The organism is Streptomyces sp. NPDC048644 (assembly GCF_043199105.1).
In the GTDB taxonomy this organism is placed as follows: Bacteria; Actinomycetota; Actinomycetes; order Streptomycetales; family Streptomycetaceae; genus Streptomyces.
The window spans coordinates 285,402-398,540 of the sequence record NZ_JBICVO010000008.1 but is presented as its reverse complement, the minus strand read 5'-3'; the positions used below and the strand labels follow the sequence as shown (position 1 = coordinate 398,540).

At 72.1% G+C, this 113,139-nt stretch carries 100 protein-coding genes, 2 tRNA genes, 1 other RNA gene, 2 pseudogenes and 1 riboswitch (2 of these 106 running past the window's edge); of the genes and pseudogenes, 73 read left to right on the top strand and 32 right to left on the bottom strand.

Translation table 11 applies throughout. From position 1 onward, the window contains the following. On the bottom strand, positions 1–3,170 hold the 5' portion of the coding sequence (locus ACGFNI_RS21085) for an FtsK/SpoIIIE domain-containing protein (protein ID WP_393685915.1). It extends 406 nt beyond the left edge of the window; only the first 3,170 of its 3,576 coding nucleotides appear in the window; the start codon lies at positions 3,168–3,170; the stop codon falls past the left edge of the window. Between the two features lie 449 nt (positions 3,171–3,619). On the opposite strand from ACGFNI_RS21085, the gene ACGFNI_RS21080 reads away from it, so the two are divergent. The 4 genes from ACGFNI_RS21080 (at position 3,620) to ACGFNI_RS21065 (ending at position 9,234) form a co-directional block, all read left to right on the top strand. Further along, positions 3,620–5,275 carry a serine/threonine-protein kinase gene (locus tag ACGFNI_RS21080; RefSeq protein WP_393685832.1) on the top strand — a complete coding sequence of 552 codons (1,656 nt, stop codon included), beginning with the start codon at positions 3,620–3,622 and terminating at the stop codon, positions 5,273–5,275. A 226-nt stretch (positions 5,276–5,501) separates the two neighbouring features. Continuing rightward, the gene (locus tag ACGFNI_RS21075) at positions 5,502–6,776 is read left to right on the top strand and encodes a serine/threonine-protein kinase (protein ID WP_393685830.1); all 1,275 of its coding nucleotides are present in this window, start codon (positions 5,502–5,504) and stop codon (positions 6,774–6,776) included. A gap of 143 nt (positions 6,777–6,919) precedes the next feature. Further along, positions 6,920–8,032 (top strand): peptide chain release factor 2, encoded by a 1,113-nt coding sequence (gene prfB / locus ACGFNI_RS21070; RefSeq protein WP_393685828.1) that lies wholly within the window; start codon positions 6,920–6,922, stop codon positions 8,030–8,032. Positions 8,033–8,364: 332 nt separating this feature from the next. After that, positions 8,365–9,234, top strand: a complete 870-nt coding sequence (locus ACGFNI_RS21065; RefSeq protein WP_393685826.1) for a hypothetical protein — start codon at positions 8,365–8,367, stop codon at positions 9,232–9,234. Between the two features lie 191 nt (positions 9,235–9,425). Here the strand turns inward: ACGFNI_RS21065 and ACGFNI_RS21060 are convergent, their stop codons facing one another. Beyond that, positions 9,426–9,620: a hypothetical protein gene (locus ACGFNI_RS21060; RefSeq protein ID WP_393685824.1), complete on the bottom strand. Its 195-nt coding sequence runs from the start codon at positions 9,618–9,620 to the stop codon at positions 9,426–9,428. A gap of 250 nt (positions 9,621–9,870) precedes the next feature. On the opposite strand from ACGFNI_RS21060, the gene ftsE reads away from it, so the two are divergent. From ftsE to ssrA, 5 genes are all read left to right on the top strand, one after another. Beyond that, on the top strand, positions 9,871–10,560 hold the full coding sequence (gene ftsE / locus ACGFNI_RS21055; RefSeq protein WP_030069385.1) for a cell division ATP-binding protein FtsE: 690 nt from the start codon (positions 9,871–9,873) through the stop codon (positions 10,558–10,560). Between the two features lie 9 nt (positions 10,561–10,569). After that, entirely contained in the window at positions 10,570–11,478 is a 909-nt protein-coding gene (gene ftsX, locus ACGFNI_RS21050) for a permease-like cell division protein FtsX (RefSeq protein ID WP_393685822.1), read from the top strand. Between the two features lie 67 nt (positions 11,479–11,545). Continuing rightward, complete coding sequence (locus ACGFNI_RS21045) at positions 11,546–12,736, top strand: S41 family peptidase (RefSeq protein WP_393685820.1); 1,191 nt, start codon at positions 11,546–11,548, stop codon at positions 12,734–12,736. An 18-nt stretch (positions 12,737–12,754) separates the two neighbouring features. Next, on the top strand, positions 12,755–13,252 hold the full coding sequence (gene smpB / locus ACGFNI_RS21040; RefSeq protein ID WP_393685818.1) for an SsrA-binding protein SmpB: 498 nt from the start codon (positions 12,755–12,757) through the stop codon (positions 13,250–13,252). Between the two features lie 148 nt (positions 13,253–13,400). After that, positions 13,401–13,770: a transfer-messenger RNA gene (gene ssrA, locus ACGFNI_RS21035) on the top strand. Between the two features lie 125 nt (positions 13,771–13,895). Here ssrA and ACGFNI_RS21030 read toward each other — a convergent pair. Then, positions 13,896–14,746 (bottom strand): annotated as a pseudogene (locus ACGFNI_RS21030) (MFS transporter); the annotation flags it as partial. Between the two features lie 113 nt (positions 14,747–14,859). Between ACGFNI_RS21030 and ACGFNI_RS21025 the strand changes: the two are divergent. Beyond that, positions 14,860–15,831 (top strand): LysR family transcriptional regulator, encoded by a 972-nt coding sequence (locus tag ACGFNI_RS21025; protein ID WP_393685816.1) that lies wholly within the window; start codon positions 14,860–14,862, stop codon positions 15,829–15,831. Positions 15,832–15,856: 25 nt separating this feature from the next. Here ACGFNI_RS21025 and ACGFNI_RS21020 read toward each other — a convergent pair whose 3' ends face one another. Beyond that, positions 15,857–16,639, bottom strand: coding sequence for a GIDE domain-containing protein (locus ACGFNI_RS21020; RefSeq protein ID WP_393685814.1), 783 nt, complete (start codon positions 16,637–16,639; stop codon positions 15,857–15,859). A 253-nt stretch (positions 16,640–16,892) separates the two neighbouring features. On the opposite strand from ACGFNI_RS21020, the gene ACGFNI_RS21015 reads away from it, so the two are divergent. Together ACGFNI_RS21015 and ACGFNI_RS21010 are read left to right on the top strand one after the other, a co-directional pair. Next, a complete protein-coding gene (locus ACGFNI_RS21015) occupies positions 16,893–18,302 on the top strand; it encodes a nitrate/nitrite transporter (RefSeq protein WP_393685812.1) in 1,410 nt (469 codons plus the stop codon). 160 nt (positions 18,303–18,462) lie between these two features. Beyond that, positions 18,463–19,695, top strand: a complete 1,233-nt coding sequence (locus tag ACGFNI_RS21010) for a uroporphyrinogen-III synthase (protein WP_393685810.1) — start codon at positions 18,463–18,465, stop codon at positions 19,693–19,695. A 73-nt stretch (positions 19,696–19,768) separates the two neighbouring features. On the opposite strand, the gene ACGFNI_RS21005 is transcribed toward ACGFNI_RS21010, so the two are convergent. After that, entirely contained in the window at positions 19,769–20,545 is a 777-nt protein-coding gene (locus tag ACGFNI_RS21005; protein WP_393685808.1) for a class I SAM-dependent methyltransferase, read from the bottom strand. A gap of 317 nt (positions 20,546–20,862) precedes the next feature. Here ACGFNI_RS21005 and ACGFNI_RS21000 point away from each other — a divergent pair, with 317 nt between their 5' ends. The 4 genes from ACGFNI_RS21000 (at position 20,863) to ACGFNI_RS20985 (ending at position 26,584) form a co-directional block, all read left to right on the top strand. Continuing rightward, the gene (locus tag ACGFNI_RS21000) at positions 20,863–21,438 is read left to right on the top strand and encodes a CGNR zinc finger domain-containing protein (protein ID WP_393685806.1); all 576 of its coding nucleotides are present in this window, start codon (positions 20,863–20,865) and stop codon (positions 21,436–21,438) included. Between the two features lie 89 nt (positions 21,439–21,527). Continuing rightward, positions 21,528–24,059, top strand: coding sequence for a HelD family protein (locus ACGFNI_RS20995; RefSeq protein WP_393685804.1), 2,532 nt, complete (start codon positions 21,528–21,530; stop codon positions 24,057–24,059). A 471-nt stretch (positions 24,060–24,530) separates the two neighbouring features. Continuing rightward, positions 24,531–25,964, top strand: coding sequence for an NAD-dependent malic enzyme (locus ACGFNI_RS20990; RefSeq protein ID WP_393685802.1), 1,434 nt, complete (start codon positions 24,531–24,533; stop codon positions 25,962–25,964). Between the two features lie 338 nt (positions 25,965–26,302). Then, a complete protein-coding gene (locus ACGFNI_RS20985; RefSeq protein ID WP_004951951.1) occupies positions 26,303–26,584 on the top strand; it encodes an HU family DNA-binding protein in 282 nt (93 codons plus the stop codon). 92 nt (positions 26,585–26,676) lie between these two features. Here ACGFNI_RS20985 and ACGFNI_RS20980 read toward each other — a convergent pair whose 3' ends face one another. The 3 genes and pseudogenes from ACGFNI_RS20980 to murA form a co-directional block, all read right to left on the bottom strand. Next, on the bottom strand, positions 26,677–27,354 hold the full coding sequence (locus ACGFNI_RS20980; RefSeq protein ID WP_393685799.1) for an HAD family hydrolase: 678 nt from the start codon (positions 27,352–27,354) through the stop codon (positions 26,677–26,679). Positions 27,355–27,394: 40 nt separating this feature from the next. Beyond that, positions 27,395–27,934 (bottom strand): annotated as a pseudogene (locus ACGFNI_RS20975) (GntR family transcriptional regulator); the annotation flags it as partial. Between the two features lie 459 nt (positions 27,935–28,393). Then, complete coding sequence (murA, locus tag ACGFNI_RS20970) at positions 28,394–29,740, bottom strand: UDP-N-acetylglucosamine 1-carboxyvinyltransferase (protein WP_393685798.1); 1,347 nt, start codon at positions 29,738–29,740, stop codon at positions 28,394–28,396. A gap of 297 nt (positions 29,741–30,037) precedes the next feature. Here murA and ACGFNI_RS20965 point away from each other — a divergent pair, with 297 nt between their 5' ends. Further along, a complete protein-coding gene (locus ACGFNI_RS20965; RefSeq protein WP_393685796.1) occupies positions 30,038–30,709 on the top strand; it encodes a YqgE/AlgH family protein in 672 nt (223 codons plus the stop codon). A 34-nt stretch (positions 30,710–30,743) separates the two neighbouring features. Here the strand turns inward: ACGFNI_RS20965 and ACGFNI_RS20960 are convergent, their stop codons facing one another. Further along, the gene (locus ACGFNI_RS20960) at positions 30,744–31,709 is read right to left on the bottom strand and encodes a LysR family transcriptional regulator (protein ID WP_393685794.1); all 966 of its coding nucleotides are present in this window, start codon (positions 31,707–31,709) and stop codon (positions 30,744–30,746) included. A gap of 182 nt (positions 31,710–31,891) precedes the next feature. Here ACGFNI_RS20960 and ACGFNI_RS20955 point away from each other — a divergent pair, with 182 nt between their 5' ends. From ACGFNI_RS20955 to ACGFNI_RS20915, 9 genes are all read left to right on the top strand, one after another. Further along, the gene (locus ACGFNI_RS20955) at positions 31,892–33,079 is read left to right on the top strand and encodes an MFS transporter (protein ID WP_393685792.1); all 1,188 of its coding nucleotides are present in this window, start codon (positions 31,892–31,894) and stop codon (positions 33,077–33,079) included. Then, on the top strand, positions 33,063–33,368 hold the full coding sequence (locus ACGFNI_RS20950) for a DUF3039 domain-containing protein (protein WP_393685790.1): 306 nt from the start codon (positions 33,063–33,065) through the stop codon (positions 33,366–33,368). The genes ACGFNI_RS20955 and ACGFNI_RS20950 overlap by 17 nt, the downstream gene beginning before the upstream one ends. Before the next feature lie 286 nt (positions 33,369–33,654). After that, complete coding sequence (locus ACGFNI_RS20945; protein WP_393685788.1) at positions 33,655–34,953, top strand: extracellular solute-binding protein; 1,299 nt, start codon at positions 33,655–33,657, stop codon at positions 34,951–34,953. Beyond that, complete coding sequence (locus tag ACGFNI_RS20940; protein WP_393685786.1) at positions 34,950–35,897, top strand: carbohydrate ABC transporter permease; 948 nt, start codon at positions 34,950–34,952, stop codon at positions 35,895–35,897. The genes ACGFNI_RS20945 and ACGFNI_RS20940 overlap by 4 nt, the downstream gene beginning before the upstream one ends. Beyond that, a complete protein-coding gene (locus ACGFNI_RS20935) occupies positions 35,894–36,751 on the top strand; it encodes a carbohydrate ABC transporter permease (RefSeq protein ID WP_393685784.1) in 858 nt (285 codons plus the stop codon). The genes ACGFNI_RS20940 and ACGFNI_RS20935 overlap by 4 nt, the downstream gene beginning before the upstream one ends. Before the next feature lie 4 nt (positions 36,752–36,755). Beyond that, the gene (locus tag ACGFNI_RS20930) at positions 36,756–38,420 is read left to right on the top strand and encodes a beta-N-acetylhexosaminidase (protein ID WP_393685782.1); all 1,665 of its coding nucleotides are present in this window, start codon (positions 36,756–36,758) and stop codon (positions 38,418–38,420) included. 309 nt (positions 38,421–38,729) lie between these two features. Further along, positions 38,730–39,626 carry an FAD binding domain-containing protein gene (locus tag ACGFNI_RS20925; protein WP_393685780.1) on the top strand — a complete coding sequence of 299 codons (897 nt, stop codon included), beginning with the start codon at positions 38,730–38,732 and terminating at the stop codon, positions 39,624–39,626. Beyond that, on the top strand, positions 39,623–42,337 hold the full coding sequence (locus tag ACGFNI_RS20920; protein WP_393685778.1) for a 2Fe-2S iron-sulfur cluster-binding protein: 2,715 nt from the start codon (positions 39,623–39,625) through the stop codon (positions 42,335–42,337). The genes ACGFNI_RS20925 and ACGFNI_RS20920 overlap by 4 nt, the downstream gene beginning before the upstream one ends. After that, positions 42,334–44,673, top strand: coding sequence for a xanthine dehydrogenase family protein molybdopterin-binding subunit (locus tag ACGFNI_RS20915; protein WP_393685776.1), 2,340 nt, complete (start codon positions 42,334–42,336; stop codon positions 44,671–44,673). The genes ACGFNI_RS20920 and ACGFNI_RS20915 overlap by 4 nt, the downstream gene beginning before the upstream one ends. Positions 44,674–44,757: 84 nt before the next feature. Here the strand turns inward: ACGFNI_RS20915 and ACGFNI_RS20910 are convergent. After that, positions 44,758–44,829: transfer RNA gene (locus ACGFNI_RS20910), tRNA-Cys, on the bottom strand. Positions 44,830–45,038: 209 nt separating this feature from the next. Between ACGFNI_RS20910 and ACGFNI_RS20905 the strand changes: the two genes are divergently transcribed. The 4 genes from ACGFNI_RS20905 to ACGFNI_RS20890 all read left to right on the top strand — a co-directional run bounded on the left by ACGFNI_RS20905 (position 45,039) and on the right by ACGFNI_RS20890 (position 50,387). Next, complete coding sequence (locus ACGFNI_RS20905) at positions 45,039–46,574, top strand: MFS transporter (protein ID WP_393685774.1); 1,536 nt, start codon at positions 45,039–45,041, stop codon at positions 46,572–46,574. A 137-nt stretch (positions 46,575–46,711) separates the two neighbouring features. Then, the gene (locus ACGFNI_RS20900; RefSeq protein ID WP_393685772.1) at positions 46,712–48,508 is read left to right on the top strand and encodes a DEAD/DEAH box helicase; all 1,797 of its coding nucleotides are present in this window, start codon (positions 46,712–46,714) and stop codon (positions 48,506–48,508) included. A gap of 349 nt (positions 48,509–48,857) precedes the next feature. Beyond that, entirely contained in the window at positions 48,858–49,499 is a 642-nt protein-coding gene (locus ACGFNI_RS20895) for an IclR family transcriptional regulator (RefSeq protein ID WP_393685770.1), read from the top strand. A 108-nt stretch (positions 49,500–49,607) separates the two neighbouring features. Further along, entirely contained in the window at positions 49,608–50,387 is a 780-nt protein-coding gene (locus ACGFNI_RS20890) for a S16 family serine protease (RefSeq protein ID WP_393685768.1), read from the top strand. Between the two features lie 59 nt (positions 50,388–50,446). Here the strand turns inward: ACGFNI_RS20890 and ACGFNI_RS20885 are convergent, their stop codons facing one another. Continuing rightward, entirely contained in the window at positions 50,447–51,340 is an 894-nt protein-coding gene (locus ACGFNI_RS20885; RefSeq protein WP_393685913.1) for a glycine betaine ABC transporter substrate-binding protein, read from the bottom strand. 290 nt (positions 51,341–51,630) lie between these two features. On the opposite strand from ACGFNI_RS20885, the gene ACGFNI_RS20880 reads away from it, so the two are divergent. Further along, positions 51,631–52,860 carry an RNA-guided endonuclease InsQ/TnpB family protein gene (locus tag ACGFNI_RS20880; RefSeq protein WP_393685766.1) on the top strand — a complete coding sequence of 410 codons (1,230 nt, stop codon included), beginning with the start codon at positions 51,631–51,633 and terminating at the stop codon, positions 52,858–52,860. Positions 52,861–52,902: 42 nt separating this feature from the next. Here the strand turns inward: ACGFNI_RS20880 and ACGFNI_RS20875 are convergent, their stop codons facing one another. The 4 genes from ACGFNI_RS20875 to ACGFNI_RS20860 are packed head-to-tail and all read right to left on the bottom strand — an operon-like array spanning position 52,903 to position 56,175. Beyond that, complete coding sequence (locus ACGFNI_RS20875) at positions 52,903–53,790, bottom strand: ABC transporter permease (protein ID WP_393685764.1); 888 nt, start codon at positions 53,788–53,790, stop codon at positions 52,903–52,905. Then, positions 53,787–55,052 (bottom strand): betaine/proline/choline family ABC transporter ATP-binding protein, encoded by a 1,266-nt coding sequence (locus ACGFNI_RS20870; protein ID WP_393685762.1) that lies wholly within the window; start codon positions 55,050–55,052, stop codon positions 53,787–53,789. Before ACGFNI_RS20870 ends, ACGFNI_RS20875 begins: the two co-directional genes overlap by 4 nt. Beyond that, positions 55,045–55,692, bottom strand: a complete 648-nt coding sequence (locus tag ACGFNI_RS20865) for an ABC transporter permease (protein ID WP_393685760.1) — start codon at positions 55,690–55,692, stop codon at positions 55,045–55,047. Before ACGFNI_RS20865 ends, ACGFNI_RS20870 begins: the two co-directional genes overlap by 8 nt. 15 nt (positions 55,693–55,707) lie before the next feature. Continuing rightward, positions 55,708–56,175, bottom strand: coding sequence for an Lrp/AsnC family transcriptional regulator (locus ACGFNI_RS20860; RefSeq protein ID WP_227049569.1), 468 nt, complete (start codon positions 56,173–56,175; stop codon positions 55,708–55,710). Positions 56,176–56,304: 129 nt separating this feature from the next. Between ACGFNI_RS20860 and hppD the strand changes: the two genes are divergently transcribed. Next, the gene (gene hppD / locus ACGFNI_RS20855; protein WP_393685758.1) at positions 56,305–57,456 is read left to right on the top strand and encodes a 4-hydroxyphenylpyruvate dioxygenase; all 1,152 of its coding nucleotides are present in this window, start codon (positions 56,305–56,307) and stop codon (positions 57,454–57,456) included. Between the two features lie 100 nt (positions 57,457–57,556). Here the strand turns inward: hppD and ACGFNI_RS20850 are convergent, their stop codons facing one another. Beyond that, the gene (locus ACGFNI_RS20850; RefSeq protein WP_393685756.1) at positions 57,557–58,258 is read right to left on the bottom strand and encodes a Clp protease N-terminal domain-containing protein; all 702 of its coding nucleotides are present in this window, start codon (positions 58,256–58,258) and stop codon (positions 57,557–57,559) included. A 115-nt stretch (positions 58,259–58,373) separates the two neighbouring features. Here ACGFNI_RS20850 and ACGFNI_RS20845 point away from each other — a divergent pair, with 115 nt between their 5' ends. The 3 genes from ACGFNI_RS20845 (at position 58,374) to ACGFNI_RS20835 (ending at position 61,619) form a co-directional block, all read left to right on the top strand. Then, entirely contained in the window at positions 58,374–59,738 is a 1,365-nt protein-coding gene (locus ACGFNI_RS20845) for an FAD-binding oxidoreductase (RefSeq protein ID WP_393685911.1), read from the top strand. A 39-nt stretch (positions 59,739–59,777) separates the two neighbouring features. Beyond that, on the top strand, positions 59,778–60,071 hold the full coding sequence (locus ACGFNI_RS20840; RefSeq protein ID WP_393685754.1) for a hypothetical protein: 294 nt from the start codon (positions 59,778–59,780) through the stop codon (positions 60,069–60,071). A gap of 93 nt (positions 60,072–60,164) precedes the next feature. Then, complete coding sequence (locus tag ACGFNI_RS20835; RefSeq protein WP_393685752.1) at positions 60,165–61,619, top strand: dihydrolipoyl dehydrogenase family protein; 1,455 nt, start codon at positions 60,165–60,167, stop codon at positions 61,617–61,619. 13 nt (positions 61,620–61,632) lie between these two features. On the opposite strand, the gene ACGFNI_RS20830 is transcribed toward ACGFNI_RS20835, so the two are convergent. Both ACGFNI_RS20830 and ACGFNI_RS20825 read right to left on the bottom strand, forming a co-directional pair. Beyond that, positions 61,633–62,004 carry a tetratricopeptide repeat protein gene (locus ACGFNI_RS20830; protein WP_393685909.1) on the bottom strand — a complete coding sequence of 124 codons (372 nt, stop codon included), beginning with the start codon at positions 62,002–62,004 and terminating at the stop codon, positions 61,633–61,635. A 179-nt stretch (positions 62,005–62,183) separates the two neighbouring features. Then, a complete protein-coding gene (locus ACGFNI_RS20825) occupies positions 62,184–62,660 on the bottom strand; it encodes an SsgA family sporulation/cell division regulator (protein ID WP_393685751.1) in 477 nt (158 codons plus the stop codon). A 239-nt stretch (positions 62,661–62,899) separates the two neighbouring features. Between ACGFNI_RS20825 and ACGFNI_RS20820 the strand changes: the two genes are divergently transcribed. Further along, on the top strand, positions 62,900–64,462 hold the full coding sequence (locus ACGFNI_RS20820; protein WP_393685749.1) for an RDD family protein: 1,563 nt from the start codon (positions 62,900–62,902) through the stop codon (positions 64,460–64,462). Positions 64,463–64,546: 84 nt separating this feature from the next. Next, on the top strand, positions 64,547–65,248 hold the full coding sequence (locus ACGFNI_RS20815; RefSeq protein WP_393685747.1) for an RDD family protein: 702 nt from the start codon (positions 64,547–64,549) through the stop codon (positions 65,246–65,248). 6 nt (positions 65,249–65,254) lie between these two features. Here ACGFNI_RS20815 and ACGFNI_RS20810 read toward each other — a convergent pair whose 3' ends face one another. Continuing rightward, entirely contained in the window at positions 65,255–65,557 is a 303-nt protein-coding gene (locus ACGFNI_RS20810) for a hypothetical protein (RefSeq protein ID WP_393685745.1), read from the bottom strand. Between the two features lie 478 nt (positions 65,558–66,035). Between ACGFNI_RS20810 and ACGFNI_RS20805 the strand changes: the two genes are divergently transcribed. Both ACGFNI_RS20805 and ACGFNI_RS20800 read left to right on the top strand, forming a co-directional pair. Further along, positions 66,036–68,429, top strand: a complete 2,394-nt coding sequence (locus ACGFNI_RS20805; RefSeq protein ID WP_393685743.1) for an immune inhibitor A domain-containing protein — start codon at positions 66,036–66,038, stop codon at positions 68,427–68,429. Positions 68,430–68,550: 121 nt separating this feature from the next. Next, complete coding sequence (locus ACGFNI_RS20800) at positions 68,551–68,865, top strand: hypothetical protein (RefSeq protein WP_393685741.1); 315 nt, start codon at positions 68,551–68,553, stop codon at positions 68,863–68,865. A 29-nt stretch (positions 68,866–68,894) separates the two neighbouring features. Here ACGFNI_RS20800 and ACGFNI_RS20795 read toward each other — a convergent pair whose 3' ends face one another. Both ACGFNI_RS20795 and ACGFNI_RS20790 read right to left on the bottom strand, forming a co-directional pair. After that, positions 68,895–69,491 carry an isochorismatase family protein gene (locus tag ACGFNI_RS20795; RefSeq protein ID WP_393685739.1) on the bottom strand — a complete coding sequence of 199 codons (597 nt, stop codon included), beginning with the start codon at positions 69,489–69,491 and terminating at the stop codon, positions 68,895–68,897. 160 nt (positions 69,492–69,651) lie between these two features. Next, positions 69,652–70,980: a nicotinate phosphoribosyltransferase gene (locus tag ACGFNI_RS20790; RefSeq protein WP_393685737.1), complete on the bottom strand. Its 1,329-nt coding sequence runs from the start codon at positions 70,978–70,980 to the stop codon at positions 69,652–69,654. Positions 70,981–71,122: 142 nt separating this feature from the next. On the opposite strand from ACGFNI_RS20790, the gene clpS reads away from it, so the two are divergent. The 7 genes from clpS (at position 71,123) to ACGFNI_RS20755 (ending at position 76,078) form a co-directional block, all read left to right on the top strand. After that, positions 71,123–71,473 (top strand): ATP-dependent Clp protease adapter ClpS, encoded by a 351-nt coding sequence (gene clpS / locus ACGFNI_RS20785; RefSeq protein ID WP_393685735.1) that lies wholly within the window; start codon positions 71,123–71,125, stop codon positions 71,471–71,473. Beyond that, entirely contained in the window at positions 71,473–72,069 is a 597-nt protein-coding gene (locus ACGFNI_RS20780; protein WP_393685733.1) for a DUF2017 domain-containing protein, read from the top strand. The genes clpS and ACGFNI_RS20780 overlap by 1 nt, the downstream gene beginning before the upstream one ends. A gap of 311 nt (positions 72,070–72,380) precedes the next feature. Further along, positions 72,381–73,847 (top strand): amino acid permease, encoded by a 1,467-nt coding sequence (locus ACGFNI_RS20775; protein ID WP_393685732.1) that lies wholly within the window; start codon positions 72,381–72,383, stop codon positions 73,845–73,847. Between the two features lie 116 nt (positions 73,848–73,963). Beyond that, the gene (locus ACGFNI_RS20770; protein ID WP_393685730.1) at positions 73,964–74,389 is read left to right on the top strand and encodes a Mov34/MPN/PAD-1 family protein; all 426 of its coding nucleotides are present in this window, start codon (positions 73,964–73,966) and stop codon (positions 74,387–74,389) included. Positions 74,390–74,523: 134 nt separating this feature from the next. Next, entirely contained in the window at positions 74,524–74,697 is a 174-nt protein-coding gene (locus ACGFNI_RS20765) for a putative leader peptide (RefSeq protein WP_393685728.1), read from the top strand. A 95-nt stretch (positions 74,698–74,792) separates the two neighbouring features. After that, the gene (locus tag ACGFNI_RS20760) at positions 74,793–75,125 is read left to right on the top strand and encodes a MoaD/ThiS family protein (RefSeq protein ID WP_393685727.1); all 333 of its coding nucleotides are present in this window, start codon (positions 74,793–74,795) and stop codon (positions 75,123–75,125) included. A 2-nt stretch (positions 75,126–75,127) separates the two neighbouring features. Beyond that, a complete protein-coding gene (locus tag ACGFNI_RS20755; protein WP_393685725.1) occupies positions 75,128–76,078 on the top strand; it encodes a PLP-dependent cysteine synthase family protein in 951 nt (316 codons plus the stop codon). Between the two features lie 78 nt (positions 76,079–76,156). Here ACGFNI_RS20755 and ACGFNI_RS20750 read toward each other — a convergent pair whose 3' ends face one another. Continuing rightward, a complete protein-coding gene (locus tag ACGFNI_RS20750; RefSeq protein ID WP_393685724.1) occupies positions 76,157–76,678 on the bottom strand; it encodes a type II toxin-antitoxin system PemK/MazF family toxin in 522 nt (173 codons plus the stop codon). Positions 76,679–76,969: 291 nt separating this feature from the next. On the opposite strand from ACGFNI_RS20750, the gene ACGFNI_RS20745 reads away from it, so the two are divergent. After that, positions 76,970–77,722: an MBL fold metallo-hydrolase gene (locus ACGFNI_RS20745; RefSeq protein ID WP_393685722.1), complete on the top strand. Its 753-nt coding sequence runs from the start codon at positions 76,970–76,972 to the stop codon at positions 77,720–77,722. Between the two features lie 95 nt (positions 77,723–77,817). On the opposite strand, the gene ACGFNI_RS20740 is transcribed toward ACGFNI_RS20745, so the two are convergent. Next, on the bottom strand, positions 77,818–79,071 hold the full coding sequence (locus ACGFNI_RS20740; RefSeq protein WP_393685721.1) for a PTS transporter subunit EIIC: 1,254 nt from the start codon (positions 79,069–79,071) through the stop codon (positions 77,818–77,820). Between the two features lie 294 nt (positions 79,072–79,365). Beyond that, positions 79,366–80,676, bottom strand: a complete 1,311-nt coding sequence (locus tag ACGFNI_RS20735; protein WP_393685720.1) for a PTS transporter subunit EIIC — start codon at positions 80,674–80,676, stop codon at positions 79,366–79,368. Here ACGFNI_RS20735 and ACGFNI_RS20730 point away from each other — a divergent pair. The 4 genes from ACGFNI_RS20730 to rdgB all read left to right on the top strand — a co-directional run bounded on the left by ACGFNI_RS20730 (position 80,615) and on the right by rdgB (position 83,340). Beyond that, positions 80,615–81,136 (top strand): glucose PTS transporter subunit EIIB, encoded by a 522-nt coding sequence (locus ACGFNI_RS20730; protein WP_393685718.1) that lies wholly within the window; start codon positions 80,615–80,617, stop codon positions 81,134–81,136. The two genes, ACGFNI_RS20735 and ACGFNI_RS20730, sit on opposite strands and share 62 nt — an antisense overlap. A 269-nt stretch (positions 81,137–81,405) precedes the next feature. Continuing rightward, positions 81,406–82,137: a ribonuclease PH gene (gene rph, locus ACGFNI_RS20725; RefSeq protein ID WP_393685716.1), complete on the top strand. Its 732-nt coding sequence runs from the start codon at positions 81,406–81,408 to the stop codon at positions 82,135–82,137. 156 nt (positions 82,138–82,293) lie between these two features. Further along, entirely contained in the window at positions 82,294–82,701 is a 408-nt protein-coding gene (locus ACGFNI_RS20720) for a hypothetical protein (protein ID WP_393685714.1), read from the top strand. Positions 82,702–82,710: 9 nt separating this feature from the next. Further along, positions 82,711–83,340 (top strand): RdgB/HAM1 family non-canonical purine NTP pyrophosphatase, encoded by a 630-nt coding sequence (gene rdgB / locus ACGFNI_RS20715; protein ID WP_393685712.1) that lies wholly within the window; start codon positions 82,711–82,713, stop codon positions 83,338–83,340. 82 nt (positions 83,341–83,422) lie between these two features. On the opposite strand, the gene ACGFNI_RS20710 is transcribed toward rdgB, so the two are convergent. From ACGFNI_RS20710 to ACGFNI_RS20695, 4 genes are all read right to left on the bottom strand, one after another. Continuing rightward, a tRNA-Leu gene (locus ACGFNI_RS20710) sits at positions 83,423–83,509 on the bottom strand. A 12-nt stretch (positions 83,510–83,521) separates the two neighbouring features. Next, positions 83,522–84,286: an HNH endonuclease signature motif containing protein gene (locus ACGFNI_RS20705; RefSeq protein WP_393685710.1), complete on the bottom strand. Its 765-nt coding sequence runs from the start codon at positions 84,284–84,286 to the stop codon at positions 83,522–83,524. Between the two features lie 7 nt (positions 84,287–84,293). Beyond that, a complete protein-coding gene (locus tag ACGFNI_RS20700; protein ID WP_393685709.1) occupies positions 84,294–84,944 on the bottom strand; it encodes an HNH endonuclease signature motif containing protein in 651 nt (216 codons plus the stop codon). Between the two features lie 164 nt (positions 84,945–85,108). Next, the gene (locus ACGFNI_RS20695) at positions 85,109–86,647 is read right to left on the bottom strand and encodes an MFS transporter (RefSeq protein WP_393685707.1); all 1,539 of its coding nucleotides are present in this window, start codon (positions 86,645–86,647) and stop codon (positions 85,109–85,111) included. Between the two features lie 401 nt (positions 86,648–87,048). Here ACGFNI_RS20695 and ACGFNI_RS20690 point away from each other — a divergent pair, with 401 nt between their 5' ends. Together ACGFNI_RS20690 and ACGFNI_RS20685 are read left to right on the top strand one after the other, a co-directional pair. Continuing rightward, positions 87,049–87,555: a hypothetical protein gene (locus ACGFNI_RS20690; protein WP_393685705.1), complete on the top strand. Its 507-nt coding sequence runs from the start codon at positions 87,049–87,051 to the stop codon at positions 87,553–87,555. Positions 87,556–87,593: 38 nt separating this feature from the next. After that, positions 87,594–88,832, top strand: a complete 1,239-nt coding sequence (locus ACGFNI_RS20685) for a sensor histidine kinase (protein ID WP_393685703.1) — start codon at positions 87,594–87,596, stop codon at positions 88,830–88,832. A 252-nt stretch (positions 88,833–89,084) separates the two neighbouring features. On the opposite strand, the gene bcp is transcribed toward ACGFNI_RS20685, so the two are convergent. Further along, a complete protein-coding gene (gene bcp, locus ACGFNI_RS20680; protein WP_227048805.1) occupies positions 89,085–89,552 on the bottom strand; it encodes a thioredoxin-dependent thiol peroxidase in 468 nt (155 codons plus the stop codon). Between the two features lie 229 nt (positions 89,553–89,781). Here bcp and ACGFNI_RS20675 point away from each other — a divergent pair, with 229 nt between their 5' ends. The 3 genes from ACGFNI_RS20675 to ACGFNI_RS20665 all read left to right on the top strand — a co-directional run bounded on the left by ACGFNI_RS20675 (position 89,782) and on the right by ACGFNI_RS20665 (position 91,018). Further along, on the top strand, positions 89,782–90,102 hold the full coding sequence (locus ACGFNI_RS20675) for a DUF3618 domain-containing protein (protein ID WP_393685701.1): 321 nt from the start codon (positions 89,782–89,784) through the stop codon (positions 90,100–90,102). Positions 90,103–90,199: 97 nt separating this feature from the next. Further along, a complete protein-coding gene (locus tag ACGFNI_RS20670; RefSeq protein WP_227048872.1) occupies positions 90,200–90,502 on the top strand; it encodes a co-chaperone GroES in 303 nt (100 codons plus the stop codon). Between the two features lie 96 nt (positions 90,503–90,598). Further along, a riboswitch (guanidine-III (ykkC-III) riboswitch) is annotated at positions 90,599–90,666 on the top strand. A 31-nt stretch (positions 90,667–90,697) separates the two neighbouring features. Further along, a complete protein-coding gene (locus ACGFNI_RS20665; RefSeq protein WP_393685699.1) occupies positions 90,698–91,018 on the top strand; it encodes a DMT family transporter in 321 nt (106 codons plus the stop codon). Between the two features lie 44 nt (positions 91,019–91,062). Here the strand turns inward: ACGFNI_RS20665 and ACGFNI_RS20660 are convergent, their stop codons facing one another. Continuing rightward, positions 91,063–93,285: a transglycosylase domain-containing protein gene (locus ACGFNI_RS20660; RefSeq protein ID WP_393685698.1), complete on the bottom strand. Its 2,223-nt coding sequence runs from the start codon at positions 93,283–93,285 to the stop codon at positions 91,063–91,065. Between the two features lie 342 nt (positions 93,286–93,627). On the opposite strand from ACGFNI_RS20660, the gene ACGFNI_RS20655 reads away from it, so the two are divergent. The 5 genes from ACGFNI_RS20655 (at position 93,628) to ACGFNI_RS20635 (ending at position 97,549) form a co-directional block, all read left to right on the top strand. Beyond that, positions 93,628–94,425, top strand: coding sequence for an ABC transporter permease (locus ACGFNI_RS20655; protein ID WP_393685696.1), 798 nt, complete (start codon positions 93,628–93,630; stop codon positions 94,423–94,425). A 115-nt stretch (positions 94,426–94,540) separates the two neighbouring features. Next, complete coding sequence (locus ACGFNI_RS20650) at positions 94,541–95,305, top strand: ABC transporter permease (RefSeq protein ID WP_393685907.1); 765 nt, start codon at positions 94,541–94,543, stop codon at positions 95,303–95,305. A gap of 63 nt (positions 95,306–95,368) precedes the next feature. Continuing rightward, positions 95,369–96,355, top strand: coding sequence for an ATP-binding cassette domain-containing protein (locus tag ACGFNI_RS20645; protein ID WP_393685905.1), 987 nt, complete (start codon positions 95,369–95,371; stop codon positions 96,353–96,355). Between the two features lie 154 nt (positions 96,356–96,509). Further along, positions 96,510–97,346, top strand: coding sequence for a helix-turn-helix domain-containing protein (locus ACGFNI_RS20640; protein ID WP_393685694.1), 837 nt, complete (start codon positions 96,510–96,512; stop codon positions 97,344–97,346). After that, a complete protein-coding gene (locus ACGFNI_RS20635) occupies positions 97,343–97,549 on the top strand; it encodes a DUF397 domain-containing protein (RefSeq protein WP_393685692.1) in 207 nt (68 codons plus the stop codon). The genes ACGFNI_RS20640 and ACGFNI_RS20635 overlap by 4 nt, the downstream gene beginning before the upstream one ends. 94 nt (positions 97,550–97,643) lie before the next feature. Here the strand turns inward: ACGFNI_RS20635 and ACGFNI_RS20630 are convergent, their stop codons facing one another. Further along, positions 97,644–98,951, bottom strand: coding sequence for an SGNH/GDSL hydrolase family protein (locus tag ACGFNI_RS20630; protein ID WP_393685691.1), 1,308 nt, complete (start codon positions 98,949–98,951; stop codon positions 97,644–97,646). Between the two features lie 338 nt (positions 98,952–99,289). Between ACGFNI_RS20630 and ACGFNI_RS20625 the strand changes: the two genes are divergently transcribed. The 8 genes from ACGFNI_RS20625 (at position 99,290) to ACGFNI_RS20590 (ending at position 107,551) form a co-directional block, all read left to right on the top strand. Next, complete coding sequence (locus tag ACGFNI_RS20625; RefSeq protein WP_393685689.1) at positions 99,290–100,606, top strand: DUF445 domain-containing protein; 1,317 nt, start codon at positions 99,290–99,292, stop codon at positions 100,604–100,606. A 54-nt stretch (positions 100,607–100,660) separates the two neighbouring features. Further along, on the top strand, positions 100,661–101,437 hold the full coding sequence (locus ACGFNI_RS20620) for a class E sortase (protein ID WP_393685688.1): 777 nt from the start codon (positions 100,661–100,663) through the stop codon (positions 101,435–101,437). Between the two features lie 61 nt (positions 101,438–101,498). Then, a complete protein-coding gene (locus tag ACGFNI_RS20615) occupies positions 101,499–101,732 on the top strand; it encodes a DUF3311 domain-containing protein (protein WP_393685686.1) in 234 nt (77 codons plus the stop codon). Beyond that, the gene (locus ACGFNI_RS20610) at positions 101,729–103,279 is read left to right on the top strand and encodes a sodium:solute symporter (protein WP_393685684.1); all 1,551 of its coding nucleotides are present in this window, start codon (positions 101,729–101,731) and stop codon (positions 103,277–103,279) included. The genes ACGFNI_RS20615 and ACGFNI_RS20610 overlap by 4 nt, the downstream gene beginning before the upstream one ends. A gap of 202 nt (positions 103,280–103,481) precedes the next feature. Beyond that, positions 103,482–103,787 carry a DUF6412 domain-containing protein gene (locus tag ACGFNI_RS20605; RefSeq protein WP_393685682.1) on the top strand — a complete coding sequence of 102 codons (306 nt, stop codon included), beginning with the start codon at positions 103,482–103,484 and terminating at the stop codon, positions 103,785–103,787. 124 nt (positions 103,788–103,911) lie between these two features. Continuing rightward, positions 103,912–104,685: a YidC/Oxa1 family membrane protein insertase gene (locus tag ACGFNI_RS20600; RefSeq protein WP_393685680.1), complete on the top strand. Its 774-nt coding sequence runs from the start codon at positions 103,912–103,914 to the stop codon at positions 104,683–104,685. 138 nt (positions 104,686–104,823) lie between these two features. Continuing rightward, positions 104,824–105,681 carry a fumarylacetoacetate hydrolase family protein gene (locus ACGFNI_RS20595; RefSeq protein ID WP_393685679.1) on the top strand — a complete coding sequence of 286 codons (858 nt, stop codon included), beginning with the start codon at positions 104,824–104,826 and terminating at the stop codon, positions 105,679–105,681. A 166-nt stretch (positions 105,682–105,847) separates the two neighbouring features. Further along, positions 105,848–107,551 carry a choice-of-anchor A family protein gene (locus ACGFNI_RS20590; RefSeq protein WP_393685677.1) on the top strand — a complete coding sequence of 568 codons (1,704 nt, stop codon included), beginning with the start codon at positions 105,848–105,850 and terminating at the stop codon, positions 107,549–107,551. A 108-nt stretch (positions 107,552–107,659) separates the two neighbouring features. Here ACGFNI_RS20590 and ACGFNI_RS20585 read toward each other — a convergent pair whose 3' ends face one another. After that, complete coding sequence (locus ACGFNI_RS20585) at positions 107,660–108,766, bottom strand: Gfo/Idh/MocA family oxidoreductase (RefSeq protein WP_393685676.1); 1,107 nt, start codon at positions 108,764–108,766, stop codon at positions 107,660–107,662. On the opposite strand from ACGFNI_RS20585, the gene ACGFNI_RS20580 reads away from it, so the two are divergent. From ACGFNI_RS20580 to ACGFNI_RS20565, 4 genes are all read left to right on the top strand, one after another. Next, the gene (locus ACGFNI_RS20580; protein ID WP_393685675.1) at positions 108,765–110,012 is read left to right on the top strand and encodes an ROK family protein; all 1,248 of its coding nucleotides are present in this window, start codon (positions 108,765–108,767) and stop codon (positions 110,010–110,012) included. The genes ACGFNI_RS20585 and ACGFNI_RS20580 overlap by 2 nt on opposite strands. Before the next feature lie 160 nt (positions 110,013–110,172). Further along, the gene (locus ACGFNI_RS20575; protein WP_393685673.1) at positions 110,173–111,264 is read left to right on the top strand and encodes a hypothetical protein; all 1,092 of its coding nucleotides are present in this window, start codon (positions 110,173–110,175) and stop codon (positions 111,262–111,264) included. Positions 111,265–111,295: 31 nt separating this feature from the next. Continuing rightward, positions 111,296–112,066, top strand: coding sequence for a GntR family transcriptional regulator (locus tag ACGFNI_RS20570; RefSeq protein ID WP_393685671.1), 771 nt, complete (start codon positions 111,296–111,298; stop codon positions 112,064–112,066). Positions 112,067–112,205: 139 nt separating this feature from the next. Further along, positions 112,206–113,139: the 5' portion of a TIGR03364 family FAD-dependent oxidoreductase gene (locus tag ACGFNI_RS20565; protein WP_393685669.1), read on the top strand. 188 nt of this gene lie beyond the right edge of the window; only the first 934 of its 1,122 coding nucleotides appear in the window; it begins with the start codon at positions 112,206–112,208; its stop codon lies off the right edge, out of view.

Sequence of the window (113,139 nt, the reverse complement as noted above, 5' to 3'; positions counted from 1 at the left end):
GCCTCCAGCGCGCGCACCACCGAACCGGCCGACGGACGGCCGGTGCTGCCCAGCGCGGGCGAGACCAGCGCGTCGAAGTCGTCGACCAGCACGAACAGCCGGGGCATCGGCACCGCGGCCACGGGCTCATCCCCGGGCTGCGGCCCGCTGCGCGGCCGGAGCCGCAGCGTCCCCGTCGTCGACGAATCGGCCTCCGCTCCGCCCGGCGCGCCCTCCGTCGTCCGCCGTGGTGCGACCACGCGCGGCGCCGGCAGATGCTTGGCGCGCCACTCCGCGAACGGCGTGTCGGCCAGTATTTCCGCGCGCCGCTTCAGCTCCGACGACAGCGCCTGCGCGAACTCCCGCATCCGGACCGGATCCGACGCCGCCAGGTACGTCGTGACGTGCGGCAGGTCCGTGCAGACCCGCAGGCCCTCGCCGCGTTCGCTGCCGCCGCCGTCCACCAGCACCATCGACAACAGATCGGGGCGGTCGGCGGCGGCGAGCGACGCGGCCAGCGACCGCAGCAGTTCGGTCTTGCCGCTGCCCGGTGCGCCCTCCAGGAGGAGGTGCGAGGCGTCCGCGGCGAGATCGGCGCAGACCGGGCCGTGCGGCCCCGCGCCCAGCACAGCCGGGATGCTCGGCCGGTCGGTGTCCATGGCCGCGGCCCACCGGGCCATCAGCGAGGCGGGTGTGGCCCGCGCGAGGCCCAACTCGTCGAGGAGGCGCGACGCTTCGGGCAGCGGGGCGGCGGCGCGGTGCACCGGACGGCCGCCGACCGTCGCCGTCGCCTCGGACTCGCGCAGCGGCGCCAGCGCCCTGGCGAACCGGTCGGCCCAGGCGCCGGACACCGCGTCGAGGGCGGCGACCGTGCCGTTGGGCCCGGAGCCCGGCTGCACGACCCGCAGCGCGGTGGCGACATCGCCGCTGAGCACCGCGACCGCCCCGCACTCGCCGAACGCGGGCGACGCCGCGCGGGCCGCCTCGTACGTCGCGGCCAGGGGGAAGGCCGGGGACGCGGCGGGGGTCTCGGCCAGGCAGATGAGGTGGATACCGGCCGCGGGCCCGCCCGCCGCCAGCCGCGCGGCGGTCTCGCGCAGCGCGGACGAGCCCAGATCGCCGTCCACCAGCACGACCGTGAACGGGCCGCGGTAGCGGGCGGCTGCCGCCGCGACCTCGGCGCGCTCGGCGCTGGCCCAGCCGGGGCCGAGCGGCCCGTCGTCGAGCCTGCGGACCAGCTCGGCGGTGCGGGCCGCCGCCTGCTCCTTGTCGTAGGCCAGCAGCAGCCGGCAGTCCTGGCCGTGCGCGGGGCGGGCGTGCGGCAGCCAGCCGAGCCAGGACCAGTCGGCGATCCGTTCCTCGGTGCTGCGTGTGCGGTCCGTGCTGATCAGCACGATTTCGAGGGCGGCGGGTGCGTGCAGGGCGGCGAGCTGGGCGAGGGCCGAACGGGCAAGCCCGGCGAGGCGGGTGCGCGGGCCCGCGAGGCCGAGCGCGCCCGCCCGGCGCAGCTCGACGGTGACCGGCACGGCGGTCCGGCCGCCGGACCTGGACGCGGTGCCGAGCCGGACGGTCAGCGCGTCCTGATGGTCCTGGTCGCGCTCCCACAGGCGGGGTCCTGGACCGAGCGCCGTCAGCAGTACGGCGGCGGCGTCCGGCCATCGCTCGTGCGCCGCCGGCCCTGACGACGGCTCGGCCTCCTGCGCCGCCTCGTCGGCGGGGTGGCCGGCGTCGGCCGCCACCACGGCGGGCCCGGCCTCCAGGGGGGCGGCCTCATCCGGGCCGTCCACGGCGGGCCTGCCGCCCGCGAGCCGGCGCGCCCAGGCGCCGATGCCGCCGCGCCGCCCGCCCCTGCGGGACATCCCCTCGGGGGGCGCCAACTCCTGCTGCCCGCCGTGCGTGCCCTCACCGGCGCCCGCGGGCCCGGCGTCCGGCCGCACGCGGACCCCGGGGCCGAAGCCGTCGGCGGGGGTGCCGCGCAGCGGGGTGCCGTGCCGGGACGGCTCCTGGGCGCGGGGATCCTCCGGAGCGCCGTGGGGGGCGGCGAAGCGGTCGTCCCGCGGGTCGTGGCCGCCGTACGGGGCGCCTGACCCGGGGTGGCCCGGGTGATCGGGACGGCCGTGAACGGGCGTGTCGTCCACGGGCCGCGGGGGCGTGCCGCCGGGGTGCTGCTGCCCGCGGGCGGCGATCGGGGTGCCGTGCAGCGGCGTGTCCTGCCGCTCCTGGCCGCGCGCGGCGCCGGCCGCCACGGCGCTGCTCAGCCCGCCGCCCGGGTATGCGCGGGGATCGCGCACGGCCCCGGGCCGCGCGCCGTCGCCCGGTCCGGTGGACGGTGCCCCGGCTTCGTGGCCGCCGTCGGCGTACTGCCCAGGAACGGCCACCGGAGCCGTACCGCCGGCCGGCCCGCCGCGCCCGTCGGACGCGTCGTAGGAGCCGCTGTACGAGCCGCCCGCTCCCGCCGCGCCGACCGCGCGTACGCCGGTACCGCGGTCCTCGTCAGCGCCGCCGTCGGCCTCCGGGGCGCCCGGGTCGCCGGGGCGCACCCGGAGGTGGCCCTCGCCGTCCGGGGTGGCCTGGAGTGCGGGATCGGGGGTGCCGGACGAGGGCTGGAGGCGCAGCGCGGACTCGCCGATGCGCAGCAGGGTGCCCGCGTGCAGCGGCGCGGGGTGCGCGCCCAGTTCGGTGCCGTCGACGACGGTGCCGTTCGTGGACCGCAGGTCGGCGACGTAGACCGAGCCGTCCGCCTCGACCGTCACGGCGCAGTGCAGCCGGGAGACGTCCGGGTCGTCGAGTGGTACGTCGGCGTCGCCGGAGCGGCCGATGCGGATCTGGCCGCCGTGCAGCAGATGGACGCCGCCGGCGTCGGGGCCCGAGACCACGCGCAGCCTCGCCGGGCCGTGCGGCAGGCCGTGGGCGGGGTCGGGCCCGGGGGCCTGGAGGGAGAGCACCGCGCCGTCGATCAGCGGGGGTTCACCGAGCGCGGCGCGCTGCGGATCGAGCCGCTCGGCGCCCGCGAAGAGGACGACGGGCCCGCCACCGGACGCGCCGACGTCCGCGCCGCTGCCGGCGACCGACGCGGCGAGCGAACCGGCCACCGCCGCAAGTGCGGTCCCGGCAGGGGCCGTCACGAGCACGTCACAGGCCCGCGTGGGGTGGCCGCTGCGCGGCCCGAGGACGGTCAGCCGGATCTGCATCGCCGTCAACGGTCCCTTCTGCCCGGGGAGTTCGGCAGGGGCCCGCTCAATCCCCCACCGCGCCCGAGCGCGTCGGCTCGTACAAGTCCCAAGTGCACGGTGCGACCGAGAGCGCGCTCCCCCTCCGCATGCGTGCTGGATGCATCCTCGCACCTGCCACTGACAACACGCCCGCCGACCGGCACTCAATGATCTTGCCGGTTGCCGGCCGGACAGGGAAACCGCGGACCTGCGGCGTGCGCGGTCCGCCCGTCCGGCCACCCGGTCCTGCCGCGCACATCGCCCGCCGTCCCGTGGCAACCATCCGTCCGGAACGGGCGTCTTCCCCACAAGCCCCGTACGATCCGCCACGCCGACGGGCTTGTACGTCGGCACTACAGTGGGGCGACGGGCCGCGAGCTGACCCAGCGGGCCGGACAGAGTTCGATCACGACCAGGGAGCGCATGACGTGCGGCCGGTAGGCAGCAAGTACCTGCTTGAGGAGCCGCTGGGACGCGGCGCCACGGGCACCGTCTGGCGTGCGCGTCAGCGGGAGGCGGCGGGGGCCGAGGCCGCGGTGGCCGGCGAGCCCGGCGAGACGGTCGCGATCAAGGTCCTCAAGGAAGAGCTGGCACACGACGCGGATGTGGTGATGCGCTTCCTGCGGGAGCGCTCCGTCCTGTTGCGGCTCACCCACCCCAACATCGTGCGGACCCGCGACCTCGTCGTCGAGGGCGACATGCTCGCGCTCGTCATGGACCTGGTCGACGGCCCCGACCTGCACCGCTACCTCCGGGACAACGGTCCCTTCAGCCCGGTGGCGGCCTCCCTGCTCACCGCGCAGATCGCCGACGCACTGGCCGCAAGCCACGCCGACGGCGTGGTGCACCGCGACCTCAAGCCCGCCAACGTCCTGCTCGCCGGGTCCGACGGCGGCGGCGAGATGCACCCGATGCTGACCGACTTCGGCATCGCCCGCCTCGCCGACTCCCCGGGCCTGACCCGCACCCACGAATTCGTCGGCACCCCCGCCTACGTCGCTCCGGAGTCGGCCGAGGGCCGCCCGCAGACCTCGGCCGTCGACATCTACGGCGCCGGCATCCTGCTGTACGAGCTGGTCACCGGCCGCCCGCCGTTCGCCGGATCGACCGCCCTGGAGGTGCTGCACCGCCACCTCAGCGAGGAGCCGCAGCGCCCCGGCTCGGTGCCCGAACCGCTGTGGACGGTCATAGAGCGCTGTCTGAGCAAGCAGCCGGAGGGCCGGCCGAGCGCCGAGAACCTCGCCCGCGCGCTGCGTACCGTCGCGGCCGGTGTCGGCGTGCACGCCACCCCGGCCCAGGCCGAGGCGGCACTCGGCGTCGCCGCGCTGCTCGCCCCCGACCCGGCGCCCGCGACGGTGCCGGGGACGGAGAACGGCGGCCCCGGTGCGGGCGAAGCCGACCCCACCCAGGTCCTGCCGTCCAACGCCGGGTCCTTCGACCCGGCAGCCGCGACCAGCGTGCTGCCGCAGACCGGCACCCCCGGCGGTCCGAACGCCGACCCGACCCGCGCGATGCCGCCGGTGCCCCCGATGCCGGGCGGCCCGCCGGGCGGCGGCCCGCAGGACCCCGACGGGCCGCATCCCTGGGAGTCCCAGATGCGGGCCGCGCGCGACCGCAACGACCAGACCCAGGTGCAGTACCTGGAGCCCGGCGACGACCCGTTGCGCCGCCGCCCGCAGCGCCGCCCGGCCGCCCCGCAGCCACCGCCCCAGCAGCAACAGCAGCCGCCCCAGTACCGCCCGCAGCCGGCCCCGGTGCCGTACGCGCAGCAGCAGCCGCAGGCCCCGCAGCGCCGCCAGGAGCCGCCGCCGCAGCGCTACGAACCGCAGCGCCCGCCCGCCCCTGAGCCGCGCCCGCGCCGCGAGCCCCGTCAGCGCAGCGCCAACCCGATGCGGATCCCGGGCCTGGGCTGCCTCAAGGGCTGCCTGTTCACGATCGTCATCCTGTTCGTGGCGAGCTGGCTGATCTGGGAGCTGACCCCGCTCCAGGAGTGGATCGGCACCACCAAGGGGTTCTTCACGCAGATCGGGGACGTCTTCGCCGGCGTGCGGGACTTCGTCAACGGGCTGAGCAGCAAGTTCTGACCGGGCCCGAACGGCTCCCGGGGACATCCCGGGAGCCCGGCCCGTCCCCGGGCGGAGAGCCCGCCTCCCGGCAACTCTGTGGATTTGTCGACATCCAGCGGCGATTTCTCCCACAGAAGTGCGGGTTGCCGCCTTCCGGGGCACGGAACCCCCCGGTACCCGCGTAGCTTTGACGCCAACTTCAGCCTCCGCAGGACGCTCGGGGGCCCGACACGTCGGAGCAGTCTTGGCACGGAAGATCGGCAGCCGGTACACCGCCCACCAGATCCTGGGACGCGGCAGTGCAGGCACGGTATGGCTGGGCGAGGGCCCCGAAGGGGCCGTGGCCATCAAGCTGTTGCGTGAGGACCTCGCATCCGACCAGGAACTCGTCGGCCGCTTCGTACAGGAACGTACGGCGCTGCTGAGCCTGGACCACCCGAGGGTCGTCGGCGTGCGCGACCTCGTGGTCGACGGCAACGACCTCGCCCTGGTCATGGACCTCGTGCGGGGGACCGACCTGCGGACCCGGCTGGAGCGGGAGCGGCGGCTGCCACCGGAGGCCGCCTGCGCCATCGCCGCCGACGTCGCCGACGGGCTGGCCGCAGCCCACGCCGCCCGCATCGTGCACCGCGACGTCAAGCCGGAGAACGTACTCCTGGACATGCAGGGCCCGCTCGGCCCCGGAGGCGCGCACCCCGCGCTGCTGACCGACTTCGGCATCGCCCGCCTCGTGGACTCCCCCCGGAGAACGCGCGCCACCAAGGTCATCGGCACCCCCGACTACCTCGCCCCCGAGATCATCGAAGGGCTGCCGCCGCGCGCCTCCGTGGACGTCTACGCGCTGGCGACCGTCCTGTACGAGATGCTGGCCGGCTTCACGCCGTTCGGCGGCGGGCATCCAGGAGCGGTGCTGCGCCGCCACGTCACCGAACGGGTGGCGCCGCTGCCCGGCATCCCGGACGAACTGTGGCAGCTGCTCCTCCAGTGCCTGGCCAAGGCGCCCGCCTCCCGGCTGCGCGCACCGGAGCTGGCCGCCCGGCTGCGCGAGCTGCTCCCCGGGCTCGCCGGCATCCCGCCGCTGGACATCGACGAGCCCGGCAGCGAGGACCCGGAGGACGAGCAGGACGCCGCGCCCTCCGGAGGCAAGGAGGAAGGGCTCTATCCCCCGGTGGCGCCGGCCGAGACCGCCCCGGCCCGGGGAGCGGTACCGCTCGTGCAGGGGACGGCGCCCGACTCGAACCGTGAGACGCACACGAGCATGCGGGTGCCGGGCCCCGACGAACTGGCGGGCGGTGCGCACGGCACCGCGCGCACCCCGCGGGCGGCGGGTGAGCGCCGGGCGGGATCGGCCCGTCACCGTTCGTCACCGGAGGCGGTGCGCAAGCGCCGCATCAGACTCGGGGCCGCGGCAGCCGCGTTGGTCGTCGCCGCGGGCATCGGCGGCTGGCTGGCCTCGGGCGACGACACCCACGGGGACGCCGGACCCGGCATCGAGCAGCCGGATCCCGCCGCGCCCTGAGGCCATCGGGTTCCGCGGGCCGCCTCCGGCCGTGGCGCTGTGTGACGGCCGGAGGGGGGCGGTACCGGGCGGCGCGGAGCGCGTGAGCGGTCGCCGTGACGGGGCTTGGGCACGCTGTCGGCGGCAGCCGTTAGGCTGGGTGCGTGGCAGTCGTCGATGTTTCCGAAGAGCTGAAGTCCCTCTCCTCGACCATGGGGTCGATCGAGGCCGTCCTGGACCTCGACAAGATGAGGGCCGATATCGCCGTGCTTGAGGAGCAGGCCGCGGCGCCGTCCCTGTGGGACGACCCGGAGAGTGCGCAGAAGATCACCAGCCGCCTTTCGTACCTCCAGGGCCAGCTGCGCCGTGCCGAAGAGCTGCGCGCCCGGGTCGACGACCTGGAGGTCCTCTTCGAGCTGGCCGAGGCCGAGGACGACGAGGACACCCGTACCGAGGCCGAGGCGGAGCTGAACGCCGTCCGCAAGGCGGTGGACGAGCTGGAGGTCCGCACCCTGCTCTCCGGTGAGTACGACTCCCGCGAGGCCGTCGTCAACATCCGGGCCGAGGCCGGCGGCGTGGACGCCGCCGACTTCGCCGAGAAGCTCCAGCGCATGTACCTCCGCTGGGCCGAGCGGCACGGCTACAAGACCGAGGTCTACGAAACCTCCTACGCCGAAGAGGCCGGCATCAAGTCGACCACCTTCGCCGTCCAGGTGCCGTACGCCTACGGCACCCTCTCGGTCGAGCAGGGCACCCACCGCCTGGTGCGCATCTCGCCGTTCGACAACCAGGGCCGCCGCCAGACGTCGTTCGCCGGCGTCGAGGTGCTGCCGGTCGTCGAGCAGACCGACCACATCGAGATCGACGAGTCCGAACTGCGGGTGGACGTCTACCGTTCCTCGGGCCCCGGCGGCCAGGGCGTCAACACCACGGACTCCGCCGTCCGTCTGACGCACATCCCCACCGGCATCGTGGTCTCCTGCCAGAACGAGCGCTCGCAGATCCAGAACAAGGCGACCGCGATGAACGTCCTCCAGGCCAAGCTGCTCGAACGCCGCCGCCAGGAGGAGCAGGCGAAGATGGACGCGCTCAAGGGCGACGGCGGCAACTCCTGGGGCAACCAGATGCGTTCGTACGTCCTGCACCCCTACCAGATGGTCAAGGACCTGCGGACGGAGTTCGAGGTCGGCAACCCGACCGGTGTGCTGGACGGCGACATCGACGGCTTCCTGGAGGCCGGTATCCGCTGGCGCAAGCAGCAGGAACAGGGCAAGTAAGCAGGCGGTATCGGCCCGTTCCGACCCGGAAACAACTGTTCCCCGCGAGGGGGCAGTTGTTTTTGCTATGGCGGTTAGGTCACAGTCGTACGTCCATGTAACGGGCGATTCTTCGGCGATTCGGGCGTAAAGGCGTTATTCGACCTTGACGTTGCCCGGAGAACTGGGAAGGCTGGGCGCGGCATGCGTCTGTCTGGGGCGCGCGTGTGTGAACGGGGAAATTTGAGTGGCCCGCCGGTGAGCGGCGCCGAGTACTCGCGTGAACCCCTGGCGTCGTGGCCCCGAACAGAGATGCTCCATTGACGAGTTCAGCTACTGGGGGTAGCAGACACATGACCAAGAAGACGCGGCTGCGCGTTGCGCGTATTGCGGCCAGCGCGGTGATCGCGGCCGGAGCGTCGCTCACCGCTGCCGGCGCGGCCTCCGCGGCCACGCCCGGCGGCCAGAGCGGCGCGAGCGACTGCAGCCCGCTGGACCCGCTGCACCTGTTCTGCAACGGCGACGGTGGCGACACCGGTGGCGACGACAACGGCGGCCAGGACAACGGCGGCACGGACGGCGGCCAGGAGGACGGCGGTCTGATCGGCGGCCAGGAGACCGGTGGCCAGGAGACCGGCGGTCAGGAAGACGGCGGCCAGGAGAACGGCGGCCAGGAGAACGGTGGCCAGACCGGCGGTCAGGAGACCGGTGGTCAGGAAGACGGCGGCCAGGAGAACGGTGGCCAGACCGGCGGTCAGGAAGACGGCGGTCAGGAGAACGGCGGCCAGGAGAACGGCGGTCAGACCGGTGGCCACGGCAACGGCGGCCAGGAGAACGGCGGTCAGACCGGCGGTCACGGCAACGGCGGCCAGGAGAACGGTGGCCAGACCGGCGGTCACGGCAACGGCGGTCAGACCGGCGGCCACGACGGCAGCACCACCGGCGGCGGCAACACGGGTGGCAGCACCACCGGTGGCGACGGCACCGGCACCGACAACGCCGGCAGCAAGCCGATCGAGCAGCCGAGCCAGTCCAAGGAGCAGATCGCGGACACCCCCGGCCCTGCCAAGCAGCAGGCCAAGGGTGGCGAGCTGGCCGAGACCGGTGCTTCCGGTACGACCTTCCTGCTCGTCGGCGCGGCGACGATGATCGCCGGCGGTATCGGCTTCCGCCTGATGCCCCGCCTGATCAACAAGAACGGTGGCGGCGCGGCAGCGGCCTGACGCCGACCCGTCCACAGTCGAGGGGCCCGGAGTGTGCACACACTCCGGGCCCCTCGGCCGTGCGTCGATACGGCCGGAAACGGCCTGCTGCGCCGGAACGGGCGCCGTACCGCTTCCGCGTACCCGGAGCCGCGCCTTCGGTACGGCCGGTGAGGCGCCGGGCACCCCGGCGGTATGCGGCAGGCGGGCGCTCAGACGGCCTGGTGCAGCAGCAGGCCCACCGCGATCAGGGCCACCAGGAGCGCCAGCAGCATCGCCGGATTGAGCTGGGCGAACATGCCGCCCGCCTGCTGCTGGAGCCGCTCTCTGTTCGCGCGGCACACAGGGCAGCGGCCCTCACTCACAGGGGCCGCGCAGTTGGCGCACACCAATCGGTCGTACGTCATGCGACCTCCTTCTCCACAGCCCCAACGCACGGGGAAGCGTGAGTGTTCCCCTTACCACTGTGCCAGCTCCGTGACGGAACGGCGCGCCCCGCCGGAATGCGCAGCTTTTGTCCCGTAGGCGCCGTGAATAAACGCACCAACCATGGTCGCCGACTGCGCCGCCGTCTGAGGTTCGCGTAGGGTCACGCACACCGACGGGAGCCGCAACCCGGCAACCCGTGTCCCTATCCAGGTCGACCGTGGTGCATCAGTGATCCGATTCGACAACGTCTCCAAGACTTACCCGAAGCAGAACCGCCCCGCACTCAGGGATGTCTCCCTGGAGATCGAGCGCGGCGAGTTCGTCTTCCTGGTGGGGTCCTCGGGCTCCGGTAAGTCCACTTTCCTGCGCCTGCTGCTGCGCGAGGAGCGCGCCAGCCATGGTGCCGTACACGTCCTGGGGAAGGACCTCGCGAAGCTGTCCAACTGGAAGGTGCCGCAGATGCGCCGCCAGGTGGGCACGGTCTTCCAGGACTTCCGGCTGCTCCCCAACAAGACGGTCGGCCAGAACGTCGCGTTCGCCCTCGAAGTCATCGGCAAGCCGCGCGGCCAGATCCGCAAGACGGTCCCCGAAGTCCTCGAACTCGTCGGCCTCGGCGGCAAAGAGGACCGGATGCCGGGCGAGCTGTCCGGCGGTGAGCAGCAGCGCGTCGCCATCGCGCGGGCGTTCGTCAACCGCCCGATGCTGCTCATCGCGGACGAGCCGACCGGCAACCTCGACCCGCAGACCTCCGTCGGCATCATGAAGCTGCTGGACCGGATCAACAGGACCGGTACGACGGTGGTCATGGCCACCCACGACCAGCAGATCGTCGACCAGATGCGCAAGCGGGTCATGGAACTTGAGAAGGGCCGGCTCGTACGCGACCAGTCGCGCGGCGTGTACGGCTACCAGCACTGAAAGGACGCCATGCGCGCCCAGTTCGTCCTGTCGGAGATCGGCGTCGGTCTCCGCCGTAACCTCACGATGACCTTCGCCGTCATCGTCTCCGTAGCCCTCTCACTCGGCCTGTTCGGCGCCTCGCTGCTGATGAGCGACCAGGTCGACACCATGAAGGGCTACTGGTACGACAAGGTCAACGTCTCCATCTTCTTCTGCAACAAGAACGACGACTCCGGCGGTAATTGCGCCAAGGGGGCGGCGACCGCGCAGCAGAAGGCGGAGATCAAGGCCGACCTGAACCGGCTGCCGCTCGTGGAGAGCGTGCAGTACGAGTCCAGTGACCAGGCGTACAAGCACTACAAGCAGCAGTTCGGTGACACGCCCGTCGCCGGTCTGGTGACGCCCGACCAGCTTCCGGAGTCCTTCCGGGTCAAGTTGAAGGACCCGACGAAGTTCGCGGTCATCAAGTCGGCGTTCTCCGAACGGCCCGGCGTCCAGGAGGTGCAGGACCAACGGGGAACCGTCGAGCCGCTGTTCAACCTCCTGGACGGCATGCGGATCGCGGCGCTCTGTGTCATGGGGCTGATGCTGGTCGTTGCGCTGTTGCTGATCGTCAACACCGTGCGGGTGTCGGCGTTCAGCCGCAGGCGGGAGACCGGCATCATGCGGCTGGTGGGAGCGTCCAGCTTCTACATCCAGATGCCGTTCATCATGGAGGCAGCCATCGCGGGCCTGATCGGTGCCGCGTTCGCGTGTGTGCTGATCGTCGGCGGCAAGTACGCGCTCATCAACAACTGGTTGGCGCAGAGGATCAAGGTGGTCGACTTCATCGGCTGGGACTCGGTCGCTTCGGTGCTGCCGCTGGTCCTGCTGATCGGCCTTGTGATGCCCGCGATTGCCGCGTTCTTCGCGTTGCGCAAGTACCTCAAGGTGTGAACTTCGCCAAGGGCGCCGTACGGTCAACTCACCGTGCGGCGCCTTTGCGTCCTCTAGACTCGCGGCCATGTCGGGCACGTCATTGTTCGTCCGGCCCCGCCGCAGCCGCCGCGGGGCGGCCCTGACGTTGGTCGTCGCGAGCGTGCTGGCCACCGGTGCCGCAACGGGCAGTTGGCACGCAGGACGCGAGGGCCGCTCCCACGGAAAACCGGCCGCGGCGCCGGGATCCGGGAGCCGCACCGCGGACCGCGAGGCGGTCGAGGGCGCGGCGGCGCAGGCGATGGCGGACGGCAAGTCCGGTGCGCAGGCCGCGGCGGACGTCGTCAGCCGCAGCGGCGACCGCTGGTCGACGATCTACACGGCCGGCGAATTCGAGGACTTCCAGCGGCAGCTCGACGGCGATTACGTAGGGGTCGGCCTGTGGCTGCGGCAGGCGGCGGGCGGTCGCATAGTGGTCTCCCGGGTACGGCCCGACGGGCCCGCGGCCCGCGCCGGCATCACCACGGGCGACCGGCTGCGCGCCGTCGGCGGCCGGCCGTCCCGCGGCCGTCCGGTGACCGAGGTCGTCGCCCGGCTGCGCGGCGACGGCGGCGGCTCCGGCGGCGAGGGCACCCCGGTCGCTCTCGACCTCCAGCGCGGTGCCAGGCAGTGGAGCGTCACCCTGCACCGCGTCCGCCTCAGAAGCGATGACGTCCGCACGGACCGGCCGGCCGGCGCCGCCGGGCCGACCCGGATCAAGGTCGCGGCGTTCACCAAGGGCACCGGCGCGCAGATCCGGGACGCGGTGCGCGCCGCGGCGCCGCACGCCGGGCTGCTGCTCGACCTGCGCGGCAACACCGGCGGCCTGGTCGCCGAGGCGGTGTCCGCCGCCTCCGCCTTCCTGGACGGCGGTCTGGTCGCCACGTACGACGTGCACGGCAGCCAGCGCGTGCTGTACGCCGACGGTGGCGGCGATACCCGTATCCCCTTGGTCGTCCTCGTCGACGGCGGGACGATGAGCGCGGCCGAGATGCTGGCGGGGGCGCTCCAGGACCGTGGCCGCGCGGTGGTCGTCGGCACCCCGACCTTCGGGAAGGGTTCGGTGCAGATGCCCAGTGCGCTGCCGGACGGTTCGGTGGCCGAGCTGACCGTCGGCCACTACCGGACTCCGGCGGGCCGGGCGGTCGACGGCCGGGGCATCACCCCCGACCTCGCGGCGGGCGACGGTGCCGTGCAGCGGGCCCGCACAGTATTGAGTGGCCTCGGGGGCGGTGCGTAGTGCGAAAATGGCCGCACTATGGCTAAGCAAAAGGGCAAGGACAAGGATCCCGGGCGCAAGCTCGTCGCGCAGCACAAGAAAGCGCGGCACGACTACCACATTCTGGACACCTATGAGTGCGGTCTGGTGCTGACCGGCACCGAGGTGAAGTCGCTGCGGCAGGGCCGGGCATCGCTGGTGGACGGCTTCATCCAGATCGACGACCACGAAGCGTGGCTGCACAACGTCCACATTCCGGAGTACGCGCAGGGCACCTGGACCAACCACAGCGCCCGCCGCAAGCGGAAGCTGCTGATGCACCGCGTCGAGATCGACAAGCTGGCGGCCAAGAGCCAGGAATCGGGCCACACGATCGTGCCGCTGGCGCTCTACTTCAAGGACGGCCGGGCCAAGGTCGAGATCGCGCTGGCCAAGGGCAAGAAGGAGTACGACAAGCGGCAGACGCTCCGCGAGCAGCAGGACCGGCGCGAGACGGACCGTGCGATCTCCGCGGCCAAGCGGCGCCAGCGGTCCTGAGGAGGGCCGGCGGAGGCCGGGCCGGGGAATTCGCTGGCACCCTCGGACGTTGGTCACGTACGATGGCAACGCACCCCACGGAGGGTGTGCAGCAGGTAGCCGTAGCTCAGCTGTCAGGGGTATCGGCTATTTCTTGAAAAAACAACATGGGGATGATCGGTTTCGACAGCGGATGTCGAAGCAGGGGAAGCGAGTCGAGGAAGCGGCAATGATCTCGTTAACCATGTGTCGCAAACAATAATCGCCAATACCAAGCGCGATTCCTTCGCCCTCGCTGCCTAAGTAGCGACTTGCGAAGTGTCAGCCCGGGGGTGTTCCCGACCCGGATCCTGGCATCAGCTAGGGAACTAAACTTCTAGACCCGGTCGCGGGGTATAGAAGGAAATCAAACAGTGACTGGGCCCGTCGGAGACTTGTTCGCGTGATCTCCGGGGCCGAGAAAATCGCAGCGAACTGCACTCGGAGAAGCCCTGATTCCGCACCGTTGGACGCGGGTTCGATTCCCGCCATCTCCACAATTCCCATGTGAGGCCCAGGCCCCGTGTGTCCGTCAGGACACCGGGGCCTGAGTCATGTCCGGGGCCGGTCCTGCGCCGCTCGCGGGGTCAGGGGCGCGGACGAGAAGCAGTGCGGCCGTCAGGGCGAGGGCGGCGGCGCAGGATCCCGCGGCCTGGAGGGCGAGCAGGGCGCCCGCGGCGGACCGGGCGCCGTGGCCGTCCGCGTAGCCGAGCGTCACGATCTCCAGGGAGCCGAAGACCGCGCCGGAGGCGAGGAAGGCCAGGAGGAGGGGTGCCGGGCCGGGGAGCCGGAGCGGGGTGCGGGCGGCGGTGTACGCGGTGCCACGGGCGGTTCGGTGCGGCGCTGGGCGGCGAAGAGCAGCATGCCGGTGAGGAGGAGCGCGGCGGCGAGTGCGGTGCCCGCTTCCGGGTGGACGGCGGTGCACAGCAGGGTGGCAAGCACCGGTCCGAGCAGGAAGCACAGTTCGTCCGCGGCCTGTTCGAAGGCGTGGGCGGTGTGCAGGGCCGCCGGGTCGCCGCGCAGCAGGTGGGCCCAGCGGGCCCGGGACAGGCCGCCGGTGTTGGGGGTGGTGGCGGTCGCCGCGTACGAGGCGAAGAGGGTCCAGGCGGGCGCGTGGTGGTGGACGCAGAGGAGGAGGGAGAGGGAGCCGGCGGCGGCGATGACGGTGGCGGGGACGGCGATCCTGGCCTGGCCGTGGCGGTCGGTGAGCCGGGCCGTCCAGGGGCCGACGAGCGCGGTGGCCGCCAGGCCGGTCGCGGTGACCGCCCCGGCCAGCGCGTACGAGCCGCGGGATCCGGCGATCATCAGCACCGCGCTGACGCTCAGCATTCCCCTCGGCAGCCGGGCCAGAAGGCTGGCGGCGGTGAAGGCGCGGGTGCCGGGGAGGGCGAAGAGGCGGGTGTAGGGGCCAGGCGGGCGGGCCGGGCGGCGTACCGGGGGAGCGGTGACCGGGCGGGCGGCGAGGAAGAGGACCATGCGGAAAGCCTGTGGCCGGGGCCGGTTGGGCGTCCAACACCTGTTCAGGAGGCATTCACGCACCTGGGTTGTGGACGGTTGTCAGGGGTGCGGGCGGCTGGAAGGGTGGCCCGGTGGCGTACGACATCGATCCCCGGCTGCTGCGCGGTTTCCTCGCGGTGGCCGACGAGCTGCACTTCACCCGGGCCGCTGCCCGGCGGTACGTCGCCCAGCAGGCGCTCAGCCGCGATATCCGGCGCCTGGAGCGGGAGTTGGGGGCGCGGCTGTTCGTACGGACGACGCGGCAGGTGACGCTGACGGCGGACGGGGAGCGGCTGCTGCCGTACGCGCGGCGGGTGGTGGCGGCGCACGACGAGCTGGCCGGGGCCTGGGGCGCGGCGCAGGTCAGGCCGTTGCTGGTCGATGTGGGGGTGCCGGTCGGGACCGCGCACCGGGTCCTGGAGGCGGCCAGGGAGCGGCTGCCGGACAGCTGTGAGCTGATCGCCCGCTTCCACAGCGGACTGACGGGCGCGGCCGGGGAGTTGGCGGCCGGGCGTCTCGATGTCTCGTTCGGGAGGTGGGCCGGGCTGCCGGCCGCGGTGCGCACGGGGCTCGCGCACCAGCCGGTGCGGCTGGAGCCGATGGCGGTCCTGCTGGGCGAGGGCCATCCGCTGGCCGCCAGGACCGTCGTGCCGCTCGGTGCGCTGGCAGGCGAGACGCTCTACGCGGGCGCGGGCAACGCGCAGACCGCCGAGTGGACGGACCTGGCCGCCCGGCTCTTCGCGGGCCGCGGGATCGCGATGGCCGCGCCGTTCCCGGAGATCGAGGGCGCGCGGGAGTTCGTCCGGGTGGTGCGGAAGCGGGGGTGGTCGGTGCTGGCGAGTGTGGAGTTCATCGAGGTGCCCGGGATGGTGCTGCGGCCGGTGGCGGATCCGGTGCCGCTGTCGCCGGTGGGGATGGTGTGGCGGAACGGGCTGCGGCATCCGGGGCTCGACGCGCTGCGGGACGCGGCCAGGGAACTGGCCGTGGCGGACGGCTGGTTGGCCGTCCCCGGGGGCGCGTGGTGGCTGCCGCCGGATGACGCGGAGGCGATGGGCATCGCGTAGGAGTTCCGGCGCCGAAACGACAGCCCTACAGCAGATCCAGCGCGTAGGAGAGGGCGAGGAGTACGGCGCCGACCGGTACGCAGGCCCAGGCGAAGACGCCGAAGACGGCCTGTTTGCGCTGCTCGGCGGCGATCAGCTCCTGCTCGGAAGCGGCGGCCATCAGGAACGGGCTGCCGTCCGCGGGGGCGCCCACCGCCAGCTCGCCGCGCTCGTCGTCCCTGGCCTCGCCGCGCGCGTAGAAGCGGGCGCCGGGGGCGACGGCCCATTCCTCCTGCTGGAAGCCGAGGGTGCGTTGATTGCGGGTGATGCCGGGGATGTCGAGGCCGCCGAGCGGTGGGTTGTCGCCGGGCCGGTACACCTCGAACCGGTCGTAGGTCTTCGGCGCCCGGTCGACGACGGCGCCCTCGGGGATGACGGCGGTGCGGCCCGACGCGTCCTCGACGAGGAAGGGCGCGGGGCTGAGGAAGTCGGACACCACCTCGCTCTTCTTGCGGACCTGGCGCGGGCCGTTGCCGCGCGTCTCGTACGTGCGGGTGACGCGGGTGCGGAACCACACGCACTCCGTCCGGCTCAGCTCGGAGGTCAGCGGGCCGGTGGTCGCGGCGCGGGTGACCCCGGCGACCTCGGCGAGCTGCCGGAACGCGCCGGCGCCGACCGCTTCGAGCGCCGCCCGGTGCAGCTGCCCGAGTTCCCCTGCGGCCAGCGTTTCGGTGGTGACCATGGTGCGGATGCGCTTCTTCGCGCGCCGCAATTGGAAGGCGCTCACCACGCCGAGGCCGAAGAGGAAGAGTCCCAGGAACGGAATCATGCGGCCCCCCTTTCTCCCGTCGTGTGGTCCGCCGCGGCCGTTCGCGTGTTCCCCTCTGCGCGGCCCGGCCCGAATCGCGGATCCTACCGCCCTGTTGACCGGGTACGACCGGGTACGGGGGGCGCCCGCGGCGCTGCTCACGGGGCCGCAGGGCGCCCGGTGAGACCACGGTTTCGTCCGCGTCACGGGGCGGCACGGTGCGGAAATCCGGCACGGCTACCGTCGACGGCCTGACCTGACCCTGGGAGAGGCGATGACGGACGAGGCAGCGGCGGACGGCCGCGCGGGTACCGGTGGCCGTACGAGGCGAGGCGGGCGGTGGATCGAGCGGTGGGATCCGGAGGACGCCGGGTTCTGGGCGGCGTCGGGGGAGCGGGTGGCCCGGCGGAATCTGGTGTTCTCGGTGCTGTCCGAGCACATCGGGTTCTCGGTCTGGAGCCTGTGGTCGGTGATGGTGCTCTTCATGGGGCCCGATTACGGGATCGATCCGGCCGGGAAGTTCTTCCTGGTGGCGGTCCCGACGCTGGTCGGGAGCGTGCTGCGGGTGCCGTACACCTTCGCCGTCGCGCTGTTCGGCGGCCGGAACTGGACGGTGGTCAGCGCGCTGCTGCTGCTGGTGCCGACGCTGGCGACGGCGTGGGTGATGACGCCGGGGACGTCGTACCCGACGTTCCTGGTGGTCGCGGCGCTGGCCGGGGTCGGCGGCGGCAACTTCGCCTCGTCGATGACGAACATCAACGCCTTCTATCCGCTGCGGAAGAAGGGCTGGGCGCTGGGTCTCAACGCGGGCGGCGGGAACGTCGGGGTGCCGGTGGTGCAGCTGGTGGGGCTGCTGGTCATCGGGACGGCGGGTGCCGCGCAGCCGCGTCTGGTGCCGCTGGTGTACGCGCCGCTGATCGTGGTCGTGGCGGTGCTCGCGGCGCGGTTCATGGACAATCTGGGGCCGGTCACCCACGACACCGGTGCGGCGCGCGACGCGGCGCGTGAGCCGCACACCTGGGTGATGTCGCTGCTGTACGTCGGCACGTTCGGGTCGTTCATCGGGTACAGCTTCGCGTTCGGCCTGGTGCTCCAGAGCCAGTTCGGGCGCACCCCGCTCCAGGCGGCGTCGCTGACGTTCGCCGGGCCGCTGCTGGGGTCGTTGCTGCGGCCGGTGGGCGGACGCCTGGCGGACCGGTTCGGCGGGGCGCGGATCACGCTGGGGAACTTCGTGGCGATGGCGGCGGCGACGGGAGTGGTGATCCGGGCGTCGGCTGCCGGGTCGCTGCCGGTCTTCCTCGCCGGGTTCACCGCCCTGTTCGTGCTGACCGGCATCGGCAACGGCTCGACGTACAAGATGATTCCGGGGATCTTCCAGGCCCAGGCGGTGCGGCGCGGGCTGGCAGGTGAGGCGGCGGTGGCGTACGGGCGGCGGCTGTCGGGGGCCGCGATGGGGCTGATCGGCGCGGTCGGCGCGCTCGGCGGTCTGGGGATCAACCTGGCGTTCCGGCAGTCCTTCGGGGCGACCGGGTCGGGGACGCCGGCCTTCGTGTCGTTCCTGGCCTGCTACGCGGTGTGCTCCGCGGTGACCTGGGCCGTATACCTGCGGCCCGGCGGGCACGGGGCACGGGCGGGCCGTGCGGCGGCGCGTGAGACGCCGGCGCGGGTCCGTGCGGAGGTCTGATACACCGGCTACCGGAACGGCCCCGTAACAGCCGGGAAATACGGTGGGACCTCGCGTGTCACCTGCCGTTGGCAGGCTCGGCGCTCCGGTACCTCCGTGGCCACGGGCGGCACGGGAGCACCAGGCACCACACCACTCGGGGCGGAGCGGGACGAGGACCATGCAGGTTGAGCAAGGGCAGGCAGAGCCGGCGGACGGCGCGGACGGCCGTGGGACGGACGGACACGAGGCGGACGGGCCGCGGCGGGCGGCGACCGCCCCCGCCGCCGTGCCGCCGCTGGCCGGGTTCACCGTCGGGGTGACGGCGGCCCGGCGGGCGGCGGAGCTGGGGGCGCTGCTGGAGCGGCGCGGCGCACAGGTGCTGCACGCCCCGGCCCTGCGGATCGTCCCGCTGGCCGACGACTCCGAACTGCTGGACACCACCCGCGATCTGATCGGCCACGCCCCCGACGTGGTCGTCGCCACCACCGCGATCGGGTTCCGCGGCTGGGTCGAGGCCGCCGAGGGCTGGGGTCTGGGCGAGGAACTGCTGGCGCGGCTGGCCGGGGTGGAGCTGCTGGCGCGCGGGCCGAAGGTGCGCGGTGCGATCCGGGCCGCCGGGCTGACCGAGAAGTGGTCGCCCGCGTCGGAGTCGATGGCCGAGGTGCTCGACCGGCTGCTGGAGACGGGTGTGCGGGGTCAGCGGATCGCCGTCCAGCTGCACGGTGAACCGCTGCCGGGCTTCGTCGAGGCGCTGCGGGCCGGCGGCGCCGAGGTCGTCGGGGTGCCGGTCTACCGGTGGATGCCGCCGGAGGACCTGGGCCCGGTGGACCGGCTGCTCGACCTGATGACCTGCCACGGCGTGGACGCGGTGACGTTCACCAGCGCGCCGGCCGCCGCCTCGCTGCTGCGCAGGGCCGAGGAGCGGGGGATGGGCGACGAGGTGCTGGCGGCCCTGCGGCGGGATGTGCTGGCGGCCTGTGTGGGCCCGGTGACGGCGCTGCCCCTCCAGGCGCATGACGTCCCCACCCACCAGCCGGAGCGCTTCCGGCTCGGGCCGCTGGTGCAGCTGCTGTGCCGGGAACTCCCCGGCCGGGCGGTGACGCTGCCGGTCGCCGGGCGGCAGCTCGAACTGCGCGGGCACGCGGTGCTGGTGGACGGCGAGCTGCGGCCGGTGCCGCCTGCGGGCATGGCGCTGCTGCGGGCGCTGGCCCGCCGGCCGGGCTGGGTGGTCTCCCGCGCGGACCTGCTGCGGGCGCTGCCAGGCGCCGGGCGGGACGAGCACGCGGTGGAGACGGCGATGGCCAGGCTGCGGGTGGCGCTTGGCGCCCCGAAGCTGATCCAGACGGTCGTCAAGCGCGGCTACCGGCTGTCGCTCGACCCGCACGCGGACACCGACAAGTACGGCGCCTGACCGCGGAGGTGCGGGGTGGTCGTACGGGGCGGCCTCGGGGGAAGGACCGCCCCGTACGAGTTCAGGTCCCGTCTCAGGACGGGTTGTTGACCCGGATCTTGGACTGGCCGTGCTTGCGGGTCTCCCAGTCCTCCATGAAGCGGGCTTCGAGGCCGTGCTTGCGCGCCAGCTTCAGCAGGGTCTCGGTCCGGTAGTAGAAGTCCTCGCGCAGCACCTGGTGTTCGGTGCCCTCGGTGCGGTCGAAGGTGAAGTCGAAGAAGCCGCCGGGGGCCAGGACCCGGCCGACGTGGGAGAAGCATTCGTCGATGACGCTCAGCGGCGAGTGCGAGAAGACGCTGTGGGCGTGCACGACGTCGAAGTGGGCGTCCGGGAGGAACTCCAGCTTCAGGTCCTGAACGATCGTCAAATGCGGCAGCTTGTCCTGGAGTTCGTACGTGGTCAGGGTCTGCTTCGCGGATATCAGGATGTCGGGCGAGATGTCGATGCCGTAGTAATTGCCGCTGTCGAGGTGCGCGATGAAGCGCCAGCCCGCCCGGAGGTTTCCGCAGCCGATGTCGAGCATGCGGTGGCGCGGGGTGAGGCCGTGCTCCGCGAGGTAGTCGAACTGCATCTTGCCCAGGGCCAGCCAGCGGTCGTGGGTCTGGCTGCCGACCGCCGCCTCCGGGTTGCGGCCCGCGTCGGACGCCATCACGGCCCGGTAATAGTCCACGTGGTTGGGGTGCTTGACCCGCAGCCAGGTGTCGCGCGCGGTGCGCTTGACGTACGGAGTGATCTTGGCCGGGTTGCGGACCGCGTAACCGATCTTGTGCGTGATGCTGGAGCGGTTGGTGTTCAGCGATGTGCGCGACATGGAGACCTTCGTCCTGAGGAGCCGGGCGGGTCGGGCGGGGCCGACGGGCGGCGCGGGGGCCGAGCGGAGTGACCGCGGCGCCACGCCCGGGACTATACAGCAGTTGTATACGCCGAATGTATAGAGAGGGGGTATATGGGGGACATGGACTGACGGGCGAGCGTGCACCGCAACGCGGGGGAGCCGGCAGGGTTCCGGCGGGACCGCACGGCGGGGCACTCTGGAGGACGACGCACTCACGGTGCCGGTTGGTTCTCGAAGCCTCTCACCGTTCGGGCAATTCCTCTCGCGCAGTTCGTCTAAGGAGTGACAGGAACATGGCGGCGCCTGACGGCCTGCGGTTCGACTGCGGGCGGATCTGCCTGGACCTGATGGCCACCGACGGCCCGCCGGCCGAACGGCTCACCGGGCCCGAGCAGTTGCGCGCCTGGCTCGCCGGAGCCGGCGTGGTACCAGGGGCCGCACCACTGGACGGCATCGACGGCCGCTGGGTCGCCCGCTTCTGCGCCCTGCGCGCGCTGCTGCGCCGCGTGGTGCAGGACGAACTCGGCGGCCGGGCGGCCACCGGGGACCTCGACCTGCTCAACCGCACCGCAGCCGCCGCCGACCCGCCCGCCGTCCGCGCGGTCCGCGGCCCCGACGGCGCCCTCGTCCGCACCCTCCCCGGCCCGCCCGACTGCGCGGCGCTGCTGGCCGCGGTGGCACGGGACGCGCTCACGCTGCTGACCGACACCGCGGCCCGCGGCCGGCTGCGCCACTGCGAGGGCGAGAGCTGCCCGCTGGTCTACCTCGACACGTCACGGGGGCGGCGCAGGCGCTGGTGCTCCAGCTCGGCCTGCGGCAACCGCGCCCGGGTGGCCAGGCACCGGCGGCGGACGGACCGCTCCCGCTGAGCGTCGCATCACGCGGGGGACCAGGTGCGCGGGCTGCTCGGTTCGCGTACGGTTGACGGCTGCCCTATGAACAGCAGAAGGGGGCCTGGGTGGCCGCGCAGAACGCCACGCACGCACCGGACCACGCTTCGGATCCGTCCGGTGAAGGGGTGCCGCCCGGCATCCGCGACCGGGAGATCGAATCCGAGCAGACGCATCTGGACCGCGTCTACCGGCGCCTTGAGGAGAAGATCCACGAGGCGGAATTCCTGATGGACGACGCCGCCAAGCGCGGCCAGGTCGGCACGCCCGGCGCGTACGCCGAGCGCGACGCCCAGGTCTTCCAGGCCGGCGTCCATCTCAACCGCCTCAATTCCGAGTACGAGGACTTCCTCTTCGGCCGGATCGACCTGCTCCTCGGCAAGGACGGCAAGAAGGGCCCGGACGGGGCGTACACCTCCGTCGAGCCGGCCGACGGCACGATCGTGAACAGCCGCGCGACGATCGCCGAGACGCTGCACATCGGGCGCCTCGGTGTCCTCGACGCCGACTACTCGCCCCTGGTCATCGACTGGCGGGCGCCGGCCGCCGCACCCTTCTACCGGGCCACCCCGGTGGCACCCGGCCGGGTCGTGCGCCGCCGCGTCATCCGCTCCAAGGGCCGCAAGGTACTCGGCGTCGAGGACGACCTGATGCGTCCGGACGTCACGGCGACGCTGCACGGCGAGGAGCTGCCCGCCATCGGTGACGGCGCGCTGATGGCCGCGCTCGGCCGGGCCCGCAGCCACGCCATGCGCGACATCGTCGCCTCCATCCAGGCCGAGCAGGACATGGTGATCAGGGCGCCCGCCGCCTCCGTCACCGAGGTCGAGGGCGGCCCCGGCACCGGCAAGACCGCCGTCGCCCTGCACCGCGCCGCCTACCTCCTCTACCAGGACCGCCGCCGCTACGCGGGCGGCATCCTGATCGTCTCGCCGACGCCGCTGCTGGTCGCCTACACCGAAGGCGTGCTGCCCTCGCTCGGCGAGGAGGGCCAGGTCGCCATCCGCGCGCTCGGCTCGCTCGTCGAAGGGGCGGACGCGTCGGGCGAGGCATACGACCCGCCCGAGGTCTCCCGGATCAAGGGATCGAGCCGGATGCAGAAGCTGCTGCGCAAGGCGGCGCGCGGGGCACTGGAGGCGGCGGCGGGCGGCGAGGCCGCCAGGCCGGCGAAGCCGCGGTCCGGCACCAAGGAAAGGGAAGACGAACGGGCAGGCGCGGACGGCCAGTTGTCCCTGGAGGGCCTCTTCGCCTCCGCGGGCGACCCGGATCCAGGCGAGGACGCCGCGCCCGGCCGTACGGCGGCGCCCGACCGGCTGCGGGTGGTGGCCTTCGGTGCCCGCATCGAACTGGAGGCGGCCGAACTGCGCCGCATCCGGCAGGCCGCGCTCGGCGGCACCGCACCGGTCAACCTGCTGCGCCCGCGCGCCCGCAGGCTGATCCTGGACGCCCTGTGGGCCAAGTCGGGGGCCGACCGGCGCCACTCCGACCCCGAACTGGCCGCCGAGGCCCGCCAGGGCTTCGACGAAGACCTCCTCACCGAACCGGACTTCCAGCAGTTCCTGGACGCCTGGTGGCCGGAGCTGACCCCGCGCGGGGTGCTGGCCGCGATGGCCGACGAGCGCCGGCTCGGCCGCTGGGCCCGCCGCATCCTGACCCCGCGTGAGGCGCGTCTGCTGGCCCGCTCGCTGAGCCGGCTCGACGCCGGGGGTCTGGGCCCGCTGTCGGTGCACGACATCGCCCTGCTGGACGAACTCCAGCTGATCCTGGGCGCCCCGGCCCGCCAGGCCAGGCAGCGCGAGGCCGATCCGCTGGACCACCTGACCGGCCTGGAGGAGCTGACCACGTACGCGGACCGCAACGCGTCGGGCCGCAGCCGCCGGGAGCGCCTGGAGGAGGAGCGCACCGACTACGCCCACGTGATCGTGGACGAGGCGCAGGACCTGACGCCGATGCAGTGGCGGATGGTCGGACGCCGCGGCCGGCACGCCACCTGGACCGTCGTCGGCGACCCGGCGCAGTCCTCGTGGTCCGACCCGGACGAGGCGGCCGAGGCCCGCGACGAAGCGCTCGGCGCCCGCCCGCGCCGCCGCTTCATGCTCACCGTCAACTACCGCAACCCCGCGGAGATCGCCGAACTGGCCGCCAAGGTACTGGCGTTGGCGATGCCCGGCATGGAGTCCCCGGCCGCGGTCCGCTCCACCGGGCTCCGGCCGCGGTTCGCCGTCACCCCGGCGACGGGCGCGCGCGGCGCGGTCACCGACGAGGCGCTGGCGCGGGCCACCGTCGAGGAGGCAGGACGGCTGCTCGGCGAGGTGGAGGGCACGGTCGGGGTGGTCGTGGCGATGCGGCGCAGGGAACAGGCGCGCGGCTGGCTGGCCGGTCTCGGCGACCGGGTGGTCGCCCTCGGCTCCCTGGAGGCCAAGGGTCTGGAGTACGACGCGACGCTGGTGGTCGCCCCCGCGGAGATCGCCGACGAGTCGCCGGCCGGCCTGCGGGTGCTCTACGTCGCCCTGACCCGGGCCACCCAGCAGCTGACGGTGCTCTCCGGCAGCCGCGACGAACCGGACGCCCACGGGGTGCCCGACCTGCTGCGGGACTGAGCCGCCCCGGGCGTGCCCCAAGGGGCCGTCCGGGGGGCGCGGAAAAGGTGGACCGGGACGGGATTCGCTTCCGGGGATGGTTTGTTAGCCTTGGTGACGGCACCGGCTCGATCCAAGCCCCCGGGCCCAACCATCGTCGCTACGAGCGACCACTTGCCGCGAGGCGAGCATGGCGGGTCGGTGCCGTTAAAGCGTGACAACGGGCGTCTCTCCTCCGGGAGAGGCGCCCGTACGCGTTCCGGGGCCCGGCCGGGCGGGACGCTTCGGTCCGCGGCCGGAACCCGCCGCCCGGAAGGGGTTCCGCTCGACAGATCATCTCTCGTATGGTGAAAGCGCCTTTCCGTAATTTGGGGCTGGTTACCGTATACCGGCTGGTAGGTGGGACGATCGGACAACGCGCTCCGGCCCGGCACCCCCGAGTCACGGAGCGGCGCGCAGAGTGAAAACCAGGGAAAGCAGAGGAAGTCGGCCATGGCAACGGCGCCTAGCGTCTCGTATTCGATGACGGTGCGACTGGAAGTTCCCGCGAGCGGCACCGCCGTCAGCCAGCTCACCACGGCCGTGGAGTCCTCCGGCGGGTCGGTCTCCGGCCTCGACGTGACCGCGTCCGGCCACGAAAAGCTCCGGATCGACGTCACCATCGCCGCGACCTCCACCGCGCACGCCGACGAGATCGTGGGCAAGCTGCGCGGCATCGAGGGCGTTTCGCTCGGCAAGGTCTCGGACCGTACGTTCCTGATGCACCTCGGCGGCAAGATCGAGATGTCGTCGAAGCACCCCATCCGCAACCGCGACGACCTCTCGATGGTCTACACGCCGGGTGTCGCCCGCGTCTGCCAGGCCATCGCTGACAACCCCGAGGACGCCCGCCGCCTGACCATCAAGCGCAACAGCGTCGCGGTCGTCACCGACGGCTCCGCCGTGCTGGGCCTGGGCAACATCGGCCCCAAGGCCGCGCTGCCGGTCATGGAGGGCAAGGCGGCCCTGTTCAAGCGGTTCGCCGGCATCGACGCGTGGCCGCTGTGCCTCGACACCCAGGACAGCGACGCGATCGTGGAGATCGTCAAGGCGATCGCCCCCGGCTTCGCCGGCATCAACCTGGAGGACATCTCCGCGCCGCGCTGCTTCGAGATCGAGGCCAGGCTGCGCGAGGCCCTGGACATCCCGGTCTTCCACGACGACCAGCACGGCACCGCCATCGTGGTGCTCGCCGCCCTCACCAACGCGCTGCGCGTGGTCGGCAAGAAGACCGAGGACGTGCGGGTCGTGATGTCAGGCGCAGGCGCCGCCGGCACCGCCATCCTCAAGCTGCTGATCGCGGCCGGCGTGCGGCACGCCGTCGTCGCCGACATCCACGGCGTCGTGCACGCCGGCCGTACGGACCTGGTCGAGGCCGACCCGGACTCGCCGCTGCGCTGGATCGCCGACAACACCAACCCGGAGGGCGTCACCGGCACCCTCAAGGAGGCCGTGGTCGGCGCGGACGTCTTCATCGGCGTCTCGGCCCCGAACGTCCTGGACGGCGACGACGTCGCGAAGATGGCGGACGGCGCGATCGTCTTCGCCCTCGCCAACCCGGACCCCGAGGTCGACCCGGCCATCGCCCGGCAGACCGCGGCCGTCGTGGCCACCGGCCGCTCCGACTTCCCGAACCAGATCAACAACGTCCTGGTCTTCCCCGGAGTCTTCCGCGGCCTGCTGGACGCCCAGTCCCGTACGGTGAATACCGAGATGATGCTGGCCGCGGCCCGCGCGCTGGCGGACGTCGTCCTGGAGGACGAGGTCAACCCGAACTACATCATCCCCAGCGTCTTCAACGACAAGGTCGCGGGCGCTGTGGCCGATGCGGTGCGGGACGCGGCGAAGTCCGCGGATCCGACTGTGACGGGTGCCACGGCGCTCTGAGTACGGCGCGTCGCGGGACCTGCCGTCCCGGACGCGCCCATAGGGTGGCGGGGCAGCAAACGGCCCCCCGCCCTGTGTGGTCGGCCGGCCCGGAGCGGCACGGTTGCGGAACGTCACCAGGATGAGGCGGTGACGGCTTTCCGTGTGACCCTCCAGGGTGCCGGATTGGCTTTACCGCCGCAGGTGGGGGCAGGATGCGTAACCGGGCGCGAGGGTCTGGCAGCAGACCCGGGTCCGGGGACTGTCCGAGGGCCCTGGCAGCATCGGCTTCGCTGTGCCTGATTTGCGGCTCTGCCGCAGGGCACGCCCATTGGCAAGAAGAACACGGGAGTACAAACATGAACCGCAGTGAGCTGGTGGCCGCTCTGGCCGATCGTGCCGAGGTGACCCGCAAGGACGCCGACGCCGTTCTGGCCGCCCTCGCCGAGACCGTCGGTGAGGTCGTCGCCAAGGGCGACGAGAAGGTCACCATCCCCGGCTTCCTCACCTTCGAGCGCACGCACCGTGCCGCTCGCACCGCGCGGAACCCGCAGACCGGCGAGCCGATCCAGATCGCTGCCGGCTACAGCGTGAAGGTCTCCGCGGGCTCGAAGCTCAAGGAAGCCGCCAAGGGCAAGTAAGTCCCTCAGCACGGCTCTGAAGGGCGGCTGCCCCCTCCCCGGGGGGTGGCCGCCCTTCTGTGTGCGCCCGCGCGGACCGCTGGCGGCGTCCCTCAGGCCGCCGGAGCGAAAGGGAGGTCCAGCAGGTCGACGTCCTCCAGAGAAGCGAGCACGGCGGTCCGTGGCCCCGGTGCGATGCCCGGCACGGTCGGCACCGCCAGCAGCCGGCAGCCAGCGGCCAGCGCCGCGGCGGCGCCCGTGGGGGTGTCCTCCACGGCCAGGCAGTCGGCGGACGCGACGCCGATGCGGGCGGCGGCGGCCAGATACGGGTCGGGGTACGGCTTGCCCAGCGGCGTATCGCCCGAGGTCACCGACGTCGCGAAGCGGTCGGCGCCGAGGGTGCGCAGCACCAGGTCCGCGACGTGCCGCTCGGACGCGGTCACCAGGGCCGCCGGTATCCCCAGCGCACGGGCCCGGTCGAGCAGCCGCAGCGCGCCGGGCCGGACGGTGACGCCGGCCGCCACCCGGGCGGTGAAATCACGGTCCAGGATTGCGGCCGTCGCCGCCGTGCCGCGGCCGATGCCGTAGCCGTCCGCCAGCAGTTCGGCGGCGGCGGCCACCGGGGCGCCGGCGAACGGGACCAGCGCATCGGGCCCGTCCGGGGCGCCGTGCGCGCGCAGCAGGCTTGCCACCGTCGCCAGCCACTGGCGCTCGGTGTCGACGAGGGTGCCGTCCATGTCGCACAGCAGGGCTGCGGGGAGGGCGGGGCCCTGGGCGTTCGAAGAGGGCATGCGGGCTCGCAGTTCGCTGGGTGGGGACGGGACGGGGCGGTCAGCCGGCCGGGGTGCGGGCCAGGGGGTTGGCCTGGGCGGAATTGCGCACGGTGAAGACCACCGCGCCGGGGCGGTAGCGGTCGTCGGAGGTCTCGACGGGGCGGCCGTCGGCCGTGGTGGTGGTGCGCCGTACCCGCAGCAGCGGGCTGCCGCGCCGTACCCGCAGCTCCCGTGCGTCGACGGTGCCGGCGGCCACCGCGTCGATGTGGTGCTCGCCGTGCGCGCAGACCAGTCCTGGCGAATCCAGGAGCGCCTGGGTGACGGACTCGCAGTCGGCGGGCAGCGCTTCGACGGCGTCGGCGACCCAGTTCGCGTAGACCGTGCGCTCCAGGAGTACCGGCTCGCCGTCCAGGGTCCGGCGCCGCAGCACCCGCAGTACGGCGGCGCCGGGCAGGACCTGGAGCAGGGCCGCCTCCTCGCCGTCGGCCGTGCCGCGCGCCGTCTGAAGGACCAGGCCGCCCGGGGTGCGTCCGCCGGTCCGCGCCCACTGGGCGAAGCTGCGCAGTTCGGTGAAGCTCTGGCTGGGCGCGGTGCTCAGTTATGACCTGCGGTTTTATTGGGCTCAGGGGTTTGTTCCGCGGTCTTCTTGCGGTGAGATCGCCGGGGCTCGCCGACGGCGGCTTGTTCATACAGGTGGGCGGCTGAAGATCCAGGAGAAGCCGGCGTGGCGCCACCCGGAGCGGGCCCGGTCGCACCGCGCACCCGCCGGCTACCTGGGTACCCGGGATGGCATGTGGCTTCTGATCGCCACCTGCGAGGTCCCCGAGGCCGAACGGAACGCCGGTGTCGAGGAGTTCCTCGGTGTCGATCCGGGGATCGTGCACTTCGCGTCGGCCTCCGACGGCCGGATCGTGGCCGGGCGGCACCTCAACCGAGGCCGGGCCGTGCACACACGCTGCTGCCGCACGGCAATCCGGTGCTGGTTGCCGCACGAGGGACGCGGTAGCGGGCGGCGGGGCCGGGAGCCGCTCACCGGCCCCGGCCCCGCCCCTGAACCTCAGTCGCGCAGTGCGCCGTTCGGCAGCTCGACCTTGGCGCCGAGCGTGACGAGCTTCTCCATGAAGTTCTCGTAGCCGCGGTTGATCAGGTCGATGCCGTGCACCCGCGACGTGCCCTGCGCGGCCAGCGCCGCGATCAGGTACGAGAAGCCGCCGCGCAGGTCGGGGATGACCAGGTCGGCGCCCTCCAGCTTGGTCGGCCCGGAAACCACCGCGGAGTGCAGGAAGTTGCGCTGCCCGAAGCGGCAGGCGGAGCCGCCCAGGCACTCGCGGTAGAGCTGGATGTGCGCGCCCATCTGGTTGAGCGCGGAGGTGAAGCCGAGCCGGGACTCGTACACCGTCTCGTGGACGATGGACAGTCCCGACGCCTGCGTCAGCGCCACGACCAGCGGCTGCTGCCAGTCGGTCTGGAAGCCGGGGTGCACGTCCGTCTCCAGTGCGATGGCGTCTAGCGAGCCGCCCGGGTGCCAGAAGCGGATGCCTTCGTCGTCGATCTCGAAGGCGCCGCCGACCCGGCGGAAGGTGTTCAGGAAGGTCATCATCGACCGCTGCTGCGCGCCGCGGACGTAGATGTTGCCCTCGGTGGCCAGCGCGGCGGACGCCCAGGAGGCGGCCTCCAGGCGGTCGGGGAGGGCGCGGTGGGTGTAGCCGTCGAGCTTGTCGACGCCGGTGATCCGGATCGTCCGGTCGGTGTCCATGGAGATGATCGCGCCCATTTTCTGCAGGACGCAGATCAGGTCCTCGATCTCCGGCTCCACCGCGGCGTTCGACAGCTCGGTGACGCCCTCCGCCAGGACGGCGGTCAGCAGCACCTGCTCGGTCGAGCCGACCGACGGGTACGGCAGCCGGATCTTGGTGCCGCGCAGTCGCTGCGGGGCCTCCAGGTACTGCCCGTCGGCGCGCTTCTCGATCGTCGCGCCGAACTGGCGCAGCACGTCGAAGTGGAAGTCCACCGGGCGACCGCCGATGTCGCAGCCGCCCAGGCCCGGGATGAAGGCGTGGCCGAGGCGGTGCAGCAGCGGGCCGCAGAACAGGATCGGGATGCGCGAGGAGCCCGCGTGCGCGTCGATGTCCGCGACGTTGGCGCTCTCCACGTGCGACGGGTCGAGGATCAGCTCACCGGGCTCGTCGCCGGGGCGCACCGTGACGCCGTGCAGCTGCAGCAGCCCGCGCACGACGCGGACGTCGCGGATGTCGGGCACGTTGCGCAGCCGGCTTGGACCGCTGCCGAGCAGGGCCGCGACCATGGCCTTGGGCACGAGGTTCTTCGCACCGCGAACCCGGATCTCGCCCTCCAGCGGGGTGCCGCCGTGGACAAGCAGTACGTCGTCAGTAGAGACGGTCATGGATCTCGCGTTCCTGGAGACGGGCAGGGGCCAATGAGAAATGGTAAGGGGGCCGGAGGGGGTGCCCGTAGGGCCGTACGGACTTCGGCCATGTAATGGCTTTGTCACAACACGCTCGGCTACGAGCCGCCTTTGATCTGTAATCGCCATTTGGCCAAAAAGAACAGCGAATGTCTCGAATGTGTCTTCTGTCGGTAGTGATGTGCGCCGGTGCTGCCGCCGTACGCCCTGCCCTGCTCTCGCACGGGTCCTGGCGTTGACTCCCCGCTCCGGGCCGAAGTGCGGGATCATGTCGCCATGACCGAGGTGTCCTCGCTCACAGGCCGGCTGCTCGTCGCGACGCCCGCGCTCGCCGACCCGAATTTCGACCGCGCGGTGGTGCTGCTCCTCGATCACGACGAGGAGGGCTCACTCGGCGTGGTCCTCAACCGCCCCACCCCGGTGGGGGTCGGCGACATCCTCGCGCCCTGGGCGGCGCTGGCGGGCGAGCCCGGAGTGGTCTTCCAGGGCGGCCCGGTCTCGCTGGACTCCGCACTGGGTGTCGCGGTCATCCCCGGTTGCCTGTCCGGCGCGGACGGCGTCGCCACCCTGGAGAGCGGCGTACGGCCCGAAACGGCCGAGACCGCCGCGGCCGGGGCGCGGGCGGACGCCCCGCACGGCGGCCTGCCGGGCGAGGAGCCGCTGGGGTGGCGCCGGGTGCACGGCGCGATCGGCCTGGTGGACCTGGAGACCCCGCCGGAACTGCTGGCCACGGTGCTGGGCAGCCTGCGGATCTTCGCGGGCTACGCGGGCTGGGGTCCGGGCCAGCTGGAGGACGAACTGGTCGAAGGTGCCTGGTACGTCGTCGATTCCGAACCGGGCGACGTCTCATCGCCCGACCCCGAACAGCTCTGGCGCGCGGTCCTGCGGCGGCAGCGCAACGAGCTGGCGATGGTGGCCACGTATCCGGACGACCCGTCGCTGAACTGACGGTTCCGCCGGGCGGGCCCCGTGCCGCCGTGCCTCAGGGCACGAGGGCGAGGGCGAAGAACCGCTCCGCCAGCGGGTGGGTGTCGCGGGCCGGGACGGCGAGGCGCACCGGCACCGGCGGCGCGTTCTTCAGGCGGACGTAGCGGATTCCGGGATGGCTGTGCCGCCGGGCGACGGACTCCGGGGCCACTCCCACGCCGTGCCCCGCGGCGACGGCTTCCAGCCACTCGTCGAAGTTCCCTGCCGTACAGGCGAGTTGCGGGCGCCGGTCCGCGGGCCACAGCTCGGGGCGGGTGCTGCCGGTGACGGTGTTGACCACCAGCGGCAGGTCCGCCAGCTCGGCCCAGTCCAGGACCCGGCGCCCGGCCACCGCCCGCACGGCAGCCGCCTCCCCCGTGCGCGTCTCCTGCCGGGCGGTGGCCGCCGTGCGGGAGAGCGCGGCGACCCGCGCCTCGCGCAGCAGCACCGTGGTGCGCAGCGCGGCATCCGGGGGGACGTCGCCGCGCACCACGGCGATGTCGCACTCCCCGCTCTCCAGGCCCGCGAGCGGCGAATCCCGGCGCACCAGCCGGACTCCGGCGCCGCTCGCCGCCTTGAACCGCGCGGCGAGCGAGGCGCAGGCGTCGGGCAGCAGCGAGGTGAAGCCGAGGCGCAGGGCGGCCGGGCCCGCGGGGTGCAGCGCGGCGGCCAGCCGGGGGAGCAGCGGTGCGAGGTCGGCGTGCAGTCTGCGGCCGGCATCGGTCAGTTCGACGCGGCGGGTGGTCCGGTCGAGGAGCCGGGCGCCGAGCGTCGTTTCGAGGGCGCGGACGGTCCGGGTCAGCGCGGGCTGGCCGATCCGCAGCCGGGCCGCGGCGTGCGTGAAGCTGCGCTCGTCGGCGACGGCGAGGAAGCCGCGCAGGTGCCGCAGCTCGATGCCCCGCAGGCCGTCGAGGGCGTCGGGCGCGTCCGGCGTCCGTGGTGCGGTGTCCACGGAGTGTCCGTCCCTGTCGTCCGGCTTCATCGGTGCGCCCCTGTCCGTCCCGGCCGTCACACGCCGCTCTCCGGCGCGCTCCGCATTCATGCCGCACCAGCATAAGTGCACCGTCGCGGGCATTTCCCCGGACATCCGGAGAGTGCCTACGTTTCCCCGGTCGGTGTGACCCGGGGCCTTCGAAGCCCCGGACGATCAGGGGAGTTGAGCAGGTGCGCAAGGTCTTGCTGCTGACGCTGGGGGCCTTCACCCTCGGCCTGGACGCCTATGCGATGGCGGGGCTGCTGCCGGTGCTCGCCGACGACATCGGCACCCGGGTCTCACTGGCCGGCCAACTGGTGACGGTCTTCACCCTGGCGTACGCGATCTCGGCGCCCCTGGTCGCCGGGCTGCTGTCCGGGGTGCGCCCGCGGGTGCTGCTCATCGCCGCGCTGGCCGTGTTCACGCTCGGCAACGCGCTGACCGCGGTGGCGCCTTCGCTGGGCGGGCTGCTCGCCGCCCGGGTGGTCGCGGGTGCCGGGGCCGGGGTGTACTCGGCGCTCTCCACGGCAGCAGCCGCCGCGCTGGTGCCGCCCGAGCGGCGCGGACGCGCGCTGGCGCTGGTGATGGGCGGGATGAGCGCGGGCACCGTCCTGGGTGTTCCGCTGGGCGTACTGCTGGCCGAACACGCGGGGTGGCGCGCCACGATGTGGCTGGTCACCGGCCTCGGTGTGGTCGCGCTCGCCGGTCTCGCCGGACTGCTGCCGCCGGTGCCCGCCGGGCCCGCGGTGCCGGTGCGCGCCCGGCTCACCGCGCTCACCGACCGGGCGGTGGCACCGGTCGTCGGGGTGTCGTTCCTCGCCGCGGTCGCCAGCCTCGGGCTCTACACCTACCTGGCGCCGGTGCTGGCCGCGGCCGGCGGGGTCGGCGAGGTCGCGCCGTACCTCTGGGCCTGGGGCGCGGGCGGGGTGCTCGGCAGTGTGCTGGCCGGTCCGCTGGTGGACCGTACGGGGGGCCGGGTCCGTGTGCTGGTCGGCGTGCTGCTGGTGATGGTCATCGCGGCGCAGGCGCTGCTGCCTTCGCTGGCGTCGGTGGCGCTGCCCGGTGCGGTGGTCGCGCTGGTCGCCTGGGGGGCGGCGGGCTGGGCGTTCCAGGTGCCCCAGCAGCACCGGCTGCTGGAGCTGAGCGCGGACCGCGGTCCGATCGTTCTCGCGCTGAACAACTCGGCGCTCTATCTGGGCAGTGCGGTCGGCTCCGCGCTGGGCGGCCTCGCGCTGGCCGCGGGGCTCGCACCGTACGCGCTGCCGTGGGTCGCGGCCGGGGTGGCGGCCCTGGGTCTCGTCGTGCACGGGGCGGCGGGCCGACGCTCCCGGGCTGCCGGGCGCGTGAGTACCCTTGGCAGTTATGAGCACTCCTCTTGAGCCCGAGCGCGGGGCAGGTACGGGAACCCTCGTAGAGCCGACACCGCAGGTGTCGCACGGCGACGGAGACCACGAGCGCTACGCCCACTACGTCCAGAAGGACAAGATCATGGCGAGCGCGCTGGACGGCACGCCCGTCGTGGCGCTGTGCGGGAAGGTCTGGGTACCGGGCCGCGACCCGAAGAAGTACCCGGTCTGTCCGATGTGCAAGGAGATCTACGAGTCCATGGGCGCCGGTGGCGACAAGGACAAGGGCGGCAAGGGCGGTAAGGACGGCAGCAAGAAGTAGCCGTCAGGCCCGCCGCGGTGCGGCGGGCCGAGCCGTGCGCGTACGGGTGCGCCGCCCGCGGGGGTGAGCGGCCGTCCGGCGCAGGCAGCCGCAGGGCGAGGGCCCGGGTCTTTCGTGGACCCGGGCCCTTCGTCGTGCCCGGGGGCGGGGCGCGTGCCGGTCACGGAGTGGTGGAGACCTCTGGTGATCCCTTGTCCGGCCGGGCAACCACCCTTAATCTCCTGTGAATTGTGCACTGCGAAACGACCGTTGCGCATGTTGCAACAACGAATCGGAGGGTTCTGCCATGCACCTCTCTGCTCGAACATCCGCCGCAGCCGCGGCACTTGCCCTGACCGCGCTCACCACCGCCGCCTGCGCACCGTCCACCGCAGGCCCCGGCGCCGCAGGTGACGCCGCGACCGGCACCGTGCGCGTCTGGCTCTTCCGCGAGGTCGACAACACCCCCAAGGAGAAGGCGGTCCAGCAGGCCGTCTCGGCCTTCACCGCCGCCCACAAGGGCGTCAAGGTCACCGTCGACTACATCCCCGTCGACACCCGCGCCGAACGCATCAAGGCCGCCTTCAACGATCCCGCGAGCGCCCCCGACGTGATCGAGTACGGCAACACCGACACCGCCGGCTACGTCAAGGACGGCGGACTCGCCGACGTCACCGAGGAGTTCGGCGCCTGGCCGGAGGCCAAGGACACCGACGCCACCGCCAAACGGTCGGTGACCGTGGACGGCAAGATCTACGGCGCACCGCTGTTCGTCGGCGTCCGCGCGCTCTACTACCGCACCGACGTCTTCAAGGACCTGCACCTCGCACCCCCCACCACCCAGAACCAACTCGCCACCGCCGCCAAGAAGATCCACCGGGCCAGGCCCGACATGTACGGCCTGGCGGTCGGCGGCGCCTACACCTACGGCGCGATGCCCTTCATCTGGGCGGCCGGCGGCGAACTCGCCACCGGCAAGGACGGCCGCTACACCGCGGCCGTCAACAGCCCCGCGGCGAAGAAGGGCATCGCCGCCTACACCGGCCTGTTCGGCGACGACAACTGCCCGGCGTCGAAGTGCGCCGACATGGGCGGCAACGACACCGTCACCGCCTTCGCATCCGGCAAGGCGGGCATGGCCATCGGCGGCGACTTCAACCACCAGGCCGTCGAGGCGGGCAAGGCCAAGGGCCACTACGCCGTCGTCCCGCTGCCCGGCGTCCGCAAGGGTGAGATCGCACCGGCCTTCGCGGGCGGCAACAACATCGGCGTCCTCAAGAGCAGCGGCCACCGCACCCTCGCCGTCGGCCTGATGAAGCAGCTGGCGGGGAAGAAGACCCAGCGCGCGCTGTTCGACGCGATGGGCTTCCTGCCCACCTTCACCGACGTACGGGCCGAGGCCGCCGCCCGCCGGCCCTACCTCGCGCCCTTCGTCACCACCCTGGACGCCGGCGCCGAGTTCGTCCCCGCGTCGCCCGGCTGGGGCGCCATCGACGCCTCGCAGGTGCTGCCGACCATGTTCCAGCAGATCGTCAGCGGCCGGAAGGACGTCGACGCCGCCGCCGACGCCGCCGCGCAGGCGATGGACGAGGTCTTCCGCAAGTGAGCGGCGCGAGCATCCTGAGCCCCGCGCGCACCACCCGTACCGGTAAGAGACGCAGCGGCGGCTGGACGCCCTGGCTGTATCTCGCCCCCGCGCTGATCGTCCTCGGCGGACTGCTGGTCTACCCCATCTACCAACTCGGCCTGATCTCGTTACTCGAATACACCCAGGCACAGGTCAGCGGCGGCGAACCGACCACCTTCCAGGGGCTCGGGAACTACGCCACGCTCTTCAGCGACGGCCGATTCTGGCAAGTCCTCCTGGCCACCGTGCTGTTCGCGGGCGCCTGCGTCCTGGCCACCCTGGCCGTCGGCTGCGCACTCGCCGTCCTCCTCACCCGGATCCGCGCGCTGCCCAGGCTCGCCCTGATGCTCGCCGCGCTCGGGGCCTGGGCCACCCCCGCCATCACCGGCTCCACGGTCTGGCTCTTCCTCTTCGACCCCGACTTCGGCCCGGTCGACAAGGTCCTTTCGGCCATCGGCCTGAGCGGCTTCGCCCACTACTCCTGGACCTACGACCGCTACACCGCCTTCGCGCTGGTACTCCTCGAAGTCGTCTGGTGCTCCTTCCCGTTCGTGATGGTCACCGTCTACGCCGGGATCCGCGCGATACCCGGCGAGGTGCTGGAGGCCGCGGCCCTGGACGGCGCCTCGCAGTGGCGGATCTGGCGCAGCGTGCTGGCCCCGATGCTGCGGCCGATTCTCGTCGTCGTCACCCTCCAGTCGGTGATCTGGGACTTCAAGGTCTTCACCCAGATCTACGTGATGACCAACGGCGGCGGCATCGCCAAACAGAACCTCGTCCTGAACGTCTACGCCTACCAAACCGCCTTCGCCTCCGCGCAGTACAGCCTCGGCTCGGCGATCGGCGTCGTGATGCTGCTGATCCTGCTCGCGGTGTCGCTCGGCTATCTGCGACTGCTGCGCCGCCAAGGGGAGGAATTGTGAGAACTCCCCGCATCCGCAGGCCCTGGCGGCTCGCCGCGGAGGCCGGTGCGCTGCTCATCGCCGCCGCCGTCGCCTTCCCGCTCTACTGGATGGTGCTGTCGGCCTTCAAACCGGCGGGGGAGGTGCAGTCGAGCACGCCGCGCCCCTGGACCCTCGACCCGTCGCTCGACGCCTTCCGGCGCGTCTTCCAACAGCAGGACTTCGGCCGCTACTTCCTCAACAGCCTGTTCGTCGCGGGAGCCGTGGTCCTCGCCTCGGCCCTGATCGCGTTCCTCGCCGCCACCGCCGTGACCCGCTTCCGCTTCCGGTTCCGTACGACGCTGCTCATCATGTTCCTGGTCGCGCAGATGGTGCCGGTCGAGGCGCTCACCATCCCGCTGTTCTTCCTGATGCGGGACCTCGGCGGGGCGGTGCCAGGCATCGGACTCAACACCCTCGGCTCACTGATCCTCCCGCACCTCGCCTTCTCCCTCCCGTTCGCCATCTGGATGCTGCGCGGCTTCGTCAAGGCGGTACCGGAAGCCCTGGAGGAGGCCGCCTACCTGGACGGCGCGAGCCGCGCCCGCTTCCTGTGGCAGATCCTCTTCCCGCTCGTCCTCCCCGGACTCATCGCGACCAGCGTCTTCTCCTTCATCTCCACCTGGAACGACTTCCTGTTCGCCAAGTCCTTCCTGATCAGCGCCACCGAGAACTCCACGCTCCCCATGGCACTCCTCGTCTTCTTCAAACCCGACGAGAACGACTGGGGCGGCATCATGGCGGCATCGACCGTGATGACCATCCCCGTCCTCGTCTTCTTCGTACTCGTACAGCGCCGGCTGGTCTCGGGCCTCGGCGGCGCGGTGAAGGACTGATGGCATGAACGACACCGAAGGCACCACGGCACACCACGTCATTCCGCTTCCGCGCCGGGCCGGTGCCCGTACGGACGGTGGCGCGGGCTGCCTGCTGGACGAGGGCACCGGGATCGAGGCGCAGGCGGGCGCCGGCTTCGTCGCGCAGTGGCTGCGGGCCACCGTCGGCGCCGCCACCGGACTGCCGCTGCCGCCCCATCACGCCGGCTGCACCAGCCGCATCCTGCTGCGCGTCACACCGGAGACCGGGCGCGGTCTCGGGCCCGAGGGCTACCGCCTCGTCATCGGGGAAGGGCTGGTCACCCTGGAGGGTGGCGGCGAAGCCGGGCTGTTCTGGGGGGCCCAGACCCTCCGTCAGCTCCTCGGCCCCGACGCCTTCCGGCGGGCCCCGCTCGCCCCGGACGTCCGCGCCTGGGCCCTGCCGGCCCTCCGCATCGAGGACGCCCCCCGCTTCGGCTGGCGCGGCACGATGCTCGACGTCGCCCGGCACTTCACGCCCAAGGACGGCGTGCTGCGCTGGATCGACCTGCTGGCCGCGCACAAGCTGAACGTCCTGCACCTGCACCTCACCGACGACCAGGGCTGGCGCATCGAGATCGCCCGCCACCCCGAACTCACCAGGACCGGCGGCTGGCGCGAACGCACCAAGCTCGGCCACCGGGCCTCCCCGCTCTGGGACGAACGCCCGTACGGCGGTTACTACACCCAGGACGACATCCGCGAGATCGTCGCGTACGCCGCCCAGCGGCATATCAGCGTCGTCCCGGAGATCGACATTCCCGGCCACGCGCAGGCCGCCATCGCGGCGTATCCCGAACTCGGCAACACCGACGTCATCGACACCACCTCCCTGAAGGTCTGGGACACCTGGGGCGTCAACCCGAACGTACTCGCCCCCACTGACAACACCCTCCGCTTCTACGAAGAGGTCCTGGAGGAGGTACTGGAACTCTTCCCCTCGCCGTTCGTGCACATCGGCGGCGACGAATGCCCCAAGGACCAGTGGAAGGCGTCCGCCACCGCGCAGGCGCGCATCGCCGAACTCGGTCTGGACGGCGAGGACGGGCTGCAGAGCTGGTTCATCCGGCACTTCGACCGCTGGCTCGCCGACCGCGGCAGGCGGCTCATCGGCTGGGACGAGATCCTCGAAGGCGGCCTCGCCGAGGGGGCCGCCGTCGCCTCCTGGCGCGGCTACGCGGGCGGGATCGCCGCCGCCCGCGCGGGCCACGACGTCGTCATGTGCCCCGAGCAGCAGGTCTATCTGGACCACCGTCAGCACGCGGGACCTGACGAACCGGTGCCGCTCGGCTTCGTGCGGACCCTGGAGGACGTCTACCGCTTTGAGCCGCTGCCGCCCCAGCTGACGGACCGCGAGGCCGCGCACGTGCTCGGCACCCAGGCCAACGTATGGACCGAGGTCCTGGAGAGCCGGCAGCGCATCGACTACCAGGTCTTTCCGCGCCTCGCCGCGTTCGCCGAGGTCGCCTGGTCGCAGCTGCCGTCCCCGCAGGACCGCGACTACCAGGAATTCACCCGGCGGATGACCGTCCACTACCGCAGGCTCGACGCGCTCGGCGTCGCCTACCGCCCGCCCACCGGCCCGCTTCCTTGGCAGAAGCGCCCCGGACTGCTCGGACGCCCGATCGAGGGGGCGCCCCCAAACGTGTGAGCCCGAGTGCAAGGAGGGCGCCCGTGCGGCCGGTCCCTGGGACTGTGGTCCGCGCACCGCCGCACGGGCGGCCCGCACCGCAGGACGCACACGCTCGACGCACCACCAGGAGGGCCACCGCGCCTCCTTCGGGGTCTTCGGCACGGCGGACGAATCCGGACCAGCACCCCCGTCGGGGACGGAATGCCGCTTCGTGGACCCTCGCGCCGTGGGCCCGGGAAGATGTGCCAGAGTTGCCACGTCCGGGCCGTGAGCACGTACCGTACGGCGGAGCGGAACTGCCGGGACACCGGGGAAGGGGCAGCTGGCTTGACCATCCACGCACCGCAGGCGTCGCACACGGTGACGTTGCCGGCCTCGCTCGACGAGGCGGTGGCGGCGCTCACCGCCATGCCCGCCGCCGTACCCGTCGCGGGCGGCACCGATCTCATGGCGGCGGTCAACGCCGGACTCCTCAGACCGGCAGGACTGGTGGGCCTCGCCCGGATCAGCGAAATCCGCGGCTGGCAGTACCAGGACGGGCACGCGCTGCTCGGCGCCGGACTCACCCTCGCCCGGATGGGACGCCCCGACTTCGCCGCGCTGATCCCGGGACTCGCCGCCGCCGCCCGCGCGGCGGGCCCGCCGCAGATCCGCAACGCGGGGACACTCGGCGGCAACATCGTCAGCTCCGCGCCGACCGGTGACACCCTTCCGGTGCTCGCCGCCCTGGAAGCCACCCTGATCATCGCGGGCCCCGGGGGCGACCGGCGCGAGATCCCGGTCAGCCACCTCCTGGCCGGCCGCGAGATGCTGCGGCCCGGTGAACTCGTCGGCTACGTACGGGTACCGCTGCTGCACGCCCCGCAGACCTTCCTCAAGGCCACCGGCCGCACCGGCCCCGGCCGCGCCACCGCGTCCGTCGCGCTGGTGCTCGACCCGGCCAGGCGCGGCGTGCGCTGCGCGGTGGGCGCGGTCGCCGCGATGCCGCTGCGCCCCCTGGAGGCCGAGCAGTGGGTGGCATCCCTCATCGACTGGGACGGCGAACGCGGCCTGGTTCCGGAGGCGCTGGCGGCCTTCGGTGACTACGTCGCCGCCGCCTGCATCCCCGACCCGGCGCCGCCGCAGGACGGCTCCGAGCCGCAGACCCTGCCGCCCGCCGCGCTGCACCTGCGCCGTACGGTGGCAGCCCTGGCCCGCCGCGCACTTGGGAGGGCGCTCTCGTGAGCGAAGACAACCGCAGGCAGCAGCCCGAACAGGGCTGGCAGCCACTGCCGCAGGGCGGCGAGTACGAGCAGGAGGCAACGGCCTTCGTGCAGCTGCCCGAAGGCTTCACCACCGGGGCCATGGGCGGCGCCGGCGCACCGGGTGACTACTACGCGCCCGGCGCCGACCCGCTCGCCGCACCCGGTCACGGCTATGTCCCACCGGCCTCCTTCACCCCGCCGATCGCCGGTGCCGGTACCGACCCGTCGGCCACCGGCCAGTGGACGATGCCGTTCGCGGATCCGTCCGCCGGATACGCCGACCCGTCGGCCGGCTACCCGGCTCAGGAGGCCGCGCACCAGGACCCGTCGGCGGGCCACCCGGGCAACGCGCCCGGGGGCGACCGGCAGTGGGGCGGCGACACGGTCGACTGGCCGGTCGCGGGCAGCGCGGAGGCGGCAGGCAGCGGGCCGTGGTCGGTACCCGCGGCACCGGACGACGTCCTGGAGGAGTCCGGCGAATACCTCGTCGGCAACGACGGCCTGACCGGGCATCCGGGCCACCCGGGGCAGGGCGGCTACGGCGACCACGGCCAGGGCTACGCCCGCTCCGGCGACACCTACGGTCAGGGCCTCACCTACGGGGCGTCCGGCGACACCTACGGCGGCCAAACCGGCGGCTACGGGCACTCCGGTGACACCTACGGCGGCGCGCACGGCCTCTACGGCGGCACGTCAGGCACCCCGCAGGGCGCCGGGCAGGACGCGGGCCACCACGACGGCGGCGCCGCGCACGACGCGGGCCACGGCGCCGGACAGCAGCCCGTCCACCGGCACTTCCCCACGGAGCAGGCGCCCACCGGCCACGCCCCGGACGGCACGGACATCCCGGCCGTCCCGGACCCGGCGGGCCACCTCATGGCGCAGGACCCGCTGTTCGGCGGCGTCGCGGGCGATCCGTACGCGCCGGGCGGCGGTCTGCCGGGCCAGGACGACGCACCCCGGGCGGACGACCCCTACGGGAGGGGCCCGGCCGTCCCCGAGACCCCGACGGGCGGCACGACCGGGCACTGGTCGCTGCCGGCCGATGCCCTGGCCCAGTGGCCGCCGGCCGCTGAGGCCGCGCCCCGGCACGACACGACCGATGCACCGGACGCACCGGCACCGGACCACGGCCCGGCGGACGGCACCGAAGGCGGCGCGCCGGTCGGCGGATCCCCGTGGGCGGTCCCGGCGGCACGCGACGCACAGCCGGACACATCGGGCGGGTTCACGACCGAAGCGGCGCACGGAACCGGATACGGCACGTACCCGGCGTACGAGGCGGCGCCCTACGAAGGGCTGCACCCCGGCACGGCGGCTCCGGCACCCGAAGCGGCGCCGGAGACCCCCGACGGGCCGGACGTACCTCAGGCCGGGCCCGCGGGAACGGCCACGCAGCAGGAGCCGGCCACGCAGCAGGAGCCGGAGCACGCGGACACCGCCCCGGTGGCCGATGCGGCCGGCGCGGTCCCGGAAGCGACCGTGGCCCCGGAGGCGGATGGCCTCGGGGGCGACGCCGGGAGCGGTGACGGCGACGCCGTCGGCGGGGCCTTCGCGCCGGACGGGCCTCCGGCGCAGGGTGTGCACGGCGAGCCCGATGACGCCGCCGGTGCGGCAATGACGGCGGCGGGCGCGGCCGTTGCCGCCGACGCCGGCCCGGTGGGCGCGGTGACCGACCCGTCCGCCCTCGACGACCCGTCCGGCCGCCCCGACCCGGAGTCCGGTGCGGCCCCCGCCGTGCCCGGCGACGGCCACGCAGCGGCGGAACCCGGGTCAACCACCCACAGCGGCACGGCAGTTGACGCCGATGCCGACGGCCAGGCCGCCGGAAACGGCGAGCTGCCGGGACCGGCCACCGACGCGGCACCCGCCACCCCGGACCTCTCCCCGGACTCCACCCCGGACCTCTCCCCGCACACCGACCCCGAGGCTGCCCCCGAAGGCACCCCCCAGGTCGTCCCGCACCACGACCCCGACCTCGCCGCGGGCTCCGACGCCTACGCCGAGGAGCACCCGCACGCCTCGTACGTGCTGCGGGTCAACGGCGCCGACCGGCCGGTCACCGACGCGTGGATCGGCGAGTCGCTGCTCTACGTCCTGCGGGAGCGGCTCGGCCTCGCCGGGGCCAAGGACGGCTGTTCGCAAGGAGAGTGCGGGGCCTGCTCGGTCCAGGTGGACGGCCGTCTGGTCGCCTCCTGCCTGGTGCCGGCGGCCACGACGGCCGGCTGCGAGGTCCGCACGGTCGAGGGTCTGGCGCAGAACGGCGCGCCGTCCGACGTGCAGCGCGCGCTCGCCGATTCCGGTGCGGTGCAGTGCGGCTTCTGCGTACCGGGCATGGCGATGACGGTGCACGACCTGCTGGAGGGCAACCACGCCCCCAGCGAGCTGGAGACCCGCAAGGCGCTGTGCGGCAACCTCTGCCGCTGTTCCGGCTACCGCGGGGTGCTGGACGCCGTCGACGCGGTCGTCCAGGCCCGCGCCCAGGCGTCCGAGGCGGCAGCCGCCCCGGAGGCCACCGCGGACGGCACCGCCCGCATCCCCCATCAGGCCGGCCCCGCCGACCCCGAGGGCCGTGCCCCGCACGACCCGGCAGCGCACGAGAACGAGCACACCGGCCACCGGCCCGGCGACCCGCACGGGCCGCACCACCAGGGGCCGGGTGCCGATCCGCAGACGGGAGGCCCCGCATGAGCGGTACGACCGACGGAGCCGGAGCCGCCACCGCGACCCCTCCGGCCGGCATCCCGATTCCCCCCGTCGAGCCGCCGCCGCACGGCCTGGGCGTCTCCCTGCCGCCCGCCGACGCCCCGGCGAAGACCCAGGGGACGTTCCCGTACGCCGCCGACCTGTGGGCCGAGGGCCTGCTGTGGGCCGCGGTGCTGCGCTCCCCGCACCCGCGCGCGCGGATCGTGTCCCTCGACACCCGGCAGGCCGCCGAGATGCCCGGGGTGCGGGCCGTCATCACGCACGAGGACGTACCGGGCGACGCCGGGCACGGCCGGGGCACCGCCGACCGGCCGGTGTTCGCCAAGGACGAGGTGCGCCACCACGGCGAGCCGATCGCCGCGGTCGCCGCCGACCACCCCGACACCGCCCGGCTCGCCGCCGCCGCCATCGCGGTCGAGTACGAGCTGCTGGACGCCGTCACCGACCCGCAACTCGCCTTCGAGGCCGAGCCGTTGCACCCGGACGGCAATCTCATCCGGCACATCCCGCTCCGCTTCGGTGACGCCGATGCGGTCGGTGAGGTGATGGTCGAGGGGCTCTACCGGATCGGCCGTCAGGACCCGGCGCCCATCGGGGCCGAGGCCGGGCTCGCCGTACCGCGGCCCGACGGCGGGGTGGAGATCTACACCGCGTCCACCGACCCGCACACCGACCGCGACCTGGCCGCCGCCTCCTTCGGCCTCGACCCGGAGCGCGTCAAGGTCGTGGTGACCGGCGTGCCAGGGGCGACCGCCGACCGGGAGGACCCGGGCATCCAGCTCTCCCTGGGGCTGCTCGCCCTGCGGACCGGCTGCCCCGTCAAGCTCGCCGCCACCCGCGAGGAGTCCTTCCTCGCCCACGCGCACCGCCATCCCACGCTGCTGCGCTACCGCCACCACGCCGACGGCGAGGGCCAGTTGGTGAAGGTGGAGGCGCAGATCCTGATGGACGCCGGTGCCTACGCGGACACCTCGGCCGATGCGCTGGCCGCCGCCGTCTCCTTCGCCTGCGGCCCGTACGTCGTGCCGCACGCCGTGATCGAGGGCTGGGCGGTGCGCACCAACAACCCGCCGTCAGGACACATGCGCGGTGAGGGTGCCCTCCAGGTCTGCGCGGCGCACGAGGGCCAGATGGACAAGCTGGCGGCGAGGCTGGGGCTCGATCCCGACGAGATCCGCAGGCGCAATGTGATGGCCACCGGTGATCTGCTGCCCACCGGGCAGACGGTCACCTGCCCCGCGCCGGTCGCCGAACTGCTGCGCGCCGTCAAGGAAGCGCCGCTGCCGGACCTGCCCAAGGACACCCCCGAAGCGGAGTGGCTGCTTCCGGGCGGTCCCGAGGGCGCCGGGGAGCCGGGCGCGGTGCGCCGCGGCGTCGGCTACGCGCTCGGCATGGTGCACATGCTGGGCGCCGAGGGCGCCGACGAGGTGTCCACCGCGACGGTCAAGGTCAGCGGCTCCGTCGCCACCGTCATCTGCTCCGCGGTCGAGACCGGCGGCGGATTCTCCACCCTGGCCCGGCAGATCGTGCAGGAGACGCTCGGCGTGGACGAGGTCCGCGTCGCCGCCGTCGACACCGACCAGCCGCCGGCCGGGCCCGCCTGCCACGGACGGCACACCTGGGTCTCCGGCGGTGCCGTCGAACGGGCGGCCAAGATGGTCCGTACGCAGCTTCTCCAGCCGCTGGCCCACAAGTTCGGGATGTCCACCGAGCTGCTTCAGATCACCGACGGCAAGATCACCTCGTACGACGGGGTGCTCAGCACGACCGTCGCCGAGGCCCTGGACGGCAAGGAACTGTGGGCCACCGCCCAGTGCCGGCCGCACCCCACTGAACCGCTCGACGACACCGGGCAGGGCGACGCCTTCGTCGGACTCGCCTTCTGCGCGATCCGCTGCGTCGCCGACGTCGACATCGAACTGGGCACCATCCGGGTCGTGGAGATGTCGGTCGCCCAGGACGTCGGCCGGGTGCTCAACCCCCGGCAGCTGCGGGCGCGCATCGAGGCCGGGGTCACCCAGGGCCTGGGCGCCGCGCTCATGGAGAACCTGCGGACCACCCGCGGTCTGGTGCGGCACCCGGACCTGACGGGTTACGCGCTGCCGACGGCGCTGGACGCCCCGGACATCCGGATCGTCAAGCTCGTCGAGGAACGCGACGTGGTGGCACCGTTCGGCGCCAAGGCCGCCAGCGCCATCCCGGTCGTCACCTCGCCCGCCGCGGTGGCATCGGCGGTCCGCGCGGCCACCGGCCGTCCCATCGGCCGCCTCCCGATCCGCCCGCAGGCGGCGGTGGCGCAGGCGGCGACGCAGACCGGCTGAGGCGGAAACCGAGCCGTACGGCGGAAAGGGCGGTCCACCCGTAGGTGAACCGCCCTTTCCGCGGCCCCTGTTGAGGGGCGCCGGAGGCCGTGGCGGGATTCGAACCCACGTAACTCGCTTTGCAGGCGAGTCCCTGAACCACTCGGGCACACGGCCGGGATGACGCGATGTCCTGACTGTAGGCCGGGTGGTGGGGGGCGCGGCAAGGGTGCCGGGCGGGCTGCCACGAGGCTGCAATGTGCGGTTCATGAAGCGCGCTTTCCAGGCGGGCGACGGAAGTTCGCGGGCGCCCTAGGACCGATGGCCGAGGTGATCCCCGTCCCGCGACAGGGGTGTTGCCGCGCTGCGGCCCTTACGCTGGCCCGATGAGTGCCGACCTCTCACCCGACACGGACGGTGCCGACGCCGTCGCCGATACCGCCGCCGTGCCGGTGGCCGCAGGTGCCGCGGACGAAGGCGAGCTTCCCGGCACAGCCGGCCGGCCACCGGAGGCCGATGACGGTGGGACGGGGGTTCTCGGGCGGGCCCACCGCGCGTTGACCCTCGGCATCATCTCCGTCGTCTCGCTCATCGCCTTCGAGGCGAGCGCCGTGAACACCGCGATGCCGGTGGCCGCCCGCGCGCTGCACGGCATCGAGATGTACGCCTTCGCCTTCTCGGCGTTCTTCACCGCGAGCCTGTTCGCCATGGCGCTCGCCGGTGAGTGGAACGACCGCCGCGGCCCGCTCGCCCCGCTGTTCACCGGCATCGCCGCGTTCGGCGCCGGGCTGCTGACCGCGGGCGGTGCGCAGAGCATGGGCATGTTCGTGGCGGGCCGCGGCGTCCAGGGTCTCGGCGGCGGTCTGGTGATCGTCTCGCTGTACGTCGTCGTCGGGCGGGCCTATCCCGAGCGGCTGCGGCCTGCCGTCATGGCGTCGTTCTCGGCCGCCTGGGTGCTGCCGGTGATCGTCGGACCGCTGGTCGCGGGGGCGATCACCGAGCACGCGGGCTGGCGGTGGGTCTTCCTCGCCATCCCCGTGCTGATCCTGCTGCCGCTCGGTGTGATGCTGCCCGCGCTGCGCGGACTGCCGAAGGAAGCGGTCGCGGCGGGCGGCATCGGCCGGGTGCTGCGCAGCCGGCGCGCGCTGCTCGCCCTGGCCGTCGCGGCGGGTGCCGCGCTGCTCCAGTACGCGGGCCGGCACCCGGACCCGTACGCGCTGATACCGGCCGCTGCGGGGCTCGCGCTGCTGGTGCCCGGGGTGCTGCGGCTGCTTCCCCGCGGCACGTTCCGGGCGGCGCGGGGGCTGCCGACCGTGGTGCTGATGCGGGGGCTCGCGTCCGGTGCGCTGGTCGCGTCCGAGAGCTTCATCCCGCTGATGCTGGTCACCCAGCGGGGACTGTCGCCCACCCTCGCCGGTCTCTCGCTCACCGGCGGCGGCCTGACCTGGGCGCTCGGCTCGTACGTGCAGAGCAGGCCGCGCATGGAGGCGCACCGGGAGCGGCTGATGGGCCTCGGTCTGCTCTTCCTCGGCTGCGCCATCGCCGTGGTGCCGCTGGTGCTGCTGGACGGGGTGCCGGTCTGGGCCGTCGCCGTCGGCTGGGGGCTCGGCGGCTTCGGCATGGGCCTGAACATCTCCAGCGGCGGGGTGCTGCTCCTGAAGCTGTCGCGGCCCGAGGAGGCGGGCAGCAATTCCGCGTCGCTCCAGATGGCGGACTCCCTGGGCAACGTCGGTTTCGTCGGCCTGGGCGGGGTGCTGTTCGTGGCCTTCGGCGGCGGTGCGATCGCCGCCGGCGGGCAGGCCGCGGCCACCGGCGGCCCGACCGCGCAGCCCGCGGCCTTCGCCGCCGTCTTCGCCGCGATGACGGTGGTGGCCCTGACCGGCGCGTGTCTGGCGGGGCGGCTGCGGCCGAAGGCGCGGTAGGCACGGACGGCGGACCCCGGGCGCGGGATGTGACCTCGGTCCCACCGCCCGGTCACCCGGCGTCCGGCCCCTGGGCGGGGCGGCCCGCACCGGTAGGCTGACGCGGTTGCCGATCGCCGAGCCAGCCGACGGAGACCGTGACTACCACCACCAGCGCCACCAACAGCCACCACCTGTCCCCGGCCTTCCCCGGCCGGGCCCCCTGGGGTACCGCAAACAAGCTGCGCGCCTGGCAGCAGGCGGCCATGGACCGGTACATCCAGACCCAACCGAAGGACTTCCTCGCCGTCGCGACACCCGGCGCCGGCAAGACCACCTTTGCGCTCACCCTCGCCTCGTGGCTGCTGCACCACCACGTCGTGCAGCAGGTGACCGTCGTCGCGCCCACCGAGCACCTGAAGAAGCAGTGGGCGGAGGCGGCGGCCCGGATCGGGATCAAGCTCGATCCGGAGTACAGCGCGGGCCCGCTGGGCCGCGAGTACCACGGCATCGCGATCACCTACGCCGGTGTCGGCGTGCGGCCGATGCTGCACCGCAACCGCATCGAGCAGCGCAAGACCCTGGTCATCCTCGACGAGATCCACCACGCCGGTGACTCGAAGTCCTGGGGCGAGGCGTGCCTGGAGGCGTTCGAGCCGGCCACCCGCCGCCTCGCGCTGACCGGCACCCCCTTCCGGTCGGACACCAACCCGATCCCCTTCGTGACGTACGAGGAGGGCAACGACGGGATCCGCAGGTCATCGGCCGACTACACCTACGGCTACGGCAACGCGCTGTCCGACGGCGTGGTGCGGCCGGTCATCTTCCTCTCCTACAGCGGCAACATGCGCTGGCGGACGAAGGCGGGTGACGAGATCGCCGCGAAGCTGGGCGAGCCGATGACCAAGGACGCCGTCTCGCAGGCCTGGCGCACCGCGCTCGACCCGCGCGGCGACTGGATGCCCAACGTGCTGCGCGCCGCCGACCAGCGGCTCTCGGAGGTCCGCAAGGGCATCCCCGACGCGGGCGCGCTGGTGATCGCCTCCGACCAGGAACAGGCGCGTGCGTACGCGAAGCTGATCCGCGAGATCACCGGACACGGCGCGACCCTCGTGCTCTCCGACGACAACGGTGCCTCGCAGCGCATCGACGACTTCGCGCAGTCCGACGACCGCTGGATGGTCGCGGTCCGGATGGTGTCCGAGGGCGTCGACGTGCCGCGGCTCGCGGTCGGCGTGTACGCCACGACCATCTCCACGCCGCTGTTCTTCGCGCAGGCCGTGGGCCGTTTCGTACGGTCCCGCAAGCGCGGCGAGACGGCGTCCGTCTTCGTGCCCACCGTTCCGATGCTCCTGGAGTTCGCGAACGAGATGGAGGTCGAGCGCGATCACGTGCTCGACAAGCCGAAGAAGGACGGCGACGAGGACCCGTACGCGGAGTCCGAGAAGGAGATGGAGGAGGCCGAGAAGCAGCAGGACGAGGACACCGGCGAGCAGGAGCAGTTCTCGTTCGAGGCGCTGGAGTCCGAGGCCGTCTTCGACCGGGTGCTCTACGACGGCGCCGAGTTCGGCATGCAGGCGCACGCGGGCAGCGAGGAGGAGCAGGACTACCTCGGCATCCCCGGGCTGCTGGAGCCCGACCAGGTGCAGATGCTGCTCCAGAAGCGGCAGGCCCGGCAGATCGCGCACAGCAAGAAGAAGCCGGACGCCGAGGCCGATCTGCTGGAGCTGCCGGCCGAGCGGCGTCCGGTGGTCTCGCACAAGGAGATGCTGGAGCTGCGGAAGCAGCTGAACACTCTGGTCGGCGCGTACGTGCACCAGAGCGGCAAACCGCACGGGGTGATCCACACCGAGCTGCGCCGGGTGTGCGGCGGGCCGCCGAGCGCGGAGGCCACCGCGGGGCAGCTGCGCGAGCGGATCAAGAAGGTCCAGGAGTGGGCCACGCGGATGCGGTAGCGAAACGGTCGAAACGGGACGGGGCGGTGCGCCGGGAGCGTGCCGCCCCGTCGTGTGCGCGCCCGGCTCCGCCGGCCCGGCGGAATGGTCAACTCCCGCTCACAGTCGAAAGATTACTGACGCGTACGGTCGGGATGGAGCGGACATTCCGGGCAGGAAAGACCGGATTCTGGACGGACCCTTCCGCTGACCGGACTGGCTCGCTACTGTCCCGGTCACGCACACGCCCCGTGGCAGCGCCGCCGCGGAGCGCAGCCGGTGCGATGCGGCCGGCGGCCTCTTGCGCGCGCTGATCCGGGACGACAGCGCGCCGCGTCCGAGCCCGCCACTCAGACCAGGAGGGGGCGTCGTGACCGCGGAGACCTCCCAGACGCTCGACCGAGGACTGCGAGTCCTGAAACTGCTCGCCGATACCGATCACGGGCTGACCGTCACCGAGCTGTCCAACAAGCTCGGCGTCAACCGCACCGTGGTCTACAGACTGCTGGCCACCCTGGAGCAGCACGCTCTGGTGCGCCGCGATCTGGGCGGCCGGGCCAGAGTCGGCCTGGGCGTGCTGCGGCTCGGCCGTCAGGTCCACCCGCTCGTCCGGGAGGCCGCGCTGCCCGCGCTGCGCTCGCTGGCCGAGGACATCGGGGCCACCGCGCACCTCACGCTCGTCGACGGCACCGAAGCGCTCGCCGTCGCCGTCGTGGAGCCCACCTGGACCGACTACCACGTCGCCTACCGCACCGGCTTCCGGCACCCGCTGGACCGCGGGGCGGCAGGACGGGCGATCCTCAAGGCCCGGCAGGGCCGCACCCAGGACGCCGGACTCGCCCTGACGCACGGGGAGTTGGAGGCGGGCGCGAGCGGGGCGGCGGCGCCGCTGCTCGGGGTGAGCGGCATCGAGGGGAGCGTGGGTGTGGTGATGCTCGCCGACACCGTCAACGACCGGATCGGGCCGCGGGTGGTCGACGCGGCCAGAGAGGTCGCCGAAGCCCTGCGGTGACCCGTCCCGTACGGGGGTCAATTAGATGAGTGCGTCCGAAGTCGTGCCTGCCTGGCCGCCCTCCGGGCGGACGACACGACTTCGGACTCACTCATCTAAGGTGGCGGGGTGTCCTCACGCGCCCGTGCCCTGACGATCTGTGCCGTCCTCGTCCTCGCCCTGCTGCTGACGGCGGCCCTCGCGCCGCTGCCGTTCTCGGTGGCCTCTCCCGGGCCGACGGCGAACGTGCTCGGGGTCAACAAGGGGAAACCGGTGATCACCGTCTCCGGGGCCGACGTCCGCAAGACCAGTGGGCAGCTGCGGATGACCGCCATCGTCGCCACCGGACCCGATGCCCCGGTCCATCTGCCGGACGTCGCCAGGAGCTGGTTCCGTACGGACCAGGCCGTGATGCCGCGCGAGGCGGTCTATCCGGTGGGCGACAACACCAAGGAGATCGCCGAGCACAACGCGGCGCAGATGAAGGACTCGCAGAACTCCGCGACCAGCGCCGCGCTCGGCCACCTCCACAAGTCCCCGAAGGACGTCAAGGTCACCCTGCGGCTCGCGGACATCGGCGGGCCGAGCGCCGGCCTGATGTTCGCGCTCGGGATCATCGACAAGCTGGAAGGGGACGGCGCCGGCCACGACCTGACCGGCGGCCGGACCATCGCGGGCACCGGGACCATCACCGCCGACGGCACGGTCGGCCCGGTCGGCGGGGTGCCGCTGAAGACGCAGGCGGCGCACCGCGACGGCGCCACCGTCTTCCTCGTCCCGCAGCGGGAGTGCGCCGACGCGCAGGCCGAGCTGCCCCGGGGGATGCGGCTGGTCCCCGTCACCACGCTCGGCGGCGCGGTGGACGCGCTGAAGGCGCTCAAGGACGGCGGCAAGGTCCCCGCCTGCTGAAAGCCGTGCCCGGCGGCCCGGCGGCGGCAGGCGGGATCCCGTAGGTGAGCAGGCCCCGGTCAGCCCTCCTTGACGAAACCCGCCTCGACCAGCCAGTCCAGGGCGACCTTGTGCGGGTCCTGCCCGTCCACGTCCACCTGGCGGTTGAGCCGCTGGGCAACGGTGTTGTCGAGCGCCTTGGTGATCGGCGCCAGCACCGCGGCGATCTTCGGGTGCTTCTTCAGGGACGCGGAGTTGATCGCGGGGGCGGCGTTGTAGTTGGGGAAGAAGTGCTTGTCGTCGGCGAGTACGTGCAGCTGCATCGCCTTGATCCGGCCGTCGGTGGTGAAGACCTCGCCGAGCGTGCAGGTGCTGCCCTTGGCGGTCTCGGTGTAGACGACGCCGCCGGTCATCTTGCGGATGTTGGCGGGCGGGATCTTCATGCCGTACGCCCGCGCCATGCCCGGGTAGCCGTCGTTGCGGGCGGAGAACTCGTTCTCCACGCACATCGACAGCGCGCCGGGACTCTTGCGGGAGAGCCGCGCGACGTCCGAGAGGGTGTGCAGGCCCAGCTTCTTCTGGTGGGCGGTGTTGAGCGCCAGCGCGTAGGTGTTGTTGAGCTTCGACGGCGGCAGCCAGACGATGCCGTTCTTCGCGTCCTCGTCCCGCACCACCTGCCACTGCTTGTGCGGGTCGGCGATCGGCTTGGCGTGGCCGAGGTAGGTGATCCAGCCGGTGCCGGTGTATTCGTATGTGGCGTCCGCCGTACCGGACTTGACCGCCTCGCGGGCGCCGATCGACCCCTGGATGCTGGTCTTGTCGATGACCGTGGCGCCGGCCGCCTCGAAGACGATGCCCATGATCTGGCCGAGGACGATCTGCTCGGTGAACTCCTTGGACGTCACGGTCAGTTGGGCGCCTTCGAGCGGCCGGCCCGGATAGCCGGCCGGGCCGGGGGAGACGTCGTCGCTCATCGCGCTGCCGCTGACCAGACCGCACCCGCTCAGCGCGGTGCAGGCCAGCAGCGCGGTGGCGAGGAGGGCGGCGGTGCGGCGCGGCCACGGGTGTTTCCGGTGGATGCTCACCGGCTTCCTCCGAGGGTGCATCGGGCTTCAGCCTGGTGAGGAATCGGGCTCCTGCGGAGCAGGGCAGGGAAAGAGAGTTCGCCGTCAGGGTGATTCCTCGCCCACCCGCCGTGGTGGTGAGGCAGGCCGCTTCCTGTGTGGATGCTCAACTGTCATACCTCCCAGGTAGGTTGTTGTTCATGATGACGGGGGCGACCGCGGAGGGTTCCGGGCATGCCCGGTACACCTTCCGCGTGCGTATGTCGTCGTCGGCCCGTACGGCGCTCGAAGCCGAGTGGGACCGGTGTCGGTGGCTGTGGAACGAATGCGTAGCCAAGTCCCAGCAGGCCCACGCCTGGAACCTCGCCCGCCCCGATGGCGTGGACAAGCGGACGTGTGGGCCTGCCCGGCTCGACAAGATGCTGACCGCGGCGCGCAGGACCACGGCGTGGCTGCGTGAGGGTTCGTCGGTTCCTCAGCAGCAGCTCATACGCGACTTCGGCACGTCGAGGGCGAAGGCTCAGAAGGACATCAAAGGCCGGTTGCCGGTGCGGCAGCGGGCCGGCATGCCCAAGTACAAGAGGAAGCGCGAAGCGCTGCCGAGCCTGAACTACACCCAGCGTGGATTCCGTATCGGGGATGGCCGTCTGCACCTGGCCGGCGGCATCGTGCTGCGGGTGGTCTGGTCGCGAGAGCTTCCCGAGCCGCCGTCCAGCGTGCGCGTCTACCAGGACGCCACGGGCGTGTGGTACTGCTCGTTCGTAGTCCCCGCTGTGACCGAGACACTTGCGGCCACTGGGCGTGTGATCGGCATCGACTGGGGCGTGAAGGAGACCGCGACCACCACCTCCGACGACCACGACCTTCCCCACACCCAGCATGGCCGGACGGCCGCGCAGAAGCTCGCGAAGTATCAGCGGATGATGGCCCGGCGTAAGCCGGCGAAGGGTCAGGCCGGCTCGAAGGGCTACCGGGAAGCGAAGCGGCAGACCGCGAGGCTGCACAAGAAGGTGGCCCGGCAGCGGGAGGATACCGGCCGAAAGTGGGCCAAGCGTGTGGTCCGTGACCATGACGCCCTGGCGGTGGAGGACTTCCGGCCCAAGTTCCTGGCGAAGTCGACCATGGCCCGCAAGGCAGCCGACGCGGCAATCGGAGCGACCAAGCAAGCGTTGATCCACATGGCCCGCAAGCACGGCCGTGAGTTGCACCTCGTACACCCCGCGCACACCACGATGGACTGCGCGCAGTGCGGAGCGAGAACCAAGCACGCACTCCCCCTCTCGGAGCGAACGTATGCCTGCACCGTGTGCGGAGCCGTATCCCCCAGGGACAAGAACTCCGCCCGCGTGATGCTGGTCCGGGCTGGTCTCAACCCGGCTGATGCTGAGGGCGTAAGCCCCGACCGCTTGCTGAGCGGCCAGGCAGTCTGAGTCAGAAATCTCCTTCCTGAGCTTGCGAAGGGAGGTGAGGGGTCAAGTGGTTGCCTCCAGGCCGCGCGGCCTCAGCAGCAGTTCGGCGAGCGATGCCAGCCATTCGACCAGCAGGGCGAGCGCCACGGTCAGGACGGAGCCGAGGATCAGTACGGGCATCCGCTGGGTCACGATGCCCGCCGAGATCAGGTCGCCGAGACCGCCGCCGCCGCCGAAGGTGGCCAGCGTCGCGGTGCCGACGTTCAGGACCAGCGCGGTGCGGACGCCGGCCAGGATCAGCGGTACGGCGAGCGGCAGTTCGACCTTCCGCAGGACGCCCAGGGGGGACATGCCGATGCCGCGGGCGGCCTCGGTGAGCGTGGGGTCGATGCCGCGCAGCCCTGCGATGGTGTTGGCCAGCACCGGCAGCACCGCGTAGATGACCATGCCGACGATGGCGGAGCCCGCGCCGATGCCCAGCCAGATCACCAGCAGGATCAGCAGGCCGAGCGCGGGGATCGCCTGGCCGAGGTTGGCGAGGGCCATCGCCACCGGGGTGGCCCGGCGCAGCTTGGCGCGGGTCAGTGCGATGCCCAGCGGGATCGCGATGATCAGTACGAAGAAGGTGGAGACGACGGTGAGCTGGATGTGCTGGCGTACCGCGAGGCCCACCTTGCCGTTGTCCACCGCCTGGTGGGCGATGGAGTCGAGGCGGGCGCCGCGGAACCACAGCCAGGTGATGAGCAGCGCGGCGATCAGGAAGACCGGCATGAAGGTCCACTTCTGCCAGCTGATGCGGCGGGCTCCGGGTGCGGCCCGGACGGGTGCCTCGCCGGTCGCGGTCTCCCGCTCCTCGGCCTGGACCAGGTCGCGGAAGGCCAGCCCGTGCACCTCGTGTTCGCCCGGCGGCCGTTCGTCCCTGCGCGGGGTGCGCTCGTCGCGTGGCGTCATGCGCCGGCCCGCCGGGAGCCGCTCGCGCCGTTGATGCCCTCCTGCGCCATGTGGGTCTGGCGGGCCCGCTGTTCCTGGAGTTGGTGCTGGTGCTCGACGGCCTCCAGCCGGTCCGCCTCCAGCAGCTCGTGGACGTTGTTCATCAGGGTTTCCATGTCGACGACGCCGATGTACTCGCCGCGCCTGCCGGTGACCGCGACCCGTCCCGCGTTGTCGGTCAGCACCGCCTCCAGGGCGTCGCGCAGCGTCGCGTCCCGGGTCACCGTGTCGTGCACCAGCGTCCCGGCCCGCGCCAGCGACCCCTTGGCGCGGGAGAGGTCACCGCGGCGCAGCCACTTGTAGGGGCGGCGGTGCCGGTCGAGGAGCAGGACCTCGTTGGTGGTGCCGGAGCGCAGCAGGTCGAAGATGTCCTGGAGCGGGTCGTCCACGCCTGCGGTGGCGAAGTCGACGATGCCGACGTCGCGTACGCGGGTGAGGTTGAGGCGTTTGAGCGCGGCGCCCGCGCCCACGAAGCCGGACACGAAGTCGTCCGTCGGGTTGGTGAGGATGGCTTCGGGGGTGTCGAACTGGGCGATGTGCGAGCGCTCGCGGAGCACCGCGATGCGGTCGCCGAGCTTGATGGCCTCGTCGAAGTCGTGGGTGACGAAGCAGATGGTCTTGTGCAGCTCGTGCTGGAGCCGGATCAGCTCGTCCTGGAGGTGGTCGCGGGTGATCGGGTCGACGGCGCCGAACGGCTCGTCCATGAGCAGCACGGGCGGGTCGGCGGCCAGTGCGCGGGCGACGCCGACGCGCTGCTGCTGGCCGCCGGAGAGCTGGCGCGGATAGCGGTGGCGGAACTCGCCGGGATCGAGACCGACGAGGTCGAGCATCTCCTCGACGCGGCCTGTGACCTTCGCCTTCGGCCAGCCCACCATCTTCGGCACCAGCGCGATGTTCTGCGCGACCGTCATGTGCGGGAAGAGTCCTGACGACTGGATGGCGTAGCCGACCTTGCGGCGGAGCCTGACCGGGTCCATGTCGGTGACGTCCTCGTCGCCTATGCGTATCCGCCCGGAGGTGGGCTCGATCAGGCGGTTGATCATCTTGAGCGTGGTGGACTTGCCGCAGCCCGAAGGGCCGACGAAGACCACCAGTTCGCCGGCCTTGATCTCCATGTTGACGCTGTCCACCGCCGGGTTCGGATTGCCCGGGTAGATCTTCGTCAGGTTCTCCAGATGGATGCGGGCGCCGGATGCGGTGGCCGCGGCGGACGTCTCAGGCACGGATCCCCCTGGGGATGGTCAGGCGTCCGATCAGGACGTAGACGGCGTCGAAGAGCAGGGCGAGAACGGCGATTCCGAGGGTGCCGGACAGCACTTGGTTGAGGGCGTTGGCGCTGCCCAGGGAGGCGATGCCGCGGAAGATCTCGTTGCCGAGGCCGGGGCCCGATGCGAACGCGGCGATGGCGGCGATGCCCATCAGCATCTGTGTCGCGACCCGGATGCCGGTGAGGATCGGCGGCCAGGCCAGCGGGAGTTCGACCCGCAGGAGGCGGCTGGTGCGGGACATCCCGATGCCCTTGGCGGCGTCGACGAGGGTGGGGTCCACCCCGCGCAGCCCGACGATGGCGTTGCGCACGACCGGCAGCAGTCCGTACAGCGTCAGGGCGATGACGGTGGGGGCGACGCCGAGGCCGACGATCGGGATGAGCAGGCCGATCATGGCGAGCGACGGGACGGTCAGGATCGTGGCGGTGGCGGTGGTGGCGAGGTTGCCCGCCCAGTCGCTGCGGTACGTGAGGACGCCGAGCAGGACCCCCAGCACGGTGGCGATCACCATGCACTGGAAGACCGCGCTGGCGTGCTGCAGCGTATCCGTCAGCAACTGGGCGTGCCGGCTGCCGACGTACTCCCAGAAGCTCACTCGCGCTCCCCTCGTTCAGTCCCCCGACGCCTGTTGCACCAGAGGGATGATGCGCAGCGGAACCGGATTTTCCATCACGATTGCTGTCGAAGCTCGCACGATGCCATCAAAACCTACTACCCGGTCGATCACACGTTGGAGGTCGGCGTTGGACCGCGCGACGAGCCTGCAGAGCATGTCCCCATGTCCCGTCGTTGTATGCAGCTCCAATACCTCGGGAACGGTCGTCAAATGAGCGCGAACGTCCGCACCTTGCCCTTGTTTGATCTCAAGTGTCGCGAATGCGGTCACCGGGTAGCCCAGTGCGGCCGGGTCGACGTCCGGGCCGAAACCCCTGATCACTCCATTGGACTGAAGGCGGTCGAGGCGCGCCTGCACCGTCCCGCGTGCCACGCCGAGCCGCCGCGACGCCTCCAGAACGCCGATCCGCGGCTCCCGGGCCAGCAGCTCGAGAAGCGCCCCGTCCAAATGATCGATCGCCATCGCGGCCTCCTCCGTTTTCGATGGTCATCCTGTACAGATGTACCGGTGGAACCCCCAGTTCGCTATACACAATGCCCAATGAATGCACAAACTATTGCGCACCTTGTGGATCGGAGGGAATCTGCGGCCATGGCAGACACCACGATGCACACGCAGCCCACCCCCGGCACGGCTCGTCAGGCTGACCCCTTCCCGGTCAAGGGGATGGACGCGGTCGTCTTCGCCGTCGGCAACGCCAGGCAGGCCGCGCACTACTACGCCACCGCCTTCGGCATGAAGAGCGTCGCCTACTCCGGGCCGGAGAACGGCAGCCGCGAGACCGCCAGTTACGTGCTCGAATCCGGCAGCGCCCGGTTCGTGTTCACCTCCGTCATCAAGGCCACCACCGACTGGGGCCGCTTCCTCGCCGACCACGTCACCGCCCACGGCGACGGCGTCATCGACCTCGCCGTCGAGGTCCCCGACGCCCGCGCCGCGTACGCCTACGCACTGGAACACGGCGCCACCGGCATCGAGGAGCCGTACGAGACCAAGGACGAGAACGGCACCGTCGTCCGCGCCTCCATCGCCACCTACGGCGAGACCCGGCACACCTTCGTCGAGCGCACGGATTACCACGGCCCCTACCTGCCCGGCTATGTCGCAGCCGCGCCGATCGTGGAGAGCGGTCCCCGCCGGTTCCAGGCCATCGACCACTGCGTCGGCAACGTCGAACTCGGCAGGATGAACGAGTGGGTGACCTTCTACAACAAGGTCATGGGCTTCACGAACATGAAGGAGTTCGTCGGCGACGACATCGCCACCGAGTACTCCGCCCTGATGTCGAAGGTCGTCGCCGACGGCACCCGCAAGGTCAAGTTCCCGCTCAACGAGCCGGCGATCGCGAAGAAGAAGTCGCAGATCGACGAGTACCTGGAGTTCTACGGCGGCCCCGGCGTCCAGCACATCGCGCTGGCCACCAATGACATCGTCGCCAGCGTCCGGGCGATGCGCGCGGCCGGTGTGGAGTTCCTGAACACCCCCGACTCCTACTACGACACCCTCGGCGAGTGGGCGGGCGAGACCCGGGTGCCGGTCGAGACGCTGCGCGAGCTGAAGATCCTGGTCGACCGCGACGAGGACGGCTACCTGCTCCAGATCTTCACCAAGCCGGTCCAGGACAAGCCGACGGTCTTCTTCGAAATGATCGAGCGGCACGGCTCGATGGGCTTCGGCAAGGGCAACTTCAGGGCCCTCTTCGAGGCGATCGAGCGCGAGCAGGAGCTGCGCGGCAACCTGTGAGCCGCGCCGGGCGAGCGGTGTCCGCCGCACCTGAGGACCCGCTCGTCCCGCTCCTGGGCGCCGTCCGCCTCCCGGCGGCGCAGGCCCGGCGCGACGCCCGTCAGGCGTCGCGCCGGGCCGCTTCACCGAGCGCCGCCATCGAGCCGCCGGTCTCCGCGAGCACCGCGCAGGCCACCCCGCGGCCGATCGCGGCGAGCCCGAGCAGCAGGTGGGCGCAGTCGATCAACGGGGATCCCGCGGCCTCGGCCCGTTCCTCCGCGAGCGCCATGGCCTTGCGGGAGTACGGCGTCCAGGCGATGCGCTCGGCCGCCTGGGAGGCGCCCGTGCCCAGCCGTTCGCCGACCGCGCGGTGCACATCGGCCGGCCGCGCCCCCGCCGCCTCCAGAAGTGCGGTGGCGCTGTTCTCCTCGGCCGTCAGTCCCCAGAGCAGGTGCTCGGTCCCGATGTAGTTGTTGCGGTGCGCCACGGCGGCCCGCTTGATGTGCCGCATCGCCTGCTGGAGGCCGTCGGTCATGACCTCCGGCGGGTAGCGCTTGTGCGGGGCGTGGAAGCGCTGCTGGACCGCCTGCCGGGACACCCCGAGCACCGCCCCGATGTCGTTCCACGAACGGCCGTGCAGCCGGCAGTGCTCGACGTAGTCCTCGACCAGGTCATCGGCCAGCGCCTGAAGCCGGCCCGATACGCCGACCGCGGCCGACAGCAGGGCCAGCCAGTCGGGCTGCTCCTGACCGCCCGGCGCGTGGGCGGCGTCGCAGGTCCTGTCCACTTCCGCGATGAGGTCTTCCAGATCCGGTAGCGTCATAACGCAAGTACGCCTTGACAAAATGGAGTTGTCAAGGAGTGCTTGCCACATGGGAGGCCGCGTTCCGCACACCGCGATCTTCCCCGCGGCGGCCACGGGTGGGACGCTGGGCGTCATGGACCTCATCGCACACCTGCGCGCAGGACTTCCCGGGGAAGCGGTCCTCACCGACCCCGACGTCACCGGCTCCTACGCCCGCGACATGGCCAGCTTCTGCGCGGCGGGCACCCCCGCCGTCGTCGTCCTGCCGCGCACCGCCGAGCAGGTCCAGCACGTCATGCGCACCGCCACCGCGCTGCGCGTCCCGGTCGTCCCGCAGGGCTCGCGCACCGGCCTGTCCGGCGCGGCCAACGCGTCCGACGGCTGCATCGTCCTCTCGCTGTCCAAGATGGACGCCATCGTCGAGATCAACCCCGTCGACCGGATCGCGGTCGTCGAACCGGGCGTCATCAACGCCACCCTCTCCCGCGCCGTCAACGAGCACGGCCTGTACTACCCGCCGGATCCCTCCAGTTGGGAACAGTGCTCCATCGGCGGCAACATCGGCACCGCGTCCGGCGGCCTGTGCTGCGTCAAGTACGGCGTCACCGCCGAGTACGTGCTCGGCCTGGACGTCGTACTCGCCGACGGCCGGCTCCTGACGACCGGCCGGCGCACCGCCAAGGGTGTCGCTGGCTACGACCTCACCCGGCTGTTCGTCGGCTCCGAAGGCAGCCTCGGCGTCATCGTCCGCGCCGTCCTCGCCCTCAAGCCGCAGCCGCCCCAACAGCTCGTGCTGGCCGCCGAGTTCCCCTCCACCGCCGCCGCCTGCGAGGCGGTCTGCGAGATCATGGCCCGCGGCCACGCACCCTCGCTCCTCGAACTCATGGACCGTACGAGCATCCGCGCCGTCAACGCCATGACGAAGATGGGCCTGCCGGACACCACCGAGGCGCTGCTGCTGGCCGCCTTCGACACCCCGGAACCGGCCGCCGACCTCGCCGCGGTGGGCGCGCTGTGCACCGCGGCCGGCGCCACCGACGTCGTCCCCGCCGAGACCCCGGCCGAGTCCGACCTGCTGCTCCAGGCCCGTCGGCTGACCCTGACCGCCCTGGAACAGCTCAAGTCGGCCACCATGATCGACGACGTCTGCGTGCCCCGCTCCCGGCTGGCCGCCATGCTCGACGGCACCGCCGCCATCGCCGAGAAGTACGACCTCACCATCGGCGTCTGCGCGCACGCGGGCGACGGCAACACCCACCCCACCGTCTGCTTCGACGCCGACGACCCCGACGAGTCCCGCAGGGCCCGCGCCTCCTTCGACGACATCATGGCGCTCGGCCTGGAACTGGGCGGCACGATCACCGGCGAGCACGGCGTCGGCGTCCTGAAGAAGGAGTGGCTGGCGCGCGAACTGGGCCCGGTGGGCCTGGAGTTGCAGCGCGGCATCAAGGGCGTCTTCGACCCGCTGGGCCTCCTCAACCCGGGCAAACTGTTCTGAGAGGCCCGGCGCCCCGCCGCCCTCGTAGAGTCTCCGTCCATGAACACCACTCTGATGTCCGTCACCGGCCTGCTCATCCTCGCCATCCTGCTGCTGATATCCGCCGCCGACCGCCGCGCCAAGCTCCAGAACCGCCGCATCGCCCGCCTGGAACGGAAGATCGACCTGCTGTCCGCGCACACCGGCCTCCAGGAGCCCGAAGACCCCGCGCACGCCGAGATCGACGAGCTGCTGGGGCAGGGCAAGAAGATCCAGGCCATCAAGCGGCACCGCGAACTGACCGGCTCCGGCCTCGCCGAGGCCAAGACGGCCGTCGAGCGCCGGATGCGCTGACGCCGCGCCGGGCCCAGGATGGGCCCTGGGACGTCTCCACCCGACCCCGGCATCCGCACGGGCCCCGCCGAGCCACCCGAGGAGCGAGAGCCGATGGCAGCCAGCGCAACGCCCCGAGCCGCCGACGAAACCTACGACGTCATCGTGCTGGGCGCGGGCCCGACCGGCGAGAACCTCGCCGACCGCGCGCACGCCGCCGGGCTGAGCGCCGTCGTCGTGGAGAGCGAACTGGTCGGTGGCGAATGCTCCTACTGGGCGTGCATGCCGAGCAAGGCCCTGCTGCGCCCGGTCACCGCCAGATCCGAGGCCCGCCGGGTGCCGGGTCTCAAGGACGCGGTGGAAGGACCCCTGGACGCCGAGGCCGTGCTCGCCCACCGCGACGCCTTCGCCTCCCACTGGAAGGACGAAGGACAGGTCCGCTGGCTGGAGTCGGCCGGTATCGGCCTGATCCGCGGCAAGGGCAGGCTGGCCGGGCCGCGGCGGGTCGCCGTCGACGGCAGGACCCTGACCGCACGGCACGCGGTCGCGGTCTGCACCGGCAGCCGCGCGGTGCTGCCGCCGGTCCCGGGGCTCGCCGACGCCAAGCCCTGGACCAGCCGCGAGGCGACCAGCGCGGCATCCGTACCCGGCCGCCTGGTGATCGTCGGCGGCGGCGTGGTCGGCGTCGAGATGGCCACCGCCTGGCGGGCCCTGGGCGCGTCCGTGACGCTCCTGGTGCGCGGCGACGGACTGCTGCCCCGGATGGAACCGTTCGCCGGACACCTGGTCGCCGAATCGCTCGCCGAGGCGGGGGTGCTGCTGCGCACCGGCGTCGAGGCCCGCGAGGTGCGCCGGGAGGCCCCGGGCGGCGTCGTCACCGTCGTCCTGGACACCGGTGACGAGATCATCGCCGACGAGATCCTGATCGCCGCGGGCAGGGCGCCGCGCACCGACGACATCGGCCTGGAGTCCGTCGGCCTGGAACCCGGCAGCTGGCTCACGGTCGACGACAGCTGCCTGGTCGCCACACCGGGCGACGGCGACTGGCTCTACGGCGTCGGCGACGTCAACCACCGCGCGCTCCTGACCCACCAGGGCAAATACCAGGCCAGGATCGCCGGCGCCGCCATCGTCGCCCGCGCCCGGCAGGTACCGGTCCTGGAATCCGACCGCTGGGGGGCGCACGCCGCCACCGCCGACACCGCCGCCGTCCCGCAGGTCGTCTTCAGCGACCCCGAGGCCGCGTCGGCCGGACTGACCGCCGCCGAGGCGGAACGCGCCGGATACCGGATCCGCGTCGTCGACCAGGACCTGGGCGCGGTGGCAGGCGCCGCCCTGTACGCCGACGGCTACCGCGGCCGGGCCAGGATGGTCGTCGACCTGGACCGCGAGATCGTGCTCGGCGCGACCTTCGTCGGCCCCGGCGTCGGCGAACTGCTGCACTCCGCGACGGTCGCGGTGGCCGGCGAGGTCCCCCTCGAACGCCTCTGGCACGCGGTGCCCGCCTACCCGACGATCAGCGAGGTGTGGCTGCGGCTGCTGGAGGCGTACCGGGACGGCACGGCCTAGAGGGCGCCCGGACTCAGCCCGGCGCCACGTCCCCGCCCAGCGCCGCCGCGATCCGCAGATGCCCGGCGGCGTCATCGGGGCGGCCCTGGCGCTCCAGGGTGCGGCCGAGCATCAGGTGGGCGTACTCCTCGACCGGATCGAGGTCCAGGACGCCGCGCAACTCGGTCTCGGCGCGCCGCAGTTGGGCCGAGTGGTAGTAGGCGCGGGCGAGCAGCAGGCGCGGGCCGACCCGGGCGGGCGCCTCGTCGACCAGGTCGCGCAGGATCCGGGCAGCCGCGGTGAAGTCCTTGGCGTCGAAGAACAGCTGAGCGCGCTCCCAGCGTTCGGCCGGGGCGCCGTGGGTGAGGTAGGTGTCGTCGTGGCGGGCGCCTGCGCGGCCTGGCACGCCGTTCGCCGTGCCGTCCGCCGTTCCGTACGCCCTGAAGTCCTGGGGGTCGTGGTGCGCTGCGGTCATGACCGCGGAACACCACGAGATGGTTGAACATTCCATGGACGGGAGGGTGGGTGGGAGCTACCGCACCCTCCCCGGTCCGCGCCGGTGCCCGACGGGGCGTGCGCCACGCGCTACGCCCCCGGCTCCGACGACTCGTCGGCCGACCAGGGGTCGGCCGGCCACGGGTCGTCGCGGGTCGCCAGGGTCAGCAGCTCGCTCAGCCCTTTGTCGATGCCCAGGTGCTCCTGCTCGGATCCCGGCGGCACCACCCGCAGGGTGCGCTCCAGCCAGGCCGACACCGCCGCGGCCGGCGCTTCGAGCAGCGCGTCCCCGTCCGGCGACGACAGCGCCATGCAGACCAGGCTGCGCCCGTCCAGCTTCGTCGGCCACACCCGCACGTCCCCGTGGCCGCACGGCCGGAACACGCCCTCGACGAGCAGTTCGCGGGCGAACGTCCAGTTGACGGGCGCGTCCGAGCCGATGTGGAAGGTGACGTGGACGGCGTAGGGGTCGTCGGTCCTGTAGGTCAGCCTGGCCGGCACCGGAACACTCCGCTCCGCTGACACGACCAGGCCCAGTTCCAGTTCTCGTTCCACCACGGTGTGCATGAGGTCCACCTCTCTCCGCTCGCTGCGCGGGCCCCGGGAAAATCCGCCCGCGCAAGGAGAGAGGCCGCAGCCGCCGGTTCCTTACACAACTTCGTACAACTTTTTTCGCGGGCCTCTTCCAGGTGGTCGTGGACCCGAGCGCCGCCGTGACGACCGGAGGTCTGATAGATGTGGACGCTGCGTTGCGGCAGACTGCATCCCACATCCACCAGGACGAATACAGATACGGGACTTCGGACATGAGCGCCCCTACCTCAGGATCCGCCGGCAGCCCCACGCCAGGCTTCTACCCGGACCCGTCCATCCCCGGCTACATCCGGTACTGGAACGGTGCCGCGTGGGTGCCGGGCACCAGCAGGCCGGCGCCCGCCGACGGGGAGGCGATGCCCGCACCGCCGCCCGGGGCCGCGCCCGTCACCCCCGCGCCGCCCGTCACCCCCGTCGAGGAAACCGGGCCGGTCTTCTTCGACGAGGAGGCGGCGGGAGCGAACCTGCCGGGCGCACGCAGGTCCGACGACGCACCCGCCGCCTGGGACGACCCCGCCAGGCTGCACGGTTCAGGACCCGAGCCCGCGTCCGCCTGGCAGGCCGACGCCTCCCGGCAGGGCGGCTTCGGCGGCGAGGCCGCGGCCCGCGTCTCCTGGGGATCGCCTGACCAGCCGGGCGCCCCGCAGGGCGCGGGCGCCTGGGGCGGCCTGCCGCCGCAGCGCGACCAGCGGGCCGGGGGAGCGGAGCCCGGCGCGGGCGAGCCGCCCCAGACGCCCGCGACACCGGCCCCGCGGCAGCCGGATGAGCCGAAGGACCACCCCGACACCCCGCGGACGGACGGCACCGTCACGATCCGCGCCGTCCAGCCGCCCACCCGCGACCAGGGCACGACGGCGATCCGTGCGATCCGCCCGGACGGCGGCGGCGCACCCAAGGGCAACGACACCATGGCCATCCGGCTGCCCCCGCGCGGCGGCCCGGCACCGTCGGGGCCGCCCGGCACGTCGGGCCCCGGCGCCCCGCAGCCGCTGCCGTCGGCGGGATCCCCGCAGCAGACGCCGCCGCAGGCACCCCAGGCGTCCCAAGTGCCCCAGGCACCCCCGGCGTCGCACCCGGGCGCCGTACCTGGCCAGGGCCGCCCGCCGCAGCCCACGGCAGGTCCCGGAGCAGGCCCGCAGGGTCAGATCGCGCCCGCTCCCTCGCCCGGGTTCCCGGGGCAGGGCGGTCCCGCGGGCGCGCCGTCCGCGTCAGGTCCGGGCGCCGACGAGGGCGTCATCCCCTGGAAGCCGCCGAGCGCCGACATCTTCTTCGCCGCGGCGCAGGCCGCCCAGGGGCACCCCGCCGCGCTGGGCCGCAGGCTCGGCGCCCGGCTGATCGACCTGGCCGTGCTGCTGCTCGTCACCGTCGCCGCCGCGCTGCCGCTGTGGGGCTCGGCCGTCGACCACATCGACGGCAAGATCGAGGCGGCCAAGCAGTCCGGCAGGCAGGTGACGGTCTATCTGCTGGACGGCACGACCTTCCCGGTCTTCGCCGTGGTGCTGGGTGTCCTGCTGATCGGCGGCGGCCTGATCGAGGTGCTGCCGACCCTCAAGTGGGGCCGCACCCTCGGCAAGAAGCTGTGCGGGGTGCGGGTGCTGGACATCGAGAGCCACGACACCCCGCCGGTCGCGGCTGCGATCAAGCGCTGGCTGGTGTACGGCGTGCTGGGTGTCCTGGTGGTGGGTGTGGCCAACGCCGCCTGGTGCCTGTTCGACCGCCCGTGGCGGCAGTGCTGGCACGACAAGGTGGCGCGCACGTTCGTGGCCGCCGACTGACCCTGCCGGGCGGGCGCGCGGCCCGGATACCCCGAACGGCCTTCGCCGGATGCGGAGGGCCGCCGCAGAGGGTCGACTCGGGCCATGAGCAGCGAGACGCCCCGGCCCGGATCCGGTGAACCACCGGAGGACGACCCGTTCCTGAAGAAGCCGCAGGAGCCGCCGGCGGGTGGCGCCGGCGGTTCCCCGTACGGCGGTGCCGGCGCCCCGCCCCCGGGTGGACCGCCCCCGGGGGACGGCACCCCGCCGCCCTTCGGTCAGGATCCCTACGGCGGCGGCCGGTACGCGGGCAGTCCCTACGGCGGCGAGTACGGTGCGGCCGATCCGCTCGCCGGGATGCCGCCGCTGGCCGGGCGCGGCAGGCGGCTGGTGGCGCGCATCATCGACGCCATCATCATCGGCGTACCGGTCATGCTGATCATGAACGCGATCGTCGGGTGGGTGGACTACACCAGCACCAGCAACGCCCAGACCAGCAAGCAGGCGACGGTGTCCGGTGTGACGATGCTGGTGTATCTCGTCTACGAGGGCCTGATGCTGACCAGTCGGGGGCAGACGCTCGGCAAGATGGCGATGAAGATCCGGGTGGCGATGCTGTCGAACGGCTCGGTGCCGACCCAGCAGGCGGGCTGGCTGCGGGCGGCCGTCTACACGCTGCCGGAGATCGTGCCGTGCTGCGGATTCATCTTCTGGCTGGTCAACGTCCTGTGGTGCACCTGGGACAAGCCGTACCAGCAGTGTCTGCACGACAAGGCGGCCAAGACCGTGGTGGTGTCGGCGGCCTGACGGCCCTCAGCGCGAGGGGCGGCCGGCGCCGGCGCGGGTGGCGGCCGGCCGGGAGACGCGGGGGTGCGGCAGGCGGGCGGGCGCCGGCTCCCAGCGCGTGGTGGCGCGGGTGGCGCGGCGGCGGACCACCCGCGCGATGCCAGGCATCGGCACCGTCATCGCGACCAGAAGCCCGAGCCCGAGTCCGGCGACGGCGATGACCGCGACGCCGATGCCGGTCCGCGTCTGCGACAGCAGCAGCATCGCGAGGGTGGAGAGGAAGACGGTGGCCGAACCGTAGGCGAGCTGTGCGGCGGTCGGACGAGGCATGACGGGATCCGTCCTCGGAGCGTCGGCTGGATGTCGGTCGACAAGGGGTGTGCCGCCAATCGACTCTACGGTCCTTACTTCCCGTCAGGAACCTCTGGTAAGCGTGACCTCACCCACCGTCCCGGCGCACGGGGGGCGCACCGATTCATCGCAGGGGTGAACGGGTGTTCGTGGTAGGGGAGTTGAAGGTGGGGGTGTAGGGGCCGGTGTGCCCGGCGGCGGTGGCACGGGGGATTCGCGGGCCGCGTGCGGGGCATTCCCCGGCGGCGCCCGGTGGCCGTGACTCCCGTTCCGTCCCGTCCCGTTCCGCTCGGCTCCGCTCCGCACCGCACCGCTCTGCGCCGCTCTGTGCCGCTCCACGCCTCGCCGACCGTGCAACGTACGTCGATGACGTGAGCAAGTCAAGATCTGTCTTTTCCTCCGCCCTTCCGGTCAAATGCCTCGAACAGTGACCGTTCACAGGGGAGGGAAGCGTCAAGTGAGATATCGGAGAAGGGTGTTCAGACCGGCCGCCCTGGCCACGGCGATTGCCGCGATCGGGGCGGCTGCTTTGTCGTCGGGGGCGGTGGCCGCGGCCGAATCCGGCCACCCGCAGCCCGTTGCGCACCGTCAGGACCCGGCGCCCGAGCGGGCCGTTGACCACGACCTGAAGGGCCCGTTCAGCGACCGGCAGGCGGCGCGGCGCAAGGAAGCGCTCCAGCAGGTCATATCCGGCGACGCCGAGGCGGAGCGGCGGGGCGCCTCGCGGGTCGTGAAGCTGGGGAAGAGCAAGTACGTCGAGCTGGCGCGGGAGAAGACCGACAAGATCTTCACGATCCTGGTGGACTTCGGCGACAAGGTCGACGACACCACCCTGTACGACCCGGACGGCGACGGGCCGAAGCCGCCGGTGAAGAAGTACGGCGGCGAGCCAGGACCCGGGCACAACGAGATCGCCGAGCCGGACCGCAAGGACGACAACAGCACCGCCTGGCAGCGGGACTTCGACCGGAAGCACTTCCAGGACCTGTACTTCTCGCACGACAAGAAGAAGCAGTCGCTGGCGAAGTACTACGAGAAGCAGTCGTCGGGCCGCTACTCCGTCGAAGGCGAGGTCTCCGACTGGGTGCGGGTCGCCTGGAACGAGGCGCGGTACGGCTCGAACTACTGCGGTGACACCAACTGCCCCAGCGCCTGGGACCTGATCCGCGACGGCGTCAACCAGTGGGCGCAGGACCAGAAGGCGGCCGGCCGCACGGACGCGCAGATCAAGGCCGACCTCGCCGCGTACGACCAGTGGGACCGCTACGACCACGACGGCGACGGCAACTTCAACGAGCCCGACGGCTACATCGACCACTTCCAGATCGTGCACGCGGGCGAGGACGAGTCCGCGGGCGGCGGCGTCCAGAAGACCAACGCCCTCTGGGCGCACCGCTGGTACGCGTACGGCACCGACGCGGGCAAGAGCGGACCGGAGGGGAACCGGGCGGGCGGCACCGAGATCGGCGGCACCGGCATCTGGGTCGGCGACTACACCATGCAGCCGGAGAACGGCGGCCTGGGCGTCTTCGCCCACGAGTACGGGCACGACCTGGGGCTGCCGGACGAGTACGACACCACCGGAACCGGCGAATCGTCCGTGGATTTCTGGTCGTTGATGTCGGCGGGCTCCTGGCTCGGCACCGGCCAGAACGCCATCGGTGACCTGCCGGGCGACATGAGCGCCTGGGACAAGCTCCAGCTGGGATGGCTCAGTTACGGCAAGGCGAAGGCCGCGACGCCGTCCACCCACAAGCTCGGCGTCGCCGAGTACCACACCAAGGACGAGCAGGCGCTGGTCGTCGACCTGCCCGCCAAGTCGGTGAAGACCGACATCGTCCCGCCGGCCGAAGGCACCCACCAGTGGTGGAGCGGCATGGGCGACAACCTCAAGAACACCCTCTCCCGCCCGGTGGACCTCACCGGCGTCTCCAAGGCGGCGCTGACCCTCAAGGGCTGGTGGGACATCGAGGAGAACTACGACTTCCTGTACGCCGAGGTCTCCACCGACGGGGGCACCGACTGGACGCCGCTCGACGGCACCGCGAACGGCAAGGCCGTCCCGCGCGACGGCGGCGGCAAGCCGGGCCTGACCGGCGCCGCCGGCTCCTACCAGGACCTGGTCTTCCCGCTCGACGCGTACGCGGGCAAGAAGATCGACCTGCGCTTCCGTTACCAGACGGACGGCGGGATGGCCCAGAAGGGCTTCGCCGCCGACGCGCTCGGCGTGGTCGCCGACGGCAAGCCGCTCTTCACCGACGGCGCCGAGGGCGACGACAACGGCTGGAGCGCCAAGGGCTTCTCGCGGATCGGCGCGTCCTTCACCAAGGACTACCCGCAGTACTACCTCGCGGAGAACCGCCAGTACGTCTCGTACGACACGACCCTGAAGACCGGCCCTTACAACTTCGGCTGGACCACCGGACGGCCGGGCTGGGTCGAGCACTTCCCGTTCCAGAACGGGGTGCTGGTGTGGCTGTGGGACACCTCGCAGCCGGACAACAACGTCGGCACACACCCGGGCCGCGGCCAGATCCTGCCGGTCGACGCCCACCCCAGGGCCGAGAAGTGGGCCGACGGCAAGCTGATGCGCAACCGCTTCCAGACCTACGACGCGACGTTCACCCGGCACCGCACGGACGCCCTGCGGCTGCACAAGGACGGCAAGCCGGTGCGGATCAAGTCGAAGAAGGGCGTAGCGGTCTTCGACGACCACAACGGTGTCTACTACGACAAGGCGAACCCGACCGGTGGTGTCCTCGTTCCTGACACCCACACCCGGATCAAGATCATCAAGGAGGCCGGGGACGGCTCCACGGTGACCCTCCAGGTGGGGCGGGCACCCAAGTAACAGGTAAAGCCGCAGGTCAAAACATGATCGGCCGTTGCCCCCTGGCGGGCAGCGGCCGATCGCGTTTAGATGCGTCCTACAGTTCCTTGTTGACGCTGAGTCTCACGGGGGAGATATGTCCATGACCGGTGGCGGTTACATCAGACTTCCCGGCGGCAGCGTGGTGGTCGCCCTCGCCCTGCCAAGACCGGGTGGCGGCGGCCGTCGCGTCCGCGTACTCGTCCACGCCGCGAACCGCCAGCGCGCCCTGACCAGGCTGCGCAATCACGGGCTGCGCGCCGTCTACCTGCGCGGCAACATGCAGCCGCCGACACCGGACGAGGTGACCGCCGTCCTGCACCACCCGGACGGGCTGGTGTGGCGCCAGGCCCCGGACGACGACACGGAGTCCTGGCACCCGATACGGGCGCTGCTGCGGCCCGCGAACGCCGCCTGAGGGACGGCCGACGGGCTCCGGCGGCCGGGTCAGCCGGTGGCGACCACCGGCTTGCCGGACAGCTCGGCGCCCGCCTCCCGCAGCTCGGCCAGCGTCCGCTCGGTGGTGTGCGGGGACACCCCCGCCGTCAGGTCGAGGAGCACACGGGTGCGCAGCCCGGCCCGCAGCGCGTCCAGCGCGGTGGCCCGTACGCAGTGGTCGGTGGCGAGTCCGACCACGTCGACCTCGGTGACCCGGTGGGCGCGCAGCCAGTCGGCGAGCGAGGTGCCGTTCTCGTCCGTGCCCTCGAAACCGCTGTACGCGGCCTCGTACGCGCCCTTGTCGAAGACCGCGTCGATGGCGCCTGAGGCGACGGCGGGCGCGAAGTTCGCGTGGAAGCCGCTGCCTTCGGTGCCGGCCACGCAGTGCACCGGCCAGGAGTTCTCGTAGTCCGGCCGGTCGGAGAAGTGGTCGCCCGGATCGATGTGGTGGTCGCGGGTGGCCACCACGTGGCGGTAGCCGCTGCCCGCGGCGCGGCCCACCAGGTCGGTGATGGCCGCGGCGACGTCCGCGCCGCCCGCCACCGCGAGGCTGCCGCCCTCGCAGAAGTCGTTCTGTACGTCGACGACGAGCAGTGCCCGGTGCATGGTGCGTGCCTTCCGGATGGAGGTCGGGGAGCCCGCCGCGACGGGGTTCTCCGGTGGTGTGACCGAGGGTAGTCACCTTCCGGCCCGAGCGGGAGTGGCCGGATGGGGCCGTCCGCCGGGCCGGCCGGGCGGGGGCATGCGCCCGCGCCCGGCGGTGGCGTCAGACGTATTCGGTCGGGATCACGGCCTCGCCGCGGGAGAGCTGGGTCGCCGACAGCGGCAGCCCGGCGCGGGCCGTGATGTGCCGGTCCCGCACCGTGTCCAGCGGCTCGCGCGCCACCACATCGCCCGCGGTCACCAGCGGCACCAGCAACTGCCGCCCGGCCAGCTCGTCGGGCACCTCGCCGGTCCCCACGACCTCGGCCTCGGCCACGCCGTCCTCGTCCAGCCGGCGCGCGGCCCACTTACGGCCGCCGACGGACGACTTGGCGCCCATCGACTTCTTGGCCACCGCCTTCAGCGGGGCGTCCGGGGCGTTGCTGTCCGCCCGCGCCACCAGCTTGTAGACCATCGAGCAGGTCGGGTGGCCGCTGCCGGTCACCAGCTGGGTGCCGACGCCGTACGCGTCCACCGGCGCGGCGGCGAGCGAGGCGATGGCGTACTCGTCCAGATCGCTGGTCACCACGATCTTGGTGTCCTTGGCGCCCAGTTCGTCGAGCTGCTGGCGGACCCGGTGGGCGATCAGCAGCAGGTCGCCGGAGTCGATCCGGACCGCGCCGAGTCCAGGACCCGCGACCTCCACGGCGGTGCGGACCGCCTCGGCCACGTCGAAGGTGTCCACCAGCAGTGTCGTGCCGCTGCCGAGGGTGTCGACCTGCGCGGTGAAGGCGTCCCGCTCGGTGTCGTGCAGCAGGGTGAAGGCGTGTGCGCTGGTGCCGACGGTGGGGATGTTGTAGCGGAAGCCGGCCGCCAGGTCGGACGTGGTGTGGAAGCCGCCGACGTACGCGGAGCGGGCCGCGGCCACCGCCGCCAGCTCGTGGGTGCGGCGGGCGCCCATCTCCATCAGCGGGCGGTTTCCGGCCGCAACCGACATCCGGGACGCGGCGGCGGCCACCGCGGAGTCGTGGTTGAGGATGGAGAGGATCACCGTCTCCAGCACCACCGCCTCGGCGAAGGTGCCCTCGACCCGCATGATCGGGGAGCCGGGGAAGTAGACCTCGCCCTCCGGATAGCCCCAGATGTCGCCGCGGAAGCGGTAGCCGGCCAGCCACTTGAGCGTCGGCTCGTCCAGGATGCCGCGCTCGCGCAGGAAGCCGAGGATGGTCTCGTCGAACCGGAAGTTCTCCACCGCGTCCAGCACCCGGCCGGTGCCGGCCACCACGCCGTAGCGGCGGCCCTCGGGCAGCCTCCGGGTGAAGACCTCGAAGACCGAGCGCCGGTCCGCGTTCCCGGACCGCAAGGCGGCCTGCAGCATGGTGAGTTCGTACTGGTCGGTGAAGAGCGCAGTCGACGGCACGGCCACCGGCAGCCCCAGGTCTGCTGTGTTCATGAAGGAGATGCTACCCCCATTACTCGTCACTCTGACGATTTCGGGTCGGGGCGGCAGCCGATGGCCGTCGGCTGCCGTGCGGGAGGTGCGTACCTGTGGGGCGTTTGTGCGCCGCCCGGCCCCGGGTGGCAGCATGGGGCACGTGAGCGCTCATCCGTCACCCACGATCACTCTCCGGCCGCACCGCTGCACCCTCAGCGTCCCGGTGGAGATCGAACGTCCCGAGTCGAGCGAGGCTCCCTATGAGGTGCCGGAACCCGACGTCCCGTGGGTCACGATCGTCCACAACGACCCCGTCAACCTCATGAGCTACGTCTCCTATGTCTTCCAGTCCTACTTCGGCTACAGCAAGGACAAGGCCCACCAGTTGATGCTCGACGTCCATCACAAGGGCCGCGCGATCGTCTCCAGCGGCAGCCGCGAGGAAATGGAACGCGACGTACAGGCCATGCACGGCTACGGCCTGTGGGCGACCCTCCAGCAGGACCGCTGATGGCCGGCCACTTCGAGCCCCAGCCCGGCGGCGGCGCCGCCGTCACCCTCGACGAGGTCGAGATCTCCATCCTGCGCAGCCTCGCCGTGCAGCTCCTCGAACTCGTCGGCCCGGGGGACGAGCCCGGCGACGGCGGGAGCGACGACCTGCTCGCCTCGGTCTTCAACGACGGCCCCAGCGAGCCGCCCGCCGACCCCGTCCTGGCCCGCCTCTTCCCGGACGCGTACGGCGGCCCCGACGTGGTGCCGGACGACGACGTGCGCGCCGCGTCAGGCGAGTTCCGCCGCTACACCGAGAACGATCTTCGCGCCCGCAAGCGTGACGACGCCCTGGTGCTGATCCGCTCGCTGGACGCACTGTCGGCCGACCCGGAGACGGGCGCCGTGCTGCGCCTGGAGCCCGGCGAGTGCCGGCAGTGGCTCGGTACCCTCAACGACCTCCGGCTGGCCATCGGCACCCGCCTCGACGTCACGGACGAGGACGACGGCGGGGAGCTGCTGCGGCTGCCCGACACCGACCCGCGCAAGCCCATGGTGCTGGCCTACCTCTGGCTCGGCGGGCTCCAGGAAACACTTGTCGAATCGCTGATGTCCTGAAACCTGGTTACCATTCCGGGGACATTCGCTCAGCGGATGCTCAAATCCGGATAACGATCCCATCACCACACGCGTGCGCCTTGCCGAGTCTTTAGGGCTTTGTCCTGATTTTCGTGCGGCCCTGCCCCGGGGCATCCCTGGTCGGCTTACAAGGCGCCGTGATAGATGTTCACGACCTGCCGTGAGTGACGCCACCCCTGTCGCTGCGGGAGCGCTGAGCCGGCCGACCGTCGGCGTGCAGGAACTCCATCCGGGGGGATCGGAACCCGATCCGGACAGACCGGGTCGGTATGGAGAAAGGCGCACCACTCATGACCTCTGTGCAGGTCGACAAGCAGCACGACGGCAATGAGGCCGCTGGGAAAGGCTCGGGAGAGGGCTACCAGCGGGGTCTGGGTAATCGCCAGATCCAGATGATCGCCATTGGTGGCGCCATCGGTACCGGCCTGTTCCTGGGGGCGGGCAAGGCGATATCCAAGGCGGGGCCCAGCATCATCCTGGCCTACGCGATCGTCGGTCTCGTCATCTTCTTCATCATGCGGGCACTGGGCGAACTGCTCATGTACCGGCCCGTCTCCGGCTCCTTCTCGGAGTACGGACGCGAATTCCTCGGCCCGTTCATCGGCTTCGTGACCGGCTGGACGTACTGGCTGTTCTGGGTCGTCACCGGCATCACCGAGGTAACTGCCGCGGCCACCTATATTCACTACTGGAACCAGGACATCCCACAATGGGTGTCCTCATTGATCTTCACCGTTGCACTCTTCGGCATCAATCTGATCTCCGTGAAGATCTTCGGAGAGCTGGAATTCTGGTTCTCGATGGTCAAGGTCACCGCGATCATCGGAATGATCCTCATAGGTCTCGGCGTCATCATCATCGGCTTCTCCGACGCCGGTGACACCGCTTCCTTCTCCCTTCTCTGGTCCGACGGCGGTTTCTTCCCCAAGGGCGTCGGCGGCACGCTGATGACCCTGCAGATCGTGATGTTCGCGTTCCTCGCCGTCGAACTCGTCGGCGTCACCGCGGGCGAGGCCAAGGACCCGAAGAAGGTCCTGCCCAAGGCGATCAACACCGTTCCGTGGCGCATCGGCCTCTTCTACATCGGCGCGCTCATCATCATTCTGTCCGTCGTCAGCTGGACGGCCTTCGCGCCGAACGTCAGCCCCTTCGTCGAGGCGTTCCGGCACATCGGCCTCCCGGCCGGCGCCGGCATCGTCAACTTCGTCGTGCTGACCGCCGCGCTGTCGTCCGCCAACTCCGGCATGTACTCCACCGGCCGCATGCTGCGGGACCTCGCACTCAACGGCCAGGGCCCGAAGCTCTTCACGCACCTCAGCAAGAACGGCCTGCCCACCTGGGGCACCGGCGTCTCCGTCGCGATGATGCTGGTGGGTGTCTGGATCAACTACCAGTGGCCCGGCGACGCGTTCAACTACGTCGTCTCCTTCGCCACCATCTCCGGCATGTGGGCCTGGATCGTCATCCTGCTCTCGCAGCTGCGCTTCCGGGCCAAGGCCAACCGCGGTGAGCTGCCGCAGTCCGAGTTCAAGGCGCCGGGCGCCCCGTACACCTCGCTCTTCGCGCTCGCCTTCATCGCCATGGTGATCGTGATGATGGGTGTGGACCCGGACGCCCGGATCTCGCTGTACGCGGCGCCGGTGTGGGCCGTCATCCTGACCGTCGGCTACCTCGCCATCAAGCGCAGGGACGCCGCCACGGCCACCGCTGTCCCGGCGGCCAAGGGCACGCCTTCGGACGGGGACACGAAGGGCTGACCCTCACTCCCGTCCCAGCATGCGGGCCCGTACGTACCACTCTCCGGTACGTGCGGGCCCGTCGGCCGTCCGCACCCTTTCCCGGGCGCCGCGGCGGGCCCTCTTATCCTTGCCGCATGCTGACCCTTACCAAGGCCCTTCACGACCAGATCGTCGCGCACTCCCGTAAGGACCACCCCGACGAGGCGTGCGGCGTCGTCGCGGGACCGGCCGGCAGTGGCCGTCCCGAGCGCTTCATCCCGATGCTGAACGCCGCCCGCTCGCCCACGTTCTACGAGTTCGACTCGGCGGACCTGCTCAAGCTCTACCGCGAGATGGACGACAGGGACGAGGAGCCGGTGATCGTCTACCACTCGCACACCGCCACCGAGGCGTACCCGTCGCGCACCGACATCTCGTACGCGAACGAGCCGGGCGCGCACTATGTCCTGGTATCCACCGCTGACGCCGACGATGCCGGACCCTTCCAGTTCCGCTCGTTCCGCATCGTGGACGGCGTGGTCACCGAGGAACCGGTCGAGCTGGTGGATTCGTACGCCTGACCTGGGGCTTCCTCGGCCACTGCGGGTACGGGCCGAGATGGCGGCCCGTACCGCGTCCCACCTGGCGTACACCCACCGTCCGCATCATGGGACGAGGTTCCAATACCCGGACCGGGAATCGCTACGATGACCACATGGTTGACCACGACGTGCGCGAGAAGAGGAGGGCCATGCACCAGCAGGCTCCGCTCGCCACGCGTCGCTCCGCCTCCGCCCTGCTGGGCGCCTTCGGCTGCGGAGCCGCCCGGCTGCACATCGACCTGTGCCGCCTGGCCGGCGCCATCTGTACGCGCCGCGCCGCCGCCTGAGCCGCAGCTCCGCGCCCCCGACGCACCCGCACCGCCGCAGGCCGTGCACTCGGGACGTACGCCACCCGCCACCGCACTCCGACAGGAGCACTCTCATGGCCATCGAGGTCCGAATCCCGACCATCCTGCGCACCTACACCGAAGGCGCCAAGGCCGTCGAGGGCAGCGGGGCGACCCTCGCCGACCTCTTCGCCGACCTGGAGAGCCGGCACGCCGGCATCCGCGAGCGCCTCGTCGACGGCGAGCAGCTGCGCCGCTTCGTGAACGTCTACCTCAACGACGAGGACGTGCGCTTCCTGGAAGGCATCTCCACCAAGCTCACCGACGGCGACCACGTCACGATCCTGCCGGCCGTGGCGGGCGGATCCGCCGCGGCGACGCCGCGTCCTGCCGGAGTGGCGTCCTGGCGACGAGCCGGGACGGTCTGACGGTGCGGTACGACTCCCCGCTGGCGGCGGTCGGGAACACCCCGCTCGTCCGCCTGCCGCGCCTCTCGCCATCCGACGACGTCCGCATCTGGGCGAAGCTGGAGGACCGCAACCCCACGGGCTCGGTCAAGGACCGCCCCGCGCTGCACATGATCGAGCAGGCGGAGAAGGCCGGCCGGCTCACCCCCGGCTGCACGATCCTGGAGCCGACCAGCGGCAACACCGGCATCTCGCTCGCCATGGCGGCCAAGCTCAAGGGCTACCGCATCGTCTGCGTGATGCCGGAGAACACCTCGTCCGAGCGGCGCGAACTGCTCGCGATGTGGGGCGCCGAGATCATCTCGTCGCCCGCGGCGGGCGGCTCCAACACCGCCGTACGGGTCGCCAAGGAACTCGCCGCCGAACACCCCGACTGGGTGATGCTCTACCAGTACGGCAACCCCGACAACGCCGGTGCGCACTACGCCACCACCGGCCCCGAGATCTTCGCCGACCTGCCGTCCGTCACCCACTTCGTGGCGGGCCTCGGCACCACAGGCACACTGATGGGCGTCGGCCGCTACCTGCGCGAGAAGGTCCCCGGCATCCAGATCGTCGCCGCCGAACCGCGCTACGACGACGTCGTCTACGGGCTGCGCAACCTCGATGAGGGCTTCATCCCGGAGCTGTACGACGAGTCGCAGCTCACCACCCGCTTCTCCGTCGGCTCCCAGGACGCGGTCGCCCGTACCCGCGAACTCCTCACCGAGGAAGGCATCTTCGCCGGAATCTCCACTGGCGCCGCCCTGCACGCGGCCATCGGTGTCGGCAAGAAGGCGCTGCGCGCCGGGCAGAGCGCCGACATCGTCTTCGTCGTCGCCGACGGCGGCTGGAAGTACCTCTCCACCGGCGTCTACACCGCCGAGTCGACCGAGGCGGCCATCGCCACCCTGCACGGCCAGCTCTGGGCCTGACCGCCTGACCCCTTCTGCACCGCCTGCGGGCGGGCCCGGACCTCACGGGCCCGCCCGCAGGCCGTCGCACGGCAGGACCTAGCTTCCCAAGTGCCGCACCCGGTCCCACACCAGCGGGTCGGCGACACCCGCGCGGCGCCGGAAGGCGTCCGCCGCCACCTCCCGCAGCTCGTCCGTCTCCAGATAGCTCCGGCGGCCCCGCGCGTCACCGACCGCCCCCGGGGGCAGCGGGATCACCCCGGGCCGCTCCTCGTGGTGCCGCGTGGTGATCTTGATGACGAGTGCCGTGCCGCCGCGCACCGACAGCACCAGGCAGGGCCGGTCCTTCGCACCGGCCGGGGTGTCCTCGTATGGAACCCGCGCCCACCAGATCTCGCCGGGCGCCGGACGGGTGGTCGTCCCGGGCCGCGCCGTGCCGCCGTCCGCGCGCCGGCCGACGGTGGTCCGCCGGCCGCGCCGCGGCGGACGGGCCGGTCCCGGCCTTGTGGTGCGGCGCCCGCGGCGCGGCGGTCGCCGGCTCCGCCCGCGCCCGTCGACCACCGCGGCGACCAGCGCCAACGCGATCACGACCACCACACCCGGCCACCACGAGGTGTCCACACCCGCTCCCTCCACGCCGCAGGTCCTGCGACCGTACCGGCAGCCGCCGTCCGCGGCACAGGGGAGAGGCCCGCCGCACCTGCCCACCCGGACTGGTGATTCCGCCCACAGCTCGCCCCGCTGGAGGCGCCACACAACCCTTTGCGCCTTACGCTCGTGGGCACTGCACTGAGAGCCCGTGTCCGCCGAGTACCGCCGGGTTACCGCAGGAAACCTGCGTGGACCGCCGGACCGCACCACACGGCACGGGCCTGCCGCTCCGCCGCCCCCGCACAGGAGGTTCACGACCGTATGAAGCTCACTGTCGTCGGATGCTCGGGGTCGTTCCCTTCCACGGAATCGGCCTGTTCGAGCTACCTCCTGGAGGCCGACGGCTTCAGGCTGCTCCTCGACATGGGCAACGGCGCCCTCGGCGAGCTGCAGCGCCACACCGGTCTTTACGACCTCGACGCCGTACTCCTTTCGCACCTGCACGCCGATCACTGCATCGACCTCTGCGGCTACTTCGTCGTCCGCTACTACCGGCCGGACGGCGGCCGTTGCGCGCCGATGCCGGTCTACGGGCCGGCCGGCACCGAGCGCCGGCTGACCGCCGCGCACGCCGACCTGCCGCACGAAGGGGCGATGAGCGAGGTCTTCGACTTCCGCACCCTGACGCCGGGTTCGTTCACCATCGGCCCCTTCACCCTCCGCGCGGAACGGGTCAGCCACCCCGTCGAGGCGTTTGGCTTCCGGATCGAGCACGACGGCCGTTCGCTGACGTACTCAGGCGACACCGGCACCTGCGCGGCGCTCGACGACCTCGCCGACGGCACCGACCTCTTCCTGTGCGAGGCGTCCTTCACGCACGGCAAGGAGGACATCCCCGATCTGCACCTCAACGGCCGCGAGGCGGGGGAGCACGCGCAGCGGGCCGGCGCGGGACGGCTGGTGCTGACCCACATCCCGCCGTGGACCGACCCGGACATCAGCCTCCGCGACGCGCAGAAGGTCTACGACGGGCCCGTCGAGGTCGCCAGGGCCGGGACGGTCTACGAGATCTGAGGCCCGCCGCGCGGCTGGAGCGGCGCGCGGCCGGGACGCACAAGGGCCCCGGAACCGATCGGTTCCGGGGCCCTTTCCCGTGTACGGGGTGACCGCTACGCCTTCGTCAGGTCCTCGACCTCTTCCTCGGGTTCGCGGCCCGGGGTGGTGAGGTTGAACTTCTTGATGGCGAAGCGGAACAGGACGTAGTAGATGACGCTGAAGACCAGGCCGATCGGGATGATCAGCCAGGGCTTGGTGGCCAGGTTCCAGTTCAGTACGTAGTCGATGGCGCCGGCCGAGAAGGTGAAGCCGTCGTGCACACCGAAGGCCCAGGTGACGGCCATCGAGATCGCGGTCAGCACCGCGTGGATCCCGTACAGCACCGGGGCGATGAACATGAACGAGAACTCGATCGGCTCGGTGATGCCGCAGACGAAGGAGGTCAGCGCGAGCGAGACCATCATGCCCATCACGGCCTTGCGGCGCTCGGGGCGGGCGGCGTGCGCGATGGCGACGGCGGCGGCCGGCAGGCCGAACATCATGATCGGGAAGAAGCCCGACATGAACTGTCCGGCGGACGGGTCACCGGCGAAGAAGCGGCCGATGTCGCCGTGCGCGACCTTGCCCGCCGCGTCGGTGAAGTCACCGAGCTGGAACCACGAGACGGTGTTGACGAACTGGTGCATGCCGATCGGCAGCAGGGCGCGGTTGATCAGGCCGAAGAGGCCGGCGCCGCCCGCGCCGAGGCCGGTCATCCACTCGCCGAAGCTGGAGATGCCGTCGCCGATGGGCTCCCAGACCAGCACGAAGAGCACACCGACCGCGGTGCCGACGAAGGCCATGATGATCGGGACGAGCCGGCGGCCGTTGAAGAAGCCGAGCCAGTCGACCAGCTTCTTGCGGTGGTAGCGCTGCCACAGGGTCGCGGCGAGCAGCCCCATGATGATGCCGCCGAGCACGCCGGGGTTGTTGAGGACCGGCTCGACCCACTTGCCCTTCTCGATGTGTCCCTCGGTGACCGGGAACGCCTTGAGGACATTGCTGTAGACCAGGAAGCCGACCAGCGCGGCGAGCGCGGTGGAGCCATCGGCCTTCTTGGCGAAGCCGATGGCCACGCCTATGCAGAACAGCAGCGGCAGGTTGTCGAAGACGGCACCGCCGGCCGCGGCGAAGACCTTGCTGACGTCGATCCAGCCCAGACCGTCCTTGCCGAAGACGTCCGGCTGCCCCAGCCGGTTGAGGATGCCCGCCGCGGGCAGCACGGCGATCGGCAGCTGGAGGCTGCGGCCGATCTTCTGCAGGCCCTGGAACAGGCCGGAGCCCCGCTTCTTTGCGGGGGCCGCCTTCGCGGCAGTGGCCGAACTCATCGGATTCCTCCTGGTGAGGCGGGCACTCGGGAAGGGGGACGGCCCGCTTGTTGGTCTACACCACTCAGTGGTTTAGACCATTCTTAGCACGTAGCCCCGACATAAAGGAATCCATTCTTCCAAGTGGTGTGGACCACATGGCGACCGGCCCTCGGGTCAACGGGCCCAAAGGCCGGAAAAAGCGGGGCCGGCATCCAGGAAATGCGCTGCCGCGAACCTCACCGGCCCAGTGTGCACGGCGAGTTGGGGCGCGCGGACGGAAAAGCCCGATGCTCACGCACCGGACTTCCGCGACTACTTCACGTTGTCCCTCTCCAATTCCTCCGCCATGTCCTCCGGCTCACGCCCCGGAGTCGTCAGATCGAATTTCGTGATCACGAAGCGGAAGAGGACGTAGTAAACCACGGCGAAGCACAGACCGATCGGAATGATCAGCCACGGCTTGGTCGCAAGACCCCAGTTGATGACGTAGTCGATCAGACCCGCCGAAAAGCTGAAACTGTCGTGCACCCCCAGCGCCCAGCTGACCGCCATCGACACCCCCGTCAGCACCGCGTGGATCCCGTACAGCACCGGCGCGATGAACAGGAACGAGTACTCGATCGGCTCGGTCACCCCGGTCACGAACGACGTCAGCCCGACCGACAGCATCATGCCCCCGACCTCCTTGCGCCGGTGCGGCTTGGCGCAGTGCGCGATCGCCAGCGCGGCGGCAGGCAGCGCGAACATCATGATCGGGAAGAAGCCGGTGGTGAACTGCCCCGCGGTCGGATCGCCCGCCAGGAACCGGTTGATGTCGCCGTGCACGACCGTGCCGTCCGGCTTGGTGAAGTCGCCGAACTGGAACCAGACGAACGTATTCAGGAACTGGTGCAGCCCCACCACCAGCAACGCCCGGTTGGCGACACCGAAAATGCCGGAACCGACCCAGTCCAGATCCGTCAGCCACTTGCTGAAACTCGTCAGCGCATCACCGACCGGCGGCCAGACGAACAGGCACACCACGGCGAACGCCAGGCCCACGAAGGCCATCACGATCGGCACCAGCCGCCTGCCGTTGAAAAAACCCAGCCAGTCCACCAGCTTCACCCGGTGCAGCCGCTGCCAGAACCACGCAGCCGCGAACCCCATCAGAATGCCGCCGAACACCCCCGGATTCTGGAACGTCGCCTGCGCCACCGCCCCCTTGCCGTCCACGCACACCCCGCCCCACAGGCCCGCCTGCGTATACGTCTGCCCCACGGCGCAGTCCACCGGGAACTGGTGCAGCACCGAGTAATAGACGAGGAAGCCGGCCACCGCAGCCAGCGCCGTCGACCCGTCCGCCTTCTTCGCCATCCCGATCGCGACACCGATGCAGAACAGCAGCGGCAGACCGAGCCCCGAATCCAGCAGCGCACCGCCCGCCCCCACGAACACCTTGGCGACGTCGTCCCAGCCGAGACCGTCGGCGCCGAACACATCCGGCTGCCCCAGCCGGTTGAGAATGCCCGCGGCTGGCAGCACGGCGATGGGCAACTGAAGGCTGCGCCCCATCTTCTGCATGCCCTGGAAGGCGTTGGCCGCCCAGGTCTTACGGGGAGTCGCCGCCGCACCGGAACTCATCCGCCACCTCCCGGCAGGCCGCCCGTCACCGCGTCGCCCGCGGTGTGCCGCATACTGGTGGTGTAGACCAGTTGTGGTGCGATTCCGGGCCCCCGGCGCGCACTCCGGGTGCTCGCCATCCTTCGCCAGACGGCGGGCAAACGCCCATAAAACTGGGCTGAACGTGCGTTACGGTTCGTCAACCGCACGGCAGAACCGCCGGCGGCCGAGACAAGCAGGAGTGGACATGGCCAGCAAGGCTGAGAAGATCGTCGCCGGGCTCGGCGGACTCGACAACATCGAAGAGGTCGAGGGCTGCATCACCCGCCTCCGCACCGAGGTCGTCGACGCCTCCCTCGTCGACGAGGCCGCACTCAAGGCCGCAGGCGCCCACGGCGTCGTCAAGATGGGCACCGCGATCCAGGTCGTCATCGGCACCGACGCGGACCCCATCGCCGCCGACATCGAAGACATGATGTGAGCTGACCCCCAGGTCACCACCACGCGGGCCCCGCCCCCGGCAACCCACGCCAGGGACGGGGCCCGCGCCGTTCCCACTGGACGAGCGAGCCCGAAGCCGCGCCCGCTGCCTGGCGGGGTCCGGCACGCACGCTCGCGGCGTTGTCGTCGGTCGCCGACGCTCCGCGTCGACTCTCTCCTCCGCCTTGCGATCGCACGCACCGGACCCCGCCAGGCCCGCCCTCCGGGCGGACGACACGGCTTCGGACGCACTCATCTAGGCTCTACGCCATGTCTCGCATCGACGGCCGCACCCCCGAACAGCTCCGCCCCGTACGTCTCGAACGCGGCTGGAGCAAGCACGCCGAAGGCTCCGTCCTCGTCTCCTTCGGCGACACCAAAGTCTTCTGCACCGCATCCGTCACCGAAGGCGTCCCCCGCTGGCGCAAGGGCAGCGGCGAGGGCTGGGTCACCGCCGAGTACTCGATGCTGCCCCGCTCCACCAACACCCGCGGCGACCGCGAAGCCGTACGCGGCAAGATCGGCGGACGCACCCACGAGATCTCCCGCCTCATCGGCCGCTCCCTCCGCGCCGTCATCGACTTCAAGGCACTCGGCGAGAACACCATCGTCCTCGACTGCGACGTCCTCCAGGCCGACGGCGGCACCCGCACCGCCGCCATCACCGGCGCCTACGTCGCCCTCGCCGACGCCATCACCTGGGCCCAGGGCAAGAAGATCGTCAAGCACGGCCGCAAGCCGCTGACCGGCACCGTCTCCGCCGTCAGCGTCGGCATCGTCGACGGCACCCCGCTCCTCGACCTCTGCTACGAGGAAGACGTCCGCGCCGACACCGACATGAACGTCGTCTGCACCGGCGACGGCCGCTTCGTCGAGGTCCAGGGCACCGCCGAAGCCGAGCCCTTCGCCCGCGACGAACTCAACGCACTCCTCGACCTCGCCGTCAACGGCTGCGCCACACTCGACGCAGCCCAGCACGAGGCACTCGCCCGCACCCTCTGACGACGCCCCAGGACGGACGGGGCCACGGCGACCCACGCCCGCCCCGTCCACCAGGCCGGCCCCCCCAGATCCGGCCCATTCCGTCCCGGCAACCAAAAACCGGCCCCGTGCGTGTCATCCTTTGCCCGAGCATGACCCAAGGGGAGGAACCGCACCATGGCCCAGCACCCGCACCGCCGACGACCCGCCGCCGCCACCGGACTCGCCACACTCGCCGCGGCGGCCCTCGCCTTCCCCCTCCTCACCGCCTGCGGAGCGGTCGACACGGCCGTGAACTGCGCCAAGACCGCCACCGCCGTCGTCAACGGCGTCGACAGACTCCAGAAGAACGCAGGCGACGCACTCGACGACCCGCAGCGCACCGAAAAGGCCCTCGACGACATCGACAAGGACCTCAAGGGCATCGGCGACTCGACCGGCGACCCCGACCTCGCCAAGACCGTCACGAGCCTGCAGCGCGCCGTCGACAACGCACAGCGCGCCGTCGAGGACAACAAGGCCCCCGACCTCCAGCCCCTCGCGGACGCGGCCGGTGAACTCACCAAGGTCTGCACCCCGGGATAATCACGTCCCATGCAGCACACAACCGAACCGCGGACCCCCCGCCGCCTGATCCTCGCCACCCGCAACGCCGGCAAGATCACCGAACTCCGCGCCATCCTGGCCACCGTCGGCCTCGACGTCGAACTCGTCGGCGCCGACGCCTACCCGGAGGTCCCCGACGTCAAGGAAACCGGCGTCACCTTCGCCGAGAACGCCCTGCTGAAGGCGCACGCCCTGGCCCGCGCCACCGGCCATCCCGCCGTCGCCGACGACTCCGGCCTGTGCGTCGAGGTACTCGGCGGCGCCCCCGGCATCTTCTCCGCCCGCTGGTCAGGCCGGCACGGCGACGACCGCGCCAACCTCGCCCTGCTCCTCGCCCAGCTCTCCGACATCGACGACAACCACCGCGCCGCCCACTTCGCCTGCGCCGCCGCCCTGGCCCTCCCCGACGGCACCCAGCGCGTCGTCGAAGGCACCCTGCGCGGCACCCTGCGCCACACCCCCGCCGGCACCGGAGGCTTCGGCTACGACCCGATCCTCCAGCCCCTCGGCGAGACCCGCACCTGCGCCGAACTCACCGCCGACGAAAAGAACGCCATCAGCCACCGCGGCCAGGCGTTCCGGGCACTGGCACCGGTGGTGAAGGAACTCCTGGGCTGAGGCGGGCGGCTCACCCGCCGAAGGTCTGGCATGTATGGCGAAGGCCCGGCACGAGTGATCGTGCCGGGCCTTCGCCGATGCCTGGTGCGGCCGGAGGGACTCGAACCCTCAAGGGATTTCTCCCACAGCATCCTAAGTGCTGCGCGTAGGCCAATTCCGCCACGGCCGCTGGCCACCGGCGTCATCGTACCGGGCCGGGTGCGACCGACGGCATCGCCTTACCGGATCCCCCTGCCTGCTGGAACGCGGGCCCGTTCGTGCACTCCGCTGCGTCGGGTCGCCGCGTTGTCCTGCGGCTTCCGCCGCGACACCAAGTGTCGGTTATCGCATGGCAGTTGGGGCACAGTAGGCGCAGGTTGGCGGCTCGGTTGTCGCGCCAGTCGCCGTTGATGTGGTCCACTTCGAGCGTCATGGGACGGCCATGCCACGTGGGGCCCGTTCCGCACTCGGCACAGCGTTCGGGGACACCGGTCTGGCGGAGAGCGCGGCGCAACAGCACGCTCTTTTCGCGGTTGGCGCCGACCCGTTTCACGAGGATGCGCTCGGGCGGCTTCAGCGGAACGGTTCCCGGCTTCCCTCGCATGTGGCCCTGCCCCAGGAAGTGCGAGGTGTCGAGGCCGTCGTCGGTGATCCACTGCCTGAGGAGGGCGCGGGTCCTGGGGTTGTCGGGCAGGTTGAGTATCCGCAGGGTTGCCGCCAGAGAGATCGATCGGGTCACGGCGCGACGGAGCGCCACCTGCGATGGCCGGGGGCGATTGCGTACGAGGGTACGCCCCGCGGGGAAGTGCGAGACGTCGATGCCGTACTGCGCGAATCGTCTCAGCAGGTGCCGACGCAGCTCCGGGTAGGGGCGGGTGCCGAAGAAAGCGATGACTTCGTCGATCGTGGTGCAACATCGCGCTGCTTCGGCCAGAGATTCGGGTGTGTACCTCGTCCTCGCGGTCATGCCGTGGTCACCTTGCCTCAGCGGCGTTGCGTCGGCGCTTGTTGCGCCCCCGGTATGTGTCCGTCGCCGAGTGGCAGTTGGGGCAGAGCAGTCTGAGGTTCTCCCGGCGGTTGTTGCGCCAGTCGCCGTCGACGTGGTCCACCTCCAGAGGTAGCGGGCGGTGCCGCCAGACCGCCCCTGTGCCACAGCCCGCGCAGCGCTCATCGGCCCCGAGGGCCAGCAGGGCCTCCTCGAGGCGGCTGCTCGGTACTCGGCGGGTGGCGGTTTCCATCAGGAGTTCGTGAGGGGTGCGCTTCCGGCGTGCTGTGCCATTCCTCCGCCCCTGTGGCGTGAAATGCGAGGTGTCGACCCCGAGGCTGCGGATGCGTCTGCTGATGTGGGTGTGCTGCCCGCCCACCGGATCCAGCCCGAGCCGACGCAGAACCTCGCACATGTTCGCCGAACGGGCCACCGCCTCCTCAAGGGCCTCCCTCGTCCACCGTGCCCCCTCCCGTTCGAAATGGGAGGTGTCGACCCCCAGCGACCGGATCCGGTCGCGCAGATAACGCCGGGAGCGTCCCTTCGGATCCACCCCCAGCTTGGTCAGCGCCTCCGACAGCGTCCGTGACGTCGATGCCGCGGCGGCGAGCCGTTCCCTGGTGTACGGACTGGCCGGCATGTGCGCCCTCCCCGTTCTCCGCGCGGGCCCTTCCCGCACCCCCTCGAACAGAACAACGATCGAACGCCAAGACGGTTACGTGGGGTGAGGAAAAGAATGCGGAGGGTCCGGGTATGGCGAGGGCCCCGAGGTGCGTGCCCCGGGGCCCCTCGATGTGGCGTCGGTCAGAACTTCGGTTCCGTCGTCTGGGAGGTGATCATTTCGACCGCCTCCTCCTTGGTGGCGACGGAGGGCGGGGAGCCTTCCAGGGGCTGCTGGGCGGTTTCCTTCATGCAGGCCACGGCGATGACGCCGACGAGGGCTGCGCCCATCGTGTAGTAGGCGGGGACCATGACGTTCCCGTTGAACGCGCCCATCAGGGCCGTGATGACGAGCGGGGTGGTGCCGCCGAAGATCGAGACCGCGAGGTTGTAGCCGATGGAGAGCGAGCCGTAGCGGACGCTGGTGGGGAAGAGGGCGGGCAGGGCGGCGGACATGGTGCCCAGGAGGCAGACGAGGGAGAGGCCGAGGAGGGCCATGCCCCCGATGACCGTGGCGAAGCTGCCCTGCTTGACCAGGAGGAAGGCCGGGATGGACGTGATGAAGAAGCCGAGCATGCCGGTCATCAGCAGCGGCTTCCGGCCGAAGTGGTCGCTGAGCTTGCCGACGCTGCTGACGATCAGCATCAGGACGATCATGGTGCCGACCAGGATCAGCAGTCCGTGCGACTCCTTGTAGTGCAAGGTGTCGGTGAGGTACGTCGGCATGTACGACAGCAGCATGTAGTCGGTGATGTTGTACGCGCCGACGAGGGCGATGCACAGGATCAGCGTCGGCCACTGCTGGGCGAAGATCTCGCCGAGCTTCTTCTTCGGGGCGTTCTCCGACAGGTGCGAGAACTCCGCCTCGGCGTCGGTGGCGGAGCCCGTGGGCGTGTGGGTCTGGGACGCCTCCAGCTTCTGGAAGGCGGGGGTCTCGTCGAGCTTCATCCGCAGGTAGAGACCGACCAGGCCGAGCGGGCCCGCGACCAGGAACGGGATGCGCCAGCCCCACTGCACCATCGCCTCGTCGGTCAGCGCGGCGTTGAGGATCAGCACGATGCCGGCGGCGCCGGTGTAGCCGATCAGGGTGCCCATCTCCAGGAAGCTGCCGAAGTATCCGCGCTTCTTGTCGGGGGCGTACTCGGCTATGAAGGTCGAGGCGCCGCCGTACTCGCCGCCGGTGGAGAAGCCCTGGATGAGACGGAAGATGATCAGGAGTGCGGGCGACCAGAAGCCGATCGCCGCGTACGAGGGGATCAGGCCGATGCAGAGGGTGCCGATCGCCATCATGATCATGGTGAGGGCGAGGACCTTCTTGCGGCCGATGCGGTCGCCGAGCGGGCCGAAGTAGGCGCCGCCGAGTGGCCGTACGAGGAAGGCCACGGCGAACGTCGCGAACGTCGACAGCAGGCCGGCCGTGTCGCTGCCGCCGGGGAAGAAGACCTTGCTGATGACGACGGCGAGATAGGCGTAGATCCCGAAGTCGAACCACTCCATGGCGTTACCGAGGGCGGCGGCCTTCACGGCACGCTTGACCACCTTTTCGTCGGTGACCGTGATATCGGTGCGCCGGAGCTTGGGGTTCCTGCGCCGGGCTATGGCGCGGAAGAGCGCGCGGTGACGCTTCAGTGCTTCCGGGTCGTGTTCGGAAGCGTTCTCAGCTTCGGTGCTGCCGATCGGCACGAGGCGGTCCTCTCGTTCGGTCAGAGCGCGGGGTGCGCGATGGGGTACGACGAGTGCGCCTGCGCAGTCGAGCGCGGATCAAACCACTCTGGCGCCGGAACGCGATGTACGTCACTCGGGTTGGGCCGTCCGGATGACTTGTTCTGGCCTGCGGGTTTACGGGCCGGAGCGGGCTTTGGGAGCGCTTTCCGGCGGGGTGTGCCGTTACAGAACTGGTACACAGCCGCGGGGTCATCGCAGCGTCCGGGCAATCCGTCCGTGTGGCGGAGGGGGGAGGGTGGTGTGCTGTCGTCACCGTCCGTGCGCCCGGAGCCGCCGCTCCGTCGCGCGTGCGAGGAGAGTGGCGGCGTTCGTGTGTACCGGGTGGGGGTACGGGGCGTGGGCTCCGGGAGGAGAGGGCGATGACCGACCGCGACGGAGCGCGCCGGATGAGGGGGCGTATCGCCCTGGTGGCGTTCGTGGTGGTCACCGCGCTGGCCGCGGGCGGGGTGTGGTTCGGCCAGTCGGGGGGCCATGCGACGGCGGTCGATGTGGCGCCGAAGACGTCGGCGGTGCAGGACGTGAAGTCGTCGGGGAAGCCGTCGGACGGGCTGCCGGGGGTGCGGGACTGCGGCTCGGGCGAGCCGGAGGTCAAGCCGCGGGTGATCACGTTGACGTGTGCGGATGCGGGCATGGTGGCGACGGCCATCACCTGGGAGAAGTACGGCGCGAGGTCGGCGGAGGGCAGGGGCGTGGTGCAGGTCGAGAAGACCGCGGCGGGCGGGGGCGCGGATTCGGTGTTCCCCGCGACGTTCCGGCTCTACGGGGCGGAGCCGGTGGAGGGCGGCCGGGCCTTCACGGGGCTTGAGGTGACGTACGACGGCTCGACGCCGCTCGGTGACACGACGGAGATGTACAACCTCGCGTGATGGGCATCCGAGGCCGGATCGCGTTGGCCATTTCGTGTATGACGGCGCTGGCCGTGGTGCTGCTGGGGTTCGCCGTGCACCACATCGCGGACGCCGAGCGGGAGCGTTCGGCGCGTGTGTACCAGGACTACCGGTTGAGTGCGGCGCTCCAGATCTACGAGCGGGACGGGACGCTGGCGATGGGGGCGCAGCTGGACGATGCGACGCTGCCTTCGCCGTTGCGGGCGGCTGCGTTCGAGGGGAAGTCGGGGACGTACGTCAGCGGGGGCGAGGATCCGCGGGTGTGGGCGGCGACGGGGGTCGGCGGGAGCGAGGAGCGGCCGGGGCGTTCGCTGTCGGTGTCGGCGGCGTTCCCCGATGACGATCCGGCGCAGCTGGCGCTGGACCGGGCGCTGCTGGTCGCGGGGGTGGGCACGGTCACGGTGATGGCGGTGGTGTCGTGGTTCGTGGCGCAGCGGCTGTCGCGGCGGCTGCGGCTGAGTGCGGCGGCGGCGCGGCGGATAGCCGCCGGTGCGGCTCCGGACGCGGACGCGCTGGCGAGCCGTGGCCGGGACGAGGTGGCCGAGCTGGGCCGCAGTGTGCATCACATGGCGATGTCGCTGGCGGCGCAGGCGCAGGCGGAGCGGGAGTTCACCGCGGATGTGGCGCATGAGCTGCGTACGCCGGTGGCGGGTCTGGTGGCGGCTGCCGAGCTGTTGCCGCAGCCGCGTGCGGTGGAGATGGTGCAGGACCGGGCGCAGGCGATGCGGCGGCTGGTGGAGGACCTGCTGGAGGTGTCGCGTCTTGACGCCGGGGTGGAGCGGGCGGATCTGGATGCCTGTGAGCTGCCGTCGCTGGTGCGGGGGATCGTGAAGCGGGCGGTGCGGCAGCGGGGCGTGTCCGAGGTGTCGGTTTCGGTGTCGGTGGAGGGGGAGCCGCGGATCGTGGAGACGGACCGGCGCCGGGTGGAGCGGGTGCTGGTGAATCTGCTGGCGAACGCGGCGAAGCACGGGGAGCCGCCGATCGAGGTGGTGGTGGCGGGCAGCCGGATCGTGGTGCGTGATCACGGTCCCGGCTATCCGGCGGAGTTGTGCGCCGAGGGGCCGCGGCGGTTCCGTACGGCGGCGCCGGAGCGGGGGACGGGGCACGGCCTGGGGCTGACGATCGCGGCGGGCCAGGCGGAGGTGCTGGGGGCGCGGCTGGACTTCGGTACGGCGGCGCAGGGCGGCGCCGAGGCCGTCCTGGAGCTGCCGGACCGGACGGCGGGGGGCGATGTGGACGTGGTGGGGGCGAGGTAGGGGCGGTTGGGGCGGGGAGAGTCCGGGGCGGGGAGAGGCTTCCGGTTTCGGGCGGGCGCGGGCGGCGTTTCACCCCCCCCACCCCCGAACCCACCCCCGCCCCCTCCCCCGTAGGGGGAGAGGGGGGAGGGGGCGGGGGGAGCCTCACAGCGGGCGGGGGGAGCCTTCGCGGCGGGCGGGGAGCCTTCGGGCCCCCGCCTCACAGCCCCGGCCTCACACCCCGAGCCCTGCCTCAGAGCCCCGAGCCCCGTCTCACAGCCCCAGGTCCTTGATGATCTTGGCGACGTGGCCGGTGGCCTTGACGTTGTAGAGGGCGCGTTCGACCTTGCCCTCCTCGTCGACGATGACGGTGGAGCGGATGACTCCGGTGACGGTCTTGCCGTAGAGCTTCTTCTCGCCGAAGGCGCCGTATGCCTCCAGGACCTGTTTGTCGGGGTCGCCGACGAGGGTGACCTTGAGGTCTTCCTTCTCGCGGAACTTGGCGAGCTTCTCCGGCTTGTCGGGGGAGATGCCGATGACGTCGTAGCCGTGGCCGGCGAGGAAGTCGAGGTTGTCGGTGAAGTCGCAGGCCTGCTTGGTGCAGCCGGGGGTCAGCGCGGCCGGGTAGAAGTAGACGATGACCTTGCGGCCCTTGTGGTCGGCGAGCGAGATCTCGTTGCCGTCCGCGTCGGGGAGGGTGAAGGCGGGGGCGGTGTCACCGGTCTGCAGTCGCTCGCTCATGTCTCTCCTTCGGATGGTGCGTACGCCCCCGAGATTACGGCTTCCGTGGGGCCTGTGGTGCGGTGCGGTGGAAGCCGTGGCTGCGCGTAACGGGGGTGCTGAGGGCGCGGGCGGGTGTGAGCTGACAGACTGTCCTTCACGAATCGGCACGGACAGGATCTTGGCCGGTTCCGTACGGGGCTCGTGCCCGGTCCTGTACGCATCGGCCCGAGACGACGGAGGCAGCGCGGTGTCGGAAGCCAGGACCCCTGCGCAGATCGAGGCGGACATCGTCCGCCGGCGGCAGGATCTCGCCGTGACGCTGGACGAGATCGGTGTGCGGCTGCACCCGAAGACGATCATCGGTGAGGCGAAGGCGAAGACCGCAGAGGCGGTGGACCGGACGGCGGGGCGTGCGTACGTGGCCGTCAACCGTGTGGTCTCGGATGTGCGTGCCCAGCTGGTGTCGGAGGACGGCGCGCCGCGGCTGGAGCGGATCGTTCCGGTGGCCATGGTCGGCGTGGGTGTGGTGGGCCTGCTGGTGGTGACCACCAAACGGCGCCGCGGCTGAACGGCGCCCGGCGGCCCGGCAGTCGGCAGGGTGCGGGTACGGTCGTGCCGTGAGCCCGAATAACACCAAGGACACCCACGACAAGCTGCCGATCCGGATGCTGCACGACCGCGTGCTGGTGCGGACGGACATCCCCGAGGGCGAGCGGCGCTCGACCGGGGGCATCGTCATTCCGGCGACCGCTGCCGTCGGCCGCCGCCTGGCCTGGGCGGAGGTGGTCGCCGTCGGCCAGAACGTGCGGACCGTCGAGGTGGGTGACCGGGTGCTGTACGACCCGGAGGACCGTGCCGAGGTCGAGGTGCGCGGTGTGGCGTATGTGCTGATGCGGGAGCGGGATCTGCACGCGGTGGCCGCGGAGCGTCTTGAGGGCTCGGACGATGCGACCGGGCTGTATCTGTAGTCGTTAGCGGTGGCCGCCGTCGGTAGCCGTCTTCGGCAGTCATGCGTAAGTGCCCTGCGATGAACGGGCGGTGATCAAGGTCACCGCCCGTTGTGCTGGGCTTTTGCTAGCCTCGAAGACACCCGACGAGACGCGCCGTACCGGGCAGGACAAGACGACGCACCCCTGTTGAAGGTCTTTCACGGAGGTGCCGTCATGGCATGGGTTTTGTTGATCATCGCCGGTCTGCTGGAGGTCGGCTGGTCGATCGGGATGAAGTTCACCGAGGGGTTCACGCGGTTGTGGCCCAGCGTGTTCACCGGCGCGGGCATCATCGCGAGCATGCTGCTGCTGTCGATCGCCGCGCGGTCCCTGCCGATCGGCACGGCGTACGGCGTGTGGGTCGGTATCGGTGCCGCGGGCGCCGCGGTCGTGGGGATGCTGGTGCTCGGCGAACCGGCCACCGCGGCGCGGATCTTCTTCATCTGTCTGCTGCTGGTGTCGGTGGTGGGGCTCAAGGCGACGTCAGGCCACTGAGCCGGCGGCCCGGCCTCGTTCTGGCGCCGCCCGGCACGCCCTGGCTAGTAGTCGTCCTCGGGGCCCACGGTCGGGAAGTCCTCGGTGGGGGCGCCGGTCGGCTCGGTCGGTGCGGTGTCGGTGGGTCCGGGTTCGCCGGGTTCTGTGGGCGGGGTGGTGGGTTCCCCGTCGCCCGGCTGCGGTGTGGTGGTTGCGGACGGGAATCCGGAGTCATCGGGGCCGGGTTCGTGGGCGCCGGGCTCCAGTTGGAGGTCGAAGTCGCGGACGGGTTGTCCGTCGAGGACGGTCGCGGTGTAGTCGGCCCAGATCTCGGCGGGGAAGCCGCCGCCGTTGACCCGTGACAGGCCGGCCGCGCCGTAGAGCGGTTCCTGGGCGGCGGTCTTGGGGTGCTGGCCCAATACGGCGACGACGGTGGCGAGTTCGGGGGTGTAGCCGGCGAACCAGGCGGCCTTGTCGCCCTCCGCGGTGCCGGTCTTTCCTGCTGCCGGGCGGCCCGCCTCCTGTGCCGCGGTGGCGGTGCCGCCCTCGACGACGCTGCGCAGGACGGACGTGGTGGTGTCGGCCGCTTCCCGGCCGATGGCGGTGGTCCTGGCGCGTTCGGGGAGCGGGACGTCCGCGCCGGCCTTGGTGAGCTTGTCGACGAGCGTGTAGGGGCGCTGTTGGCCGTGGTTGGCGAGGGTGGCGTACACCTGCGTCATGTCGAGGACGCTGGGGGTGGCGGTGCCCAGGGAGATGGCGCCCTGCGAGGTGGCGAGGCTGGGGGTGCCGGACGGGATTCCCAGGGCGACGGCGGTGTCCTTGACCTTGGCCGGGCCGACGTCGATGCCCATCTGCGCGTAGACGGCGTTGACGGACTTGTCCATGGCCTCGGTGACGGTGATCGGGCCGTAGGAGCGGTCGTCCTCGTTGGCGGGGGCGAAGCCGGTGGGGGTGCCGTTGTTGAGGGTCATGCGCTTGTTGGTGCCGTCGTAGACGGTCTGGGGGGTGATGCGGGTGCCGTCCTGGGTGGTGGAGCCGTTCTGCACGGCGGAGGCGAAGACGATCGGCTTGAAGACGGAGCCCACCTGGTAGTCGCGCCGGGTGGCGCCGTTGACGTACTGCTCGGCGTAGTCGACGCCGCCGTACATGGCGACGACCCGGCCGGTTTCCGGGGCGATGGAGGCGCCGCCCGCCCGGACGTAGGAGTCGACTTTCCTGCTGTCGCTCAGCTGGTCCATCAGCCGGGTGTCGACGGCGTCGGTGAAGGCTTCCTGGCGGTCCTTGTCGAGGGTGGTGGTGATGCGGTAGCCGCCGGAGCGCAGGGTGTCCTCGTCGACGATCTTGTGGTCGGTCAGGTAGTCGGTGACGGCTTTGACGACGTAGCCGCGCTGGCCGCTGAGGCCGGTGGGGGACGTGGCGCGGTCCGGTGCGGGGAAGGTCATGCCGGCCCGGTCGGCGCGGCTGAGCCACTTCTTCTTCACCATGCCGTCCAGGACGTAGTTCCAGCGCGCCAGGACCCGTGACTTGTTCTCGGGGTGGGCGGTGATGTCGAACGCGCTGGGGGAGTTGAGGAGGGTGGCCAGGTAGGCGCCCTCGGCGGTGGTGAGTTCGTCGGAGTTCTTGCCGTAGTACGCCTGGGCGGCGGCCTGGATGCCGTAGGCGTTGCGGCCGTAGTAGCTGGTGTTGAGGTAGCCCTCCAGGATCTCTTCCTTGCTCGCCTCGCGGTCCAGCTTGATGGAGATGAAGAACTCCTTGGCCTTGCGGGTGACGGTCTGTTCCTGGCCGAGGTAGTAGTTCTTGACGTACTGCTGGGTGATGGTCGAGCCGGACTGTTTGCCCTTGCCGGTGACGGTGTTCCAGGCGGCCCGGATCATCGCGCCGGGGTCGACGGCCGATTCGGAGTAGAAGTCGCGGTCCTCGGCGGCGAGCACGGACCGCTGGACGGTCCTGGGGATCTGGCTGAGCGGGACGTTCTCGCGGTTGACGTCGCCGTCGCGGGCCAGTTCCGTGCCGTCGGAGTAGAGGTAGACGTTGCTCTGGGCCTTGGCCGCGCTGTTGGCGGGCGGGATGTCGACGAGGAGGTAGCCGGCGATCAGGCCGCCGCCGACGACCAGCAGGATCAGCAGCAGCGTGCCGAGGAGCTGGCGCCAGGTGGGGAGGAAGCGGCGCCGGCCGGTGCGCCGCGGGCGGCGTGGCGGGCGCTCGGCCCAGGCGGCCGTGGGGCCGGGCCGCGGGCCCTGCTGCGGGGGACCGTCGTGTTCCGGTCCGTGCTGCGGCTCTTCGCTCATCTGGTGGGACTCCTCTGCCGCCGCCGGGGATGGCGCTGCGGTGGATCGGTGCCGTCGGGGGATGCGCGTGACGTCCTGTCAAGGCTTACCCGCCCCGGGACGTTCTGTCGCCTCATCTGCTCCTGCCGCGAGGGGCGGCGTGCGCCCTGGACCGCTCCGCTTCCGGCCGGACGGGGCCCCTCGCGCACCCCTTCGGGTGATAAATCGATGGTGGCCGCTCCGGTTACCGCAGTACGCTCCGGTGCTTTGCCGCCATCCGCCGGCCGGCGTCGTATCCGTCCGCCGGGCGTCGGGTCCGCCGCTCAGGTGGCAGCGGTACCGAGCACGAAGGGGAGCGCGCTGATGCTGTACACGGCCGTGGCGGCCGGCGGCTTCCGGCGGTACGCGACGTACCGCGTGGCCACCGCAGCCGGGGTGTTCACCAACACCGTCTTCGGTTTCATCGTCGCCTACTCGTACATCGCGCTGTGGCACGAGCGGCCTCACCTGGGCGGCTATGACCAGGCGCAGTCGCTGACGTTCGCCTGGACGGGGCAGGCGCTGCTGGCGGCCACCGCGATGATGACCGGCGGCGGGATCGCCGAACTCGAGGAGCGGATCCGCAGCGGGGACATCGCGGTGGACCTGCACCGGCCGGCCGATCTTCAGCTGTGGTGGCTGGCGGCGGACCTGGGGCGGGCGGGGTTCCAGCTGATCGGCCGCGGGGTGGTGCCGATGGCGGTGGGTGCCTGCTTCTTCGATCTGGCGCTGCCGGGGGACGGGTGGACGTGGGGGCTGTTCCTGGTGTCGTCCGTGCTGGCCGTGGTGGTGAGTTTCGCGGTGCGCTATCTCGTCGCGGTGGCGTCGTTCTGGCTGCTGGACGGGGCGGGCCTGGCGGTGATCAGCGGGCTGGCGTCGATGTTCTTCTCCGGGATGGTGCTGCCGCTGCGGATCTTCCCGGACGGGATCGGCCAGGTCGCGCAGTTGCTGCCGTGGGCGGCGCTGCTCCAGGTGCCGGCCGATGTGCTGATCGGCGCGCGGACCGGGGGTGCGGTGGTGCGGGGGCTGGTGTTCCAGGCGGGCTGGGCGGTGGTGCTGCTGGTGCTGGGGCGGCTGATGCAGTCGGCGGCCACCAGGAAGGTGGTGGTGCAAGGTGGCTGACGCCGGACGGGTACGGGCCGCGGGGACGACCGTGGCGGCCGGCGCTCCCGGGCGCGGTGGCGGGCGGGGCGCCGTGGCGGTGCAGGGGCTGCGGGTCTACGGGCTGATCGTGTGGATGTGGGTGCGCTCGACGCTCACCTACCGTGCGTCGTTCGTGATGACGGTGGTCGGCAACTTCGCGGCCAGTTCCCTGGACTTCGTCGCGATCCTGATGATGTTCTCCCACATCGACGCGCTCGGCGGCTTCTCGCTGGCCGAGGTCGCCTTCCTCTACGGCACGGCCAGCACCTCGCTCGGCCTGGCCGATCTGCTGCTGGGCAGCATGGACCGGCTCGGCAGCCGGATCAGGGACGGCACCCTGGACGTCTTGCTGCTGCGCCCGGTGCCGGTCTTCGCGCAGCTCGCCGCCGACCGCTTCGCGCTGCGCAGGCTGGGCAAGATCACCCAGGCGCTGCTGGTGCTCGGATGGTCGCTGGGCCGCCTGGAGGTGGACTGGACGGCGGGCCGGGTGCTGATGGTGCCGTTGACGGTGGTGTGCGGCGCGGTCATTTTCGGGGCGGTCTTCACGCTGGGTGCCGCGTTCCAGTTCTGGGCGCAGGACGCCGCCCAGGTGCAGAACTCGTTCACGTACGGCGGCAACGCCCTGCTGCAGTTCCCGCCGACGGTGTTCGGCAAGGACCTGGTGCGCGGGGTGACGTTCATCGTGCCGCTGGCGTTCGTGAACTGGCTGCCGGCGCTGTGGCTGCTGGGCCGTGACGACCCGTTGGGGCTGCCGGGGTGGGTGGACTTCCTGGGGCCCGTGGTGGCCCTGGCGCTGTGCGGGGTGGCGGGTCTTGCCTGGCGGCACGGGGTGCGGGCGTACCGGAGTACGGGGAGCTGAGGGGGCGTGGGGGTGCGGGAGACGAGCGGAGGAGGAGCGGTGAGTGGTGCCGCAGGGGACGTGATGATCGAGGTGGCGGACGTCGAGAAGGTCTTCTCGGTGCGCCGCAAGGCGGGGCGGCTGCGGCGGGTGCGGCAGGAGGTGCGGGCGGTGGAGGGGCTGACGTTCACCGTGCCGCGCGGCGAGATGGTCGGCTACATCGGGCCGAACGGCGCGGGCAAGTCGACGACGATCAAGATGCTGACGGGCATCCTGATGCCCAGCGGCGGCCGGCTGCGGGTGGCGGGGCTCGATCCGGCGCGCGAGCGCACCCGCCTCGCCCGCCGGATCGGTGTGGTGTTCGGGCAGCGCACCACCCTGTGGTGGGACCTGCCGCTGAAGGACTCGTACGAGCTGGTGCGCCGGATGTACCGCGTCCCGGACGCCGCCTTTCGCGCGAACCACGAGCGCTGCGTGGAGCTGCTGGACCTGGGGCCGCTGCTCGATGTGCCGGTGCGGCAGCTGTCGTTGGGGCAGCGGATGCGCGGGGACATCGCGGCGGCACTGCTGCACGACCCCGAGGTGCTCTATCTCGACGAGCCGACGATCGGGCTCGACGTGATCAGCAAGGCGAAGGTGCGGGACTTCCTGCGCGAGGTGAACGCGGAGCGCGGCACCACCGTCCTGCTGACCACCCACGACCTGACCGACATCGAGCAGCTGTGCCGCCGGGTGATGGTCATCGACCACGGGCGGCTGGTGTACGACGGGCGGCTCGGCGGGCTGCGGGCGGCAGGCGAGGGGGAGCGGACGCTGGTGGTCGACCTGGAGCGGGAGCTGCCGCCGATCGACGGGGTGCCGGGGGCCCGCACGGTCAAGGTGGCGGGGCCGCGGCAGTGGCTGGCGTTCCCCGCGGGGCAGAGCGCGGCGCCGCTGGTCGCGGCGGTCGCCGCGCGCTATCCGCTGGTGGATCTCTCGATCCGTGAGCCGGACATCGAGGACGTCATCGCCCGGCTGTACGCGGGCGGGCGTCCGGCGGGCGTGGCCGCCCCGCCCGCGGCCGGACGGTGAGGCGCTGGGCGCGCCGCGTGCCGTACGTGTTCGGGCTCGGCGCCCTTCCACGCCGCCGCAGCCACTCCCCTCCGTAGTCATTCCGCTACCAAGGGGGTCTGGGGCGGCCTAGGCTCGAGCCCTCTTCAACGTTCTGGAGACGGAGGGCGCTTTGGTGAACATCAAAGAGTTAAACCCTGACGCGAGCCCGCGAGCCGCCTTCGGTGCGCGCGTGCGCAGCGCCCGCGAAGCGCGTGGGTGGAAGCAGGACGACCTTGCCGAACTCGTCGGTTACTCCGGCAGGCACATCTCGGCGGTGGAAACCGGCTGCAAGCCGCCAACACTACGTTTTTCGCGCAGTCTTGACGCGGCCTTGGGTCTCACGGGGACCTCGGAGTCGTTCGAGCGCGCGTGGGGGGAGATCAGAAACGGGAGCTTGCTGGAGGGGTTTCCGGAGTACGTCACGCACGAGGCGCGGGCGACGGAGATCCGGTTGTTCGAGATCGGGATCATGCCCGGACTGCTTCAGACGCCCGCCTACGCAGCGGCCTTGGCGGAAGGCGATGTACGCCGGGGCACCATCACACCGGAACAGGCCGGTGAACGCGTCACGGTTCTGGCGGAGCGGCAGGCGAGGCTGGTGCGTCCCAGGCCGCCCACGATGCTTGTGGTGATGGATGAAAGCTGCATCCGTCGCCCGATCGGTGGCGACGAGGTCATGGATGAGCAGTTCCAGCGCCTCGTGGAGTTCGCTGAGTTGCCGAACTCGATGCTCCAGATCGCCCCTTACGTCATAGGCGAGCGGCGCTCCTTCAATCTGCCGATCAACCTGCTGACGTTGGCAGACCGCTCCATGATTGCGTACGCGGAGTCCCAAGCCCAGGGGCACTTGGACCGCGAGGCCACGTTCGTGCTGTCCTCGCTGTCGTCCTACCATCAATTGCAGGCCGAATCGCTGTCCCAGGCGGAATCCGTGGCCATGATCGAGCAGTTGCGAAAGGGCACCCTGTGACGACCGAATCCCCCCGCTGGTTCAAGTCCTCCTACAGCTCCAACGGTGGTAACTGCATCGAGGTTGCCGCCAACCTCGTCGCCTCACGCGGCGTGGTCCCCGTCCGTGACTCCAAGGCCCCGCACGGCCCCGCGCTGAGCGTCCCGGCCACCGCTTTCACGTCCTTCGTCGCGGGTGTCAAGGCCGGGGAGTTCCGCGCCTGAGGCAGGTCGCGTGCGGTGTAAAGCCCCGTCGGGTCTCCAACTCCGGAGTCCCGACGGGGCTTTCGTCGCGCCGTCCGGAGTCGCCTGCCCGGCGTCAGAGCGAGGCGGGCGCCGGGCGCCTGAGGTGGTCGAGGTCGAGTGCGTCGGCCATCGCGCGGTAGCCCTGGTCGCTCGGGTGGAGGTGGTCGCCGGAGTCGTAGGAGGGCCGCAGGCGCAGGGGGTGGGCCGGGTCGCGGAGTGCCTTGTCGAAGTCCACGACCTCGTCGAAGACGGTGCCGGACCTGATGATCTTGTTGACCTGTTCGCGTACCTCGTTCAGCTTCGGTGAGTAGCCGCGGTGGCCGCCGAACGGGCTGAGCGTGCCGCCGGTGACCCGCAGTCCGCGGGCGTGCGCCTCGTTGACGATCTCCCGCATGCCCCCGACGATCTTCTCCGGGTCGAGCTGCCGCGGTGACTTGAACAGGTCGTTCAGGCCGATCTCGACGACCACCGCCTTCACACCCGTGCGGGAGAGCGCGTCGCGCTCCAGCCGGGACAGCACGCTGGGGCCGTTGTTCGGCGAGAAGCGGCTGCCGTTGACCAGCAGGCGGTTGCCGCTGATGCCCTGGTTGAGCACGCCGAGGCGGGGGGCGTCCGGTTCGTTGCGCAGCCGCTCGGCGAGGAAGTCGGTCCAGCGGTGGTTGGCGCCGGCCGTGGAGGTGATGCCGTCGGTGATCGAGTCGCCGATGGCCACCACGGAGCCGTGCGCCTCCCGGCTCCAGACGTCCACGCCGGTCAGGTAGCGCCAGTAGGGGCTCTGCTCGGTGTAGGCGGCGCCGGTGTCGTCCTCCGTACGGTCGCCGCGTGCCAGGTAGGACGTCTGGCGGGCGTACGGGTGGTAGGTGGCGGGGCCCGACGGGGACGGCGAGTAGGTGGTGACCAGCAGGTCGGTGTCGTGCGGCACGGTCAGCCTGACCGGGTCGCTGGTGACCGCGCCGCCCGCCGGGATGGTCACCGCCTGCCGGCCGCCGAAGGAGAGCCTGCGCATGCTGCCGGTCGCGGCGGTGGGGTTGCCGGTGGTCGCGGCGAGCGCCAGCGAGGCGTGGCTGACCGGCAGCGGGCGGGTGCCGTAGAGGTTCGACAGCTGGATGCGGGCGCTGGAGCCGCCGACGCTGGTGTGCACGACGTTGCGGATCGACATCCCGGCGTAGCCGTCCAGGGTGCCGGGCTCCGCCGCCGCCGCTGCCGCCGACCAGGTGCCGACCCACTGGCCGGCCGCTGCGGGTGCCGCCGGGTCGCGCGGCGGGTTCCCGGTGGTGCCCAGGCCGCCGTTGCCGCCGAAGCCGACGAAAATGGCGGTCGAGACGAGCACCACCACCGCCGCCAGACCGGCGAGCAGGGCGTAGCCCACACTTTTGTTCATGCGGGACGGATCTCCTGGGACGGCGGAGCGGCAGGCTCCGGGCGGGCAGGGCGGCCGGATGCGGGAGCCCACCGCGCCTTCGTGCGGGCGAAAGGCGGAGGTCTCGCTCGTCCGGCGATCAGCGGCACCGTTGCGGTCCGATCGGTCCCCCATGGTCCCACGGGGAACCCGGGGCCGGCCCGGCGCCCTGACCGGCCCCCATGACGGGACGCGGGGAACTCGTGGTTCGTTCCGTGTGTAGGTCACAGTTGGGGCGTACGACGACGCCACCCGGACGGGCGGCGGCGGGCACGGCCCCACGAGCGGGACGAAAGACCCTAGGCGGACGGGTGGAGTGGATGGAACGCACGCAGACGGACGCGGCGCCGCAGCCGGACGTGGCACCGGCCGGCGGCTTCGGCTACAGCGCCGCTGACGAGGAGAAGCGCCGCGCCGTACGGCGGATGAAGACGCTGGCCACCGGCCTGCTGTTGGGGGTCGCGCTGGTCTACGTGCTGGCGAAGTGGGCGGGCTCGGCCGGGGCGGGCGGCTGGACGGGGTTCGTCGCGGCGGCGGCCGAGGCCGGGATGGTCGGCGCGCTGGCCGACTGGTTCGCGGTCACGGCGCTGTTCAAGCGTCCGCTGGGCCTGCCCATCCCGCACACCGCCATCATCCCCACCAAAAAGGATCAACTGGGGCAGAGTCTGGGTGACTTCGTCGGCGAGAACTTCCTCTCCGGCGAGGTCGTACGCCGCCGGCTGCGCTCCGTCGGCATCGGCCGCAGGCTCGGCGGCTGGCTGGCCGATCCGCACAACGCCGACCGGGTCACCGCCGAACTGTCCACCGCCCTGCGCGGCGCGCTCACCGTCCTGCGCGACTCCGACGTGCAGGCGGTGGTGGGCGAGGCGATCACCCGGCGGGCCGACGCGCAGGAGGTCGCGCCCGGCATCGGCGGGATGCTGGAGAAGATCGTCGCGGACGGCGGCCACCGGCGGGTGGTGGACCTGGTGTGCGCCCGCGCCCACGACTGGCTGGTCGAGCACGGCGATTCCGTCATGACGGCGGTCTCAGGCGGCGCGCCCGGATGGACCCCGCGTTTCGTCGACCGCAAGGTGGGCGACCGGGTCTACAAGGAGCTGCTGCGGTTCGTCACCGAGATGCGCGACATGCCCGAACACCCGGCGCGCGGCGCGCTGGACCGCTTCCTGACGGACTTCGCCGACGACCTCCAGCACGACGCGGAGACCAGGGACCGCGTCGAGCGCCTCAAGTCGGAGGTGCTGGGCCGCGGCGAGGTGCAGGACCTGATCGCCTCCGCGTGGGGCGCGGTGCGCGCCATGATCGTGGCGGCGGCCGAGGACGAGCGCAGCGAACTGCGGCTGCGGGTACGGGCCGCGCTGCTCTCGCTCGGGCAGCGCCTCTCCCACGACGAGCGGCTCCAGGACAAGGTCGACGGCTGGCTGGAGGGCGCCGTGGTCTACGTCGTGACGACGTACCAGGGCGAGATCACCTCCCTGATCACCGAGACCGTCGCCTCCTGGGACGCCGAGCACACATCGAAGAAGATCGAGGCGCACATCGGCCGCGACCTCCAGTTCATCCGGATCAACGGCACGGTCGTCGGCGCGCTGGCCGGGCTGTGCATCTACGCCGTCTCGCGGGCGTTCGGCGGCTGACCCGGCCGCGCCCGCACTCTGGCGACCTGTGGCCGCAGGGCCTACGGTGCCCGCGTGCGGGAGCGAAGAGCGGTCGGAGCGCGGGGTCGGCGCACGCCGGTGGCGCGGGCCCTGTGGGGCTGCGGCGAGCTGGCGGTGACGCTCGGCGCGGTCCTGCTGCTGCTCCTCGTCCACCAGCTGTGGTGGACCAACCGCCAGGCGCAGCACGCCGCGCAGGACCGCGTCGCGCAGTTGGAGAGCCGGTGGGCGCGCGGGGCGACGCCGGGGGCCGGGCCAGGGGACGGCGCCACGGCCGACGCCCCGCAGACGTCCGGCGCGGATCCGCCCGCCACCGCGCCGCCCGGACCCGCCGCCCGCCCGGCCGCAGGTCCGCCCCGTCCCGGCCGCGGATACGCCGTGCTGCGCATCCCGCGCATCGGCCTGCGCGCGCCGGTCGCCGAGGGGATCGGCAGGGCCGCGGTCCTCAACAACGGCTACGTCGGGCACTATCCGCACACCGCGCAGCCCGGCGGCGCGGGCAATGTCGCGCTGGCCGGGCACCGCAACACGCACGGCGAGCCGTTCCGCCGCCTCGACCGGCTGCGGCCGGGCGACACCGTCGGCATCGACACCGCGCGGGCCCGCTACCGCTACGTCGTCCGCAGCGTCCTGCCGCGGACCTCCCCCTTCGACACCGCCGTCATCGCCGCCGTGCCGCACAGCTCCGTGCACCCCTCGTACGGCTTCACGGAACCGGGCTCCTACCTGACGCTGACGACCTGCACACCCGAATTCACCTCCACCTACCGGCTGGTGGTCTGGGCCGAGCTGCGGTCGGCGAGCCCCCGGTGAGGGCGGCCGGGCCACGGGTGCCGGGACTGCCGCCCGCCCCGGGCCGTTAGGCTCTCGCCCCGTGCGAAACCAGACCCCCGGCGGCCGGCCCCCGGCCTCCCGCAAGCGCCCCGCGCTGCTGTGGCTGCTGCTGCCCTACGTCCTGTTCCTGGGGGTGCTGCCGCTCGTGAACCGGCTGACCCCCCTCGTGTCCGGGCTGCCCTTCCTGATCTTCTGGATGCTGCTCGCGACGCTGCTGACGCCGCTCGCTGTGGGCCTGGCGTACCGCGGTGACCTGCGAAGGCGGCGCTCGTGAAGGCCGCCGTCTCCACCTCGGTCTTCGGCGCCTTCATGGTGCTGACCGTCGTCCTCGGCCTGTTCGCGGTGCGCGGCCGGCGCAAGGGGCGGCGGGACACCGGGCTCGCCGAGTGGTCGGTGGGCGGTCGCAGCCTGGGCACCGCGTTCATCTGGGTGCTGATGGCGGGCGAGAGCTATACGAGCTTCAGCTACCTCGGCGCGGCCGGCTGGGGCTACAAGTTCGGCGCCCCGGTCCTCTACGTCATCGCCTACATGTCCTGCGGCTACGCGCTCGGCTACGTCGTCGGCCCGATGCTGTGGTCCTACGCGCGCCGCCACCAACTGGTCGGCATCACCGACATCATCGCCCACCGCTACGGCAGGCCCTGGCTCGGCACCGCCGTCGCCCTGCTGGCCACCGTCTGCCTGCTGCCCTACATCCAGCTGCAGATCACCGGCATGGGCGTGGTCGTCTCGACGATCTCCTACGGCGCGATCAGCCTCAACTGGGCCTGTTTCCTGGGCTTCGCGGTGACCACCGTGTTCGTCGTCGTCAGCGGGCTGCGCGGCAGTGCCTGGGTGTCGGTGCTCAAGGACGTCCTCGTCATCGTCACCCTCGCCTTCCTCGTGATCTACGTGCCGCTGCACTACTTCGGCGGCTACGGGCACTTCCTGGACCGGATCGTCACCGAGAAGCCGCAGTGGCTGACCTTCCCCGGGCACGAGTCCGGCGGCCTCGGCCAGAGCTGGTTCATCAGCACCACCCTCGTCAACTCGCTGACCGTGGTGATCTTTCCGACGACCGTGGCCGGCTATCTCGGCGCCCGCAGCGCCGACACCCTGCGCCGCAACGCCGTCTACCTGCCGGCCTACAACGTGCTGCTGTTCGTGCCGATGCTGCTGGGCATGGCCGCGCTGTTCGTGGTCCCCGGGCTGACCGGCACGGACTCCGACCTCGCGCTCTTCCAACTGGTCGTGGACTCCCTCCCGGCCTGGGCGGTCGGGGTGATCGGGGTGGCGGCGGCACTGTCGTCGATCGTGCCGATGGCCGTGTTCATGCTGGTCATCGGCACGATGTGGGGGAGGAGCGTGCTCGGCGCCATCCCCCGGCTCAACCGCGGGGCCGCCCCGGGCGGCCGGTCGGCCGACCGGCGCCAGAAGCTGTGGTCGCAGGTGGTCGTGGTCGCCGCGGGAACGCTCGCGCTGCTGCTCACCTACACCGCCCCGAACACCCTCGTCCGGCTGTCCCTCATCTCGTACGAGGGCATGGCACAACTGGTGCCGATGCTGCTGCTGGGGCTGATATGGCGGCGGTTGACGCTGTACGGGGCGGTCGGCGGGCTGACGGCCGGCGTCGCCGTCGTCTGCGTGCTGGTCTTCGGCGGCCACGACCCCCTGTGGGGCATCAACGCCGGACTCATCGGGCTCGCGGTGAACCTGGCGGTCGCCCTGGCCTTCACCTGGCTCGGGCCGCACCGGGCCGACCCGCGTCCGGACGCCGAAGTGCTGGCGCTCGACGAGGAGTTCGCGCGCGAGGAGACGCCGGGACCGGCGCCGGCGGCCTGACCGGCCGACGCCCGGAGCCACCGCCGTACGGTGCCTCCCGGCCCGCCACCAGACGCGGGCGGGGAGGCGCGGAAGTCACCCACCGGTGTCCTGCCGCCCTGACGTATGGCTACCCTGGGGCGGAGCAGATACGTTCCTGCCGCCGCACGGCCGCAGGGCACCGAACGCCGCACGGCGCGGCAACGGCCACAGGAGGCGCCCGATGGACCGCATCGCCGATGCCTGGCGGCTCTCCCTCTCCGCGCTGCTCTTCCTCGTCGCCGGCCTGCTGCTGACCGAGCCGGGGCTGACGTCCGGGCTGACCGCTGCCGCCACCACCGCCGCGGTGCTGCTGCTGTGCAGCGCCTTCCTGATCGCCGCCTGCGCCCGCCCGATGCCACCCGGCCGGGTCCGTACCGCGATCCGCGACCGCGAGCGGCGCACCGCCTTCCTGCCGCAACGCGACCCCGACGCGGCGGGCCGCCCCCGCCCCCGAGCACCCGGCCGTCCCCTCCCGACGGCCGCGTAGGCGCTCAGGCAGGCATTCCGCTTTCTGTTCTCGTACCCCGAGACCCGCATGCCCCGCGCCCCGCGCGGTCCGTCACGCCGATTCCGCATTCCGGCACGACGAGACCCGTGGAGGGCTCCCACCCATGTCCGTATTCGGTTTTCTCGGCGATCTCCTGGAGCACGGCGCCCAGGCGATCGACCCGCTCTTCGGTGCTTCGGCCACGGCCGTCGCCATCGTCCTGTTCACCCTCGCGGTACGCGCCGCGCTGCACCCGCTCGCCCGCGCCGCGGCCCGTGGCGAGAAGGCGCGCAGCGCGCTCGCCCCGCAACTCGCCGCCCTCCAGCGCAAGCACAAGGGCAACCCCGAACGCCTGCAGAAGGCGACCGCCGCGCTGTACGCCGAGACCGGCGCCTCGCCGCTGGCCGGCTGCCTGCCGACGCTGCTTCAGATGCCGGTCTTCTTCGTGATGTACCACCTGTTCTCGACCGGTGGCGGCAGCCTGCTCGACCACACCCTGTTGGGTGCGCCGCTCGGCGGCAGTTGGCGGCAGGCGCTCGGCGACGGCGGGGTCTTCGGCCCGCAGGGGCTGGTCTACCTCGGCCTGTTCGCCCTGATCGCCGCCGTCGCCACCTGGAACTTCCGGCGGGCGCGTGCCGCGGTGGCCGGCGCTCCGCGGCCGGACGCCGGGGGCGCCGCGCTGCCCGGCATGGCGGGGGTGGCGAAGCTGATGCCGCTGCTGTCGTTCGGCACGCTGATCACGGTGGCGGTGGTGCCGCTCGCCGCCGGCCTGTACCTGGTCACGACCACGACCTGGACGGCGTGCGAACGGGCTCTGCTGCACCGCGACCGCACCCGCGCCGGAGCGGCGCCGGTAGCCCCCGGCGGCACGGTGCGGCCCGCCACCACCCCGCGGTAACGGTCCGGTCCGTGAACGCCGTCTTGCAGACTGCACCGAGTTCTTGGACGATCAGCCGAATTGCTCGATGGCCGTCCCCCATCGCCCGGCCCGGAAGTCCCTTCCAGGGCCGACCCTTCGACCACGGGAGTTGTACCGATGAAGCTGCTGCGTGTCGGAACGGCAGGGGCCGAACGCCCGGCGCTGCTCGACGCTTCGGGGGTCCTGCGGGACCTGTCGGGCCTGGTGCGGGACATCGACGGCGCACTGCTCCGCGACGATGAGGCGCTGGCACGGATCCGTGCCGCGGAGGCGTCGGGCGCACTGCCCGCGATCGAGGCGGCGGGGCTGCGCACCGGACCGCCGGTCGCCGGGATCGGCAAGATCGTGTGCATCGGGCTGAACTACCACGATCACGCCCGGGAGACCGGGGCGAAGGCCCCCGAGGAGCCGATCCTCTTCATGAAGGCCCCGGACACCGTCGTCGGCCCCGACGACACGGTGCTGGTGCCCCGGGGCAGCGAGAAGACCGACTGGGAGGTGGAGCTGGCGGTCGTCATCGGCCGTACCGCCCGCTATCTGGAGACGGACGCGCAGGCGCTGGCCGCCGTCGCCGGCTACGCGGTGGCGCACGACGTCTCCGAGCGCGCGTTCCAGATCGAGCGCGGCGGCCAGTGGGACAAGGGCAAGAACTGCGAGACCTTCAACCCGCTCGGCCCCTGGCTGGTCACCGCGGACGAGGTCCCCGACCCGCAGGCGCTCGGCGTCCGGCTGTGGGTCAACGGCGAGCTGAAGCAGGACGGCACCACCGCCGAGCAGATCTTCCCGGTGGCCGAAGTGGTCCGCTACGTCAGCCACTTCATGACCCTGTACCCCGGCGACGTCATCAACACCGGCACGCCGGCGGGGGTGGCCATGGGGCAGCCGGAGCCCAAGCCGTACCTGCGGGCCGGTGACGTGGTCGAGCTGGAGATCGACGGCCTGGGCAGGCAGCGCCAGCCGCTCAAGGACGCCTGACCGCGCTCCCGGGCATCCGGAGTATCCGGCACTACGGCAGATGGCCCCGGCCGGGGCCATCTGCCGGTCGTTTTCGGGCGACGCGCCCCAGCGGTCTGCCCTGCGCACGGACGGCATCCGCATAGTGCCAGACATGCCAAGAAAGAGGACAAAATGGTTTAGGGCGGTGCTGGCCGCACTGATCGGTACGGCGCTCGCCGCGCTGCTCGGACTGGGTGCCGCCGTGGTGTTCGCCGAGCCACTCCCCGGCGGGCTCGGCCCCTGTCTGGGCAGCGCGTGCCCCGGCTCCTACAACGATCCGAACAACGGCCCGATCGCCGGCCGCGACGAGAACATCAATATCTACGTCGGCGGCGACTACCGCGTCGGCGGCTCGGCGGCCGAGGCCGAAGGCAAGATCGTCACGCTCGGCAACTTCTCCGTGAACAAGACCGGCGGGTCGAGCGTCTACAACGTCGGTGTGGTCGGCGTCGGTTCGCGGGTGCCGCCGCCCAACGGCTCCGACTTCCTCACCGTCGGCGGCGACCTCACCGTCGCCGCGGGCCAGCGGCTGCTCGCCGAGGAGGGCAGCACGTCGGGTGTGGTCAAGTACGCCGGGGCGCTGAGCGGCACGGTCATCCCCGCCCCCGTTCACGACCCGGCCGCCGCCGAGCCCTACCGCGGGCTGCGGCAGCAGCTGACCGATTCCAGCAGCTGCTACGCGTACGAGAACGGCGCCTCCAGGCCGGCCACCGGCACCGCCGTCAACCAGGGCTACCAGACGCTGTTCCGCGGTGACGGCACCTCCCAGCTCCAGGTCTTCAACGTCGACTTCGACATCGCTTCGGCGAACGGCGGCGACCAGGGCATCGCCTTCGAGAACATCCCGGACGGCGCGACCGTCCTGGTCAACATGCTCGGCGACAGCCGCACCATCAGCTCGTACATCGGGCACGACCTCCAGCCGGCCGGCATCCGCGAGCGGCTGCTGTGGAACTTCCCTGACGCGAACACGGTGACCTTCAAGGGCAGCGCCCAGTTCCAGGGCGCCGTGCTCGTCGGCCCGCAGGCCAGCCGTACGTCGGTGAGCATGCCGGGCATGAACGGCCGCTTCTTCACCGCCGGTTCCCTGGACCACATCGGCACCGCGGGCACGGAGATCCACAGCTACCCCTTCACGGGCGACCTCCCGGACTGCGGCCCGGAGCCCACCACCAGCCCGACGGAACCCACGGCCACCCCCACGGAGCCGACGGTCGCCCCGACGGAGCCGACGGAGACACCCACGGAGCCGACCGCGACGCCGACCGAGCCCACGGCGACCCCGACGGAGCCGACCGCGACGCCGACCGAGCCGACCGCGACTCCCACGGAGCCGACCGCGACTCCGACGGAGCCGACGGCCACACCGACCGAGCCGACTTCGCGTCCCACCGAGCCGACCTCGCGTCCCACGGAGCCAACCTCGCGTCCCACCGAGCCGACGTCACGGCCGACCGAGCCGACGTCACGGCCGACCGAGCCGACCTCTCACCCGACCTGGCCCACCGGGCACCCGACCTGGCACCCGACCTGGCATCCGTCGGGACATCCCACCTGGCATCCGTCGGGACACCCCACCGGGCACCCGTCGGGACACCCCACCGGCAAGCCGACCGACGACCCGTGGCCGGGGCACAGCTCCGGCGGCTGGGGGCACGGCGGCGGTGACGGCGGTCACGGGCACGGCGGCGGACATGGCGGCGGCCACGGTGGCGGACACGGCCATGACGACGGTGAGCTGGCCGCCAGTGGTGCGCTCAGCAACCCGTGGATCATCGGCGCGTCCGGTGGCGCGCTGCTCGCAGGGCTTGCACTGGTCCTGCTGGTGAGGAACCGCCGTTCCAGCTGACGGCACCCGAGGCCGGACGGGGGAACAGCCGGCCGGACAGTGATCCAGGGCTTCGACCGCCATGGTGTGGTCGAAGCCCTGGAGCATGTCAGGAGACCGCGACCGCGCTCACGCGGGTGCCGTGATCGTGACCGTGCGGCCCTCGGCGGCGGACAGTTTGGCGGCCTCCAGGACCCGCAGCGCCGCCGCCGCTTCGGTCGCCGTGACCGGCGGCAGGCCGCCCTCGCGCAGCGCCCGTGCGACGGCCGCGTAGTAGGCGGGGTAGTCGCCCGGCAGCGTCGGCACGACCTCGCCGCCACCGTCGCGCGGGGACGTGCCCGCCCCGAGCCTTCCCCAGGAGGACTCCGGTTCCACGCCCCACGCCGTGCCGTCCGTGGTGGGCCGCAAGCCCTCGCGCAGGGCGGCCTCCTGCGGGTCCAGCCCGTGCTTCACATAGCCGGCCCTGCTGCCCAATACCCGGAAGCGCGGCCCGAGTTGGGCGGTGGTGGCGCTCATCCACAGGTGGGAGCGGACGCCCGAGGCGTGGGTGACGGCGATGAAGGTGTCGTCGTCGGCTTCCGCGCCGGGGCGCCGTACGTCGGACTCGGCGTAGACGGACGCGGCCGGACCGAAGAGGGTCAGCGCCTGGTCGACGAGGTGGCTGCCGAGGTCGTACAGCAGGCCGCCGACCTCCGCCGGGTCGCCCGACTCGCGCCAGCCGCCCTTGGGCTGGGGCCGCCACCGCTCGAAGCGCGATTCGAAGCGCAGCACCTCGCCGAACGCGCCCTCGTCCAGCAGCTTGCGCACGGTGCGGAAGTCGTTGTCCCAGCGGCGGTTCTGGAAGACGGAGAGCAGCAGCCCGCGGGATTCGGCGAGCGCGGCGAGCTGTCCGGCCTCGGCGGCCGTCGCGGCCAGCGGCTTGTCGACGACGACCGGCAGGCCGGCCTCCAACGCGGCCGTGGCGAGCGGCACATGGGTCTTGTTGGGCGAGGCCAGCACGATCAGGTCGAGCGCGTCGGCGCGGTCGATGACGGCTTCGGGGGTGTCGACGGTGCGGACCCCGGGGTGCTCGGCGCGGGCCTGCGCCTGCCGTTGCGGGCTGCGGGTCGAGACGGTGTCGACGACCAGGTCGTCGGCCGTGGCGATCAGCGGGGCGTGGAAGACCGAGCCCGCCAGGCCGTAACCGATCAGGCCGACGCGGAGCGGGGAGTCGGGGGTGCCGGTGGAGTCGCTCATGGAACCACTTAAGCAACGCTGTTGCCAAAGTGCAACACGTGCCGACAATGGAGGGGTGACCAGCAACGATCCCGGCCCGCACGGCACCGAAGGCGCCCTTCCCGCCCCCTCGGGCTTCAATCTGCCGGCCCTGCGCGGGCACAACACCGCCCTGCTGCTCGGCCTGCTGCGGGCGGCGGGCGCGGACGGGGTCAGCCGGCTGGAACTGGCCGAGCGGAGCGGTCTGACCCCGCAGGCGGTCAGCAAGATCACCGCACGGCTGCGGGCCGGAGGACTCGCGGCCGACGCGGGCCGTCGCGCCTCCACCGGCGGCAAACCCCGTACGGTCCTGCGTCTCGTCCCCGGCGCCCGGCACGCCGTCGGGCTGCACCTGGACCGCGACGAGAGCACCGCCGTACTCGCCGACCTCGCGGGCACCCCGGTCGCCGTGCGCCGCGCCCCGCTCGCCTTCGGCGCGGGCCCCGGGGCGGTGCTGGAGCGGGTGGCGGAAGAGGTCGCCGCGGTGCGGGCGCAGGCCGTCGCCCCGCAGGTGCTCGGCGTCGGCGTGGCCTGCCCCGGGCCGCTCGACCACGCGTCCGGTGTGCTGCACCGGGTGACCGGGGCCCCGCACTGGGACGGATTCCCGCTGCGGGACGCCCTCGCGGAGCGTCTCGGCCTGCCCGTCGTCGTCGACAAGGACACCAACGCGGCGGCGCTCGGCCTGGCGGGGGGCGCGGCGGACGGCGGTGCCGGGTCGTTCGCCTATCTGCATCTGGGGACGGGGCTCGGCGCGGGGCTGGTGCTGGACGGCGGTCTCTACCGCGGGCCGCACACCGGCGCGGGCGAGTTCGGGCACCAGGTCGTGCAGTGGGACGGGCCGCTCTGCGGCTGCGGGCGGCGCGGCTGTGTGGAGGCGCTGTGCCTGGCGGCGGTGGCGCGCGGCGATCTGCCGGGCGCGGCACGGGTGCTGGGGGTGGGCGCCGCCAACCTCGTGGAACTGCTCGACGTGGAGCGGGTGTTGCTGGGCGGGCGCACGGTGTGGGAGTGGCCGGATGTCTTCGTGGCCGGTGTGGCGGGCGAGTTGGCGGCGCAGGCCGCGGCCCGCGGCAGGACCGGCGGTCCGGTGCCGGTGGCGACGGCCGCCGGGGGCGCGCGGGCGGTGGCGGACGGGGCGGCGCAGTTGGTGCTCGGGCCGCTGTTCGGCCCGCCCCGAACGCGGCCCGGCCGCAGGGAGATGACCAACCACCCCGGCGCGAAAATCATCTGATAAGGCGGCATTCGGCCGCCGGACGGGTGCACGGCATGCGGGTCTCCCGGGCGCCGCCGGTGCCCGTGGCAGGGTCTGGCCAGGCCGTGCGCGGCGGGCAGGGGGCACCGCGGCGACGCACCGCCTGACGACCCGAGCGACTCAGCAGCGGAGGACCGCCATGCACCCGTCCGGCAGGCACCCGTCCGGCGCGGCCACGCCCAGCGCAGGCCGGCAAGGAAGAGGCGTCAGGGGGCGCGAGGGACGCGACACCCGTTTAGGGCGCGTCCGCCAAACCCTGCCCGCCCTGCGGTCCGCCCCGCGGCACGGCGCATGCCGCCGCACCGGGCGGCGGGCGGCGCGGGCGCTGCTCACCGGGGGGCTGCTGTCCGCCGCGCTCGGCGTCGCGCTGCCGGACGGTCTGTCGGCCGCGGCGGACGCGTACGCCGTCCCGTCGGGACCTGCCCCGGTGACGCCGTACCGCCGGGCCGCGGCGGAGGGCCGGGACGGACCGGGGGGCCAGGCCGGATGCGGCCGGCAGGAAAGCGGCGGCGCCCCGCTCACCGCGCGGGCCGGCGGCGCCCCGGGGGAGTACGCGGCGGGCGACGGCTGGCGCGGCTGGCAACTGGAACTCCGCAACACCGCCGACGCGGCCTGTACGGACGTGCACCCGGCCGTGGTGCTGGCCGCGGAGCGCCACGGCCTGCAACCGGACATGATCCGGCTGGAGTTCCGGGATCAGACGACCGGCGACTGGCTGCCTGTGCCCTTCGCGCCCACCGACAGGCACGAGCAGATCGGCGTGCTCGGCAAGGGCGGCACCGGGCCGAACGGCGGTGCGGGCGGCGGGAGTCGGGCCGGTCACGGCCTGACCGTTCCGGCGCACGGCGCCACGGCCGTGCCGGTACGGATGCGGTTCGCCAGGGACACCCCGCGCGACCGGGTCGCCGCGGGTGTCACCACTGACCGCAGGTCCGAAGGCGGCGGCGCCGGGGCGAAGCCGTCCGGCGACTACGCCTTCACCGTCTACTCCGACGCCGGTCCCACGATCCCGTACGACCCCTCGTTCCCGGTGGCGCCCGCCCGCGCCGACGCGCCCGTATCTCCGCTGACCGGCCCCGCCCGCGCGGACGGATGGTTCCAAGTGCCGGGCGCCGCACCGCAGTTGGCGGCCACCGGGCAGGTCCCGATGTTCGGGCTCGGCGCCGCCGCCGCTGCCCTGCTGATGAGCGGCGGCCTGCTGAAGGCGGGGGCCAGGCGCCTGCGCCGCTGAGCCGGGCCGTGCGGGGTGCGAGGATCACGCCGTGGAGTTCCCGTACGGCCAGGAACCTGGCGCACCCATCCGGTCCGGCATCCCCGAGCACGGACGCATCCCGAAGTACTACGCGGCCAAGGTCGGCATCGCCGCGCTGCTCGCCGATGCGGACGAGGGCGAGCCGCTGCCGCCCGAGCGCGACCTGGCGCAGCGGTTCGACGTCTCGCGCGAGACGCTGCGCCAGGCGCTGCGCGAACTGGTCCTGGAGGGGCGGCTGCGCCGGATGGGCCGCGGCACCGTCGTCGCCGGGCCCAAGCTGGCGCAGCCGCTGTCCCTGGCCAGCTACACCGAAGGCGTCCGTGACCAGGGGCGGCGCCCCGGCCGGCACCTCGTCGGCCTCGACCGCTTCCCGTGCCCGCCCGCGCTCGCCGCCGACCTGGGGGCGGCGGCCGGTGATCCCGTGTGGCACATGGAGCGGGTGCTGCTCGCCGACGACGAACGGGTGGGCCTGGAGAGCACCTACGTAGCGGTGGCGCGGGTGCCGGATCTCGACACCGCCTTCGATCCCGACTCGTCCTTCTACGCCTACCTCCACGAGCGGCTCGGCATCGGCTTCGGCGACGCCGACGAGCGGCTGGAGACGGTGCTGGCCACCCCGCGCGAGGCGCTGCTCATCGGCACGCCAGGCGCCCTGCCGATGCTGCTGATCCACCGGCTGTCGCGGGACACCAGGGGCCGCCCGCTGGAGCGGGTGCGCTCGCTCTACCGCGGCGACCGGTTCTCCTTCACCACGCATCTGGGGACGCCGGCCCGGCCCTGACCGCCGGCCGGACGGCGCCTTTCGTCCGGAAATCGGGTCACGGAAAGATAACGGGTCTAGGCCAAACTTGAAGCCGTGTTCACCGTCGCGTCGCCCGGCCGACCGCGGCGGGTCACCCGGCGCCGCGAGCGTCTGCGGCATGCGAGTCATAGTTGTCGGAGCCGGCGTGCTGGGAACCCTGCACGCCTGGCACGCAGTCGAGCGGGGCCACGAGGTCCTGCACATCGAGCGGGAGGCCGAGGCCCGCGGCGCCTCGGTCCGTAACTTCGGGCAGATCTGGGTCAGCGGACGGGCCGGCGGCGAGGAGCTGGCGACCGCGCTGCGCGCCCGCGAGCTGTGGGAGGGCATCGGCGCCCGCGTCCCCGGCATCGGCTTCCGCGCCATCGGATCGCTGAGCATCGTCAAGAACGCCGCGGAGCGGGCCGTCGCCGAGGCCGCCACCCGCCGCCCGGACGCCGCGGCCCGCGGCTACCGGCTGCTGGACGCCGATGAGGCCCGCGCGCTCAACCCCGCGCTGCGCGGCGACTTCGCCGGCGCCCTGTGGTGCGAGCGGGACGCCGCCGTCGAACCCCGCGTCGCCCAACGCGCCCTGAAAGACACGCTGTTGGCGTCCGGACGGTACCGCTACCTCGGTGGCCGCGAGGTCCGCGAGGTGCTCGGCGGGCGCGCGGTGCGAGACGACCACGGCGATGTCCACCACGGCGACAGCGTCGTCCTGTGCACCGGCGCCTGGCTCGGCGGCCTGGTCCGCGAGCTGGCACCCGGCCTGCCGGTGCGCCGGGTACGGCTCCAGATGCTGCAGACCGATCCGCTCGGCGAGCCGCTGACCACCTCCGTCGCCGACGCCGACAGCTTCCGCTACTACCCCGCCTACGCGAGCGGAGCCCTGGACGCGATGGCCGCCGCCCAGGCGCAGACGCCGACCGCCGCCGCGCACAAGATGCAGCTGCTGATGGTCCAGCGCGCCGACGGCGGCCTGACCATCGGCGACACCCACGAATACGAGACGCCCTTCGGCTTCGACGTCGTCGAGGACCCGTACGCGCACCTCACCGGCGTCGTCGAGTCGATAC

Excerpts from the sequence above, each read along its gene's own strand:
- ACGFNI_RS21065 (WP_393685826.1), top strand. The coding sequence starts at position 8,365 with ATGACCAAGAAGACGCGGCTGCGCGTTGCGCGTATTGCGGCCAGCGCG.
- ACGFNI_RS21060 (WP_393685824.1), bottom strand. The coding sequence starts at position 9,620 with ATGACGTACGACCGATTGGTGTGCGCCAACTGCGCGGCCCCTGTGAGT.
- ftsX (WP_393685822.1), top strand. The coding sequence starts at position 10,570 with ATGCGCGCCCAGTTCGTCCTGTCGGAGATCGGCGTCGGTCTCCGCCGT.
- ACGFNI_RS21045 (WP_393685820.1), top strand. The coding sequence starts at position 11,546 with ATGTCGGGCACGTCATTGTTCGTCCGGCCCCGCCGCAGCCGCCGCGGG.
- smpB (WP_393685818.1), top strand. The coding sequence starts at position 12,755 with ATGGCTAAGCAAAAGGGCAAGGACAAGGATCCCGGGCGCAAGCTCGTC.
- ACGFNI_RS21020 (WP_393685814.1), bottom strand. The coding sequence starts at position 16,639 with ATGATTCCGTTCCTGGGACTCTTCCTCTTCGGCCTCGGCGTGGTGAGC.
- ACGFNI_RS21015 (WP_393685812.1), top strand. The coding sequence starts at position 16,893 with ATGACGGACGAGGCAGCGGCGGACGGCCGCGCGGGTACCGGTGGCCGT.
- ACGFNI_RS21010 (WP_393685810.1), top strand. The coding sequence starts at position 18,463 with ATGCAGGTTGAGCAAGGGCAGGCAGAGCCGGCGGACGGCGCGGACGGC.
- ACGFNI_RS21005 (WP_393685808.1), bottom strand. The coding sequence starts at position 20,545 with ATGTCGCGCACATCGCTGAACACCAACCGCTCCAGCATCACGCACAAG.
- ACGFNI_RS21000 (WP_393685806.1), top strand. The coding sequence starts at position 20,863 with ATGGCGGCGCCTGACGGCCTGCGGTTCGACTGCGGGCGGATCTGCCTG.
- ACGFNI_RS20990 (WP_393685802.1), top strand. The coding sequence starts at position 24,531 with ATGGCAACGGCGCCTAGCGTCTCGTATTCGATGACGGTGCGACTGGAA.
- ACGFNI_RS20985 (WP_004951951.1), top strand. The coding sequence starts at position 26,303 with ATGAACCGCAGTGAGCTGGTGGCCGCTCTGGCCGATCGTGCCGAGGTG.
- ACGFNI_RS20980 (WP_393685799.1), bottom strand. The coding sequence starts at position 27,354 with ATGCCCTCTTCGAACGCCCAGGGCCCCGCCCTCCCCGCAGCCCTGCTG.
- murA (WP_393685798.1), bottom strand. The coding sequence starts at position 29,740 with ATGACCGTCTCTACTGACGACGTACTGCTTGTCCACGGCGGCACCCCG.
- ACGFNI_RS20965 (WP_393685796.1), top strand. The coding sequence starts at position 30,038 with ATGACCGAGGTGTCCTCGCTCACAGGCCGGCTGCTCGTCGCGACGCCC.
- ACGFNI_RS20960 (WP_393685794.1), bottom strand. The coding sequence starts at position 31,709 with ATGAAGCCGGACGACAGGGACGGACACTCCGTGGACACCGCACCACGG.
- ACGFNI_RS20950 (WP_393685790.1), top strand. The coding sequence starts at position 33,063 with ATGAGCACTCCTCTTGAGCCCGAGCGCGGGGCAGGTACGGGAACCCTC.
- ACGFNI_RS20945 (WP_393685788.1), top strand. The coding sequence starts at position 33,655 with ATGCACCTCTCTGCTCGAACATCCGCCGCAGCCGCGGCACTTGCCCTG.
- ACGFNI_RS20930 (WP_393685782.1), top strand. The coding sequence starts at position 36,756 with ATGAACGACACCGAAGGCACCACGGCACACCACGTCATTCCGCTTCCG.
- ACGFNI_RS20915 (WP_393685776.1), top strand. The coding sequence starts at position 42,334 with ATGAGCGGTACGACCGACGGAGCCGGAGCCGCCACCGCGACCCCTCCG.
- ACGFNI_RS20905 (WP_393685774.1), top strand. The coding sequence starts at position 45,039 with ATGAGTGCCGACCTCTCACCCGACACGGACGGTGCCGACGCCGTCGCC.
- ACGFNI_RS20885 (WP_393685913.1), bottom strand. The coding sequence starts at position 51,340 with ATGAGCGACGACGTCTCCCCCGGCCCGGCCGGCTATCCGGGCCGGCCG.
- ACGFNI_RS20880 (WP_393685766.1), top strand. The coding sequence starts at position 51,631 with ATGATGACGGGGGCGACCGCGGAGGGTTCCGGGCATGCCCGGTACACC.
- ACGFNI_RS20875 (WP_393685764.1), bottom strand. The coding sequence starts at position 53,790 with ATGACGCCACGCGACGAGCGCACCCCGCGCAGGGACGAACGGCCGCCG.
- ACGFNI_RS20860 (WP_227049569.1), bottom strand. The coding sequence starts at position 56,175 with ATGGCGATCGATCATTTGGACGGGGCGCTTCTCGAGCTGCTGGCCCGG.
- hppD (WP_393685758.1), top strand. The coding sequence starts at position 56,305 with ATGGCAGACACCACGATGCACACGCAGCCCACCCCCGGCACGGCTCGT.
- ACGFNI_RS20850 (WP_393685756.1), bottom strand. The coding sequence starts at position 58,258 with ATGACGCTACCGGATCTGGAAGACCTCATCGCGGAAGTGGACAGGACC.
- ACGFNI_RS20845 (WP_393685911.1), top strand. The coding sequence starts at position 58,374 with ATGGACCTCATCGCACACCTGCGCGCAGGACTTCCCGGGGAAGCGGTC.
- ACGFNI_RS20840 (WP_393685754.1), top strand. The coding sequence starts at position 59,778 with ATGAACACCACTCTGATGTCCGTCACCGGCCTGCTCATCCTCGCCATC.
- ACGFNI_RS20835 (WP_393685752.1), top strand. The coding sequence starts at position 60,165 with ATGGCAGCCAGCGCAACGCCCCGAGCCGCCGACGAAACCTACGACGTC.
- ACGFNI_RS20825 (WP_393685751.1), bottom strand. The coding sequence starts at position 62,660 with ATGCACACCGTGGTGGAACGAGAACTGGAACTGGGCCTGGTCGTGTCA.
- ACGFNI_RS20820 (WP_393685749.1), top strand. The coding sequence starts at position 62,900 with ATGAGCGCCCCTACCTCAGGATCCGCCGGCAGCCCCACGCCAGGCTTC.
- ACGFNI_RS20815 (WP_393685747.1), top strand. The coding sequence starts at position 64,547 with ATGAGCAGCGAGACGCCCCGGCCCGGATCCGGTGAACCACCGGAGGAC.
- ACGFNI_RS20810 (WP_393685745.1), bottom strand. The coding sequence starts at position 65,557 with ATGCCTCGTCCGACCGCCGCACAGCTCGCCTACGGTTCGGCCACCGTC.
- ACGFNI_RS20800 (WP_393685741.1), top strand. The coding sequence starts at position 68,551 with ATGACCGGTGGCGGTTACATCAGACTTCCCGGCGGCAGCGTGGTGGTC.
- ACGFNI_RS20795 (WP_393685739.1), bottom strand. The coding sequence starts at position 69,491 with ATGCACCGGGCACTGCTCGTCGTCGACGTACAGAACGACTTCTGCGAG.
- ACGFNI_RS20790 (WP_393685737.1), bottom strand. The coding sequence starts at position 70,980 with ATGAACACAGCAGACCTGGGGCTGCCGGTGGCCGTGCCGTCGACTGCG.
- ACGFNI_RS20780 (WP_393685733.1), top strand. The coding sequence starts at position 71,473 with ATGGCCGGCCACTTCGAGCCCCAGCCCGGCGGCGGCGCCGCCGTCACC.
- ACGFNI_RS20775 (WP_393685732.1), top strand. The coding sequence starts at position 72,381 with ATGACCTCTGTGCAGGTCGACAAGCAGCACGACGGCAATGAGGCCGCT.
- ACGFNI_RS20770 (WP_393685730.1), top strand. The coding sequence starts at position 73,964 with ATGCTGACCCTTACCAAGGCCCTTCACGACCAGATCGTCGCGCACTCC.
- ACGFNI_RS20765 (WP_393685728.1), top strand. The coding sequence starts at position 74,524 with ATGGTTGACCACGACGTGCGCGAGAAGAGGAGGGCCATGCACCAGCAG.
- ACGFNI_RS20760 (WP_393685727.1), top strand. The coding sequence starts at position 74,793 with ATGGCCATCGAGGTCCGAATCCCGACCATCCTGCGCACCTACACCGAA.
- ACGFNI_RS20745 (WP_393685722.1), top strand. The coding sequence starts at position 76,970 with ATGAAGCTCACTGTCGTCGGATGCTCGGGGTCGTTCCCTTCCACGGAA.
- ACGFNI_RS20740 (WP_393685721.1), bottom strand. The coding sequence starts at position 79,071 with ATGAGTTCGGCCACTGCCGCGAAGGCGGCCCCCGCAAAGAAGCGGGGC.
- ACGFNI_RS20730 (WP_393685718.1), top strand. The coding sequence starts at position 80,615 with ATGCCCTGGAAGGCGTTGGCCGCCCAGGTCTTACGGGGAGTCGCCGCC.
- ACGFNI_RS20735 (WP_393685720.1), bottom strand. The coding sequence starts at position 80,676 with ATGAGTTCCGGTGCGGCGGCGACTCCCCGTAAGACCTGGGCGGCCAAC.
- rph (WP_393685716.1), top strand. The coding sequence starts at position 81,406 with ATGTCTCGCATCGACGGCCGCACCCCCGAACAGCTCCGCCCCGTACGT.
- ACGFNI_RS20720 (WP_393685714.1), top strand. The coding sequence starts at position 82,294 with ATGGCCCAGCACCCGCACCGCCGACGACCCGCCGCCGCCACCGGACTC.
- rdgB (WP_393685712.1), top strand. The coding sequence starts at position 82,711 with ATGCAGCACACAACCGAACCGCGGACCCCCCGCCGCCTGATCCTCGCC.
- ACGFNI_RS20705 (WP_393685710.1), bottom strand. The coding sequence starts at position 84,286 with ATGACCGCGAGGACGAGGTACACACCCGAATCTCTGGCCGAAGCAGCG.
- ACGFNI_RS20700 (WP_393685709.1), bottom strand. The coding sequence starts at position 84,944 with ATGCCGGCCAGTCCGTACACCAGGGAACGGCTCGCCGCCGCGGCATCG.
- ACGFNI_RS20690 (WP_393685705.1), top strand. The coding sequence starts at position 87,049 with ATGACCGACCGCGACGGAGCGCGCCGGATGAGGGGGCGTATCGCCCTG.
- ACGFNI_RS20685 (WP_393685703.1), top strand. The coding sequence starts at position 87,594 with ATGACGGCGCTGGCCGTGGTGCTGCTGGGGTTCGCCGTGCACCACATC.
- bcp (WP_227048805.1), bottom strand. The coding sequence starts at position 89,552 with ATGAGCGAGCGACTGCAGACCGGTGACACCGCCCCCGCCTTCACCCTC.
- ACGFNI_RS20670 (WP_227048872.1), top strand. The coding sequence starts at position 90,200 with ATGCTGCACGACCGCGTGCTGGTGCGGACGGACATCCCCGAGGGCGAG.
- ACGFNI_RS20665 (WP_393685699.1), top strand. The coding sequence starts at position 90,698 with ATGGCATGGGTTTTGTTGATCATCGCCGGTCTGCTGGAGGTCGGCTGG.
- ACGFNI_RS20660 (WP_393685698.1), bottom strand. The coding sequence starts at position 93,285 with ATGAGCGAAGAGCCGCAGCACGGACCGGAACACGACGGTCCCCCGCAG.
- ACGFNI_RS20655 (WP_393685696.1), top strand. The coding sequence starts at position 93,628 with ATGCTGTACACGGCCGTGGCGGCCGGCGGCTTCCGGCGGTACGCGACG.
- ACGFNI_RS20650 (WP_393685907.1), top strand. The coding sequence starts at position 94,541 with ATGTGGGTGCGCTCGACGCTCACCTACCGTGCGTCGTTCGTGATGACG.
- ACGFNI_RS20645 (WP_393685905.1), top strand. The coding sequence starts at position 95,369 with ATGATCGAGGTGGCGGACGTCGAGAAGGTCTTCTCGGTGCGCCGCAAG.
- ACGFNI_RS20630 (WP_393685691.1), bottom strand. The coding sequence starts at position 98,951 with ATGAACAAAAGTGTGGGCTACGCCCTGCTCGCCGGTCTGGCGGCGGTG.
- ACGFNI_RS20625 (WP_393685689.1), top strand. The coding sequence starts at position 99,290 with ATGGAACGCACGCAGACGGACGCGGCGCCGCAGCCGGACGTGGCACCG.
- ACGFNI_RS20605 (WP_393685682.1), top strand. The coding sequence starts at position 103,482 with ATGGACCGCATCGCCGATGCCTGGCGGCTCTCCCTCTCCGCGCTGCTC.
- ACGFNI_RS20600 (WP_393685680.1), top strand. The coding sequence starts at position 103,912 with ATGTCCGTATTCGGTTTTCTCGGCGATCTCCTGGAGCACGGCGCCCAG.
- ACGFNI_RS20595 (WP_393685679.1), top strand. The coding sequence starts at position 104,824 with ATGAAGCTGCTGCGTGTCGGAACGGCAGGGGCCGAACGCCCGGCGCTG.
- ACGFNI_RS20580 (WP_393685675.1), top strand. The coding sequence starts at position 108,765 with ATGGAACCACTTAAGCAACGCTGTTGCCAAAGTGCAACACGTGCCGAC.
- ACGFNI_RS20585 (WP_393685676.1), bottom strand. The coding sequence starts at position 108,766 with ATGAGCGACTCCACCGGCACCCCCGACTCCCCGCTCCGCGTCGGCCTG.
- ACGFNI_RS20575 (WP_393685673.1), top strand. The coding sequence starts at position 110,173 with ATGCACCCGTCCGGCAGGCACCCGTCCGGCGCGGCCACGCCCAGCGCA.